The sequence below is a fragment of the Nonomuraea sp. NPDC005730 genome (genome assembly GCF_040630865.1).
In the GTDB taxonomy this organism is placed as follows: domain Bacteria; phylum Actinomycetota; class Actinomycetes; order Streptosporangiales; family Streptosporangiaceae; genus Nonomuraea.
Genome location: NZ_JBEXYK010000012.1, coordinates 1 through 115343 on the forward strand (window position 1 = coordinate 1; position 115343 = coordinate 115343).

Sequence of the window (115343 nt, forward strand, 5' to 3'; positions counted from 1 at the left end):
CCCGAGACCCGGCAACTCGCCCTGATGGCGCGCATCCGGGCGTTCGTCGAGCACAACCTCGCCGACGCCGACCTGACACCCCGCACCATCGCCCACCGGCACCACATCTCCGTGCGCTACCTGCAACTGCTGTTCCAGCGTCAGGGCACCACCCTGACGGCCTGGATCCGCCGCCGCCGCCTGGAACGCTGCCGCGCCGACCTGGCCGATCCGAGCCTGGCCGGGCAGCCCATCCATGTCATCGCCGCCCGCTGGGGATTCATCCGCGCCGCCGACCTCAGCAGATACTTTCGAACGGAGTACGGCCTGCCGCCCAAGGACTACCGGCACGAGGCCCTGACCCGCGCCACGTCAGAGGCGGACGACAGCCACGCGCGACGATGACGCCGGAGGCGTCCCCGGCTGCCGAGCGCCGGTCGGGATCGGCTTCTTCCTGCGCGAACTGGTCGCTGAGGCCGGCGAGAGCTCGCCGGTCCCGCGCCCCCTGCGCCGATCGTTCTACCCGGTGGTTTCTGGGCCATGGATGGTGGAGCGTCCGACGCGGTAGGTGGTGGCCACATCGGCCAGGGGCACCTCGTCCCCGGCACATCGGCTACGGAGCCGGGCCGGCGGCTCGGCCCGGGTGACGTCTACGGCATCAGCCGAGCGACCACCGCTGCCCTCAGCGGACACGAGCCTCCCCGGCCAGGTCCAGGTAGGTGTCCCTGACGACCAGCAGGCGTTCGCGGCGGAAGCGAGGAGGCTCGGCGGCGCGTACCTCCCGGCCGCGTACGGACCAGAACGCCTCGTCAGGAACGTCGTCCTGCCCTTCGGGGATGAACTTGAGCACTTCCTCCACCGCCGAGCGCGCCATGGACAGCGCCCGGCGAGCGTCCTCCGGGTCGTCGGGGACGTTGCCGGCCGTGAGGTCGGCCAGCCACATCCACTCTCCGGCGTCGAGCAGCTCGGACGGTTCCGGCCCCCCGAACGTCGGCCAGCCGGCGGGCAGAACCTCGCGCCTGGGCAGCGTGAACACATACTCCCGCGCGGCGCCGCACGTCGTGCAGTCGCCCGCGTAGCACTTGACCAGCGCGCCTTCGACACTGACCACGCCGCTGTCCCACTCGGTCTCCACTGAGCCGCACGCGCACGGATTGAGGTCGAGGTACACGAGAGCCTCGTCGCGGGTGCGGGCAACCGGCCGATCCGTCACACGCGCAACCTACAGGGAAGGCGGGCGCAGCTACTAGGGTGGCGCCATGCAGGCACCGACCGCGTTCGAGGAGCGGCTCCAGGAGGCGCACGGCCGGCACGACCTGACCACCTGTCTCGCGCTGTTGCGCTTCGCCGACTTCGCCTGCCCGGTCGGTGACGCCGCCGCCAGGGGCGAGGAGCCGATCGCCTGGCCGACGCTCCCCGCGGCGGACCGGGTGTGGTTGGCGGTGTACACCTCGGCGGAGGCGATGCGGGAGGCGACGGGCGGCGCCGTACAGCACTTCCGGGTCCTGTCGCTGGTCGAGCTGGCGGCCGGCTGGCCCGATCCCGGCTGGGGCCTGGCTGTCAACCCGGGGCTGGAGCCGTCGTTCCTGCTCGAACCGGGCACGGTCGCCAGGCTGGCGGTGCCCACGCTGGAGCAGGACCTGACAGCGGAGCCGGACAGCGGCCTCCCGATCGTGCAGAAGCTGCTCCAGGCGGCGCAGGTCCTGGAGCTGCTGCGCGACGACCGGCCGCGGGTCTCCGGCTACTGCCATCACGCCCTCGACGTCGCCCACATCGCGACCCCGTCCGTGCTCGCCGACGCGCTGCTCCAGGAGGACGCGTTGACCGACGAGGGCGCGGTCAACCTGTTGCGCTGGCCGGCGATCGGGCTGGAGCTCTACCGCACCCCATACGGCGGCACAGACGAGCGCGGCCGGACGGCGATGGCGGGCTGGGTGATCGAGGAGCCGCCGTTCGTCGGCATGGGACTGGTGCCGAACCCGGGCGAGACCATCCGGGAGTACAAGATCGACGGTGTCGGCCTGCCGCACGGCGCCGAGATCGTGGAGCTGGCGGACGACGGCAAGGAGCGTGTTCAGGCCAGGTACGACGCCGACCACGGCCACTGGCAGCTGACGGAGGACGCGTGAGCCGGGAGTCCTACCGCGCCCGCTGGGCGGAGACCGAGTACGAGGCGTCGCCGGACCTGGTCGAGGGCCGCGTCTTCATGCGCCTGTACGCCACGACCCCCGCGGACGGCTTCGACGAGGTGGCGCCCGGTCGGTACGTGCGCGCGGTTCCGGCAACCGACTGCTCGGCGGTCTGGCACGTGAGGACCGTCTGCGAGTGGCGCGGCGCCCCGTTCCTGGTGCATGGGGAACGGGAGACGGCGCAGGAGACGGAGCTGCTCATCGAGTACACCGGCGGGAATGCGCCGCAGGCGGCGAGCCTCGGGCTGGAGCGGGTCGAGCGGGGTGTGTACCGCGGCTGGGTGAAGCGGGACGAGGTGTCGGAGCTCAGCGAGGAGGCTGTGGTCATTGTGAGCATCTGATGAACAACATCACTCTTGATCCTTTCAGGCCCTATGAGGTTGTTGTTATATTCGCTCCAGTTAGGGGGTGGGGACCTTGAACGAAGACGCTGACGTGGTGGGGCTCCAGGCCTACGCCGACGAATTACGCGAGACGTTCATGCGCATGCAGCGCGAGGCGGCCGATCTCAACGCCCGCGCCCAGACGATCCGGATCACCGAGAAGTCCGCCGACGGCCTCGTCTCGGCCACGGTCGGCGTCCGTGGCGAGCTGGTCAGGCTCGACCTCGACCCCCGCCTGTACCGCCGCCCGAACGCCAGGGGGCTGGCCGACGCGATCACCGACACCATCCATCGGGCCACCGCCAAAGCTCTGGACGAGCTGGTCGAACTCTTCGAACCGGTCGTGCCGGCCGAGCAGTTACGCGCTCATCTGGAAGGCGATCTGGAGACCGTGCTCGACCAGCTCTCCGGCCAGGCGCCGGACGAGAAACGCCGTCGATGACCGCCGACGACCGCGCGGACGTGCACATCCGCGAACCGATCAGCGCCAGCCTGAACCAGTGGGACGCCATGGCGACCGACCTGGCCGGCGCCTGGCCTGCCATCGCGGCACGGATCCGGGCTTTGAACGCCGCCTGGCCGCAGGGCGGCGGGCCGGACGGCAGCTCCTTCAGCAAGACCTACCTGGCCGGCGGGGGCCCGGAGAGGTTCCTGCGGGACACCGAAGAACTGATCAAGGAGATCTCCGGTTCCGGGCCGCTGCTGCGGGCGACGGTCTCCAACACGCTCACCACTGAGCAGGCGATCGAGCTGGGCCTGACGAATCCCTACCGCCGGGCATGATGGCGGGCAAGGGCGATGCCGAAGTCAACGACGCACGCAAGCCGGCGGGCGGCACGGGCGCGTTCGACGGCGGGATCGCCACCACGGACGTGCAGCCCGTCTGGCGGACCGAGGCGCTGCCCGACTGGGTGGTCCACCATCTGATCCCGTTGCTCACGGCGGGTCAGAGCTGGCCCGAGGGCAGTGAGAGCAGGCTCTGGGAGCTCCGTGTCGAGTACGTCAAGCTGATGAACCTGCTCATCGGCACGCTCGACCCGACCTCCGCCACCGTGCAGACCTTGAACGGCAGCCTCCAGTCTCCCGCCAAACCGGTCATCTTCAAGCGGCTCGCCAAGCTCTACGACGACAAGGCCGGCGTGGTCGCCAAGGCCCAGGAGTCCTTCTCCTACGCCAGGATGGTCGACAATTTCGCCCGCGAGACCCAGTACACCAAGCTGTCGATCAACGTCGCGTTCTGGATCGCGGTGATCGCCGCGTTCACCGCCCTGATCGCCGCGGGCTTCTTCCCGCTGGCGAGCCTGATGCTGCGCAGCGCGGGCGTGGCGGGGGGATCCAGGATCGCCTTGCTCATGCAACGGCTGGCGTTGGCGGCGGCGAGGTCGGGCGCGGTCGCCCGGAGCGGTCAGATCTCCAGACTCGCCGGAGCCGGAGCGGGGCGGTTCCTCAACGGGGCACTGGCGGTGGAACTGTTCGAGGAGATCGGGGAAGAGCTCCTCATCGACGTCACCACCCAGATCCAGCAGATCAAGATGGGCACCCGCGACACAGTGGATTGGCGGAAGGTCAAGGCGGCGGCGATCGGCGCGGGCGCCGGCGCGATCGCGGGCACCAAGCTCGGCGAGCCGATGTCGCGTTTCGCCAACGACCTGCCCGGCATCACGCGGCTGAACAGGATGGCGGGCGACAAGCGCGGCGTCGGCAACGCGTTCCTGCGTTTCCCCGGGCGTGCGCTGAACACCGGTCTGAACAACATGTTCGCCTCGCCCGCCGGCAGCATCGTCGCCAACTACGTCGTCTATGACCAGTTCGCGCTACCGGGCGCGGAAGGCTTCTACGGCGGCTTTCTCAGCGGCGCGGGACGGACGAACACCCTCGCCCCCACGAACCTGCACGTCCTGTCCGCGGTCGCCACCCCGGTGACCTCGCTGAGCAGGGTGTTCGCCGCGGCGGCGGCCCAGCGCGACACGGCCCCCATCACGCCGGGCCCCTTCCTCGGGGACCTCTCGCCCAGGACGGATCCCCCGGCCGGCTCGCCCGATGCCGGGCCGCTGCTCCCGCAGCCGGGCGACCCTTCGGGTGGGACCAGACGTGACCGCACCACCAGCACGATCACCCAACCGGCGCCTCCCGGGCACAAGCCGACCCGGACCACGCCGACGACGGAAGCCACCCCGGACACCAGCCAGGCACCCCGCCCCCGGCCCGCCGACGACGCCGAACCCCGCCTGGACTCCCCCGCTCCCCCGGCACCGGCCCGCCAGTCCCAGGACCAGCAGGACCGGCCCCAAGACCAGCAGGACCCGGGCCGGGACGCGCGACCGGCGTCCCCGCCGGGCGCGCAGGACACCTCCCCCACCGGAGATCAGCAGCCCGCGCCCACGACCGACCAGCCGCCTGCCGGCACGCGTCCCGCCCCCACCGGCTCCGACACCACCGCCCCCGACACGACCGGCCCCGACACCACCGGCCCCCAGAACCCGGCCGGCCCCCAGGACGGGAACAGCGCCCCGGACAGCACCCCCAGCGGCCAGGACACGACCGGCACCCCTGACGCCAAGGGCCCCCAAGACACCACGGGCGCCCGCGACACGGCCGGCACTTCGGAGACGAACAACACCCCCGGCACGCCCGGCAACCCGGATACGGCCGGTGAGCCGGCGAGGACCGGGGAGCCGCGGAGCGTTGGGGAGCCTCATTCCGCCCGGACGCCCGACCCCGCCGGCACCCCCCAGGACGCCGCCACCCCCGGCACCCTCACCACGGCTCAGACATCGGCCATCCTCGGCACCGCACCACGCCCCCAGACAGACCCCGCCCCCGCCGAGCCCGGCCCCCAGACCGACACGCCCGGCCCCGCCCTGGTCGCCAGGCTGATCGGCAGAGCTCGTAACAGGGAGGTGAGCGGCCGGCCCCTCGACGGCACCCGGTTCATGGCCGACCTCCGCGAGCGCGGCGTGCCGGTGCTCACCGTGGCGGAGGCACGGGCGGCGTTCGAGGTCGAGGTCCAGGCCGCCGACCTCGGCAGGGAGGTCACCGGCCTGCGCTGGACCGCCCCGGACACGCTGGTGGTCGAGGTCGACGGCCTGCCCGACCAGACGTTCACCTTCGAGGTGGGCAGAGTCTCGCGCGGGCGGCTCGGCCGTACGGTGGTGCAGCCGGGCAACGTCAACCAGGTGCGGCTGACTCCGGGCGTGGCCCCCGACCAGGTGGCCAGGCTGGTGCTGCACGAGATCGTGGACACCCTGCACGCCAGGAGCGAGCCTCGCCAGAACCTGATGCGCCGCCTGATCACCCGTCGGGACGGGCACGACGAGTGCCTCACCGCCCGTCGTCGCGAGCTGGAGTTCCTGAACCGCCGCATCGGCGAGACGAGCGGCGACGAGCGGGCGGCCCTCGTACAGGAGCGGGCGGCGGTACACACGATCCTGGAAGCCCGCGGCCTGCTGGACGGGCCCAGCGCGGACCCGGCGCCCGTCCAGCGGTCCGCGAACGACCTGGTCGGCCTGCTCCTCGACCACGACCAGGCCGTCGACCGGCTCGTACGGGATCTGGACCAGGCGCTGTCGCGGCAGGTCGACCGGCTCCTGCGCGTCGAGCTGGACCTCCAGCTCCAGGCGATGACGGTGACCGACATGGGCACCGGGCCGCTGCTGACGGCGGTGTCCCAGGCGAGGGCCGCGTACGAGACCGTCCAGTCGCTCGCGCCGGCCGCCAGTGCTCCCGGCCGGGCGGGCGTCGAGTTCGCCAGGGCACTACAAGAGGCCCACCGGCTCCGGGCGCGGTACGAGGAACAGGCCGACCGGGCCGTCCTCGTGCCCACGCTGCCCGAGGCCCCTGGACCGGACGCGCTCAGCGCGCACTCCGCGGCGCTGCGCGCGGCCGCCGCCGAGCTCACCGACCCGGCGCGGCGCTCACCGGGCACGGAGGCGGACCGGCGGGCCGCGGCCGACTCCGCCGTGCGGGCCGCCGACACCTACCAGGTGCTGCTCGATGAGACGCGGCGGGCGCGGCGCATCCTGATCAACCCGCCGCACGCGCTCGCCTCGCAGTTGCTCCGCCTGGGCGCCACCCACGAGGAGTACTACCGTCAGCTGACGTCCCAGGAACATCTGGCGAACGCGCGTGGCGCCCAGGACATCGACGGCCTGCTGGCCGACCTCCTCCAGCACGCGTCGGACCGGCGGGCCGCCGCCCTGGCCCTGCGTACCGCCATCGAGGGGATCGGCCGGGTCGTCACGGCGCAGCGCGCGGCAGTGCGCGCCTACAACGACGCGGCGAGCGGGCCGTCCGTCCTCGCGGCGGACGCGCTGAGGCGCCACGACCTGGAGGGCGCTCGCAGGTGGCGGGCCACCGCGGCGGCCCTCGACCGGATCGCCGCGCAGCACGAGGCGGCCGAGCGGCTGGCGATCGCCGCCCGCGACGCCCACCAGGAGCTCACCGGCCTGCTGAACAAAGTGCTCGCGGGCGAGCCGGTCGACCACGCCACGCTGAGCGCCCGCGCGGACGCGGCCACCACGGCCATGAAGACGTATCAGGACGCCATCGCCGCGTTGCCGCCGGCGACACCGCCCCCCTTCACGGTGCCCGCGCCGCCGCCCACCGCGCTGTCGGAGCTCAGCAGGACGGTCGAGCAGGAGGAGAGGAGGCTGGAGGAGGCCCGGCGGCACGACATCGAGCTCAGGATCCACCACCAGCGCCAGGCCGAGGCGGCCTGGGACCAGGCCGAGAACGCCTGGGCACAGGCGGCCCTGCACCGCGAGCGTGAGGACGACAGCGCGGTCGAGCGGGCACGCCGGGAGATGCTGAACGCCGAGGTGGCGGCGACCACCTACGAGTACCACGCCCGCGCGGCCGAGCGGTACGCCACCGCCGCGGCGGCCGCCGACCCGGCGCTCGACGCCTCCGGCCGGGCGCTGGCCGCCCTGAGCAGCGTGAACAGGCCGGACAGTCCCAGAACGCCCGAGGTCGAAGCCGCGCTGCGCGAGCTGCGGAGCCGCTCGGACGCCTACGACGCGGCCCGCCGGGCGGCCCTTCCGTCGCCGCACGCCCTGCTGGCGGCCTACGCGGCGGGCCCGATCGCCAACCTGGCCCCGCTGACCGCGCTGGTCAACGACATGCTCTCGAAGCGGAACGTACCCGTGCGGTTCGGCGAGGAGGAGCTGCGGTGGGCGATCCGCCAGGCCTTCCACAGCGCGGTCTCGCCGGACGGCCTGCTCCTGCGCCTGAACGCGACCACGGGCGCGGAGCTGCGCATCCGGCTGACGCTGGACGACCTCATGGAGGTGGCGAGACCGGCCGCCACCCACTCCGAGACCATGCTCGGGAACCTCCCGCAGGGCGGCGGCAAGTCCACCGACACCACCGGCCGCTCACGCGGGTTCTCCTTCGACCGGGACATCATCGATTACGTCCGGCGGAACCTGCGCGACTCGTCCTCGCCGGTTCTTCAGTTCATCGCCGCGTTCGGCGTCCTGAGGGTCAAGGTGAAAACGGACGCCGGCGACTCCTTCTCCACCTGGGCCCAGGAGAACTGGCAGGGCGGCAACGTCGAGGACGACCGCGGCATGGCAACCATGTTCACCGCCAGGGCGGCCTGGAACGTGGAGTTGCACACGGCGTCCGGCGCGCCGCTGGCGGAGTCGCTGCCCGCCGGAGAGGCCGAGCGTCAGAGCCTTTGGATCTCGCAGACCTACCTCAGGGACCCTCCGGCGAACCTGCTTGAGGCCGGCCGGCGGAGCCCCCCATTCCCTGAGCACGTCGTCACCGGGCTGACCGGCCTGCGCGCGCTGGCCGAGCTGCTCATGTCGGACGTGCTCAGCCCTGTCGCCCGCGACCAGATCATCACGCTGATGACCGAGGACCTGCCCAGCAATCTCGGCGTGGCCATCAACGATCCGGCCGGACTGCGCCGGACCATCACCGTGAACGGCCGGATCCGCGGCCTGGTGACGGTGCGCACGACCGTGCTTCCCGGGGCCACGCTCGTCGGCGGCCCCAGCAAGAAGCACCACCAGGAGCGGCTGCGCAACGGGTTCTCCCAGGCGGGTCAGAGCCGTTCCGACAACCGCGGCCGTGGGGGCGGCGGCAGCGTGGGCCTCACCACGCGGGAGGCCGACCAGCCCGTGGACGCCAACGAGGGCGAGTTCACCGTCGGCGGCGAGAGGGGCGGAGCGGCGTCGACGTCCGACAGCGTGACGAGCGTGGCCATCCATCCGAGCGTGCAGCGATGGGCGGGGGAAACCCAGGGCTACCTCCTGAACGTGGTGCACACGGTGACGGTCCAGATGGACGGCAACGAACCGGTCACCTTCGACTCCGACCCGAGCACCGGCCTGTTCCGCATCCCCGAGCCGGACGCCTACCACTACGGCCTGCCGGTCGCCGCCGCCGCGCAGGTCGGGCACGACGCGGACGGGAACGTCGTGCTCAGGGGCGAACCCGTCAAGATGCCCCCGCCCGGCAGAGTCGACGCGCTGCCCACCTGGTCAGGAAGGAAGCCGGGACAGCTCCGCGGCGTGGGCCCGGGGCTGGTGCAGCGCATCACCGGCATGGACCAGGTCCGGGCGGAGGTCGAGGCGTACCTGCGCCGCGAAGGCGTGTTGCCGCGGCTGCGGAACGGCGTCCCCCAGTACTCCACCGACGCCTCGGTCAGGGCGAGCCAGATGGCCAACGAGCAACTGGTCGCCGAGCAGTTCTCCGCCGAACGTCTGGAGACCGGCTACGACCAGGCCGCCCAGGCGGGCCTGATCGTCAACCTGGTCCATCACCGGCCAGGCCTCGCGGCCGAGCACTACACCCTGCGGATCAGCCTGCGGCAGGACTTCGACAACGCCGTCTACACGGGGGTGACCAGCGCCGAACCGGTGGTGAACCTGAACATCGGGTCGGACACCGACGCCTCGCCCCGGAACCGGGCCTCGTCGCGGTCCGGGCAGAGCGCGGCCGACGTCGCCCTGAACGACCTCGGCCCCGATCCCGGCGCGTTCAGGACGTCCGCCGGCGTCGGCGAGGTCCTCCAGAGCGAGCAGACGACGGGCAGCACCGTCAATCAGGTGAAGCTCTTGGAGGGCAGCGGGCAGAGCGCGGTCTTCCGCATCCCGCACACCCTCCAGGTCGAGCGGCTGACCGGGGCGAACACAGCGCTGCCCGTGGTGACGGGGCAGGCCGGGGAGGCGCGGATCGTGCTGCCCGCCGACTTGCTGCCGCCGGCGCCGTCGTTCGACGGGTACCCTCGGCCGGCGGGCCCGCGTCATCCGACCTCGCGGTCGGCGCTCCGGCTGGCCACCGTCGCCCACCTCGACGTCGGCGATCTGGCGACGGCCGTCGCCAACATGCTCGCCAAGCCACTCGACCGCTCCTCGCCCGCGTTCCAGCATCTGGCGGCCTTCTTCAACGTACGCAGCCTGATCAGCCACCCCGAGGTGTTCACCTCCGGCCACCGGACCGGGGTGGACACCCAGTCGGCGGCCGGGAGGCGGGAGCACCAGCCGGTCGACCTGCACCTGAGGCCGGGCGAGTCCCGCTTCCTGACCGCGACCGACCTGCTGGTCGGCGACATCAATCTCACGCTCGGCTCCCACAGCAGCTCCACCCGAAGGTCCATCCCGTGGAACGCCGGAGGATCCCGAGGGGAGTCGGTGCCCGGCGGCCTGGACATCGACGGAAGCGGCGGCCTCTCGGGCGAGCGCACCACCACGCACGAGCGCAAGCTCATCGCCGGCCCTGAGCGGCTGACCATCGACACGGGCAAGCAGTACGCCTTCGTGATGGACGTCGCCCCAAAGCTGAGCGCCGGGTCGGGCATCACCATGACGACGGCCGAGCCGCGCGGCGGCACCGTCCTCTACCTGCTCGCCGAACGCGACGCGCTCGACCTGTACGCGAGCGAAGAGGTACAGCTCCCGCTGCACCAGCTCGCCGACGCGGCCGAACGCCTCATGAACGGCGACCTGAAACTCGGCCGCCGGGTAGCGGTCAGATTCATGGACAAGTACCTGCGGGACCTGGCCGAGGCGCGGGCCGCGCACCCGTCGGGCGTCCCGGGCCTGACCACCCTGCCCGGCGTCCCGCTCAGCTGGGGGCACAGCACCGGCAGAGTCCTCGCCGCACTCCTCGCGCTGTTCCCCTCCCACAGGCTGGCCGAGATGATGCCGCCCGGGGTTCCGCCCGGACAGCCTGGCGAGACGGACGCCGAGACCCGTGAGCGCATGCTGAGCCGGCCGGAGTTCTTCGACCACGTCCGGGAGCAGCTGCGCGCGGCGGCCCGACGGCTGGAGAACGGCGAGGTGGCCGCCGCGCTCGCGCCGACGTACCAGGACGCCGTCGGCATGAGCACCGTCAAGGGGGTCACCCTTCACCCGGAGGACCGTCCGGGCGTCGAGGTGGAGCTGCTGGAGGAGATCAGACAGGCGGTCGACGCGGTGGCCCCGGGCGCGTTCGACGCGGACACCTCCCTGTGGCGGGCGCTGACCACCGACTTCTCCGGCACCTCCTGGCTCGGCAAGATCGACACGCTGCTCGACCCGGACTCCCCGCCCGCCGTGTATCCCGTCAGGGGTGAGGGGACCACCGACATCCTGGAGATCACCGTACGGGCCGAGCTCGGCGAGAACGCGCGGTATCGGGGCGAGGTCTTCGACCTGGGACAGATCCTCCAGCTCTACACCATGCGGGAGGAGAACGTCTCCGAGTCGTCGAGGCTGACCGCCACCCCCAGCGCCAAGGGGCCGCTGGCGGAGCTGCCGGAGTCGGGGTCCGCGAACACCAGCCGTGGACGCGGCGCCACGGGCGCCAGCAACCTCCAGGAGACCCGGCTCCAGCGCGCGGCGTCGTTCGCAGGGGCCAGAACGGAGGTGCGCCAGGACATCACGCTCGTCGTCTCCGTACGGCGGGTGAGCTCGACGCCGGCCACGAAGACCGTCTCGCCCCTGAAAACGGCCGTCCGGCGGGCGCACTCCACGATGTCCTGGAAGGCCGCGGCACGGTCGCGGGAGGTCACCCGCCGGATGACCGGCACCATCGACCGGCTCATCCCGCCGGGCATGGTCGCGCCCACGAGCACCGCTCCACGACCCGCCGCGCCCGATCCCCGGCCCTTCCCCCCGCCCGAGAACTTCATCGTCGAGAGCACCCGGGCGAACCGCCTCCCCGCGGCCGTCGAACGGCACCTGCGCAGGACGCTGAACCTGCGCCTGTCCCGTGCCGACTCCGACACCCTCGCCCGGCTCCTGACCGGCAACAACAGGAACGCCGGCCTCGAACTCATGACCGCCGCGGACGGGCTCATGGTGCTCGAGGTGCCGATGCGGCACGGCAGGACGGCCCGCGTCCACGTCGGCGCGGTGCTGTCGGAGCCCGTGACGATCGCCCAAGGCCGCGAGGACTTCGAGATCGGGCAGGCCGACCGCCGGCAGTGGAGCACAGGCGCGAACACCGACCGGACCAGGCTGTTGCCGGCCGGGTTCTCCTTCGGCAGCGGCGACATGCGCAGATGGCTGCCGTTCGCCGGCAAGTTCGGCATGGGCGGCAGTTACCGTAACCAGGGCAGCGACGGCATGTCGATCGGTGGCGGCAACCGCAGGGAGACCAGCGTCTTCGAGAAGGCCGACAGCGGCTCGATCAGGTTCCGGGTCGACTACACCGTGCGTGTCGAGGTCTCGCCGCCGCCGAACAGCGAGCAGACGCCGCCGGCGGCGGCCGTCCGGGTCGCGACGGGCCACGCCGACGTGACCCTCTTCGACCACGTCATGCGGGAGCTCGCCGAACAGGCCGAGAACCCGCGGCCGGTCGCCGGGGAACCCGGCCGGGCCGCCGCCGTCCGGCCGGTCCCGGTCAGCCCGGACGCCCAGCAGGCCACTTCCCCGTACGAACAGCTCAGGCAGGCGCAACTGGTCGCCCGGAACCGGAACGAGAACGTCTCGATCACCGTCCGGCCACCACACGGCCCGCCGCTGACCTACCTCGCCACCCCGGACGGCCGGCTGGTGGCGCAGGAGGACGACGGCGGGTTCGGGCGGCGCTTCGCCGGCCTGCCGTCCCCCCTGATCGCGACGGCCGAGCAGCACGGGATCGACCTCCGGGCCCTGCACGACCGCACCATGCCGAGACCGGACGCGAACCCCGCCGAACCCGCCGGACGTCCCGAACGGCAGGCTGCGGAGACGAAGGTCACCAGCCTCGCCGAGCAGCTCAGGAACGAGCTGAACCGGCGCGGCGTCCTCCTGCCCGAGGCACCGGCCACCTGGCCGGTCAAGGGCACGCCCGACGACACCGGGGAAGGGACGGGCGGCACGCCCCGCTCCACCCACGGCTCACCCATCCCCCACTCCGGGTTCGTCGCCGACGGCCGCCCCGCCGAGGACGACGACCTCACCTACGACGAGGCCCGGGAATCGTTCAACAGGGAGGTGCTGCCGGAGGACTTCGGCGGCGTCGGCGGCGCCTGGCGGGTGGTCTGGCACGGCGGCGACACCCTCACGCTGGAGTCCGACCTGCTCGGACGGTTGCACTTCCGGTTCCAGGTGGGCCCTGTCCAAGGCGGCTACCTCGGCGAGACCACGGCGACGAACACCGGCACCCAGGACGATCCGCACGTGGTGACCCTGGCTCCCCGGGTCGCCCGTGACCAGGTGGCCAGGCTCGTCCTGCACGAGATCAGCGACGTGCTCCAGTACCGGATGGAGGGTGAGCACGGGCACTCGCACCCGCACACGCCGGGGGAGGCCACGCGCGACGAGTGCGTCACCGCCCGCCGCAACGAGCTGGTCTTCCTGGAGCGCAAGCAGCGTGAGGCCCTGGCGGCGGGCGACACCGCGGCCGCGAACCGGCTGGGCAGGGAGATCGTCGCGGTGCAGGACGATCTCGACCGGCGCACCCGTCCACGGCATCGCATCGACGATCTGATCAACGGGACGGACGCCGACGAAGCGGAAACCCAGGACACCCCGAACGAGCCAGCACCGGAGATCCTGGACAGCCCGAGCGACCCGGAGCTGGCTGCTCTGGGCATCCGGGGCGAGCCGGAGCCTCTCGGCGCGAACGTCTTCAAGGTGCGGCTGGCCGACGGTTCCCATGCCCTGCTCCTTGAGGAGTCCACCCGGCAGGGCAGGAACGTGACCCTGCTGATGACCCAGCTGGCCCACCGCCTGGACCTGGTCGGCCCGGCCAGAGCGGCCGGCGACCGGCACATCCTCATCGACTGGACGCCCACCGCCCCCTCCTCCGGCTTCCTCGGCACCCGCGAGGCGGTGCTGGCCGGATACCTCGCCGCCCTGGCCGACGTCAGGGCGCTCGTCACCAGACCGGCACTCCACGTGCTGCCGAGCAGCCGTCCACTGCGGGAGCTGTTCCTGCGTGAGGACGCCTCCGGCCGTCTCGACTGGGGAAGGAACCCGCTGTCCCCGTCGGACGTGCGGGCCCTGGCGGCCATGCTGGAGGCCGCACGCCCGGACTTCGAGCAGATGGGTCTGCTGTCCCAGTTCGAGCTGATCGTGGAGAGGCACTGGAACCTCGCCGGTGGCCCGCTGGCCAGGAACGCGGTCGGTCTGGAGAGCGCGCTGGACACCGCGCCGGGGCACCACCTGCCCCTCTCGGACGTGGGCTCGCTCAGAGCCATGGACACGGGCTCGCCCACCAGGTCCGCGGACACGGATCCGGCCGCCGAGGGTCAGCCCATCGACGCGGCTCTCCGCCTTCACAGCAACATCCGGCAGGGAGTCGTGTCGAGCCGGGAATGGGGTCTGGGCTCGGTGGTCACGTTCGCCGACGGGTCGCAGGCGCTCACCGTCCCCATCTTCGAGGGCGAGGAGATTCTCGTCCGTGCATTGCTGAGGCAGGCGCTCGGCCTCGCCGGCCCGGCCGTCGAGCTCGACGAGGACGGGTACGTGTGGCGGACGTTCGGCAACGACGCGTTGCGGGCGAGCCTGGCGACGGGCGTCACCGACGTGATCGACGTGCCCGGGTCGGGCACACGCACGACCGAGGTGGTCTTCGGTGACGGCCGGCGGGCCCTGCGCCACGAGTTCCCGAACCGCACGGCGGCGGACGAGCACGAGGCCAGGCTTGAGGAGGCGCGCGAGGCCAGGGGCGGCCTGCCCGGCTCCCATCGGGCCACCCCGTACGTCCTCTACGAAGAGATCGTCCGCCAACCGGAACCGACCGCCGAGTCCGAGGCCCGCCTGGCCACCCGCGCGCTGTACACGTTCCTGAGCCTCGGCCGGCCGTTGGACCATGCGACACTGCGACGGCTGCTCGACGCCAACCCCCTCCTCGTCAGGTTCGGCGAGGCCGGCGACTGGGAGTTCCGGACCGGCGCGCCGGTCCTGTCCGCACGGGACGTCGCCCGTCTCGCCGCCGCCTTCGAGGCGCTGCGCGGCTCCTTCGCCAGGTACCACCTCGGCGACCGGCACGAGCGGTTGCTGAGCATGCTGAACGAGTTCGCCGGATCCGACGATGCCAGGCTGATCCCGCTGGCGTTCTCCGAGGCCCCGACGACCGTCGAGTACCGGACGCCCGTGTGGCGGCCCACGCCGGGATCGGGTCCGATCCTGGGCGAGCTCCTGCAGGGAGATCGCCTGGCGCAGGTGAACGCGCGGAACCAGGCCGACGTGATCCTTCGGGCCGACGCCGAACTGGCGGCCCGGCCGGAGGCGGAGGGGCACGTGTTCGCCCGAGTCCCCGCCGACCTGTTCCCCAAGGGCATCCGGCCCGGCGAGGAGTTCACCGTGAACACCCTGCTCGACGGCGTCGACGACGCCGGGCAACTGGCCGAGAGCCCCCATGGCACGCGGGTGACCATCCTGGCCTCCGAATACGTGCCGGTCGGAGACCTGTCGGGCAAGCCGCACCAGGCTCTCTTCAGGCCCGGCGCCCGCTTCGAGGTGACGGCGAAGCTGACCACCGACGAGGGCGAGACGCACTACTTCCTCACCCAGCAGCCCGCCCGGCCGCGAACGGGCCCGGTGGTCACGCCGAGAATCAGGCTCACCGGCGAGCTCGCGCTGGATGTGGCGGGGCATGTCCACGACGCGTTCGACAGGACACCGGCGGGGCTGCGCTTCCGAAGCGGCGTGCAAGGCGAGGCCGCACGGCACACGGTGCGCCCGGTCAAGGACGCCTTCGTGGTTGAGGGCCGCTACTCGGCACGCGACATGGTGATCAACGGACGGCTCTTGGGGGCCGAGGTGGTCGCGGCGATGTTGTTGTGCTCAGGTTACCTGCCGGACAACGACGTGCTGGTCCTGGCCGGCCCCCACGACGGGACGACGACGTTCGCTCAGGACCTCGCCCGCTACACGGGCCGGGTCGTGCTCGCGGCGGACGGCCCCGTGGAGACGACGACGCTGGGCACCCTGCGCGTCACGGACGCCGGCCGGTCATCGGGACAGTTCCGGATCTTCCTGCCCGCCGACACCTCGGCCATGGTCGCGGAACAGCTCAGGGCCTGGCTCGATCCCACGCTGGCACAGATGATGGACGCTCCACGGACCCGCCGCACACTGCTCACGTCGTCCAAGCGAGAAGCGGAACTCCCGAGCCCCATGAGCGTCAGCCCCGGCAGGCTGTCCGGGGCCGTCTCCACGCCGCCGCTGAGCGGCCGGCATCGCGAACTGATCTTCCAGCATCGCTTCGAGGTCAGCGCGGGCATCTGGTACCGCGACCAGAACTCCGCGGTCATGCCCACGGCCGATCCGCGCCTGCTGCGGCGCTCCAACAACGTCATCGACGTCGGGATCGCCGGCGATGGCACCGATTTCCTCATCGGCGCCGAACGACTCAGCGCGGCCGACCTGGCCACCATGCTCGCCCACGACCCGCGCGTGCTGGCCCAGCCCAACGCCTGGATCCGCATCCTGGGCTGTGAAACGGCACGCAATCAGGCTGTGCTCCAGGAGCTGGCCGACATCACCGGCCGGTGGATCCTCGCCAGCAACGAGATCGTCTACATCGGAGCCGACCGGCGTCCGCACACCGCGGCCGTGCAGGGATACGGCTCCGATGGGCGACCGGTCTTCCCACAGGACGACAACGGCGAATGGCTGCGGGCCCAGCCCGCCACGGTGGTGACGCCCCCAGGTCCCCTCTCCGTTCCGGCGCCGCCGGCCGTTCAGCAGCGCGGCCTGTCCCAGAGCCTCTTCGACGCCGCGCTGGCCGCCGATCCGAACGACTGGGAGATATTCGCGGTGAAGAGCGAGGACGGCGTCGCGGCGCACCTCACCGTGGACGGCGTCAAGGTCGTAAAGAAGCGGACGCACTCCGCCCAAGCCAGGGCCGAGTTCCTCTCAGCGCTGCTGGGGCAGCTCATCGGCGCCGACGTTCCCATCGTCGCCCTTCATCCGACGGATCCGGAGGTGGTCTTCATGACGTACGTCGAGGGCGCGCCTCTCGATGGCGTGACGAACATGAACACCAGACGAGGGGCGATCCTCATCGAACTGCTCGACCTGCTGATCGTCAACGACGACCGGCACAAGGAGAACCTCTTCGTCACCAAAACCGGCATCGCGGGCATCGACCACGGACGTGCCTTCGCCCTGCAGGACTCCAATCCCTCCGCGCTCGTGGGCAAGGTCCTCAAGGGCAACTTCGTCGCGCGAAGATTCGACGACAGTCCCGTCTGGGTGGACAACCCGCTGAGCCGGCAGGACATGGACTTCCTCACGGACGTCATGATGTCGCTGCTTCCGCTGTACCAGGAACTGGGCTTCCACGAAGCCTTCGACATGGCGCTGGACCGGCTCTATCACATCGGGATGCACGCCAAGGGCGAGATCTCGCTGCTGACCCCTTCGGCGCCGGCGCCCACCCGGGTGCAGCACCACTTCGGCTGGGACCACGACGCCCACAACCAGGTGGTCGAACACGTCCACGAGCAGTTGAGGGACGGCGTGGACGTCGCTTCCGTCGTGCCGTACATGACGAGCGACGCGATGCACGTGGACGTGCCCTTCGGGGCGGAGCTGGAGTACGCCCACACGGACGACAGCGCGGAGGGCGACTCGGACTTCTGGCGGACCAACGTGTACGTGATGACCTATGAGCTGCACCGCGCCGGGCTCGTCGCGAGCCCGGTGGTGTTCGCGCAGCACGACGCCTCGATGAGGGGGCTGCCGCACATGGAGTGGGAAGCCGAGAAGGGCGTCTCCGGTGAGTTCGTCTCGGGGATCCTCCGCGACACCGAGCAGACGTGGGCGGACTTGGTCAGAACCACCGAGATCATCCGTTCCTGCGGCGGCACGATCACCATGGCGACCGGCGGGCACGTCACCATCGGCACCCCCAATCTCGCCGCCGACGTGCGGGTCATGCGGCGGCTCGTCACGCTCTACCACGCCTACGAGGACATTCTCTTCCGCCTGGGGCAGGACCCCAGGCGGCCTGACGGCATGCACCGGCCCTACAAATCATGCATGCCGAACGAGCTGGTCAGCGGCGACCGGCCCACAGGGCAGATGCTGCGCAGGGTTCACAAGCGTCCCTCCGCGCTCAACCTGTCCCACGTCAACGGCGACGCCAATGATCGCGTCGAGTTCCGTCACGCCGACGGGCATCTGGACCCCCCGATCATCCAGGTACAGATCAAGCTGGGCGCCGCCATCGTGGACTACGCCTACAACGGCGGCGAGCACCTGCCCGCGCGGGAACCGTTGGGCACCCACTGGAAGAACCGCTGGAGCCCGCGCCAGGACGCGGCCTCCTTCATCGACATGGTGAACCTCCTGTTCCCCCGTCGAGAGGACAAGGAACAACTGACCGCCCTGTACGCGATCACCTCGTGGCAGCCGTCCTGGGAGGACAGAGGATGGTGAGCCGGATGAGCGTACGCGTCAGGAGACCCGCAGTGCGACCGCAGGCCGCGCCGGCGGCCGGCGAGCGTCTCGACGACTGCGCGGATCCCACGGACGGCCCCTCGCTCCTGTCGGGCCTCGGACGGGCGGGCTTCGTCCAGGTGAGCGCCGGATGAGCACGCTCAAGGTGGTCGTCATCAGCTCCGACGCGGTCATCGGCACTCTGACGCGGGACGGGGACCGGCTGGAGTACAGCTCGGCCGACGTCCGGTCGATGATCGAGACGATGGCCATCAAGCGGGGCTGGACCCCGGCCGAGGCCTTCGACGGGCTGTGCGGCTGGAGCAACGGCTACGTGGAGATCGTCCCGACGATCTCGGTGGCCAGGGTGTTCGACGGGGTCAGGGACGGCGTCCCGTACTTCCTGCCCGATCATCCACGGGAACAGGACCTGCGGCTGGCCGACTACCTGAACGCCGGCGCCGCCATCCTCTCGACGCCGAGCCTCGACCTCGACCGGCTCGACCCGGCGCGCGGCGCGGTCGTGCCGCTCAGCTTCCGCACCGACGGCACCTGGGTCTGGACGGACACCGTCACCTATTACCTGGAGGAACACGGCGTCCGGCCGGACGAGGAGCTCTGCGCGCACATCGTGGCACAGGGATTCCGCTGTCCGGCGGTGGACCAGGCCACCGCCGAACGCACACTGCGGGAGCTGCGCCGCTCCTCCGCGCGCTAGCCGATCTTGCCGGAGACGGCGTCGCCCGGGTCGTTGCCCCAGACGTCGTCGTCCTCGTGGAGCCAGGTGCTGTTCTCCTTCTCCTCCGACTCGCCGGCCGCCGCCCCGCCCATCGGCAGGAACGGCATGCCGGTGCCCGTCGCGGAGGCGGACCTGGCGTTGAGGGGAAGAGCTCCCGGGCCGGTCGCCAGGGCGCCACCACCGCCGACGCCACCGCCACCGATGCCGTCGCCGTTGCCCGTGGCGGGGAGGCCGCCGTTCGGGAGGGAGGTGGAGGTGTCGGGGGCCCAGCCGGCCGGGCGCCGGAAGTCCTCCAAGGTGGTGGCCGAGCCGCGGGTGTTCGGCAGGCCGCCGCCCGGCAGCCCGGCGCCGGTGTCCGGGCCGGTGCCGCCGGGGTAGGGGGCGCTCCCGTCGGCGCCGTTCGGCCCGCTGACGCCGGGGGTGTCGGGGTAGGTCCCGCCCGCGCCGCCGCCGGGAACGCCGCCGGGGTCGCCATCCCTGCCGAGACCGTCCGGGGTGGTGCCGTTCGGGTAGCCGTCCGCGCCCAGGGCGTCGCCGGGCAGGCCGGCGGCGGCCGGGTCGCCGGGCAGGATGCCGTCCACGCCGTCGAGGCCCGCGCCCGTGAGGTCGCCGCCGGGGTCGGCGAACGAGCCGGGGCCGACATGGTGGTCGCCGGGGCCGTCAAGCGTCTCCACCGGGGGGATCGGAGCCGTGGGAGCCTTGAGGTCGGGCACGACCTTGCGGATGCTGAACGGCCACTGCTCGTAGACCTTGCGCAGGTCGTTGTTGAGCAGCCGGAGATGCTGGCCGGCCAGCTCGTCCGAGGAGCCCCACTCGTACCCGGCGTTCATCGTCTGGTAGTAGCCGGGGATGCTGTCGTCCCAGGTTTCGTCGTTGTCGCTCCACGCCTCTGACTTGTTCTCCACGAAGTCCTTGTGGGCCAGCAGCCGGGCGCAGAGCGTCTCCAGCGGCCCGGCCACCGACCTGAACTTCTCCGCCAGCTCCCGGATGGTGGCGTGCAGGGTGCGCAGCGACTGCTGCGACTCCACCGATGAGGGCCCCTCCCAGATCTTGGCCATCGCGGCCGCCCCCGAGACCAGGGTCTCGTTCATCGAGGTGAGCCGATCGGCGGCCGCCCTGTAGGACGCCGCCACCCGCTGGAGGGACGGCACGTCGAACCCCATGACCAGGCTCTTGATCCCCGCCACGTTCCGGTGGTCGTCGTCGACGGAGAAGGAGACACCGTCCCTGGGGCGGAGCGAGTGATCCGCGGCGACGTCTCCGGCCATCGTCAGCCCCCGTTCGCGGCGCTCGCGCGCTTGTAGTTGCCCGCGCCGGCGTCGATGAGCGCGAACGCGATCCCGAGCTTGTCGTTGACCTCCTGGTAGACCGCGGTCAACTCCTTGTGGCTCTGCATCAGGGCCGCCGCGAAGCTCTTGCCGCCGTCCCAGCGCTGCACATGATTGAGCTGGGCGGCGAACGTCCCCAGCGCGTGGCCCTGCGCCACCACGTCCGGGCACGAGCCCTGACCGGGTGGCGCGGCGGCGACTTTCGGAGCCTTCGGATCATTTGGGTTCAGTTCAGGATATTTCGCCCAAAGGGCGTTGGCGACCTTTACGAGCTCCTCCGGACTGTACGTAACACCATCTCTGTCGGCCACCAGACCCGGCCAACTCTGCTCCAAATGCCAACCATTGTCGGTTGGTGCCATGACAGCCTCCCGCATGTCGTCGATCAAGGATCTTACTAGGCGGCTATGACGCCAAAAGAGTGATATCCATCCTCATCAGATTTCTTTCGCAACCTGCGTAATATTGTCCATCATGCAGACCCGAAAGGATCTCTACCAAGCGCAGAAACTCATGACCCAGCGCCTGGGGCTGGCCCTCCTGCAAGGCGAGCCCGATCTGCCTGAGTCGCCCATGCGGCGGTACAACGTGGCGACGTTCGCCGGCATCCTCCTGCTGGTGCTGATCACGGCCGGGTTCGGGATCTGGGGCATGCTCAGCCCCGGCGGGGCCACCAAACTCGAGGAGGCGGGCCAGCTGCTCGTCGAGGAGGAGACCGGCGCCTCCTACGTCTACAACCAGAGCGACGGCAAGCTCCAGCCGGTGGAGAACTACGTCTCGGCCAGGCTCCTGCTGGACAGCCAGGAGATCAAGGTCCGCACGGTGTCGGCCGAGTCGCTGGCGGGCTTCGCCAGGGGACAGAAGGTCGGCATCCCGGGCGCGCCCGACTCGCTGCCCAAGCCCCAGAAACTGGTCAGATCCCCGTGGACGGCCTGCGTGGTCGAGCAGCCCGACGCCACAGGGGTCCGCCGCCCGTACGTCACGCTGCTGGGCGGGATCGACGTCGGCGGCACACCCGTGGGCACCGACGCCCTGCTCGTCGATGACGGGCAGCAGAACTGGGTGCTGTGGAACGACTACCGCATGCTCGTCAGGAACCCGCGCCGCCTCACCGACCAGGCGGCGCGCCGGGTGCCGATCTCCTGGGTGAACGCCATCCCCGCCGGCCCGGACTTCGCCCCGCCGGCGATCGCGCATCGCGGCAAGCGTGTGCCCGGCCCCGGCGGCTCGCACGGGCGGGTGGGGCAGATCTTCACGCTGGCCGCCGTTCCGGGCGTGCCGGAACGCTGGTACGCGCTGCTCGCCGACGGCCTCGCGCCCGTCAGTCACACACAGGCGACGCTCCTGCTCCAGGCCCCGGAGACCAAGATCGCCTACGGCGGCGGCCGGGTACGCCCGATCGCCGTGGACGCCGCGACCGTCAACGCCACCAGGGCCTCGGCCCTGCGCATCCTGGGCGGCGGCCTGCCGCTCACCATGCCGCGTTTCCGCACGCCGACGGCGGACGCGCCCCTGTGCGCGGTCTACGCCGACACGGTCAAGGGCTCGGTGCGCGCGAAGCTGACGACCGGCGCGCGGCTCGCCATCCCGAAGCCCCCGAACAGCGGCGGCCCCGACCGCGTGGACCAGGTGCTGCTGCCCCCCGGCAGCGCTGCGCTGGCCGGCCAGCTCCCGGGCGAAGGCCAGAGCGACGCCGTGCACGAGTACTCCCTCATCACCGACGAGGGCAAACGCTTCCGGCTGGCCTCCCCCGACCTCGTCGGCACGCTGGGCTACGACGCCGCCCAGGTGACGCCGATGCCCGCGCATCTGCTGCGGCTCATCCCGGAGGGCCCGCTCCTGGACCCCGCCGCCGCGCGGAAACCCGTCGCGGAGACGTCGCCCGTACGCCTCCAGGGCCGGTCCTGAGCCCAGGCCGCCCTGACCGGGCGCGGTCCTCGGCCGCATTCAGGTGCGGCCGAGGCCGCCCAGGCCGCCCGTCGGGTCCGGCTTGGGGACCAGCGCGTGGTTCGACTCGTCATAGTCGAGCGCGGTGCCGTTGAACTCCGGCATGTTGCCGGACTTCAGTTTGGTGAGCTCGTTCGGGATCGCCTTCATCGTGGGGAACGCCTTCCCGGAGCTCTCGGACATCTGGACGGCCTGGTAGAACAGGGTGCCGAGGACGGTGACCGCGATGCCGTGTCTGATCAGCAACTTCTTCATCGAGGTGGTGGCGGCCTTGCCGAACGTGTCCGTGATCTTCTGGCCGAACGCGCCGGTAAGGGGATGACTGCGGATGTACGCGAGCGCCATGCCGATGAGCACCATGGCGCTGGCGATGGCGACGCAGACCTTCGCCCCCATGTAGTACAACCTCGCGGCCTGGTCGACCGCCTCGCCGGTGGCGTTCCGCGTCGATTTGAGGGTGGCCAGGGATGTGGTGAAGTCGTCGTACGCCTTGTCGAAGCGCTCGCGTGCCGTGCCCTCCCAGGTCGCGCCCGAGCCGGTGAGCGTGGTCCGCAGCTCCTTGAGCTGACCTTCCACCGCGATCAGTTCCGAGGTCATCCCGCCGTTGTCGGTGGTGCGCCAGTTCTTCGACGACTCCGACATCCGCCCCGGGTCGGAGATCAGGACTCCGATCATGAGCTCCACGTAAAAGGCCCATGGCCGCATGATCAGGCCCGCCCCGATGGTTGCCTCCACCAGCGCCACCGAGTAGAGCGTCTTGCCGTCCTCGTAGCTCATCTACGCCTCCCTGCCGATGATCTCGGGAGCGATGTCCTCGTCGTCCTCCCACACCCCTTCGTCCTCCGACAGCAGCGAGCCTTCCTTCCGGTCGCGTTCGTCGGGGCCGCTGCCCGCGCCGGCCCCCGGCATCATGGGCATCATCGGCATGCCGCCGCCCATGCCGCCGGCCGCTCCCGTGCCGGGGGCGCGCAGACCGGCGGTGGAGCCCGCGCCGTTGCCACCCGGGGAACCCCAGCCGGTCCCTGGGCGGGTCGTCAGGTCGGCCGGGTTCGCGTTCGGGGTCCCGCTGAGGGCTCGTGGGTCGTACGACGACAGCCTGGTCGGGTCCTGGGGCGAGTTGAGCACCGAGTCGATGTCGGGGACCTTCATGTTCGGATCGGCGCCGCCGGACAGGTTCGAGTCCGGCCGGTCGATCCCCTGCAGGCCACCACCTGGGAGGTCGGTTCCTGACCGGTCGACGCCCGGCAGGTCACCGTTGGTGCCGCCCGTTCCGGGCAGGTCGCTGCCGGGCCGGTCCGTGCCGGGCAGATCGGTGCCGGGCAGATCGGTGCCCGGCAGGCCGGATCCGGGGAGATCGGCTCCCGGCGGATCGGCGCCGGGCGGGGCGCCGTCCGGCATGGTCACCTCCGGCGTGTCGGGCATCGTCGGGGTCGGCCCACCGCCACCGCCGGCGCCACCGCCGGCGCCCAGTCCACCGAACCCTCTGCCCAGGCCGTACAGTCCGGCGTTCGTGCCCTCGGCCTCGCGATAGTTGGCGTCGGCCTCCTTCAGCGCCGCCTGCCAGCTCTGCAGCGCCTTCTTGCCTCGTTCCAGGGCGGCGGACTGTGCCACGATCGCGCTGTCGTGGGCCTTGGTGAGCCCGATGCCGATCGCGCCGAAGCTGGGAAATGGGACCCCCAGGTGACCGGACTTGCCCCGCAGCGTGTCGAAGAGCGCCGTCTGCCCATTGATCTTGCCGCTCGCCGCATCGAGTGCGCCCTCCTTGAAGGTGATGCCCGACGACGGCTGCGGTATCTGGGTGCTCATCGGGATGCCGTACTCGCTGTAGGGCGACTGCCCGGTCGGCTGCGCTCCTGTGCCGTTCTTCTGCTGGTCGCTCATCCGATCACCGGATCCGTCACCTCATGGCCGCCGTTCCAGGCCGACCTGTCCTCCGACAGGTAGGTGGTGCGCTCCAGGTCGGCGCCCTCCTCCCCCACCGCGCCCGCGCCTGCCGTCATCGGCAGGAACGGCGTGCCGGACAGCCCTGCCGCGCTCCCGCCGCGCATCGCTCCGAGAGGCCCGCCGGGGCCGTACACGCTGTTCGGCGCGCCGATCACCGGCGGAGCCGCCGGGGGCGCGGCGGCCGGCGGCAGACTCGTCGCGGGCCGCGCCACGAGGGACGGACGATCCCCGATCGCGGGCTGATAGGCCGAGGTCTCGGTCCGGGACGGGTCCGCCCCGGGGTCGACGTCGGGATCGGCCTCGGGATCGGCCCCGGGACCGGCGTCGTCGGGCGCGGTCCGGTCCTGGGCGCCGATCACCGGCGGAGCGGTGCCGTCCTCCGTGTCCGTTCCGGCGTTCCCGGCCTGGCCCTCGGATTGTCGCCCGGATCCGTCGCCGGCCTCCGCGGCCGGATCAGCCGGTGGGGTGCCGGGATCGGCGTCGTCCTCGCCACCTGGGAGGACCGCGCCCTGCTCGTCGCCCGGTGTGTCCATGGCGGACGCGCTCCTGCTGCCCGAGCCGCTGACGCCCGTCCCGTCCGGATCGCCGGCCCCCCGGCTCCCGCCCGTGCCGCCCGTGCCGCCCGCGCCGCCGTATGCGACGTTCGTCGTGGCGAGGGGGCCGGCTGAGACCGCCACGACCGGCAGCTCGTAGGTGATGTCGTGCGGGACCGAGCCGAGATGCAGGTCGCGGATCTTCTCGTTGAGCTTCCGCAACGCCTGCTGAGCCCGCATGTTCTCCAGCATGGCCACGACGCCGGCCTCGTCGCCTTCCTGGTCGCGCCCGTACGTCAGCCGGTGGAGCCGGAGGACGTCCTGGACGTCCGGGTCGTTCTGGTCCACTTTGATGCCCTCGACCTCGGCGATGGCCACGGGGATGGATGCGGCGTAGCCCTCCAGGCTGCGGCCCATCTCCGCGAGCTTCGACGCCAGCTCGTTGCCCGTGGCGTACAGGAGTTGGAGCGCGGTGCGGGCCCTGTCGGCGTCCGGCCCCTTCCAGATGGTGAGGATCTTGCTCGCGTGGTCCTCGATACCGACGACCGCGTTGGCGACCGCCTCAGCGGCGCTGATGTAGCTGGATCCGGCGAGTTTGACCAGATCAGGCTGTGACGTGGCCAGCAGGCGCTGGATCTCCGCCTTCGGATGGACCTCCGTCTCACCGGAGGGCATCTGGTCGCCCCAGATGACGAGCGTCTCGCGCTTCGAACCGCCGGCGGCCATGGTCACACCCCCTCGTTCCGGGTGTCGGCCTCGGCGTGGTTGCCGGCGCTCGCCTCGATCGCGGCGATGACGTCCTTGTACGCCTTGACGAACTCGGAGTGGACCCGGCCGAACTTCTGCCCCGCGCCGTCCCTGCCCGCGGTCGAGCCGAACGCCCTGGCGTCCGCCCACTCGCCGAACTGCGCGGCGCCCGGCTGGCCGTCGACCAGGGCGCGCCCGCTGACGCCCGGCTTCTCCAGGGCCTGCAGATTCTGCGACAGAGCCTCGGCGATCGCCCGCATCACGGAGGGTTCGTGCACCCTTCCGTCGCCCTGGAACTTGTCGGCCTTGTACGGCGGGACGCCGAACGGGTCGGTCTGTGGTTCGGGTTCCTGGTTGCCCATCGCTTACCCCTGCGGATACGAGATCCCGGTCACCGCGTCACCGCGGCGACCGGGAAGAGGAGGCGCGTCAGTCCGTCCAGATGGCGATGTTGCGCCGCTCGGCGGCCTCGTAGTTGCCCTTGGCGATGTTGACGGCGGTGGCGGCCTCGAAGAGCTGCTTGCCCATCGCCTGCTCGTGGGCGTCCCACTGGTTCTTCTTGGTGTTGAAGAACTGCTCGGCCTCGCCTTCCCAGCTGGTGGCGAGCTCCTTCTTGATGTCGGCGAACAGGTCGTCGGTGACCTTGTCGAGCTCGGTCACGACCTTCTTGAGCTCCTCGTACGCCTGTTCCATGCTGCCGAACTTGACGAATGTGTGGTCATCGGGAACGGTCACTGCGGTCTCCGTTGCGTCGGCCGGCTAGTTGCTGTTGATGACGTTGTCGATCCGGCCCGTGAAGCCGTCCCTGGCCAGAGAGCCCGACAGCTCCATGTTCTGGTCGGCGGCGTTCCGGTAGACCCCGGCGCCGATGTTGAGCCGGTCGTGGATGTCCTCCAGGATCCGGATCACGGCCTTGAACTCGACATCCCATTCGTCGAGGGCGTGGCCGAACTTCTGGGCCGCGCCACCGCGCCACCCCTGGGTGGTCAGGTCGCCCTTGATCGTCTGAACTCGCTGGCGCATGCCTTCGATGTACTGCGCGGTGTCCTGGCAGTACCCGGCAGCGTTGGTCAACTGCGTCGGACTTGCTCCGTACAGTGCCACTGGACCTCCAAGTGGACATTTCCCTGTTTCGCACAGTGGGCGACCGACACGAATAGGGCGGACAACCCCTGCGAAACAACATCGATTCGCATGTTAGTCACCACCCGTCCCAGCGATCACCAAAATATGGGCGGCAATAAGAGGTGTGCGCTCAGCGACAAAACATTTTGCGCTCAGTGCCAAGTCGCCGAAGCCGGGTCACGGGATCGCCCTCGGAACCAAATGCGTCAGGTCCGGCTCACAGGTCCAGCCGCCGCCGGATACGGTCGAGTTCGCCCATGACGTCATCGAACGTACGGTTGTAGGCGGACTCCGCTTCCTTGATCTGCTTCCCGGCGGCGTCCGGATCCTTGAGGTAGGCCATGGGGTCGTCCTCGAGGTCGCCGAACGACTCGCTCATGCCTTCGGTGATCTGCTGCTGCAGATCGGCGGCGGCCTCGCGCAGCGACACCTTGATGAGGTCGGCCAGCTCGCCGGACGACAGCCGCATGGCCTTGGGATGCAGGTGCAGCTCGCGGACGCCCTCCTGGCCGTACTCGACGACGACCAGGCCGTTCTCGTCCTGGGCCCGCCCGACGACGGACTCCATCTTCTTCTCGAACTCCTCGATGAGCGCGACCTGCTGCTCGGCCCCCTTGATCAGCTTCTCGATGTCGATGTTCGCGAAGTCTCCGAACTCCTGCACAGCCCACACTCCTCCGCTTGAATGGGCCAGCAAGGTATCAGCCCGACAATCCGCGCACCCAGCTGTAGAGCTCCAGCACCCCGGCCGCGAGCGGGAAGAGCTCGACGATCAGCAGCAGGTCCAGGATGTCGGCGGCCCGCCCCCAGAACGGCGAGGGCTTGCCCGACGCCAGGCCCCGCCCGATGCCCACCATCAGCAGGGACGCCCACAACACGCAGACCGCCACCGCCAGCGCGCCGACGATCCCGCCCTTGGAGCTGAGCGCGAAGGCCACCATGACGAGCCCCGCCATGCCGGACCCGACCAGCCAGAGCCGCTGGGCGACGCCGGAGAACACGCGGGCCCGCATGATGAGCGTCAGCGAGAGCGCGCCGGTCATGACGTACGCGATCACGCCGTCGTGCAGCACCAGCAGTGCCTGGGCGGCCAGCGCGGCCAGGCCGACGGCGACGATCTGCGCCGTGGCGTACCGCTGGGCGATCGCGGTGCGCTCCTGGATCGCCGCCGAGTCGAGCCGCTGGTTGTCGGCCCGCAGCTCTTCCGCCGTGGTGGGCATGGCGGGTAGCGGCACCCGGGCCAGCCGGAACGAGAGCGTCGGCACCAGCGGGCTCAGCGCCAGCAGCACGGCGATGGCCACGGCCCCCACCCCGGCGGGGGCGGCTCCCGTCACCATGACCACCGCCGCGCAGACCGCGCCGCACACCGCGGCGATGGACGTGCCGAGGAAGCCGGAGATGCCGTGCGCGATCATCGTCCCGGCGACGGTGGCGGCGAGCGCGGTGCAGGCCAAGGCGGCCAGCAGGTGGGGAGCCCCGACATGGGCCATGCCGCCGTTGCCGGCGGGGGAGAACAGCCCGGCCAGGAAGGCGTACGGCAGCGCCGCGTGACCGATCAGCGCGCTGGCCGTGGAGTCGCCCATGGCCCGCGACAGCACGGTTCCGGTGGCGATCAGCAGCAGCGCGAGCGTCGCGAAGACGACCGTGCCGAGCAGCGGGGGCAGGCCCGCCAGGGCCAGGCTGACGGCCCCGAGGACCAGCAGCCCCGTGGCACCGGCCGCCCCGAGTGCCCTGGTGTGCGTCGCCGTCCACTTGCCGCGGCCGTCGCGTACGCCGGTGGCGACGACGTCGGCCACGTCGTCGAAGATCGCGGGCGGCACGATCGACTCGCGTGGGCGGAGGTAGAGGATCTCGGCGTCGAGCACGCCGAGCGCGCCGAGGCTCTGCTCCAGGTCGAGCGGCGCGCCACCGAGCCGCTGCAGGATCCATCCCGGCGACGACGTGGCGTCACCGCCCACTTCGCCGAGCAGGCGCAGCAGCCCCGGCAGCACGTGCGGCAGCGGTATGTCGGCGGGCAGCGTCAGGTCGGCCTTCCTGCTCGGGCCCACGATCGTGAGGTTGCACAACATCGGCAGCGGCAACGGCTGTTGCGCGAGCGCCCCCTGCTGAACCGGCCCCGGCGGGGCCGGCGGCCCGCCGGTGTTCTGCGCAGGAGGCCGAGACTCGGGCGGCGGCGGCTTCTGAACCATCGATCCCACGGTCCACTCCGTCCCAAAAGGATCACGGACAGCACAGAACATAGCGGGTCGCTTCTGGTAAGAACGTCGCGTGAGCAAAGTGGTTGTCCGGCGCCCGGAGCGTCGCCCCGGCCCCAAGCCACCTCGTGGAGAAGTCATGCTGGAGTCTCCACCGGAGATCCCCGAGGTCCAGGGCCAGGGCTTCATGCTGATCCTCAACTACCTGCCCATGGTGGCGGGGGCCGCGGCGATGGCGCTGATGTTCACCGCGGGCGGCAACTCCAACCCCATCATGTACGTGGCCAGCGGCCTGTTCGCGGTCTCCATGGTCGGCATGACCATCAGCCAGATGGGCCGCCAGTCAGGCGATCGCAAGCACCGGCTGAACGGCGCCCGCCGCGACTACTTCCGCTATCTCGGCCAGATCCGCAGGAAGGCCAGGCGCGCCGCCAAGCAGCAGCGCGAGGCCTTGGAGTGGAGCGGGCCCGAGCCGGACTCGCTGTGGTGGATCGCCATGGGCCCTCGCTTGTGGGAACGCCGCCCCCGCGACGAGGACTTCGGCACGATTCGCCTCGGCACCGGCGTGCAGAAGCTGGCCATCCAGCTCTTCCCGCCGGACTCCAAGCCCGTGGAGGACCTGGACGCTCTCTCGTCCGGCGCGCTGCGCAGGTTCATGCGCGCGCACTCCACGCTCTCCCGGCTGCCCGTGGCCGTCGCCCTCCCCTCCTTCGCCCGGATCCGGTTCAGCGGCGACCTCACGGCGACGCGGGACCTCGTACGTGCCGTGATCGGCCAGATCGTCACCTTCCACTCCCCCGACGACCTGCGCATCATGGTCTGCGCCGACCGGGAGCGCATGCCCCACTGGGAGTGGGTCAAGTGGCTGCCGCACGCCCTCCATCCCGACGTGACCGACGCGTCCGGGCCCGTCCGGCTGATGGCCGAGGACCTGGGCGAGCTGGATCGGCTCCTCGGCGGTGAGCTCAAGGAGCGGCCCAGGTTCCAGCCGGGTTCGCCCTCCGACGAGCTGCCGTACCACGTGCTGATCGTGGACGGCGGGCACATGCCGCACGACTCGCAGCTCGCCGGCGACGCCATCATGGGCGTGACCGTCATCGACCTGACCGGCTCCACCGGCGCCGTCGAGGAGACCAACACGCTGCGGATGGACGTCCAGCAGGACGACCTGCGCATGGTGAAGCTCGACCACGCGGGCAAGGAGCGCAAGACGCGCCTGGGCGCGCCGGACAAGCTCTCCTTCGTCGGCATGGAGGGGCTGGCCAGGCAGTTGTCCCCGCTGAGGGCTTCGTCCGCGAGCGGCGGCGACGGTGAGGACATGCTGTCGGTCAACACGACGCTCACCGACCTGCTGGGCATCAGCGACCCGCGCGCCCTGGACCCGGCCGTCACCTGGCGGTCCCGGGCCGGCCGCAACAGGCTGCGGGTGCCGATCGGGCTCGGGGCGGACGGCCGCATGGTGGAGCTCGACATCAAGGAGTCGGCGCAGGGCGGGATGGGACCCCACGGGCTGCTGATCGGAGCCACCGGCTCCGGTAAGTCCGAGCTGCTGCGCACGCTGGTGCTCGGGCTGGCCGTCACCCACTCCTCGGAGATCCTCAACTTCGTCCTGGTCGACTTCAAGGGCGGCGCGACCTTTCTCGGGCTCGACTCGCTCCCCCACGTCTCGGCCGTCATCACCAACCTTGAGGACGAGCTTCCGCTGGTCGACCGCATGCACGACGCGCTGCACGGCGAGATGGTGCGCAGGCAGGAGCTCCTGCGGGCGACGGGCAACCACGCCTCGCTCCGCGACTACGAGCGGGCCCGCGAGCAGGGCGCCAACCTGCTGCCGCTGCCCACGCTCTTCGTCGTGCTCGACGAGTTCAGCGAGCTGCTGTCCACCAAACCGGAGTTCATCGACCTGTTCGTGATGATCGGCCGGCTCGGCCGCTCGCTCGGCGTGCACCTGCTGCTGGCCTCCCAGCGCCTGGACGAGGGCCGGCTGCGGGGGCTGGACACCCATCTGTCGTACCGGATCGGCCTGCGCACGTTCTCGGTCATGGAGAGCCGGGCCGTGCTGGGCGTGGCCGACGCGTACGAGCTGCCGCCGGCGCCGGGCAACGGCTACCTCAAGTTCGAGACCACCGGCATGACCCGGTTCAAGGCCGCCTACGTCTCCGCCGCCTATCAGCCCGACCCCAGGCACGTGGCCGACAACGGGCAGCCGGCGGCGCGCGAGGTCATCGAGTACGGCCATGCCCACGCGCCGCTGCCCCCCGTCGAGACGCCTCCGGCGGAGGCGGAGGCGGAGGAGAGCGGCCCCCGGTCGAGCCTGCTCGACATCGTGGTCGGCCGGCTGGTGGGGCGCGGCCCGGCGGCCCACCGCATCTGGCTGCCGCCGCTGGCCGAGCCGTCGACCCTGGCTCACCTGCTCCCCGCCCTGTCGGTGACTCCGGAGCTCGGGCTGTCCACACCGGGCTGGGACGGCAGAGGGCGCCTGCACGCCGTCATCGGCATCATCGACCGGCCCTTCGACCAGCGGCGTGACCCGTACTGGCTGAACCTGTCCGGCGCGGCCGGGCACGTCGGCATCGCGGGCGGCACGCAGAGCGGCAAGAGCACCGTGCTGCGCTCGCTGATCGCCAGCATGGCGCTCACGCACACGCCTCGGGAGGTGCAGTTCTACTGCCTGGACTTCGGCGGCGGCACCCTGTCGGCCCTGGAGGGCCTGCCGCACGTGGGCGGCGTGGCCAACCGCCGCGACGCCGACCGGGTCCGGCGTACGGTCGCCGAGATCTCGGGCATTCTCCAGCAACGCGAGCGGGACTTCACCGACCACGGCATCGACTCGATCGCCACGTACCGCAGGCGGATGGCCGACGGCAGCATCGAGGGCGACGGCTGGGGCGACGTGTTCCTGGTCGTGGACGGCTGGCTGACGGTCCGGCAGGAGTACGAGAGCCTGGAGCAGGTGATCACCGATCTGGCTGCGCGCGGGCTCGGATACGGCATCCACGTCATGGCGACCACCAACAAGTGGTCGGAGTACCGGCCCGGCATCCGCGACCTGTTCGGCACCAAGATCGAGCTTAAGCTCGGCGACGCCTACGAGTCGGAGGTCAGCCGCAGCGCGTCGCTGGCGGTGCCCGAGGGCACGCCGGGACGCGGGCTCACCAAGGACGGCATGCACTTCCTGTCCGCCCTCCCCCGCATCGACCGGGTACAGCGCGCCGACGACCTCGCCGACGGGCTGCGCTCCCTCGTGGAGGTCGTCAGCGAGGCGTGGCAGGGCCCCGTGGCCAAGCCCGTGCGGCTGCTGCCGTCGCTGCTCCCCGCGGCCTCCATGCCAGGCCCGGCGGAGACCGGTAACAGCCGCATCGCGATCGGCATCGACGAGGCGACCCTGTCTCCGGTCACCGTCGACTTCGAGGCCGACCCGCACTTCGTCGTCTTCGGCGACACCGGGTGCGGCAAGTCGAACGCGCTGAAGCTGATCATGGAAGGTCTCGTGGCCCGCAGGCCGCCCAAGGAAGCCAGGCTGGTCGTGATCGACTACCGCCGCTCGCTCCTGGACACCGCGGTCACCGAGCACCGCATCGGTTACGCCGTGTCCAGCGCGGCGGCCGCCGAACTGGTGGAGGAGGTCCGCTTCGCGCTGCTCAAGCGCCTGCCGCCGGCCGACCTGACGCCCGACCAGCTTCGTGAGCGCAACTGGTGGCGGGGTTCGGACCTCTACGTCGTGGTGGACGACTACGACCTGGTCGCCACCTCGAACAACCCCCTGCAACCACTGGCCGAGCTGCTGCCGCAGGCCCGCGACATCGGACTGCACCTGATTCTCGCCCGCCAGATGGGCGGCGCCTCCCGCGCCATGTACGACCAGGCGGTGCAGCGGCTCAGGGAGATGGCCACCCCGGCGCTGATCATGTCGGGGAACCGGGAGGAGGGGGTGCTGTTCGGCAAGGTGCGGCCGCAGCCACTGCCGCCCGGCCGAGCCTTCCACGTGGACAGAAGGTACGGAGAGCGGCTGATCCAGACAGCCGTCCTGGAAATGGAGGAGAACGGGCCTCAACAACCTCAATGATCCCCACTATGCTTGATCTTCATGAGCCAAGGCTTCGTTGATGTTTCCTACAAGGCGTTCGACGAGTGCAGGACACAGATCAACATCGCGGCCAAGAAGATCGACGTCGACGACATCCTCAAGGTCGGCAAGTCGAAGCCGCCCGCCACGCAGACGGACGGCAGCAAGCTGTTCGGCAAGCTGAACGACGCCGCCGAGCTGGCCGCGCAGATGGACGGCACCTGGAGCGCCATCCGTAACGAGATCGAGAGCGGCCGGCTCAAGCTGGAGAGCGTGGAGCGGGCGCTCGACGCCGTGGAGACCAACCTCCGCAAGGCGGAGACAGCGTCGGGCGCATGAGCGACACCATCGGAGTCACCGCGCCGGACATCACCGAGCTGCCCCGCGGGGCGGAGTTGCAGGCGCTGCTCGACAAGGTGACCGGAAGACCCGGGGACATCAGGGCCATCGCCTCGGCCTGGGAGACGTGCTCGTTCCACGTCGCCGCCCAGACCTCCGCGCTGGTGAGGAACATCAACGAGGTCGACCTGAAGTGGGAGGGCGAGTCCGCGGACGCCTTCGACCGCTACATGCGCCTCTATCCGAAGGCGGGCGAGGGGTTCAACACCGCTGTCCGCGCCTGTTCCGCGGCGCTCGACAACGTCGCGACGGCGATGGAGACGGGCTCCGCCGGCATCCGGGCGACGTGCGACCAAGCGGTCGGAAGGGCGCAGCGGTTCATCAAGGACTACCTGCTCGCGAACCCCAAGAAGGATCAGGCCGACGCGAAACGCGCGCTGGCCGCGAACGCGTCCTTCGCCGCCGAGATGAACAAGGACGTCGAGAAGGCCAAGGGACTCGTCAAGGCGGCCGAGGACGCCCTCACCGCCGCCAGGACCACGCTGAGCAGCCACGTCAAGGCCGTCGCCCCCGGCGAGAAGGCGGCCATGGGCTTCCTGTCCACCATCCCCGACCCCGGAGGCGCGGACTTCGACCCGGGCGACAAGAAGGTCATCTGGCGGACGACCCCGCAGGGCAAGACGCAGACGTCGGGCGGCGGCTCGGGCGGCGGTTCGGGCTCCGGCGGCTCAGGCTCGGACAGCGGATCGGGGCCGGGTGGCGGCTCGGGGCCGGGCGGCGGGGGCTCGTCGGCGACGTCCACGCCGGCGCCCAAGGCCCAGGTCGTCGAGTGGATCAAGCAGGCGCTCGGCGTCATCAGGTCTCCCGAGATGGCCGACACCATGCGCGAACGCGGCATCGACGTCAGCGACCTGGACGCCAACGACCCGCAGGACGTCCAGCGCATCTGGATGATCATCTACCACGAGTCCGGCGGTAACCCCACTTCCATCAACAACTGGGACATCAACGCCAAGAACGGCGTCCCGTCCCAGGGACTGATGCAGACCATCCCGCCGACGTTCAACGCGCACTCCCTGCCCGGCCACGGCAAGATCCTGGACCCCGTCGACAACATCATCGCGGGCGTCCTGTACACCTACAGCCGCTACGGCAACCTCAGCGGCCACCCCGGCATCTCGTCCCTTGAGCGAGGCGGCGGCTACAAGCCCTACTGACCGGTGCCACCGCGGGCAGGGTCCTGGCCCCGCGCCGCCGCCCTCCCCCGAGGGCCGTCGAGCCGCTGTGGCACCGCTCGGCCGGCCCTGGGGTTCGCCGCCGGATCAGCTGCAGTTCGCCCAGTCCGCGGCCGTGCTTCCCGCACCGACGCTGCCGGAGAACTTCACGCACTTGCCCGGCGCGGACAATTTGACGGGCCCGGCGTAGTACTTGTAGTTGCCGCTGTCGGTCGCGCTGTCCCCGTTCTGGACGTCGAGCGTCGCGCTGACCGGGCTCTCCTTGCCCACGTCCATGTGCTTCATCGTCACCACACAGTTCTGCTTGGTGCCGCTGTTGTAGAGCTGGAAGGTCTCACCGCCGTTGAACGGCTGCGAACGCTGCACGTAGAAGCCGGACCCGCAGACCTGCGTCGGCGTGTAGGGGTTCTTCGCCTCCGGCTGCGGTTGCGCGGCCGGCGGGTCCGCGCTCCTGGTCGGCTCCGGCGCGGGAGCCTGGGTCGTCGGCTCCCGCGGGGGCGCCTGCGTGCTCCTGGTGGGAGCCGGGCTCGGAGGCTCGGTGCTCTTCTTCGGGGTCGGGGTCGGGGGCTCGGTGCTCTTCTTCGGCGTGGGGGTCGGGGTCGGTTCCTCGGACCGCTCCGGCGTCCTGGTGCTCTTGGACGTCGGCGTCGCCGTGACCGTCCTGGTCGTCTGCGGGCTCCTCGGCTGCGCGGTCGTCGGTGCCGCAGTCGTCGGCTGTGGGCTGGTCGGCTGAGGAGCGGTGACCGGCTGGGTCGCCGGGGGCGAGGGCTTGGGCACCGTGCTGTACAGGGGCGCGCTCGGGACCCCAGACGGCTCCTCGGTGGGCAGGATGAGTGGTCCGACCCCGTACGAGTCGGCGTCGGACGGGGTCGCCCACGGCACGGACACGTCGGGGTGCTGCTGGTCGGCGCCCGGGTCACCCTGCTGCGGCACCTTTGCGTCACCGGGGTCGGCCGAACCGTTCCCGGTTGCACCGGCCCATCCGGCGCTCCCGAGGGTGGCCTTGCCGTCGGCCGCGACGCCGACCGAGCTGATCTGCCGAGTGTCGGTGTAGCGACTGGCTCCCCAGAGGCCCACGCCGGTCAGCACCAGGAGCGCGGCGACCGACGCGGCCAGGCCGACCGGGAACCTGCGGCGCGTGGAAGCCGGGTTCATGACCGACGCCTGCCATACCGGAGGCCGCTGCTGGGACTCCCGCACGGGCTGCTGTAACCTGGGCGGCTCCCACATCTGCCGCGGCTGCGCCTGCTGTGGCTGAGGCTGCGGCGGCATCGGCGGCTGAACCGGCACGCCTTCGAGCGGCGCGTCGCCCATCGGCGGGGCGCCCATCTGCGGGGCGCCCATCTGCGGGACTCTGGGAGAACCGAACGCCGGCGGCTGGGCATGCGGCCCTGGTGGCGGCAGCTTCGCCGTGACCTCCGCCTCCTCCGCCGGGCCACCGAGCAGGCGCAAGAGCGCCGCGTACGTGGTCGGCCGCCGGCGGGCGTCCTTCGACAGTGCCGCCGACACCACACCCAGAAGCGGCTCCGCCAGCGTGCCCAGTGCGGGCGCACCGGTGAGCACCGCTTCGGCGTCCTGACCGAACGGCGCCTTCCCGGTGACCGCGAAGACCACCGTGGCCGCCCAGGCGAACAGGTCCGCCGCGGAGCCGTACGGCTCGCCTCTCAGTTGCTCGGGCGAGCGGTAGCCGATCTCACCGGCCGCCTCGCCGAGGTCCGGGTCGGTCACCCGCGGGCCGTCGGCGGCGATGATGACGTTGCGGGGGGTGAGCCCTCCGTGCGTGACGCCCGCCAGATGCGCGGCGGTCAGCGCGGTCAGCGTGCCGACGGCGACCCGATCCACCGCGTTGGGGGCGAGCGGCCCGTCGGCCGCGACGATCTCGGCGAGGCTGCGCCCCTCGACGTGCTCCCGTACGACGTAGAGACGGTTTTCGTGCAGACCGGCGTCCACCGTGCGAGCGATGGAGGAGTTGGACAGGCGCCGGACCGCGGCGAAGCGGGCGACGCCCTCCGCGTCCTCGTCCGGCTTCGCGCTCAGCAGTTTGATCACCCGGAGCGGGGCGTTCTCCGACTCCCTGCCCAGGTAGGCCGGCCCGCGCGGCCCCTTCGGCAGGCGTCCTGACAGGTCGTAGTCACCCAGCCTCGTGGGGTCGTCCGGCTGTAACGGGTGCATCGTGGTTCCCTTCGTGTGAAAAGTCTCAGCAGTCGACGGACGTCGTCAGGTCGGTGTGCGTGCTCGCCAGCCACGGCTTCTGCCGAGCGGGAGCACCAGCGCCAGCGCGCCGGCCGCGGCGGCCAGGATCAGCGCCCCCGCCGTCACGGCCAGCGAGACGTTGCGGGCCATGACGTCCTCCGGCGGTGCCTTGGCGATCGCGTCCGCCGGGATGGGGAGGGGCGCAGGCGCGGCCACCAGTGGCCGGCCCGCGGGCTCGAAGGGCAGCACGGCGCTGACCGCCTGCACGGGATTCACCATGCCCGCCCCCGTCCCCTTGCCGACGGAGCCGTCGGCCGTGGCGATGATGCGCCGGCGTACCTGCTCCTGGTCGAGGTGCGGGAACCGGGCCCGCACCAGTGCGGCGGTGCCGGACACGTAGGCGGCGCCGAAGCTGGAACCCTCAAGATCCAGCTTGTACGACCTCCCCGGCCACGGCGCGATGATGCCGACGCCCGGCCCCAGGACGGCGACCGGCGTGGCCGTGTTGGAGGAGTCGGCGCGTCGCCCGTCGGGAGTGGCCGAGCCCACGGCCAGCACCCCCTCGTAGGAGCCGGGATAGGCAGGCACGTCCTCGTCCTTGTCGGTGACGTTGCCCGCGGCGGCGACGATCACGACGTCCGCAGCCAGGGCGTTCCGGACGGCCGCCCTGAGCAACGGATTGTCGGCCGTCTTGATGGAGATGTTGATGACGTCGGCCTTGAGCTGCACCGCCTTGTCGACGGCCGCGGCCAGGGTGGCGACCTGGCCCTCGGCCTGGCTGCTCTGTTTGAGCTCGATGACGGTCGCCCGCGGCGCCACCCCGTGAAAGGCGACACCCGGATAGACGCGAGCGGCGATGATCCCGGTGACCGCCGTGCCGTGCCCGACGCAGTCGGTGTAGCCGGTTCCGGTGAAGTCGACGAACTGGGCGAGCCACGGCAGTTGCGGATGTTTGACGTCGAGGCCGCTGTCGATGACCGCCACCCGGACGCCGGCGCCGGTGCTCAGCCGCCACGCCGTCTTGATGTCGAGCCGTTTCTGCGCCCACGGCTCGCCGCCGGGCAGCTTCACCACCCCCGCCTCGGGGGCGCACTCCCCCGGCGCCGCCGCGGCACTCGCCGGGGTCACGGCCGCCGGTACGGCGGCGGCGCCGAGGCCCAGCACGGCTGCCAGCAGCAACCGGCCGCCGAACGCGGCCGAGTGGCTCGCGCTCCCGCTCCACCGCTCCACCAGGGTCATCTCAGCCGTCCGGGTCGTACGCGGCTAACCGGCGAGCTCGGCGATCGACAGGACCGAGAGAGCGACGGACGGCACGGGCGTCCTGGCCCCGGCATTCGCGCCCACACACACCTGCCCTGATCGAGTCGTATTCGTTCGAAGGCAGTCTTGCGACGCCTGATGACCCTTGTCGTTAGCGCAGAGTGCACGAAACCTTGTCGAAGAGCGCAGGCTGCTGCGGCTCATCGGCCCGAACTGCCTGGGCATCGTCAACACCGCGATCCACCTGAACGCCAGTTAGACGTGGCCGCCCTGTATCAAGGACGCCGGCCACCCGGGCGCGCGGGAGCAACCCGGTGAGCGGCGGCGCGACCTGCCTGGCGAACGGGTAGCCGTTCGTGATGCCTCGCTGGATGTCGCCGATGATGAGAGCGGTGGTCAAAACAGACTCCCGTCCAGAAGAACAACGATGGGGGATCACGGTAAGAGCGAGTTGAGATATCACCAACCCGCCGACGGCGCTTCGAGCGCTACGGCGGGTGGTCTCACCAGCCGAGCTGGTCGCCGAGCCGCAACCGCAGCCACAGCACCAGGCGTTCGTCGGGGGGCGGCGAGGTCGAAGCCGAAGATGTTCCCCGCGCGGGCGAGCCGGTACCGGATCGTGGCGGGCGCGGTCGGCGCCGGCAAGGGAGAGAGCGAGGGAACGCGCCGTGTTCTGGACATCATGCGGACGGCTGCGGCCATGCCGGTCGCGACCGTCCGCGAATGTCGATGTTGCTGTCAGTTGATGGACGTGCCGGTGACCACCGGCAGCGAGATCGAGGTGCCGGCCAGGTCGACGGTGACCTTGGCCCCGGTGCCGGGTTCGGCCTTGTCGCCGCCGCCGTTGCCGGTCACGTCGAGGTTGAAGTCGTCGTTGGTTCCGGTCAGGACCAGACCCAGCCGGTGCCCGGCCTTGAACTCGTAGTCCAGCGGCAGCGTCTTCCAGGTGATCTGGTACGACCTGCCCGGCGTCAGCGGCGTCTGGCGGCTGAGCGACTTGTGGTTCTGCGCGTCCATGATTCCGCGGGTGACCACATGGAAGCCGGAGGTCGCCGTGTTGTCGCCGGTCTTGAAGTAGCAGCCGTCGTCATCAGCCGTGCTCTCGCCGACGCAATCTTCGCCGCCGATGAACTTGAGACCTTCCGCGGACGTCGCGGTGCGTTCGCGGTAGTTGATGCGGGTGTCGGTGCCGTAGTCGACGAGCAGGACGCCCAGGTTGGCGGTCGGCTTGTCGAGCTTGACCTTCAGGCTCACCGACGGCGTTCCGGACAGCCGCGTCGCGTTCTTCAGCGGCGGGGTCAGGAAGGCCAGCCGGTCGGGGTTGGCGGTGGCGGGCTGGTCGGCCATCGCGATCTCGGTCTGGGCGGTGTCGAGGTAGCTGCCGGTTCCGGCCGAGGGCCTGCGGCTCAGGGAGCCGTCCTGCTGCGGCCTGAGGGTGGCCGTCCGGGTCGGTGCCGGCCAGTCGGCCTGGGTGATCCACCGATCCGGGCCGAGCTGCACGTCGGCGCGCGGCTGACGCATGATGTCGTTGGCCACACCCATCAGTTCGTGGTCGAACCACTTGTTGAGGGTGGTGAGCCACACGCCGCGGCGAGCCCAGAACGGGTCGAGGTGCCCGTACTGCGTCACCCACTCCTTGCGCTGCACGGTGCGGGGCATCTTGGCCCACCATTCGGAGAACTGGCTGCCGATCACGTTGCGGTCCTGCATGCCCATCACCGAGAAGACGCTGGCGCGGATGTTGCTCGCCTTGGAGATCGGCCCGGTCCGGTAGTTGCGTTCGTCCCAGTAGGCGTTGTAGTTGCCGGTGGCGTCGTCCGCGCCCTCGAGCAGGCGCTTGTGCACCGCCGCGCATTTCTCGTCCGGATCGAGGTCGATGCGCTTGGCCAGCTCTTCCTGCACGCCCTTCCACCAGGTGAGGGCGCCGTTGTTGCGCGCCGTCTCGTATCCGCTGGTGTAGCCCGAGAGGTTCACGATCGTCTCCAGCCCCCGGACGCCGGTGCCGGCAACGCCGGCACCGAGCGCTCCCTCGTAGGAGTGGCCGATCATCCCGGTGCGGCCGGTGGTCCAGGTGGCCTTGACCACATCGCCCTTGTCGTCATAGGCGGTCGCCCGGCCGTTCAGCCAGTCGACCACCGCCTTGCCGCCCAGCACGTCGGTGGCGCCGTACGTGGTCGGGCAGCCCTCCGACAGCCTGGTGCCGAGCATGTCGACGGACACGAACGCGTACCCGCGCGGCACGAAGTAGTTGTCCCAATACATCGGGAACTTCGTCACGTTCCCGTTCGCGTCGTATTTCTTGTGTTCGTTCTCGAAGCCGATGCCCGGTACGTCGTAATACGGGCTCTCGTGCATGATCACTGGGACCTTGAGCCCCGAACCGGACTCCTTCGGCCGGATGATGTCCACCCGGACCAGGTCCTTCTTGCCGTCGCCGTCACTGTCGACCGGCGACTGCACCCGGACGTGCTCGCGGATGGCGTCCTTGTAGGAGAAGACCGGCTGCGTCAGTCCGCCGGAGACTTTGATCTCCGGCTCCGCCGTCGCGGATGCGGCGGGAGTGCCGGCGACCGCGAGGGGGATCGCGAGCGCTACTGCGGCGAGGACCCCTCGCCGTTGTGAGTTGGACATGTGCATTCCTTCTGGGGTTGGTTGCTGCCATCGATGGCAGAAGGGGGCGTCTTGGCTTGTCAACGCGGGTGCACCGGCCCAATCAGCGGGGGCATGCGGAGGTGGCGGCGAGTGCACCGAGGGCAGCGGCATGGTCACCGCAGTGCGAGTGAAGGGGGAACGTGTGACCCGGCGTCGGCCCAGCTGGACAGGTCACGGTGCTGTCAGCGGCGTCGAGGGGGCGAGCCCGCCGGGCACGGCGGTGCGGGTTTGATCACGGCGCGTCGGCCAGGGTGAGCGAGCCGGTATGCCCCGTTGGTATCTGGGGTTCTGGGTTGCTCAGGAGAACACGGTCAAGACGGTTCGATGTCAGCCTTCGATTGTCTGGTAAAGCGTGCTCCAGAAGTCGAGGATGGCTCGTGTCGAGTCCGCTGGCCGCGGGAGGGGGCGACGACCTCGCGGACCACGCCGGCGAGGGCGCGGCAGTCCAGCTTCAGGATCGAATCGTGGGTGCTGGGTACCTTCGCGCTGATCTTGATGTTCGGGTTGCGCTTGACCACCTTGGTGAGGCTGGCGCGGATGGGTTCCTGCTCATCATCCTTGCCTTCGAGGTGCTCCCCCGACGTGACCACATACCGCGCCAGGAGGTGATCATATCCAGCTCGGGCCCAGGACGCGCTCGCGGGCGATGCGACTGGTCTCGATGTTGCCTTCCGCGATCCGTGCTGCGCTCACCCGCGGGGTCAGGCCCGCGGTCGGAGTTTCGGCTGGCCCTGTACGCCGCAGCGAACGCTCGGTAGGACCAGCGCACCACTACCGCCCGGTCCACATCCCTGGCCGCCGGAACGGCATCGACATCCCGGACGTTCGACTCGAACGAATGGTCCGACTTGCCGCGACCTCGCATGTCGTAGGTGATGCGCCGCCACCCGGTTCCCAGTTCGGCGATGACGTGCCGCCAGTACCCTTGGGCGGCGGTGTAGCCGTTGAAATGGCGCACAGGGATGCCGGTGCCGCCGGTTCCGGTGATCGCCAGGGCCGTGTCGTCAACCGATAACGCGCCGGACCACCCCGTCGAAGCGGCGTTCTTCGTCATGTTTCCCACCTGATCGTGTTAGGAGTTTTTTGTACGCCGCTGGATCGCCTGGCTTGCTGTGTCGCCATCAAGGGTCCTGCCGTCCGTTCCGGTGTCTTCGCCGCCGGCGCGAGCGATGGCGCTGACCAATCGGTTCCGCTCCCGGCCGATCCACTGCCCCAGCGGCTGGTTCTCCACGAACGCCTCAACGAACTCCACGGGGTCCTGCCCGAAGAGCTCGCGGATCAGCGTTCCGCTCACCGTGTCTGCTCGAACAGAACGGCAAGATCCTCGTACCTCGAAATCGCGCCGCCCCCGGCCCGAAGTGCACCAGATGCCGCTCCGGCGCTTCGACCGCCGTGCGATGGTTCTCGGGGGCCCTGATTCGCGCCTTGTACCGACATCAGCGCCTTGTCCTCGATCGACCCGGTGAGCTTCTCCAGGTACTGCCGCGGTTCTGTGACCATGTCCAGCCGGGTCCTTCTCGAAGCTGCGGGAGCCGTTCGGTGAGAAAGTTCCAAGCCCTCCGGCACTCCTCGAGGTAGTCCCATCCTTGAGCGTTGAGGAAGCACACCTTGCGCGGCGGCCCCTCTGGCGGGACCTTCCGAACGTCGACGAAGCTGCGCTGCTCACCCCTGATCAGCAGCGCGTAGATCGTGCCTTCGGCGATGTCGGAGAAGCCCTGCTCGCGCAGCCACGCCGTGATCTCGTAGCCGTAGGCGGCCCCTCGGACAAGCTCGCCAGGACGATGCCCTCCAGCGCCCCCTTGAGCATCTCCGCCACCTGCTTGCCCATGGATTACCCCCCCTTCCGCTACTCGGTGATGCTGAGTACCGGTAGACAGTAACACTGACTACCGGTACTTAGCAATGCCGAATAGCTGAAGGAGGGAAAGCGGGGTCACATGTACGGTGCCAGAGCGTAGAGACTGCAGCTGAGCTGGGCGTTTGCAGAGCGCATGCCGGCCCACCACGTTCGGCCGGATCGCCGGGTGGCGCGACGGAAGAGGAGCTGGTCGAGCCGGCGGCCAGGACGGGACTGCCGAGGATGTGCGCATGTACACCTCGACCTGCTGCTGTCCGACAACGGCAGGCGCACCGCGGCCGAGCTGACCGGCAGGCTGAAGATCAGCCCGGCCACCGTCTCCGTCGCCGTCAAGTTCCTGCTCCAACTGGGATTCATCCGGCGCGACCGCGCCCCGCGGCGGCGGCGTTCCTGGAGCAGATCAGCCTCGACATGATCGAGTCCGCCGGCCGCCGGCGCAACCTCCTGACGTAGACGGTGGGCCGACCAGCCCCGGCTGATCACGTCTGACGCTGCGTTGTGGCAATGACCACGCCCGTAGGCCCGACGCGGCGCGGGTGACGGCCACCTGATCGCCTGCTCAAGGCCGGTTGGGGAGGAGTTCGCCCCCTCGACGACCCTGTCTCCTCGCCTCTACCGCGTCTGCCGGAAGGGCATGCCATCGAAGCTCTTCAACAATCCTGCGAAGGGAAACTGCCGGGTGAAGGCAAGGCCGTTCAGCAGGCGACTCGAACCTCTCGGCCCGTTCCCCCCTCCTCATCGGCGCAGTTCTGCTTGGCGCCGCCTGGCGAAGATGTCGCGTATCCCGGCGGGTGGTCTCCCGGGCCGTCATCGTGGCCACCGGCGTCACTCGTCGGCGTACGTTCAGGTCGACGATTCCGGCTGGATCGATGATCGAATCGGGGGCGGCAACAGACCACGCAGGATCGGCCCGCCTCTCTGCTTGCTGGTATTTATCCATTCAGCCGAGGACAGCCACTCCACGACTCGGATTTCAAGGCAAGTGACAAGATCCTCGTCACCTCGCCGCAAGATGTCCTCGACCGTCCCATAGCAGGTTGCCAGGAGCCGCTCGTTTCCATCTCGAAGTGCGGGCTCGAAAATCCCCCACCAGAATATCTCGGACATGATTTCGTATGCTCCGGCGGGCATGGCGTCGCGCTGATTGCACATCTCGCCGGCATGTTCCGCTTCTTCTTCTGCCATCTCCGCGAACAACGGCCGCGTTTCAGGAATACACTCCTGCAGAAAGCTTCGGAAATCGCCGAACCTTAATATTTCCATCTCGCTCGAACCTCCGATCGTCTGGGAAACGCCGATGCCACCACGACGCTTCTTCGCACTACATCAATAGCCGCTCCGAACTGTCCTCGTCGCCCCATGCCACTTCCCCTCGTCAAGTGACACAAGAGTCCGTCAATCCACCTCCCCCAAACCGGGCCACACCAGACTCCAACGAACTGGGACGATTCAATCACGCGGAAGAGACAATCGATCCCACCCTTTCGAGTGACACCCTTACCGACCATGAAAACCTGGTCGGGACGACAGGATTCGAACCTGCGACCCCTTGACCCCCAGAACATGGGAGTACGCGTTTCCGCACGTCAAACACACTCTTGCACTGAGCAGGCCATTCGTCGGCCTGCATGTCGCGCGTCCGCGAGCAGGGCACGTGTGGTCCCCAACAGGTCCCCGGCCTCCATCCTCCGGCGCTCTGGAGGCGATGAGCCGAGACCCGCGATCACAGACCAGTGGACGGGCGCGGAGGCGAGCGCGCCCAGAGCGACGATCCACCACGGCTGCGGACCCCCGCACCAATAGTGCTCGGGCGGTCCCGACGTCGAGTCGCGCGTGGCCTCGTGCCCTCTCCGCTTGGGCCAGGTGGACGCGGACGTGGTCTGGAGAACGGGCCATCTCCTGCTCGGACAGGGTGGCGGCTTGATCGACGGTTCGGTGCTCGTCATGGTTCAAAGGCGGCACCGCGCCTGACTGCGCAGCATCAACGAGCTGCTCAACCCGGCGAGAATCGCGAGGTCCGAGGCAGGATGTCGGACAGATCCGGGGGATCGGGCATCACTCGTCATGGTCTCGGCCGTGCAACATGAATGCCAGGTCTGCGAGTGGCACCGTCGAGAGGAAGTCTTGCGGAGAGACGCCCACGAAACCCTCCGCCGCCAAGTCGCGCACAATCGCGACCGCGTAACGCGAACTTCCACCCGCTTCGCAGTACGTCGCGTACATATTCACAGAGAAGTCGGGGTTCCCATCGACGTCCACTGGCAGGAAGGCGTGCCGGGCGTAACAGCCGACCGAGTTGCGCACGTTGGAGCCGGAACGATTCGCGGAGTCCACTGTCAACACGACCTGAGGGTTCCGCGACACGCCACTGAGGATGAGGCTGATGGCGGTCATGTAGACGGCGGGTATCGACACGTTGTGAGCGCCGGCTATCGACTCCGCGGATGATCCCATGCCACGGCTGTCCATCACCGCCCGATGATGGCCCCGCTCCAGCGAGCCCTCCTGGACGGTCGCGTCCAGGTCAACCTGCGGAAACAGTCGACTGGCACACCCGGCGGGTCCGCGCCGACGATGAGGTCGTCGCCTCCGCTGTGGCCTTCCGGGCGCTGGCCGGCGCGCAGGTGACGATCCTGACTGGCGATCTGGCCATGTCGACGCGAGCTCGCCTGGCCGGCCTGGGGCCCGTCTGGCTGGACCTGCCGAACGCCACGCAGCGACCGCCCAAGCCGCCGCGCGGTTCCAAGCACCCGGCCCTGGCCGTGGACACCGAGTCCAGCTGAGCTGGAGCCCGTCCTCCTGCCAACAGCGCCCCCGGCTCGGGCCCAGCGGGCAGCAGCCTGGCGACGAGAGGGAGCCGTCGGAAGGCGCCGCGGTTCACCGCCGACAACCCGGCCATCTGGATGGGCCACCGCCACAACTTCGAGCACGGCTCACAAAGCATGATCATGTACTTGGGCTACACCGGAGTCGGAACCCCGTACAGCGAGGACGGCATCCCCGAGTGAGGCGAACCGGCCACTGCCGCTCAACGCGCACCGTGTTCGATGCGTACGGCGTTGCTGACGAAGCCTCGGCCCGTCGGGTCGCCGGTCTCCGCCTCCACGTACCAGGCCAGGTTGTCGTCCTCCGGCAGGGCGATGAGGCCCTCGTGGCGCCCTGGGCCGACGGCGGCCAGCGTCGTCGTCGACCATGGGACGGACCGCCAGTCATCACCCCGGTTCGTCGCGGTCACGAGCCGCGCCGCGGTGACGGGCCCGCACGCGCGGAGCCTCACCGCGAGGTGGCCCGCCTCGCGTTCGGCCGTGACCTCAAGGCCGGGTACGGCACGGCCGGCGGCGAGATGCGCCAGCCACATCCGCCACGCCTCAAGGATCTTCTGCGAGACCCAGGTGTGCCCGACGTTGTCGACGGCGAGCACGGTGGTGGGCCCCTGGGCATGCCGCATGGTCTGGGTGACGTCGACGGCGAAGAAGGGGTCGTTGGTGCCGTTGACCACGAACCAGGGCAGGGTGATGGATTCGCGCCAGAAGTAGGGGTCGAAACGTTTGATCGTCTCGAAGCCGAGCGGATTGTTGAACATCCGGAGCTGCGCGTCGGCCGTCTGGAATCCCAGGCCGCCCCGCCGCGCCGAGGGACCGGCGACGTCCGGCCCCAGCTGGGCGTATTTCCTCGTGGTTGCCTCCAGCATGTTCATCCCGTTGGTCCCCGTGGTCATGATGCCTGCCACCAGGTCGGTGTCCAGCCCGGTCAGGATGGCCGCTCCGAGGCCGCGTTTGGAATGGCCGAGGATGACCGACCGGTGTGCGCCGAGGCCCGGCAGGCTGCGCAGCAGGGCGGCCGCCCGCAGGTGGGAGACGGCGATCGGGTAATAGCCGTACCAGGTGAAGTCGCCTGTCTCGAAGAGCTTGCGGTTGGCGTAGCCGTTGAGGTCGGACTCGTTCATGCCCAGGTCGGGCGGGGTGGCGTAGATCATGACGGGAATGCCGAGGCTGACGGCCGTGGCGCGGGCGTACTCGGCTTCCGTGGGGCGGCCGGTCTCCGGGACGCGCGCGCGTTCGTGGTCGGGGTTCGTCCACAGATCCGCCTCCGTGGACACGATGCCGGCGCAACCGTGGCCTGTGCGGTGCTCCGGCACGTAGACACGGGCGGGGTGCCGCCAGGTCGTCCCGTGCCATTCCTGGCTGGTGAAGGACAGGGAGATCGTCCGCACCCCTTCGTGGATCACGTCGGACGTGACGATCACGTGGAGGGTGTCGGGGTCCTGGATCGCCGCCAGGTCGAAGAGGTCGGCGGGGCCAACGTGCTGCCAGGAGGTCATCGGGTGGCTCCTTCGACGGTCTCCAGGTTCACGCCCGTGGTCCGCGGGCCGAAGAGAACAGCAAGACAGCCGCCCGCCACGGCCAGGACGGCGAGGAAGCCGAACACCGCCGTGTAACCGAGCCCGGCGTAGACGGAGGTGACGAGCATCGGGCCGGAGAAGTTGACAATACGCGACAGTGCGTTGGCCGTCCCCGCGCCCAGGGCCCGGACGCGAGTGGGGAACACCTCGGCGGTGTAGACCTGCAGGAAGGGGACGGCCATCTGGAAGAGCAGGCTGACCAGGCAGCCGAAGACCAGGATGGCCGCGTACGAGCGGGCCACGCTGAACAGCAGGAGCACGGCTGCCAGCAGCACACCGACGGCGAGCTGGGAGGTGCGCCGCTCCCAGCGGTCGATCAGCGGCACGGCGACGAGCGCACCGACGGGGGCGAACGAGGCCAGGGTCGCCGACAACAGCAGCGTGTCCGACAGCCCGAGGCCGTTCTCCGACAGGAGCGTGGGCGTCCAGGTGTTGAAGGCCGAGTAGGCCAGCAGCCCGGTGACCCACATGAGCGACGCGAGCGCGAACCGGCCGCGATGGGCGCCCGTCAGCAGGTCGGACATCCGCGCACGTCCCTGGCTGGGCGTCGGCGGCGGATCGGCGGCGAGCGCTCCCGGCGTCACGCCGCACTGGCGCTCGATCTCCCGGACGACCTCGTGGGCGCGTGCCGCCTGCCCGTGGGCCACCAGCCAGCGCGGGCTCTCCGGCACCCACCGCCACACCAGCACGGAGAAGACCGCGCCGAGCGTGCCGATGCCGAACAGGAAGCGCCACCCCGAGGGCCAGTGCGGGATCAGGAAGTAGCCGAGCCAGGCGGCGACGGGGATGCCCAGCGATCCGATCACCACCTTGTACGTCTGCAGCCGCCCTCGCGCCGCCGCGGGGACGAATTCCGACAGCGTCACGATGGCCACCACGGCCGTGCCCTGGGCTCCGAAGAAGGCCAGGAAGCGGGTCGCGGTGAGCTGGCCCGGCGACTGCACCAGCGCGCAGAGGACCGCGGCCAGGCAGTAGGTCACGCTGAAGATCAGCATCGTGCGGCGCCGGCCGAGCCGGTCGGCCAGGTAGCCGCCGAGGACGCCCCCGCTGAAGGCCCCCAGCGAGCTCACCGCCGCCACGGTGGCGAAGGCGGACATGGGCGCCCCCCACTGCTCGCGCAGCACGGGCAGGACGTAGGCGAAGGAATGGGTCTCCACCCACTCGAAGAGGATCATCCCGGCGAGCGCGACGACGAGCCTGCGGTGGAAGGACGTGAGCGGGAGCCGGTCGAGCCGGTCTCCCAGCGTTGCGGCGGCGACGGCGCCGGCGTGGGTCTCCATGGACGCCTCAGTTCTGGTCGCCGAGGAACAATTGGTAGGCGATGGCGTTCTTCTGGATCTCGGAGGATCCGGTGAGCACGCGGAACATGCGCAGGCTGCGGAAGAGCCATTCGATCTCCGAGCCGCGGACGAGCCCGGCCTTGCCGTGGATCTGGACGGCCTGGTCGGCGATGCGGAAGGCGGCTTCGGCGACGAAGAGCTTGCACATGAACGCCTCGGCCCGCGGCCTGCCTCCGGCGTCCAGTGCGGCCAGCCCGTCGTAGGTCATGCTGCGGGCCGCGTAGTAGTCGGTGGCCATGTCGGCGACCTTGTGCTGGATCGACTGGAGCGCGGCGAGAGGGCCGCCGAAGACCTCTCTGGTCCTGGCGAACTCCAGCGTGAGGCCGAGGGCGCGGCGTGCCATGCCCAGGACGGTGGGGCAGTGCAGGAGGCGGTTGGCGGTGACCCGGCCGAGGCCGATCCGCAGGCCCTCCCCCACCTCGCCCAGGAGCTGGCCGGGTCCGACGTAGCAGTCCTCCAGGAGGATGTCGCTCTCGATGTGCTGTCCTGACATGGGGGTCGCGGCATCCCGGACGGTGCAGCCCGGCGAGTCGAGATCCACGAGGAACGCCGCGTAGGCATCCTTGCCGGCCGTGCCGGCGACCCTGGCGATCAGGATGGAGAAGTCCGCGAACGGCCCCGCCGTGGAGAACACCTTGTGGCCCGTGATGCGCCAGCCCTCGCCGTCGGGGGTCGCGGTCGTGGTCATGCCGCGCACGTCCGAGCCCGCGCCCGTCTCGGTCAGCGAGAAGCAGCAGGCCCGCTCGCCCCGGACGACAGGCAGGAGGTACTTGTCCAGCTGCTCCTGGGTGGCGTACTTGAGTATCGAGCCCACGCGGAGCGGACCGCCCATGTCCCCCAGAACGCTGAGCTGCAGGATCCTGCCGGACGCCCCGATCTCCTCCTTGAGCGCGCCCAGTTCGGTGAAGGTGAGCCCCTGCCCGCCGTGCTCCGGCGGCAGGTGGATCCCGTAGAAGCCCAGCTCGCGGCTGCGCTTCCAGACCGGTTCCAGGTCCTGCCTGGTGTAGCGGGACTCGTGCGTTAGACCGAGCGAGGCCTCGTAGTCGGCGAGCTCTCCGCCGAGGTAGTCGCGCAGCCCGGCGACGAGCTCCTGAAGGCGGGGGTTGCCGGTGTAGGACGGTGTGAGCGTGAAAGGCATCGGTGGTCTCCCTCTCAGTGAACGTTCCGGGCGCTGCCGCTCCAGTACGGCTCGCGTACGGCACGGCGGTCGATCTTTCCGTTGCGGTTGACGGGCAGGATCGGTGTGAACTCCACCGACCTGGGCCTCTTGACGCGCGACAGCCGCTGACCGCAGAAGTCGATGAGTTCCTCCGCCGTCACCTCGGCGTCCGCCCGCGTCACCACCACCGCCTTGACGGCCTCGCCCCACGTGTCGTCGGGGACGCCGATCACGCAGGCCTCGGCCACGGCCGGGTGCTCGTACAGGACGGTTTCGATCTCGCTGCTGTAGATGTTGTATCCGCCGGAAATGATCATGTCTTTCTTGCGATCGACGATGAACAGGTAGCCGTCCTCGCGCAGGTATCCGATGTCGCCGGTACGCACCCAGCCGTCGCGGAAGGTCTCGGCCGACAGCTCCGGCTCCTTCCAGTACTCCCGCACGCAGTCCTGTCCGCGGACCACCACCTCGCCGTGCTCTCCCGCGGGCAGCGCTTCGCCGCTGTCGCCGACGACGCGCACCTCGCTGTCGAACAGCGCCCGGCCGCACGACAGCAGCAGCTCCGGGTCGGTGGTCACACCGGCCTGGACGTCCTGACGGGTGAGGACGGTGACGGCGCTGGTGGTCTCGGCGAGCCCGTAGCCCTGCGAGACGACCGGCCCGAACGCCGCCACGGCTTGGCGCAGCCGGCTCGGCGACACCGGGGCGCCACCGACGGTCAGCTGGCTCAGGCTGGACAGGTTCGCGGTGCTGATCGCCGGATCCGCCAGAACCATGCTCAGCATGACCGGCACGAGGAAGGTCGCCGTGATGCGCTCGGCCTCGACCGTGCGCAGGAACCGGCCAGGATCCCACTGCGGGAGGACCACGACGGTCGCGCCGCGGGCGAGCAGGGACACCAGGGCCATGCCCGTGGCGTGGGTGATCGGACCGGCGGCGAGGTAGCGGTCGTCGATGGAGGGCGCGCCGCCCGGGTTCATGAGGAACTTGCGCATGCACGCCAGCCGGTTGCCGTGAGTCTGCACCGCGGCCTTCAGCCTGCCCGTGGAGCCGGAGGTGAAGTTCAGCACGGCGGGGTCGTCCTCGTGCACGTCGACGGCGAACGGGTCCTCGGACCCCTCAGCGAGCAGGGCCGGGTAGTCCTCGGCGTAGTTCACCACCAGGCACTCCGTGCCGCCGCGCCGTACCGCCTCGCGGGCGAGCTCCGCGCGCGCCGCATCCGTGAAGAGCACGCGCACGCCGGCGTCGACGAGGATGTGTACGACCTCCTCAGCCGCGAGCCGGGCGTTGATGGGAACTCTCAGGAATCCGCCCTTGTACAGGGCCATCTCGGTCTCGACGACCTCACCGCAGTTCCCGGCGAACACCGCGACGGCCTGTCCGGCGGTCACTCCGCGGTTCGTCAGGGCGGAGGCCAGCCGGTTCGCGGACCGTTCGAGTTGCCGGTAGGTCCATCGCTTGTCGGCGCAGACCAGTGCTTCCCGGTCGCCCCAGTAGGTGCTGCTACGTGTCAGGTAGCTGCCCAGGTTCATGGAAGAGCCTCCACGTTTTTAGTCGTACTGCACAGTAGTAGACAGCATGTTTAGAAACGTGCACGCCGTCAATGGGTGACTAGACTTCGTTCGGGAAGGGATGACATGCCACAGGAAGATCGCCGGAGGCGACGCACCCGCCGGCTGCTGCGTGACGCGCTGATCGCGCTGGTGCTGGAGCGGGGCTACGCCGCCGTCACCGTCGAGGACATCACCGACCGAGCCGATCTGGGGCGGGCGACCTTCTACAGCCACTACACCGACAAGGAGTCGCTGCTCAGTCAGGTCGTCTCCGATCTGCAGGCGGAGCTGGACCAGCGACTCGAACCGCTGGTGCGAAGCCCGGTCACCGGGTTCAGCGGCAAGCCCGTGCTGGAGATGTTCCGCCACGCTGCCGAGGAGCGCGACGCCTACCGCGTCATCCTGCGGGGCGAGGGCGACGGCCGGGCGCTGCGGGAGTTCGTGGACGCGCGCTGCGGCGCGGCGGCCGCGGTGTTCCAGGCGCGGGCCGAAGCCGTGGGAGTGGCCCCGCGCATCGACATCGGGGTGCTTGCGCGGGCGTGGGTCGGAGAGCAGATCTCCGTCCTGCGATGGTGGCTGGAGGCCGATCCGCCACCACTGTCGGCCGAGGCCGTCACCCAGATGCTGCTGGACCTTTCACTGCGTGGTCGGTACTGGGCCAACGGCTTCGACGGCGAACCGCCCGCCACGTACCAGGACCACTGACCAGCCGGGCGACGGATCATGGTAAGCAGTCGCGCTTGCTGGTCGAGCCGTCCACCCGATGTGTCTTGACTCGGACGGAGCCCAGGGCGGTGTGAGTCGTGGTGCTGACCGTGTCGGCCACCGTGCACACCAGTTGCCGTTCGGCGGTACGGTCGATGCCCCAGCCGAAGGACACAGCCAGACGTCCGCCGGACCGCGGGCAGGCGCCCCATCTCCCCCTGGATCGACATCAGCAGGCACCACAGCACCTCGCTGTACGGATCGACACGCTCCACCGCCCGCCGCAGTCGAAGCATCCATAGATCATCACGTCCGGCCAGCATCTCCTGCAGGGCGCCGAGCCGGGCGCGCTCCCCCTCCACGGTGCCCGTTCGTACGAAGGCTTCCTCGAACCGCCAGAAGTCCACATCGAAGTAGGCGGCCGCCAACTGCCGCCGCTGCCTCACCTTCACCAGGAACTTCACGCCGACCCCCAGGCCGGACGCCTGCCGCATCACCTGGTTGAGCTGCCGAACCGCCGACTCCAGCAGGCGACCGCCACGATCATCATCGCCTCGCCACCCGAGGCCCGCCGGCTCTTCACCGGCCAGAACGCCCGAGAACCCCTCAACGCAGCCACCATTCGAGAGCAACTCCGGCTACTCGGCTTCCCCAGCGGCGCCGCCCGGGAAGCCGCCCTGCGCCAACTCGTACTCCAAGCCCCGGCCCCGGTTGTTGCCGGGATGCTCAGCTACCCCCCTCAAGCCACCACACGCTACGCCGCGGCTGCCGGAAGCCCTTGGAGGTCACGCCGGCGGCGGCCACACGAGTGACCACGGATCTTTCCGCACAAACGGTCTCTGTCAGTACCCGGTGTGCCGCTTCCTGGACAGAACTCCTCACCCGTCCTGCCTCGGGAAAACCTCGTAGCCGGGGGTGAGGACGCGGCCGGGGTCATACGCCCGCTTGGCGGCGGCGAGCCGGTCCCACACCGGACCGAAGTGGGCCTGCCAGTCGCGGGCGGACATGGGCAGGGCGCTGGCCGGGTTGAGCGTGCCGCCCGCCGCGACGACCCTCTCATACACCGCGCGGTTATCGGCCACCATGGCGGCGACCATGTCGGCGGGGCCCGGTGTCGGATATCGCATGAGGTTCATCGCGAACGCCACCGGCTCCGCGGGGAGCCGGAACAGCGGGCTGCGTACGGCGCTCGTCCGCAGCGGCAGGACCGAGACGACGCCGTGGTCGCCGAGATCGCCGACGGTGAGCCCGGCGAGCGTCTCGGCCAGGACCGCACCCGCGTGGGACGCCCCGATGAAGGTGAACAGCCATGGGTGCGGGGAATCCCAGCGCCCGGCGTCGCGCAGGGCGTTCTCCAGGGGCGTGAACCGGTCGGTGTAGGTGCGGTAGTCGTGTGTGCCGATGGTCGCCTTCGCGCGGTCGTCGGCGAGTCCCGCGAGCATGGCGTCGTCGTCGGGCACCTCGCCGGAGAACAGCGCCGCCCCGTCGACGAGGTAGGTCCAGCCGCCTTCCCGGCCGGGGACGGCGCGGCCCTGGAGGTAGTCCCATCTGCGCTCGTCGAGGAGCAGGCGCTGGTCGGTGAGCATCGCGTCGAGGTCGGAGTACAGGAGCTGGTACCTGCGGACGGTCTCGGGCGCCGCCGTCAGTCGAAGGGCCGCCCGCGTGATGACGCCCACCTGGCCGAGTCCGGCGCGCACGGCGTCGAACAGGTCCGGGTGCTCGTCGGGTGAGCAGGTGCGGACGTGTCCGTCGCCGGTGACGACCTCGAGCGCGAGCACGGAGTCGCTCATGACGCCGTGCCGCCAGCTGGTGCCGCCGACGCCACCGACGGTGACGGTGCCGCCGATCGTCAGGTCGAGGTACTCGGGGAGGACCGGTGGGGTGCGGCCGTCGCGGAGCGCGGCCGTGAGGACGTCGCGCCAGGTCGCGCCCGCGTCGACGACGATCCGGTCCGCGCCGACATGGTGGATCATGTTGTGTCCGGACATGTCGACGACAACGCCGCGCTCGACCAGGGACCGGCCGTACACCGAGTGCCGCGCGCCCTGGGCAGCGACCTGCCTGCCGGCGCCGGCCGCCCACCGCACGACGGCGGCGACGTCCGCGACCGAGCCGGAGCGGAGCACCGCCTCGGGGACGGTGTGCACGACGTGGCCGAAGTCGGCCGCGGCCCGCTCGCGGGTCGCCGGGTCACCCACGAGCTCGCCGTCGAGCGGGGGCTGGTCGAGGTCCTGGGGGTACCAGCGGAGTTCGACGGTGTTGCCGTCGGGATCACGGACGTAGATCGACTGGCCGTCGCCGCGGGCGCCCGAGCGGACAACCGGGCCCTGGACCACGTCGAGCACTCCGGCGTCGATGACCGCCGGCCAGTCGAGCGGCGCCACGACCAGACAGATGTGGTCCACGTTGGACTCCCCGCGCGGGCGTTCGACGAGGTCGATGATCGTGCCCGCGTCGATACGGACCGAGGGGAAGGAGACCTGGCCGCGGCGCCACTTGTCGACCCGCTCGGCCTTGAGGCCCAGGATGTCGCTGTAGAACCGCAGCGAGCGGTCGACGTCCTCGACGTTCAGGACGATGTGGTCCAGTGCCGTCACGCGGATCGCCCCGTTGTGCGTGCTGGTGTTCACGTGTTCCCCTCTCAGGCGTGCGCGGCGTCGCGGTGCGAGCTGAAGGCGGTCAGTAGTGCGGTCGCCGTCAGCGCGACGCCGAACCACACCGCGCCCGTGGTCCCGAAGCCGTCCGCGAACAGTCCGCCCAGCAGCGCGCCGAGCGCGATCGAGATGTTGTAACCCATGGTGTTGAGCGACATGGCGGCCTCGAAGGTGTCCGGGGCCGCGGCGAGCATCATGTTGACCTGGCAGAGGTTGGCGGCGCCGAAGGACAACCCCCATGTCACCACGGCGACCGCCAGACCCGCCGGGCTGTCGCCGATCACCAGGAGTAGCAGCAGCGAGGCGACGAGCCCGGTGCAGGCGACGACGAACGTCGCGCGCATGTTCTTGTTGACCGTGTGCCCGGCGACGAAGTTGCCGACCGCGCCGCCGACCCCGAAGACGATCAGCAGCCCGGTCACCCACGCCGCCGACGCCCCGGCACGCTGCTCCATGAAGGGGCGGATGAACGTGTACGCCCCGAAGTGCCCGAGCACGTACAGCGCGACGGTGATCATCACGGCCCGCAGCCGCCCGTTCCGGATCGGCAGCGCGAACACCTCGCGCACCGGGATGGCGCTCTGGGACGGCAGCGACGGAAGCGTGAGCACGACGGCGAGGAGCACCACCAGGCTCAGGCCGCTCCAGATGAGGAACGTGGTGCGCCAGTCGGTGAGGCTCTCGATGAGCGTGCCCAGCGGCATGCCCACGACGGTGGCGATCGACATGCCGGAGAGCACGACCGCGGCGGCCTTGCTGGCCTTCTCGCCGGGGACGAGCCGCATCGCCATGGCGACGCCGATCGCCCAGAACACGCCGTGTGCGAACCCGGTGACGAGCCGGGCGGCCAGGACGATCGGGAAGTTCGGCGACACGGCCGTGACGAGGTTGCCGAGTGCCATGATCACCAGCAGCATGGCGAGGAGAGCACGGCGGTTCACCGTACGGCTCCACGCGACCAGGAACGGCACCCCCACGCCCGCGGAGATGCCGTACAGCGTCACCATCATGCCCGCGAGGCTGACGGAGACGGACAGTCCCGCGCTGACCGGGGTGAGCAGCCCTACGGGCATCAGCTCGGTGGTGACGAAGACGAACAGGCTCGCGGTGATGGCCGCGACGCCCAGCCACGCCCGCAACTGTGAGCGTGATTCAGTACTGACAGTGGTCATACGTGTCCTTACGAACGTCCCCGCACGAGCAGGGAAGAGTGCGAGGTCAGGAGAAGCTGGGTTCGCGGTCGCGGCCGCGCTTCAGCTCGAAGAACCCGTCCGTCGCGGCGACGGTGACGACCCCGTCCCAGAGCGCGCCCGCGGCCTCGCCGCGCGGCGCCGGGGTGATGACGGGACCGAAGAAGGCGATCCGGTCGCCGGCGGGACCGGGAACGTGGATGACGGGGGTGCCCACCTCGCCGCCGACCGGAGCCATCCCCGCGTGATGGCCGGCGCGCAACGCCGTGTCGTAGCGGGTGTCCTCCGCCGCGTCGGCAAGCGTGTCCGGCAGGGCGACCGCACGCAGCGCGGCGAGCATCATGTCCCGGCCCAGCCCGGCGCCCTCGAGATGAATCCGCGCTCCCATCGCCTCGTACAGCGGGCGCAGCACCGCTTCCCCGTACTGATGCGCCGCGGCGACGCACACCCGCACCGGCCCCCAGCCCTCGATCTGCGCCTGCCGGTACTTCTCCGGCACCTCCCGGTTCTCGTTGAGCACCGAGAGGCTCATGATGTGGAACCGTGTCCGCACAGGCCGGACCCGCTCGACCTCCAGCAGCCACCGCGACGTGATCCACGCCCACGGACAGCGCGGATCGACCCAAACGTCGATCGCGGTCACTTTCTCTGGCGCATTGGCCATGACGATCCGTTCACCTCCGAAGTCCCGATGGTGGCCTTGCCACGACTCGAGTCTTGCGGCGCGCCGGCGATGAGTCCAACGCATTGTTGTCACGTCAGCGATGCCGAACCATCATTGATCCATGGAACTCCAGCAGATGCGTTACGTCCTCGCCGTCGCCGAGACGAACAGCTTCACCCGGGCGGCAGAGCAGTGCCTGGTCGTCCAGTCGGCGCTGAGCCGCCAGATCGCCAGTCTCGAACGGGAACTGGGCGCGCGGCTGTTCGAGCGGACCAGCCGCCACGTGCGCATCACCCCGGCCGGGAAGGCGTTCGTGGCCGCGGCCCGCGAGAGCCTCAACGCCGCGGAGCGGGCGGCCGCCGACGTCGCCGCGGTGACCGGCGAGGTGCGCGGCAGTCTCGCCCTCGGCCTCATCCCCACCGTGGCCGCCGTAGACATCCCGGACGCACTCAGCCGGTTCCGCGACAGATATCCCCAGGTCCAGCTGAACATCCGGGTCGGCGGCAGCGAGGAACTCACCGAGCAGGTCAGACAGGGCAGGATCGAGGTCGCATTCCTCGGGTTGCCCACCAGCGCGCGACCGGTGGGCGTCAACGCCCGTGAACTTGCCCGGGACCGGCTGGTCGCCGTCGTCGCCCCCGACCACCCGCTGGTGGGCGAACCGGCCGTCGACCTCGCCCGGCTCTCTACCGAGACCTTCATCGACCTGCCTCCGCACTCCGCCGCGCGGGCGCAGTCGGACGAGGCGTTCGCCGCCGCGGGTCTGAGCCGTGAGGTCGCGTTCGAGGTCACCACCGCGGACTTCATGATGGCTCGGCTCGTGCGGAAGGGGCTGGCGATCGCGCTGCTGCCCTCGGCCTACGTCCCCCACCTGACCGGTCTGGCCACCATCGAGATCACTAACGCACCCATGCGCGTCGAGTACCTCATCTGGAGCGGCGTCGGACGCACCCCGGCGGCGATCGCGTTCCTCGACCTGCTGGACCTGCCGGACCGCTGACTATCGGGGGCTGCGGCCGAGGATGTCGGCGATCTCCCCGCGCGGGTGGCCGAAGGCGTCGCTCGGTGGCGGTGATCGGCGCGAGCCGGAACGAACGCGCCGTCGGACGCAAGGTGCGGCGCAACCTCATCGACGGCGGTTCTCCCGGTCCCGTCCCCCCGGTCAACCCCAACGCCGCCACTGCCCGAACTGTGAGTATGGGGACGTGCCGCCTCGGCTCGCTGTCTGACCCGTTCCCTAACTGGCCCTGCGGGTGTCTTGTGTTCGATCTGCCGGCTGCGAACAAGAGCACCGTCACCAGCTCGGCTACGAACATCTACGGATCTCTGACGACTACACAGGGCTACCTCCATCCAGACCTCGACGCCATCGCCGAGGCCGGGAATGCGCGCACGCGGCGTTCTCCGACCTGCAGCTCGTTCCACCGCGCGGACAGCGTGTGGTCCCCAGCGGGTTCCCAGATGATCAGCCCATTCACCTGCACAGCAGACGTCCTGTTCGCCCGCGTACACCAGCACCGTCACCGCGCCCAACGCGCCAGAGGCGATGGACCAGTCGGCCGCGGGCGCGCACAGAACCAGCCGCCTCGCCCCCGGGTCCACCGAAACCGCCATCGGTCGCCCGTCCCGGCCCCACGACGTCGCATCGGCGAGGCAGTGCGCCGCTCACCCGCCGATCGAGTGGCCGACCGACCAAGCGCTTCGATCAACCCCGCCAGACGTGTGAGCGACGCCTCCGGCGCCGGATCGCCAGGCGTCAGGCGCTCGAAATAGGGTGCGATCGCCTGACACTCCTGAGCTGCAGGAACGTCAGCAGCGGCAGGTGCCGTTGCCGATCCCCGCCCACGCCAGCCGCGAACAGCACGTCATGCCGATGTCCTGCGGGACCAAGAGTCGAGATCTTCATCTCGCCTCCAGCCACAACGGTACGGAGGAAGGCCCAGGGATGCCCCGATGACACCACGACCGTAGCCATCACCGCCCTGGATACCGTGACCGGAATCGTGCACTACTGCACACACTTCTCCGTGAACGGTGCCGCCGGACCGCGCCCCCGCCCCACGTCTACCTCGCCCCCCCTTCGCGATGCGCAGCGTGAGCTGGATTCCGGCGACGGCACGCGCTCAGCCACGATCCTCGAGTTCCTCACAGCCCAGGAAACCAGGACGGATTTCGTCGAGACAGTCAACAAGAGCTTCGAGGACTTGCACGACCATGACGTGCTCACGAGCGCCAACAAGGGCGTTGGCGAGCACCTGAACGAGCTGACCAAGCCAATTCACGCCCGGGAGGTGGGTGTCACCTTCGAGGGACACGAACTTCGGCGACTGGCAGAAGCCTGCGGATCAAGATGGCCGAGGAGGGTGTGGATCTGGCTGGCCTCGGGGAATCCGGCCTTGGGTACGCGAACCTGCTCTACATCGCGACGGTCATATGGAGCTGCAGAACGCCAAGGACGCCGAACTCGCTCTCTTCCTGGTTGAGGAGCCTGAGGCCCATCTTCATCCCCAACTCCAGGCTGTCTTGCTCGACTGCCTGAGGGAAAACGCCGAGAAGTCGGGGGTGACGACAGCACAGGTCCCGCCGGACGCATCGCGTTTTGGCACCGCACGGGCCGAACTCGGCGAGCTCATCATGACCTCCCCACCGGAAACAAGCAGCTCATGAGCAAGCTGACCCGCGTGCGGTCCGGGGTGAACGCGCTTGAGCCGAGCCCGGTCGGCACGGACTGGCTCCTCACCGGGCCGTCGATGAGCGGGCCCGGCCGGTGTACGTCAGGAGCAGGCGATCAAGAGGGAACACAGGTCACTCGATCCTTGGCCCCTGCCAGTATGGCGTCCGCAGTACGTCGCCATCGACGAGATCATCAAGGACTGGCACATCGAGGACAACGAGACGCTGCTGAGTCAGCTCGGAGTCAACGGCTGACACCTGTCGTGGTCCTTCGGACTCCGTGGTCAGTGCACCTGGTCGGCGAGGTCGGCCAGGTCCTCCTCGGTCAGCTTCAGGGACGCGGCGGCGACGTTCTCCTCCAGGTGGGCGAGCGAGCCGGTGCCGGGGATGAGCAGGATGTTCGGCGACCGGGCCAGCAGCCAGGCCAACGCCACCTGCGGCACCGTCGCGCCGTGGCGGGCGGCGACGGCGTCCAGGCGCTCGGCCGTGAGCGGCCGGAAACCACCGACCGGGAAGAACGGCACGTACGCGATGCCCGCCTCGGCGCAGGCGTCCACCAGCGGGTCGTCCTCGCGCCTGGCCAGGTTGTAGAGGTTCTGGACGCAGACGATCGGCGCGATCTCGTGGGCCTCGGCGAACTCGGCGGGCGTCACGTTCGAGACGCCGAGGTGGCGGATCAGCCCCTCCTCGCGCAGCGCGAGCAACGTCTCCAGCGGACCGGCGAGCGGCGTCCCGGCGCGGTCGAGGTCGCCCATGCGCAGGTTGACGACGTCGAGACGGTCCACGCCGAGCGAGCGCAGGTTCGCCTCGACGCCGCGGCGCAGGCCGTCGGGGGTGAGGCCGCTCTTGCCCTCGGCCGGCAAGGCGAGGTCAGAGCCCTCGACCAGCGCGCCCACCTTCGTCACGATCACCAGGTCGTCCGGGTAGGGATGCAGCGCCTCCCGGATCAGCTCGTTGGCCGCCACGCCGTCGCGAGCGTAGTAGTGCGAGGTGTCGATGTGGTTCACGCCCAGATCGACGGCCCGGCGCAGGACGGCGAGCGCGGTGTCCCTGCCGGGACGGTCGCCTCTCGGCCAGCCGGTCAGCTTCATCGCGCCGTACCCGACCCTGGCGACGCTCAGGTCGCCGCCCAACGCCCATCGTCCAGTCGTCATGATCACCCACTCTAGACGGTGATCAGCGTCCGGGGCCGCGGATGCCGTCGAGCACGAGCGCGACGTACCGGCCTTCGAGGATGCTGAGTACCGAAATCAGCGGTAGCGACCTGGGGCGCGTAAGGTTCGCGTCTCGCCCGTACATCGTGGACGGGACGCGAGACCTTACACGCCGAACTCTGATCCTCAAGGCACCGCGGCGCATCCCTCATCGCTCTGCTGCGGCGCGAGCCGCGGGCATGCGCAGTGGGCGCGGAACGGCTGCTTCGCGCCCACCGTCGATCCATCTGTTTCAGCAGCCGATCGGCGCATCCACCGTGACGGAGGCAGGGCCGTAGAAGCTGGGCCCGCCGGGACCCACGGGCCCCTGGGACAGCTTGACCTCGGCGCGAATCGTCGAACCGCAAGGGGCGGTCGCGGTGGTGCCCTCAACGGTCACGGTGTTGTTCCAGATGCTCACCGACTGCCGCCGGGAGCCGAGGAACAGGCCACCGACGACTTGGCCGGACACCTCCACCTCTGCGCGCTGTGGGGTGATGACTCCGCCGGGGCCAGGCTCCGCGATGCCGGGCGCGCCGACTGTGCCGTAGAACCGCGCCTGAGTGCCCGTGAGATCCACGCAGGCCTTGGTGGAGAGACCCGAGATCAGGACGCTGTCACTGCAGGTGGTCGTAGTCGTGGCGGCGGATGCCGGGCCGCTCAGCGCGAGCGCCCCCGCGGCCGCCGCCCCTGCGGCGAGTACCGCGGCTCCACGCTTGACGATCTGCTTCAACGATTTCCCCTTTGATGATCGGGCGTGCGGCCTCGCGCCACACACGAGCAGTAGCATGTCACACATGACATGATGAAATAGTGAGCGCCAGGAGAACTGCCTGAGAACCCGTGGGAAAAGGTTTGAGCGTTTAAATCGGGCGCTCCAAAACCGCAAAATCGGAAAATGGGATGGGGCTCGAACGCGAAGGCGCGACCCCGGCCGTCAAACTCTCGCCCGAAAAGCGTCCGGGCTGCTTCGCGCCGCGCCTCACCTCCTGTATCTCACCCAAATGCGATCGGTGCAGGGAGTGGCGCTCTCCTCCGGCCGGGAGACGAGCTCTCACCTCGCATTCAATTCATTTCCCATTCATCTGCAAGAGCACTTCGCGACTCTCGGTTCCGCAGGGAAGCGGCGACAGCGGAAGAGGGTCACGTGGACATGCATTCAGAAGACCCGGCCATTCTGCGCGACATCGTGACCGCCGAACTCGGGCGCGCGGGCGCACGGGACTGGTCGATCGCCGAGGACAACCTCTGGTGCAAGGTCACCCCCGACGCCTACCCGATGCCCGACCAGGGATGGAAGCTGCATGTCTCCGCGACGATGCTCTCCGCCCCGCTGGCGCTCGCCCGCGCCTCGCGAGTACTCACCGAGGCCCGTTGCGCCTTCAAGTTCCCCGCCCGGCTGAGCGACTACTGGAAACTCCTTGAACCGCACTGCAGTCGGGCGCAGGCCGGGAAGTTCATCACCGTCTATCCCCTCGACGACGCCGAGTCGGTACGCCTGGCCGCCCTGCTCGATGACGCCACCCGGGGACTTCCCGGCCCGGTGATCCTTTCCGACCGTCCGTACCGGGCAGGCGGGATCGTCCACTACCGCTACGGCGCCTTCAGCGGGCACCGTGTGCTCGGCAACGACGGGTTCTACGAGATTCGGCTGCGTTCACCACAGGGGCGGCTCGTTCCCGACGAACGGCGGCCGAGCTTCTCCCCGCCACCGTTCGCGACCTGCCCGTTCGAGGATCCGGAGGCGAGCCGGCGCCCGCGGGCTGCCGCGGTGATGCTCAATGACCGGTTCATCGTCCGTAAAGCCGTACGGCATGCCAACCGCGGCGGCGTCTACCTCGCCGAGGACACCACCACCGGCCACGTCGTCGTCGTCAAAGAGGGGCGTCCGCACGCGTGCGCCGATCTGAGCGGCCGCGACGCGCGAGATCGGGTCGCGGCCGAACGTTCCTGTCTGGAAGCCCTCGCCACGACCGGGATCACACCGGCCGTGGTGGACTTCTTCGAGCAGGGCGGCCACACCTTCCTCGTCGAGGAGTTCGTGCCGGGGATCACGCTGCAGCGCTGGTCGGACGAGAATGCCGGGCCACTGGGCGAGGACGGCTTCGGCAGCGCGCCGGTGCAGGTCCTGCCCATCATCAGCCGCCTGATCGCGTCGCTGAAGGCGCTGCACGGCCGAGGCTACGTATTCGGCGACCTGTCGCCGAACAACGTGATGCTCTCGCCCGGCGGTGAACTTCGGCTCATCGACCTGGAACACGCGGCCGTGCCGGGCACCACCGTCATGGTGGGCGGGACTCCGGGCTACCTCGCCCCGGAGCTGGCGGGCCACACGGGGGAGTTCCGGCCCGCCCCGCACGCAGGCGCCGACCTCTACAGTCTCGGCGCGATGGCGTACTTCCTGGCGGTCGGCGCCCACCTGGACCCGCCGGGCCCCGGCCAGGCGGCCAGGGTGGCAGCGGTTGCCGCGGCCAACCCAACGCTCGCCCTGCTGCGACCGCTTGTGGAGAGCCTGCTGTCGACAGAACCGGAGCGGCGCTGGTCGCTGGACAGTTGCCTCCGCTTCCTCACCGCGCTCGCCCCGGAGCGGGCCGCCCCCCACCACCGGTCCCGGCCGCCGCAGCGGGTCGGCCGCCTGATCGACGACGGGATCGCGCACCTGGTGGAGACGATGGACACGAGCGAGGACGCCCCCTGGCCGTGGCCCGACGCCGCCGATGGCATCGAAGCCGATCCATGCTCGGTCAACGGTGGCGCGGCGGGAATCCTCGGCGTCCTGACGCGGGCCGAACCGCACGCGAGGGCGGCTGCCGAACTCGCCCGCTGGTTGAGGCGGCGGCTGGCGGCCGAGGACGTCTGGCCGCCCGGCCTGCACTTCGGGCGCTCCGGCGCCGTGTGGGCGCTGTACGACGCGGCGACGGCCATGGGCGACGCCGAGCTGGCATGGTTCGCGGTACGGACAGCGCGGCAGCTGCCGACCGACCACCCCAGCTCCGACGTGACGCACGGACTGGCCGGATGCGGCATGGCGCTCCTGCACATCGCACTGGACTCGGGAGATCTCGCGCTCCGGGACCGGGCCGCCGAGGTCTTCCAGAACCTGCATCAGGCGCGGTCGTACGGCAACGGCCACCCGCAGTGGCCGACGCCGCAGACGTTCGACTCGGGCCTGGCCGGGGCCAACCACTTCGGTTTCGCGCACGGCATCGCCGGCATCGGGACCGCGCTGCTCCACGCGGGCCGGGCCCTCCACCGGCCTGACTGGACGGCGACGGTCCACGAGATCGCCCGCGCCCTCTACGAACACGCCGAAGTGGACGGCGACACCGCCTGGTGGCCGACGCAGCGCGGCGACCTGTCCACGGTGCGCCCGCGCCGGCCGCACTGGTGCAGCGGCTCCTCCGGAATCGGCTCCTTCCTCGTGAGGCACTGGCGTGCCACCGGCGACCCGCCCGCGCTGGACCTGGCGCGCAAGGCCGCAGCGGCCGTGCACCGTACTCGATGGCAGTCAGGGCCGGTGCCGTGCCACGGGCTGCCCGGCGACGGTGAATTCCTGCTCGACATGGCCGATTTCACCGGTGACGACCACTACCGGCGGTGGGCGCGAGATCTGGCCGGCTGCCTGGAGATCCGCGCGGCCGACCGTCGCGGCCGCCTGCTCGTCCCCGGACCCCAGGGAGACTTCCCGCCGACCTTTCTCGCCGGTACGGCGGGGATCGTCGCCTTCCTCCTGCGACTGCGCGACCGGTCCGCCCGGTTGTGGATGCCGGAGGAGGCCCCCAGACTCGCCGCTCCCGCAGCGGGACGGCGATGACAGACGGCCGCACCACAGGCGGCCCCGGCACTCACAAGGAGGTGACGACCATGTCCTTCGACGTCGAGGACCTGCAGGCGCTCCAGGAGCTAGAGCCCGGCGCCAACGAGGCGCTCCGGCTGACCCACTGCATCAAGCACTTCGGCTGCACCGACAACTGACAGCCGAACCCGCCCGCCCGGACACGGGCGGGCGGGGCGCTGTTCGATCAGTAGACGTTCGATCAGTAGACGTTCGATCACCAGACAAGGACAGGCCCGGTCCGTGCCCGCGTCGTAGGCGGGCCCGGTCCGCTTGCCTCCCGGGGAGAGGGACGGCGCGCCGTCCGGGCTGAGGTCGAGGCGAGTCAACAGCGGTGCCGCAAACCACTCCTCCAGGTCCGGCCAGTGCTTCACGAACCGGTCGTGACAGTAGCGGCGCATCCGGCGCCGCGCGAGCCCCCGAGGGCCCCTTGCAGCCAGGCGAAGTACTCCTCTCGGCAGGCGTGCTGCCGCCGCGGCGAAGGCTCGGCGACGAGACGCACCGCGCTCACCGCTTGTTCTCCAGGGCCTGGGTGTACTCGGCCAGCACCGCCTCATCAGAGACCCGGGTGTAGACCTGCACCGACTCCGGCGAGGCGTGGCCGAGACGTTTCTACAGCGACAGCTCCCGCATGCCGCCCTCCCACGTGGCCGTCGCATGTCGTCGTGATGGGGGCGGGCAACTCGGCGGTCCAGGTCGCCTGCGAGCTGGCCGCCGAGCGCCGGGTGACGCTGGTCAGCCGGGCGCCGATCCGGTTCGTGGCGCAGCGCCCGCTGGGACGTGACCTGCACTTCTGGTTCCGCGTGACCGGGTTCGACCGGCTGCCGCCGGCCCTAGCCGAAGCTCCGCCCGCCTCGCCGGTGCTGGATGACGGCCGCTACCGCCGGGCGCTGCGCGAGGGCCGCTACACGCACCGGGCGATGTTCGCCCGCCTGGACGGCGATCACGCGGTCTGGCCCGATGGCGAGCGCGAGCGCGTCGATGCGGTGCTGCTGGCCACCGGCTACCGGCCGAACCTGCACTACCTCGCCGACCTGGGCGCACTGGGCGCGCTGGACGACGGCGGCCATCCGCGTCAGCGCCGCGGCCTGTCATTGACCCATCCCGGCCTGGGCTTTGTGGGCCTGGAGTGGCAGCGCACGCCCTCCTCCAACACCCTGCGCGGCGTCGGCGCGGACGCCGCGCACGTGGTGGGGATGATTGCCCGTCACCTGCGCGGCGCTCCCCAGCGCGCCGGGTAGCGATCCTGAAGCGGCTCGGGTCCGCTGTTCCGCGTCGACCATCAGCTAATTTGACTTCCGTCTAAGTAGTGACGCATGATGACTCCTGCTTAGATGAACTTCTATCCAAAGGGGTGCGTGATGCGCGCTCTGTTCACCCGACGCCGCCGCCCGCCCGCCGAGCGGCCCGGCTTCACCGTCGACAAGGCCACCTCGCGGGTGTGCGACCTCGACTGCCGCGCCGATGCCGCCATCGAGCGCGCCCGCCTCTACGCCACGTTCCCGTCCTTCCGCTAACCCCCTTCTCGCCACTTGGAGAAACAGTCATGAGTGACAGCTGCTGTGGCACCAGCACGATCGAGATCGAGCAGTTCACCACTCCTCAGCAGACCGCCCCGGGGGTGACCGGCTTGCCGGTCGTCGTGATCGGCGCCGGGCCGGTCGGACTGGCCGCCGCCGCCCACCTGGCCGAGCGCGGCATCGACTTCCTCCTCTTGGAAGCCGGTGACCGGGTTGCCACCTCGGTCGCGCAGTGGGGCCACGTGCGGGTGTTCAGCCCGTGGAAGTACAACATCGACGCCGCGGCCCGCCGCCTGCTGGAGGCCGGCGGTTGGAGCGAGCCCGACCCTGACTGGCTGCCGACCGGCGCCGAGCTCATCGGCGACTACCTCGCCCCGCTGGCCAAGCTGTTCGGCGACAAGGTGCGCCTGGGCACGAAGGTGAGTGCGATCAGCCGCCTGGGCTACGACCGCGTGCGCACGACAGGCCGCGAGCAGGCGCCGTTCCTCATCCGCCTGGCCGACGGCACCGACCTGCAGGCGCGAGCGATCGTCGACGCCGCCGGCACCTACACCAGCCCGAACGTGCTGGGCGCCGGCGGCCTGCCCGCCCATGGCGAGCACGAGGTCTTCATCGACCACGCCCTGCCCGACGTGCTCGGCGCCGACCGCGACCGCTACGAGGGCAAGCGCGTACTGGTCGTCGGCGCCGGCCACTCCGCCGCCACCACCCTGCTCGCCCTGGCCGAACTGGACGACACCCCGATCACCTGGGCCATCCGCGGCGGCAACGCCACCCGCACCTACGGCGGAGGCGACGCCGACGCCCTCCCGGCCCGCGGCGCGCTCGGCACCCGGCTGCGCGCCCACGTCACCTCCGGCCGCATCCAGCTGCTGACCGGCTTCTTCACCCACCGCCTCCACACCACCAGCCAGGGCATCGAGGTGATCAGCCGCGACCCCTCCGGCCACGAGCAGAGCGTCACCGTGGACCGCATCGTGTCGGCCACCGGCTACCGACCCGACCACTCCATCGCCTCCGAACTCCGGCTCGACCTCGACCCGGTGCTCGGCTCCACCCGCGCCCTGGCCCCGCTGATCGACCCCAACCAGCACTCCTGCGGCACCGTCCCCGCCCACGGCGTCGACGAACTCGCCCACCCCGAGCCCGGCTACTACGCCGTCGGCGTCAAGAGCTACGGCCGCGCCCCTACGTTCCTCATGGCCACCGGTCACGAGCAGGTCCGCTCGGTCGTGGCCGCGATCGCCGGGGACTGGCAGGCGGCCCGCGACGTTCAGCTCGACCTGCCCGAGACCGGCGTGTGCTCCTCCAACCTGGCCGAGGCCCAGGAGCAGCGCGTCGGCCTGGCCACCGGCATCAGCGTCGGCCTGCTGGCGACCTCGCTCCCGCTCGTCACCGTCGCAGCTCCGGCGGAGCCCGGCGGCAGCTGCTGCGGCTGAAGGGAAGCACCCCGATGTCTGAGGGCTACCCCACCGCCGCCCAGAAGGAAGCGCTGCGCCTCATCTGCGACCACGAGCCGATGCCCGCCCACCGGCTGGCCGACGAACTGGTCGCCGCCCGCAAACCCAGCACCAACCCCGGCTACGGCCCGGCGATCGCCCGGATGGCGGGAACGCTCGCCTGGCGGCTGCAGGCCCAGGGCTTCATCGCCGAGACCCTCGCGGGCGACTGGGCGACCACCGTTGAAGGCCGCGCGCTGATCGCCTGTCCAGCATGAGTTCCCCCGCCGAGACCGCCGCCCTCCAACAGCAGGGCGGCGGTCCGCCGCGTTCCCGGCACGGCCGCCGGATCGTCGCCGCGCTGGCCGTCACCCAGACCACCGGCTACGGCGTGCTCTACTACGCCTTCTCGGTCTTCCTCGTCCCGATGGCCCACGACCTGCACGCCACCAACGCCCAGGTCGCGACCGCGCTGACGGTGTCCGTGCTGATCACCGCTGTCTGTGCCCCGCTCGCCGGGCGGTGGCTGGACGCCCACGGCGGTCGCGCCCTGATGACGTTCGGTTCGCTGCTCGGCGCCGGGGCGGTGCTGGCCTTGTCGCAGGTCACCGCGCTGTGGCAGCTCTACCTCGTCTTCGCCGCCATTGGCGTCGCCAGCTCGATGGTGCTGTACGAGGCCGCGTTCGCCGTGATCATCGCCTGGTACGGCGCCGACGCGCGAGGCCGTCCGCGAGGCATCCTGGCGCTGACCATCGTCGCCGGGTTCGCCTCCTCGATCTTCATCCCGCTCACCGGCCTGCTGGTCGACGCCTACGGCTGGCGCCAGGCCCTGGTGGTCCTCGGTCTCGTCTACGGCCTGGCGGCGATCCCGCTGCACGCGCTGGTGATCCGCCGCCGCCCGGCCCACGCCCGCACACCCGAGGCCGCCGGGGAACGCGCCGACCTCGTCAGGGCCGCCGGGCGCCGTCGTCCGTTCCGGCTGCTGGTGATCGCCTTCACCGCCAGCGGCGGCGCGGTCGCCGTCATCGCCGTCGTGCTGGTCACCTACCTCATCCACCTCGGCCACAGCCCGGTCCTGGCCGCCACGCTCGCCGGACTGCTCGGCGTCCTGTCGGTCACTGGACGGCTGGTCACCACCGGTCTGCAGACCCGCCTGCCCGCCGCTCTCATCGCCGCCGCGATCTATGCGCTGCAAGGCGTCGCGGCGCTGCTCCTGCCGGTCCTCGGAGCGAGCGTCGCGGGCGCGATCGGCTGCGTCCTGCTCTTCGGGCTCGGCTTCGGCATCGGCTCCATCACACTGCCGCACCTGCTCGTGCAGCGGTACGGCACGACTGCCTACGCCAGCCTGTCGGGGCGCATCGCGGTCTTCTCCGTCGCCGACAAGGCGTTGGCTCCCCTGGGCGCGGTCGCGCTCGCGCAAGCTGCTGGGTATGGCTGGGTGATGGGCGCCGTGGCCGTGGCGTGTGTCATCTCCGCGTTCGCGCTGGTCGCATACCACCGTCTATAATTTAGACTGGCATCGAATTAAGGAGTCGCGTCATGGCAGCCCCCGCCACCGCCCAGTGCTGTGCGCCGATCGCCCGCGAGCCGCTCGGTGAGGCCGAGGCCGCCGAGCTGGCCACGCTCCTCAAGGCGGTGGCCGACCCGGTGCGGCTGCGCCTGCTGTCGATGATCGGTTCCCACGCCGGCGGCGAGGCGTGCGTGTGCGACCTGACCGGTGTCTTCGATCTGACCGCTCCCACCATCTCCCACCACCTGAAGGTGTTGCGCACCGCCGGGCTGATCGACGGCGAGCGGCGCGGCACCTGGGTCTACTACCGGATCATCCCCGAGACGGTGAACAAGTTGGGCGCGCTGTTCACGCCGCTCGCCGCCCCCGCCAAGGCGCAGGACGGCCCGGTGGACGTGGAACTCCTCACCGTATGACCGGCGCGGCACGCCTGGCCGATGTCGCGGTCATCGGCGCCGGGCAGGCCGGGCTGGCGGCCGGCTACCACCTGCGGCGGGCAGGCGCCGACTTCGTCATCCTGGACGCGGGGCACGCCCCGGGTGGCGCCTGGCAACATGCGTGGCCGTGCCTGCGGCTGTTCTCGCCCGCGCAGTACAGCTCCCTGCCCGGCCGGATGATGCCGATCCCGGCCGACGGCGGCTGTCCGGACGCCGCCCACGTCGTCGCCTACCTCGCCGACTACGAGCAGCGTTACCGGCTGCCGATCGTCCGCCCCGCCGTCGTACGGGCCGTAAGACGTGCCGGTGACCGTCTCGCCGTGGAGAGCGCCGCCGGCACCTGGCACGCCCGGGTCGTCGTCAGCGCCACGGGCACCTGGTGGCGTCCCTACGTGCCGCACTATCCCGGCATCGGTGACTTTCGCGGTGAGCAGTTGCACACCGCCGGCTACCAGGGTCCCGAGCCCTTCCGCGGCCGCCGGGTGCTGGTCGTGGGCGGCGGCAACTCCGCCGCGCAGATCCTCGCCGAGCTCTCCCAGGTCGCCCAGACCACCTGGGCGACGCTACGCCCGCCCCGGCTGCTGCCCGACGAGATCGACGGCCGCGCCCTGTTCGACCTGGCCACCCGCCGCCACCAGGCCGCCCTGGCCGGACAGAACGCCGACAGCATCGCCGACCTGGGCGACATCGTCGCCGTCCCGCCCGTGCGCGAGGCCCGCGACCGGGGCGTGCTCAAGGCCGAGCCCATGTTCTCCCGCATCACCCCCGACGGCGTGGCGTGGGCCGACGGCAGCACAGCGGCGTGCGACGTGATCGCGTGGTGCACCGGCTTCCGCCCCGCGCTGGCTCACCTGTCCCCGCTACGGCTGCGCGGCCCCGGCGGCGTGATCCCCACCGACGGCACCCGCGCCCTGGCCGAACCGCGCCTGCACCTGCTCGGTTACGGCGACTGGACCGGCCCCGCCTCGGCCACCCTCATCGGCGCCGGCCGTAGCGCCCGGCAACTGGCCGCAGAGGTCATCGCCCAGCTTTAGGCGCGCGCACTTCGGTGTCATTCACATCTGATTCGACCTTCGTCTATCTTGACGAACATCTAAACAGCGTGAGATCGTGACTCCTGATTCGACATATATCTAAGTGTTGAAGGTCTCGACCTCGCACCGGCAGAAGGGCAACCACCGTGACGACGAACCAGACCAGCGGCGGCTTCATCGGCGACCTGGCAGAGGCTTTCGCACCGCCCGCCGCCGGCGGCTGCTGCGGAGCTCCTGCCTCCCCCTCCCTAGCCAGTGACACAGCCCCGCAGGCAGATGCAGCCGCCACCGCCTGCTGCGGCAGCACGCCCGCCGCCCAGCAGGCCGCCCAGGCCGGCTGCTGCGGTCAGGCGCCGGCCCCGGCCGCCGAGGCAGCCTCCACCGGTTGCTGCGGATGACCTCCACCATGCCGGACCTCCCTCAGGCGCCCGGCCTGGCCGCCGTCGTGGAGCGGGTGTCGGCGGCGCGGATGCTGGCCACGGTGCACGAGCTGGCCCGCGACCACTACGCCGGGCGGCGCGTGGGCACGCCCGGAGGCCGCGCCGCCGCCGCGTGGCTCGCCGAGCGGCTGCGCGAGCTGGGCGCCGAGGTCGAACTCGACTCCTTCCCCGTCGCCGACGTGCGGGAGCTGTATGCCACCCCGGTGCTCGAATGGAACGCAGGCGACCAGGCGCTGCGCCTGGAGCACCGCCGGGACTTCGTCGAACACCTGGCCACCGCAGACTTGCCGAACCCGCACACCGCGCCGCTGGCCGCCGCCTCCGAGACCGACCTGCACGGCCGATGGGTGCTGGCCGAGGCCGGAGACTGGGCGCAGGCGTGCGAACGAGCAGAGGTCCACGGCGCGGCCGGAGTACTGACCGCGCGCGGCACCGACCCCGAGGGATGGATGCCCAAGATGATCGCCGGACCGGCGCCCCGCGCCGTCCCGATCATCGCCCTGCGCACCGACCTGCACGCCCGCCTGGCCGACGCCCTGGCCGCCGGCCCGGTGCAGGTGACCGGGTCGATGCCGCTCCGGCAGGTCACTGCGGAAGGCCGCAACGTCCACGCCCGCTTCACCCAGCCTGGAAGGGCGGGGGCCGGGCCGCGGGTGCTGCTGACCGCGCACTACGACGGCGTCGGCGACGACCCCGGCATGCGGCTGCCCGCAGCCGCTGACAACGCCTCCGGCGTGGCCGCAGTCCTGGAGGCCGCCCGCGTCCTGACAGCAGACCCGGCCACCCGGGCCGAGTTGTCGGTGGCCTTCCTGGACGGCGAGGAGAGCGGGGCATGGGGATCGGCCCACCACGCGCCCGCCCTGCCGTCCGACACGCTGGCGATCAACCTCGACGGCGCCGCGCACCTGCACCAGGCCGCCTCCGTCGAGGCCGGCGGCCCCGCCCACGCCCTGCTGGCCACCCTCGACCAGGCCGCCCGCCTGACCGGCGTGCCGCTGCGAGCGGGCGCGATGGCGTCTGACAACCGCCGCTACGCCGCCGCCGGCCTGGCCGCGATCGGCATCGGCATGGGCATGCCCGGCTACCAGACCCCCGCCGAAACCCCCGACCGCGTCCAGCCGGACACCCTCGTGGCAGCGGCGCGGCTGCTGGTCGCCGCGGTCGGACTGCTGGCCGCCCAGACTCCGGTCTGATCAGCTCACGATGGCACCACCAGGTCGGGGGCTGCTGTGCTCAGGTGCCGTCGGCCGATGATGGGGCGGCTTGCTGGGTGAAGTGCTCAGCCAGGGCGGTCATCTTGCCCAGGTAGCGGGCGGCCAGTTGCAGGTGGGTGTAGGCGGTGTCCTCGTCGACGGCCTGCCCTCGACCGCCCTGCGGCCTCGCTCGGACAGTTTCCATCGCCAGTTGTCACTGGCCGGTTGGCGTTCGGGGTCCAGGTAGATCAGGCCGTCGGCGAGCAGCCCCCATGACGCCTCCCACGTCTCGTGTGGCTGGCAGGCCACCACCGTCGTTCTCGTAGCTGCTCAGCTTGGCAGCAACTCGCTGAGCAGCTTCTCCACTCGTAGGCGGATGTCGTCACGGATGACTCGGACGGCGTCGATGCCCTGTCCGGCCGGGTCGTCGAGCTTCCAGTCCTCATACCGCTTGCCGGGGAAGACGGGGCAGGCGTCGCCGCAGCCCATGGTGATCACGGCGTCGGAGGCCTCGACCGCGTCGATGGTGAGCACCTTGGGCTGCTCGCCGGTGATGTCGATGCCGACCTCACGCATGGCCTCGACCGCGACCGGGTTGACCTGGTCGGCGGGCGCGGACCCGGCAGAGCGGACCTCGACCCGGCTGGCGGCCAGGTGGGTGAGCCAGCCGGCGGCCATCTGGGAGCGTCCGGCGTTGCGCACGCACACGAACAGGACTGACGGCTTACCGGTGATGGTCTCGGGGGTGCTTTCAGGCACGGGCGGGCTCCTCGGCGGTGGGGTGGAACAGGCGGCGGCCGACCAGGCTGACGTAGACCAGGGCGACCAGAACGGGGACCTCGATGAGCGGGCCGACCACTCCGGCCAGGGCCTGGCCGGAGGTGACGCCGAAGACGCCGACCGCGACGGCGATGGCCAGCTCGAAGTTGTTTCCGGCGGCGGTGAAGGCCAGTGTGGTGGAACGCTCGTAGCCCAGGCCGATCAGCTTGCCGGCCAGGAACGACCCGCCCCACATGAGCGCGAAGTAGGCCAGTAGCGGCAGCGCGATGCGGGCAACGTCGCCGGGCTGGGCGGTGATCGTGCCGCCCTGCAGGGCGAACAGGATGACGATGGTGAACAGCAGCCCGTACAGGGCCAGCGGGCCGACCCGTGGCAGGAAGCGGCTTTCGTACCAGTCCCGGCCGCAGGCGCGTTCGCCGAGCTGCCGGGACAGGTAACCGGCGGCCAGCGGGATGCCGAGGAAGATGAGCACGTACCGGGCGATGTCCCAGGCCGAGACCTCCAGCGCGGCCTGCGACAGGCCGAGCCAGCCGGGCAGCACCTGCAGGTAGAACCAGCCCAGCGCGCCGAACGCGACCACCTGGAAGACCGAGTTGAGCGCCACCAGGACGGCGGCGGCCTCGCGGTCGCCGCAGGCCAGGTCGTTCCAGATGAGGACCATGGCGATGCAGCGGGCGAGCCCGACGATGATCAGGCCGGTGCGGTACTCGGGCAGGTCGGGCAGGAATGTCCAGGCCAGCGCGAACATGACGGCCGGGCCGAGCACCCAGTTCAGCACCAGCGAGGACAGCAGCAGACGGCGGTCGCCGGTGACGGCGCCGAGCCGGTCGTAGCGGACCTTGGCCAGCACCGGGTACATCATCAGCAACAGCCCGAGGGCGATCGGCAGCGAGATCCCGCCGACCTTCACCGCTTCCAGCGCGGTGTTCAGCCCCGGTACCAGCCGTCCGAGCAGCAGTCCGGCGGCCATGGCCGCGATGATCCAGACTGGCAGGAACCGGTCGAGGGTGGACAGGCCAGCGATGACGCCCTGCGCGGGCGCGGGGGCCGATGGCGCCGACGTCGGGGAAGAGGAAGAGGACATCAGGCTTGTTCCTCAGACGGTGGCGGGCACGTCGAGCAGGGCCGACAGCTCACCCAGCGTCTCGGGGACCAGCCGGTAGTACACCCAGGAGGCGCGCCGCTCCGAGGTCAGCAGCCCGACCTCCTTGAGCACCTTCAGGTGGTGGCTGATGGTCGGCTGGGACAGCTCGAACGCGCCGGTGATGTCGCACACGCACACCTCGCCGCCGGCGCGGCTGGCCACGATCGACAGGATGCGCAGCCGCACCGGATCGCCCAGCGCCTTGAACACCCGCGCCACCCCGGCCGCCTGCTCGGCGTCCAGCGGCTCGCGGGCCAGCGGCGGGCTGCACTCCAGGATTTCCAGCAGTTCCATCCACTGCCCTTCCGTATAGACGTTCATCGAAATAGGTATCTATCTATATTGACATCTGCCGATGCGTGCTCCGCACGCGGGGACGGCGGGCATCAGAGGGTGGGGATCTCCAGCTCGGCCAGCAGGGTGCGGACCCGGCGCTCGATGTCGTCGCGGATGGGGCGGATCTGCTCGACCGTCTTGCCGTCGGGGTCGTCCAGGTCCCAGTCCAGGTAGCGCTTGCCCGGGTAGACCGGGCAGGCGTCGCCACAGCCCATGGTGACCACCACGTCGGCGGCCTGGACGATCTCGCTCGTCCACGGCTTGGGGAACTCACCGGTGATGTCGATGCCGCGCTCGTGCATCACCTCCACGACGGCCGCATTGATCAGCTCGCCGGGCTCGGTGCCGCCGGACCAGCCGAGCGCGCGCTGCCCGGCCAGGCGGGCGAAGAAGCCGAGCGCCATCTGCGAGCGGCCGGCGTTGTGCACGCACAAGAACAGCACGATCGGCACGCCGGCGTCGTCCTTGCCCTCGACGCGGGCCAGCGCGCGCAGCCGCTGGCGGGCGAACCGCTCGGCCAGCAGTGGCAGGTAGTTGGCGATGACGGCCCGGCCGGCGAACTGGTCGTAGCTGGTGTGCAGGAACCGCTCGATGGTCTCGGTGCCGAAGGTGCCGGTGAACTCCTCGGCGAGGGTGCGAGCTGCGGTGAGCAGGGCGTGCTGCTGATCGACGGCCAGATCGGCGTGACGGTAGGTGCTGTCCATGAAGGGCTCCGGCGGCGTCGCTCATATCGACGGCTGTCGATTTCGATTTTTATCGATATTGGCAGCCGTCGATGTCGCGAGGGTGAACGCCGGGCCAACAGCGAGTCCTTGCGAGCCCTTGCGGGCTCTCAGGCGCCGACCACTGCGCTGCGGCGTTCGATCAGCAGCACGTCGCGCCAGACGCCATGGTGGCGGCCGACGCGCTCGCGGCTGCCCACGACGCGGAAACCGAGCGCCTGGTGCAGGCTCAGGCTGGCGGCGTTCTCGGCGAAGACACCTGACTGGATCGTCCAGACGCCGGCGTCCTCGGCGGCGGCGATGAACGCCGCCAGCAGCGCGCGGCCGATGCCGTGGGCCTGGCAGCCGGGGTGGACGTAGACGCTGTGCTCGACCACACCCGCATACACCGGCCGGGACGAGACCGCCGTGGCGGCCACCCAGCCGAGCACCTCGCCGGAATCGCCATCAGTCGCCACGTACCGCAGGTGCGGCAACCGGCTCGCGGTGAACCCCTCCCAACTGGGCGCGGTGATCTCGAAACTGGCCTGGCCGGTGTCCAGCCCGGCCTGGTAGATGGCCAGCACCTCGGCGGCGTCGCTGTCGCGCATCGGCCGGATCTCCAGGCCGGGCCCGATGGCGGGCTTGACGGCCTGGACGATGGCCGAGTGCACCCCGTCGCCGTGATCGGCGGTCAGCGTGATGGCGATCTGGACGAAGCCGGCCGCGACGAGCAGGTCCCGGTACTCCTGCACGGTGAGCGATCCGGCGGCGCAGCCGATGCGCTGCTCGGCCCGCTGCCGCGCCTGCTCGTCCAGGACGTGCGCGGTGACGACGTCGCTGACGCCGAACCTGCCGCCCGGTCGCAGCACCCGGAACGCCTCGGCGAGCACCGCCGCCTTGTCGTCGGACAGATTGATCACACAGTTGGAGACGACCACGTCGACCGCGTGGCCGGGCAGCGGGATCGCCTCGATCGTGCCGTGCAGGAACTGCACGTTGGACGCGCCCGCCTGTTCGGCGTTGCGCTGGGCCAGGTCCACCATGGCAGGACTGGCGTCCAGGCCGAAGACGGTGCCGTGCGGGCCGACCCGGCGGGCTGACAGCAGCACGTCGATGCCGCCTCCGGAGCCGAGGTCGAGCACCGTCTCGCCGGCACGCAGTTCGGCGACGGCGACCGGGTTGCCGCAGCCCAGGCTGGCCCGGAGCGCCCCGTCGGGGAGCGCGGCGGCGTCGTCGCCATAGCCGGCCGGGCCGAAGCCACCGTCGGTGAACGCGCCGGGGTCGCAGTCGGCGATGCGCTGCCCGGTGAGCGCGGCGCGGGCCAGGGCGGAGTAGTGGTCGACGATCTCGTCATGGGCCATGAGATCTCCTCACTCGCAGACCGGCGCGGCCGGCACGGGGTTGCCCATCACCACGTCCGCGGCGGTGGGGAAGCAGCTCACGCAGTTCTCGTTGATCCGGTACAGGCCTGACGTGCCCTGCCGCTCGACCAGAACGAACCGCACCTCGGCCAGGATCTTCAAGTGGTGCGAGACGGTGGACTGGCCCACCCCGGACGCGGCCACGATCTCGCCCACGCTCATCGGCGCGCGCCGCCGCGCCAGCAGCGACACGATCTGGATGCGGGTGGCGTCGGCCAGAGCCTTGAACCAGCTCGCGTACTCCTCGGCCTCCGCGCGCGGCAGGGGCTCCGAATTCTCATTCATCGTCCATCGACGATATTAGATTAATAGCGTTTGCGGAAGCCCCTACTTCTCTTCGGAGGAGATCGCATGTACGTGACAATGGCTTGTTATCGCGTACATGAGCGATCGTGACCGCGCGCCGACCAGGAGATGCCTCCGCCGGGACGGTGCGCGACTCCGGCACGTCATCCGGTACATCGCCTCCGACGAGACCCGCGCCGTCGCCAAGACCACCATCCACCGGCTGCTGTCCCGCCGCGACATCCCCCTGCGGGAGAAGACCCTGTGGCGGATGCTGTATGAGACCGCGGCACGGGCCGCGGAGATCCTGGCGCTCAACATCGAGGACTTGGACCTGGAGCACCGCCGCGCTCCCGTCCGCTCCAAGGGCGGCACCACCGAGTGGGCGTACTGGGACAGCGGCACCGCTCACCTGCTGCCCCGGCTGCTCCGGCTCCCGGACGGCAGCGCGCGTACGCGCGGCCCGCTGTTCCTGTCGGAACGCCGCGCCGTGCCCGCTCGCCGCCCGGCGGACGCCGACATCTGCCCGCACACCGGGCGCGCCCGCCTCGGCTACGACCGCGCCCGCGTCCTGCTGGAGAAGTACGCCGGGCTCGACCTTCACCAGCTGCGCCACTCCGCCGCGACCCACCTCGGCGAGGACGAAGTACCGCTGCAGCTCATCATGGGCAAGACCCGGCACAAGAACCCCCGCACCGCCATGCGCTACGTCAAACCCGGGGCTGAGGCCATCGCCAAGGTCACCGAGGTCCTCGCGCCCCGGCGTCGCACCCACTGATCACCAAATCACGGATCGCCGACAAGCGAAGAAGTCACAGGTCGCTACCGCAGCCCGCCGTGGTGAGGGCGGCCATCTGGCGGTCCAGGAGCTGGCCGGCGGTGGAGATGCGGGCGTAGCCGACCAGCGCGCCAGACAGCACCGCCGGCTCGGCCTGCAGCGGGTCGTCGCCGAGCGATCCGTCGAGCAGCAGACCTTCTGGAAGCGTGACGTTCTTGGCCGCGGTGTTCACCATGCGCCGGGCGCACGGGCTGGGTGGTGGGTTTCCGCTTCTGCGAAGCCCGGAGGGGGCCGCGTGGCCTGATCGCGCCGGTGCTGGATGGGCGGTCAGCTCGCAGAGATGGCCAGGACTCCGATGAGGGATACCGCGATGCCGATCTGCTGGGCGCGTTCGAGACGCTCTTTCAACACGATCCGGGCCAGGGCGATGGTCACGATGGTGTGTAGCGAGCCGAGGACGGCGGCGATGCTCATCAGGCCCAGCGTCGAGGCGGTGGTGTAGAGGAAGTCGGCCACGATGATGAGGGCGCCGATCAGGGCGAGGAGTGGCAGGTCGGCCCGAGGGACGCGCACGCGGTGGCGCTTGAGGGTGATGACGGAGGTCAGGGCGAGCACGGCGGTGAGGCGGGCGATCAGCAGGGCCCAGCCGACGTCGCTCTCGCCGGCGTTGTGCATGGCGAAGAAGAAGATCCCGAAGCCGAGTGCCGCCAGCAAGCCGTACAGGATGCTCGGCATAGTCCGGGGGCCGGGGCCCGTGTCCGCGCCCGATCGGTAGGAGGTGACCACCAGGCCCATCATGGCCAGAGCCAGGCCGGTGAACTGGAGCGGGCCGGGGATCTGTCCGGCCGCCAGCCCGATCAGGAGCGGGAGGGCCGGTGCGGTGGCCGCGACGGGCGCGACGATGGACATCTTGCCGACCGCCAGCCCGCGGTAGAGGGCGGCGATGCCCGCGAGTTCGCCCAGTCCTGCGACGGCGGCGTGTCCGAGGGACGAGGCGTCCGGCGGGCCGGTCCCTCGGGCGGCCGCCATGAGCGCGAGCAGAACGAGCGCGGTGGATTGGGAGATCAGCAACACTGACAGCACTGGAAGGGCTCGGCTCCTGAGCCCGCCGAGGAAGTCGGAGGCTCCCCAGACGAGGCTGGCGCCGAGGGCGAAAACGATCGCGAGCATTCAGGCCCCTCGGTTGCCGGCGGTGTGGTCGAGGATCGCCGGGATGAGCAGGTCCCACAGGTGGGGCGGGAAGACCTCGTGGCCGGTCTGTTCCATGGCGATGAGGTGGGCGCCGGGGATCTCCGCCGCCAGGGCGCGGCCGTGGCCGAAGGGGACGAACGGGTCTTCGGTGCCGTGCAGGACAAGCGTCGGGGCCTCGATCCGGCCGAGCCGGTGCCGCCACGGCTCGCCGGCGTCCAGCAGGAACGGGTTGGTCAGCTGCGCGGCGATGTCGATGGTGCGGTCAGCGACGCGTTCGGCCAGCCGCCTCATGGCCTCCTCATCGAAGGGCCGCGAGTGGGCCGCGAAGGGCCGTTCGGCCTCGACGAGGTAGGCGATGACCGCTTCGCGGTCCGACCAGTCGGGCGCGGCCTGCTCGGTCGCGAACAGCTCCTGCAGCTCGGTCGACATCTGCGGTAGATCGTCGTGCTCGTGCCCGGGGCCGCCAGGCGTGGAGGAGGCCAGCGTGAGCGAGGCCACCCGGCCGGGGTGGTCGAGGGCCAGGAGCTGGGCGACCGCCGCGCCCTGCGACATGCCGACCACGTGGGCGCACTCCAAGCCGAGCGCCTCGATCAGGGAGGCGGCGTCGGAGACCAGGTCGCGCAAGTTGTGGGCGGGAGCCCCGGCTGGTGAGCCGGTCGACCGGCCCGCGTCCCGGCTGTCGTACCGGATGACGTAGCGGCCTGCGGCCGCCAGCCTCGTCACGAACTCCTCATCCCAGTTGAGCAGGGAGTGGCCGCCGCCGTGGATCAGCAGGATCGCGGGATCGGCGGGGGAACCGGAGGTCTCGACGGCCAGCTCGATTTCGTTGACCTTGATGATCTGCATCATCTGCCACCTTCAACAATCTCCGTTACATGTAACGGAGAAGCTAGCAGAAAAGTCCGTTACATGTCACCAATGTTTCGTACACTGCCGTCATGACCGACGCACCGAGGCACCGCCGAGCCGCCCTCGACGCCTGGGCCGCCTACCGTCGACTCCACCTACTTGTGGACGGCGCGATCGCCCGTGATCTGGAGCAGAACTCGGGCCTATCGATGCCCGACTACGAGGTGCTCGCCGCAGTGGCGAGGTTGGCGAGCGAGAAGACCTGCGTGAGGGTGATCGGCCTGGCCGCCTACATGCACTGGGACCACAGCCGCCTGTCGCGTCAGCTCGGCCGCATGCAGCAGCGCGGCCTGATCGCCCGCGAGGCCTGCGAGTTGGACGGCCGCGGCGACGACGTCGTCCTGACCGAGGCCGGGCGGCAGACCTACGATCGGGCCACCCCTGCCCACCTGGCCTCGATCGAGCGTCACTTCACCAGCCTGCTGTCAGCCCAGCAGCTCAACGCCCTGACCGGCATCGCACACGCCGTCGCAGCCCTACGGTGAATGGCCGTCATGCGCGCGCGAGCTCGGCGGGCCGGGGCTGAGTCCTGGCGAGCTGGGACACCTCACCCGGCACCTGACCGGCACCCTGCCGACGCACGAGCCGGCACGAACTCCGCCAGGACGGCGCGGTCTCGAAGGCGGCAAGATCTGGACACGGGATTGCAGGGACCGATCACCCAGCGCTACTCGACAGGTCAGACGTCGAGGACCGCTTTTCCGGCGACGCGGCGAGCGAGCAGGGCATCGGCGGCTTCCATCGCCGTGTTCCATGGTCCGCGCCAGCCGACCTGCGCGACCAGTTCGCCCGTCGCCAGCAGTTCGACCAGGCGAGCAAGGTCGTCGCCGAACGGCGTGCTCACGTTGAAGTTCTCGATCCTCCCTCGCGCCGATCGCGTGCCCGCGAGCTCGAAGTCGATGATCGTGCTCTCGCGGGCCGCCCGTCCGATGGCCATCGCCACGCCGTCGTCCTCCAGCCGGTAGAACGCCTGCGCGAGCTGCCTCCCGCCCACGTTGTCCAGCACGCCGTACACGCGGCCCGCCAGGTTCTCCGGGCCGATCACGACCTCCGCGGCGCCCAGTTCACGCAGGCCCTGAGCGCGGGCGGGGCTGCCGACGGAGGCGACGACACGGGCTCCAGCACGGGCGGCGAGCTGTACGGCGAAGCGGCCGACGCCGCCGGACGCCCCGGTGACCAGGACGCGGCGGCCCGCCACCGGGCCGAGCCGACCGACCGCCTGCAGCGCCGTGACCCCGGCGACCGGCAGTGCGCTCGCCTGCCCCAGGTCGACGGCCTCGGGAACGACGGCCAGCTCGGCGGTGTCCACGGCGCGCAGCTCCGCCCAGGCCCCCGACCAGCCAAAAGTGACCACGCGGGCACCGACGGCAGGACCTGAGCCGTCGGCAGCGACCTGGACGACCACTCCGGCGGCGTCCCAGCCCGGGACGTACCCAGGCCGGATGTCCGCGCTTCTGAAAGCGATCTCGCCGAAGTTGAGCGAGAATGCCGCGACCTGGACCAGCGCCTGTGAGGGCGTGGGCACCGGGTCGGGCACGACCTCGAAGGAGAGGTCCGGGTTGAAGGTCAGGGCTCGCATCGTTACTCCTCCATGAGTGCGTTACGGGTACAACCCTGACGCGACGCGCGCACGATCGGCTGGGGGTCAGCGCATGGTCGCCGTCCCTCCCAGCGCCGCTCGGACGGCGGCGGCGATCCGGTCGACGTCGCCGCGTTCCGCGGCCGGCAGGGGCGCGCCCACCGACTCCCTGAGCGTGGCCGCCTCATCCAGCAGAACCGCCGCCTCCTCGTAGGCGCCCTCAGCCGCCGCGACCCCGGCCAACCCCTCCTGTGCCAGCGCGATGGCGCGAGGATCGCCGACGTCGCGAGCCGTGGCGAGGCCCTCCAGGTGCAACGACCTGGCCGTGGCAGGGGCGCCGCGCTGTTCGGCGATGAAGCCGAGTTCGGCCAGCAGGAGCGTCAGGCCGTAGAAGGGCACGCCGTAGTCGGCTTCCAGGCGGCGGTTCCAGGCCAGCGACTGCTGGAAAAGCCGCTCCGCGGTGTCGAGGTCGCCGGCGCGGCGGGCCACGAGGCCGAGACCGACCCGGGCGAACTCCTCGGCGAAGTCGTTGGACTGCTCGATTGCCAGACGCATCCCCCGCTCGTGCAGCTCCCGGGACCCGTCCAGGTCCCCGGTCAGCAGGGCGAGCCGTCCGAGGCTGGACAGACGGTAGGACGCGTCGGTCCACAGCCTCAGGTCCTCGGCGATGCGCAGGCCCTCGTGGTGCAGGCGGGCCGCCCGCTCATAGTCGCCGGTGACCTCGGCGAGATAGCCGAGCATGTCGGACGCCTGCAGCTGCCCCCAGCCGTCGCCGAGTTCACCGAAGATCGCCAGACTCTGGGTGCCTGACCGCTCGGCGAGGGCGTGGTCACCCTGGAACATCGCTTGCTTGGCGCGGCCCGCCAGCGCCGCCGCCTCGCCCCAGCGGTCGCCCGCGGCGCGAAACCCGGCCAGCGCCTCCGTCAGCAGCCCCTCGGCGGTGGCGGCGTCCCCGAAGCTCAGATGCGCCAGTGCCAGGAACCAGCGTGACCGCGCGTCGCGGGCGTCCAGCGCCTGCGCCGCGGCACGGCTGCGCAGCAGCAGGTCGGTGCCGTCGCCGGTCAGCATCGCGAACCCGGCCTCCCACGCAGCCGTCCTGGGGCACTGCGCGCCGGGCAGCGCCATGGCCGCGGCGATGAAGGCACGGCCCTCGCGGTGTCTGCCGCGCAGGTACCAGTACCACGCCAGGGCGTCGACCATGCGTAGCGCCAGCGCGGGGTCGGTGGTGTGCTCGAGCGTGGCCCGCAGGTTGGGCGCCTCGGCGTCCAGGCGGTCCAGCCATTGGCGCTGAGCGGGACCGTGAAGGTGCGGCCTGGCCCGTTCGGCCAGCTCGGTGTAGTAGAGGTCGCGGCGCTGGAAGACCGGGTCGTCGTCGCTGAGCCGTTCGAGGCAGTAGGCGGCGATCGACTCCAGCAGCCGGTAGCGGATCCCGTCGGAGGACTCGACCATCGACCTGGCCACCAGCTGGTCCACCAGGTCGGCGACGTCCAGTCCAGGGTCCAGTCCGGAGCCCGCGCACACCACCTCAGCCGCCTCCAGCGTGGAACCTGCCGGGTGGACGGCCAGCCGCAGCATGACCAGCCGCTGTTGCTCGGTGAGCTGCTCCCAGCTCCAGTCGATCATCGCGCGCAGGGTCTGCTGGCGGGCGGGCCGTCCCCGGCCCGAGACTGTGAGCAGGTGGAAGCGGTCGTCCAGCCGGTCGGCGACGCCGCGGACGCCCAAGGCCCGTACCCGGGCGGCGGCGAGTTCCAGCGCCAGCGGCAGGCCGTCCAGCCTCCTGCAGATCGCCGCCACCGCGGGTGCGCTGACCTCGTCCAGCACGAACCCGGGCGCCGTGGCCGCGGCACGGGCCACGAACAGCCGCACGGAGGCGGCCCGCGCCGGATCCGCTCCGGGCACCGGAAGTTCGAGCGGCGGTACCACGTACAGCGTCTCCCCGGGGAGCGCCAGCGGCTCCTGGCTCGTGGTCAGCACGCGCAGGTCCGGGGCGGTCCGCAGGAGCAGGTCCACCAGCTCGGCGACCGGTTCGATCACGTGCTCGCAGTTGTCCAGCACCAGCAGCAGCCGTCGGCCACGCAAGGCGTCGGCGAGCCGGCGCGCCAGACCGGTCGGGCGCACCCCGGGACGCGAACCGGTCGCCGTGTCGTCGCGGACGTCCAGTTCGGCGGCCACCACCTCGGCCACGGTCGCCCTCTCGCCCGAGGTGCCCGCCAGCTCGACCAGCCACACCCCGTCGGGAAAGGCGCCGATGGCGAGGTCGGCGACCGCCAGGGCGAGTCTGGTCTTGCCGACACCGCCCGGACCGGTCAGCGTGACCAGGCGCGCCGAACCGAGCAGGGCGCCGACCTCGGCCATGGCCTGCTCGCGGCCGATCAGGCCGGTCAGGGGGGCGGGGAGGTTCGTACGCGGGCGCGCCGGCGCGAGCGAAGGATCCTGGCGCAGCATCGCCTGGTGCAGGGCGGCCACTTCGGGGCCGGGGTCCAAGCCCAGCTCGTCGGCCAGCCGGTGCCGCAGGTCGTCGTACCCGGCCAGCGCCTCTGCCTGCCGTCCCGACCGGTAGAGCGCGAGAAGGTGGGCGGCGCGCAGGCGTTCGCGCAGCGGGTGGGCGGCCACCAGCTCGCCCACCTCGTCGGTCAGCAGGCTGTGCTCGCCCAGCTCCAGCCGTACCTCCGCCCACTCCTCCATCGCGGTCAGGCGCTGCTCCTCCAGCCGGGTGGCAGCGGCACGGACGAACTCCTCGTCACCGAAGTCGGAGAAGGCGGGACCGCGCCACAGGCTCAGCGCATCCCCCAGCAGGGCCGCCTTCGCCCGCAGGTCGGTGGCGGCGCGGGACCGTTCGAGCAGCGCGCCGAAACGAGCGGCGTCCACGTCGACGGCGCGCAGGACGTAGCCCCGCGCCTGGAAGGTCACCAGCTCGCGCCCTCCCGGCTCGCCCAGTTCCAGGGCGCGGCGCAACTGGGACACCTTGGTCTGCAACGTGTTGGCGGGGTTGCCCGGCGGGCTGTCGCCCCACAGGTCCTCGGCCAGGCGGTCGGCCGACACCGGACGTCCCTGGTGAGCCAGCAGGTCGGCGAGCAGGGCCCGGACCTTCACCTCGGGGATACGCACGGGCCGTCCGTCGTCGGTCCATACGCGAAGGGGGCCAAGCACACCGAATCGCACCTGGTCACAGTACCCGCAGCGAACCCCCAGCCGATCGTGCGCGACCCCCTCCAGAGTGGAGCCCGAAGCAGAGAGCACCACGAGTGAGGAGTACCTCCATGACCGTCAACCGTGAGATCCACCTGGCCGCCCGCCCCTTCGGCGAGCCGCGCCCGGAGGACTTCAAGCTGGTCAGCGCCGCGCTGCCGGAGCTGACGGATGGGCAGGTCCTGGTCCGCAACATCCTGATGTCGGTCGATCCCTACATGCGCGAGCGGATGCACGACGCGGAGTCCTACCTGCCGCCGTTCCAACTCGGCGAACCCCTGGACGGCTCGGCGATCGGCGAGGTCGTGGCCTCGCGCTCGGACGACATCCCGGTGGGCGCGACCGTCGTGCACTTCATGGGCTGGCGCGAGTACGCCGCGGTGGACGCCGCGGCCGCGACCGTCGCCGACCTCACCTTGGCCCCCGCCGAGGCATGGCTCGGCGTGATGGGCAGCACCGGGCTGACCGCCTACGCGGCCCTGACCCACGTGGCCCCCGTGCGGGAGGGGGATGTGGTTCTCGTCTCGGCGGCGGCCGGCGCGGTGGGCAGCGTCGCCGGGCAACTCGCCCGCAAGCTCGGGGCCTCCCGCGTGATCGGTTCCGCGGGCGGGACGCTGAAGACGAACAAGCTCGTGCAGGACTTCGGTTACGACGCCGCGATCGACCACCGTGCCGGTTCGGTCGCCGAGCAACTGGCCGAGGTCGCCCCCGACGGCATCGACGTCTACGTCGACCACGTCGGCGGCGACCACCTGGTGGCGGCCATCGACGCACTGCGTCACGGCGGCAGGATCGCGATGGTGGGCGCGATCAGCTCCTACAACGCCACCGAGCCGGTCCCCGGCCCGAGCAACCTGTTCACCCTGGCCGCCAAGGACGCCACCCTGCGCGGCATGCTGATCAACTCCTACTTCCACCTGTTTCCGGAATGGATCGCGAAGGCGGCCGGTTGGCTGGCCGACGGCTCCTTGCACACCGAGGTGACCGTGGCCGAGGGCATCGAGCGGGCGCCCTCCGCCTTTCTGGACATGATGCGCGGCGGCAACGTCGGCAAGATGCTGGTGAGGCTCTGAGACACCTCACGCCAGAAGGTGTCCGTTGTCATCGTCGCCTGCACGGAAGAGAGCGAGTCCGCCACGCCGGGCGGGACTCCGGCCCCGCTCGGCCGGTCACGCAGCCGGCCGAGCGCCTGCCTGGCCAGGCCCACGCTGCCGGGTGACGTCTTGGTCTGGCGCGCGACGTAGGTGACCACCTCGTCAGGGAAGTCGCTGCGGCCACGCTCATCAGGTTCGCTGATGACTTCGAGTTGATGGTGTCGGGCGCACTGGTCCCGCTGGGGCTGCGGCTGGCTCCGGACAAGACCCGCGTGGTCCATATTGAGACTTCCTCGGATATCACATCCGCCGCCAGCGGAAGCGAGGGACGAACAAGTACTTCGTCGACACCAAACCGTCCAGGAAGGCCGTCCAGGCGATCAGGGACAAGGTGTCGGCGAAGACACACAGGTCAACCCGTAATCGGGACCTGGCCAGGCTGAACTTGAGCTTGAACAGGACGCTGCGCGGGTGGGCGAACTACTTCCGCCATGGCGTCTCCAAGGCGACCTTCGCAGCGATCGACGCCCACACCTGGGCCCGGTTGATGCGCTGGATCCGCCGGAAGTATGCGGGCAAAGCCCGCATGGGGATGCCGGAGTTCAGGCGTCGCTTCTGCGACGTCGGCTGGAGAGTCGCTCACCAGGGAATCGCCTTCACCGGCACATCCACTGTCTCGGTGAAGCGCTATCGCTACCGCGGTGGCAACATCGCGACTCCATGGGCTCCGACACCGGCAACCGCTCAGGCGGCTGACCAGCAGGCAAGGCATGTGGAGCGCCCGGTGCGTGGAGACACGCACGCCGGGTGCGGCGGGCGGGCCGGGGAAACCCACCGGGAGTAATCACGGCAGGGCGCCCCGGTCCGACCCAACACGGCACCCCAAGGTCGTTGAGCCTGTGCTCGCCCCCGGGAGCCTCGGGCGCCTGGCCTCCACGGACTGCCTCGGCATGCTGAAGCCACCCTGACCGACCCTGCCCACGGCTGACCAGCAAGTTCGCTTGGCAACCCCCGACAACGACGGATGCCACCGAGCGCAGGTTCTCGCCCCGGAAAAAGCCGCGCAGAGCCATGCATTACGGTTTCAGGGTGTCCTAAAAATATGGGACATTCCGACAGCGTACGTAGGAGCCCATAACCCCCGGAGGCCGCGATGCAGTACGCCCTCTTGATCTACACCAAGCCGGGCTTTCACGAGGCGTTGACCGACGCGGAACGCGAGGAGGCCTACGCGGAGTACTTCGCGCTGGCCGGCGACGCCCGCTACGTCACCGGCGCGCGACTGCAGCCTGCCGAGACGGCGACCACCATGCGGGTGGCCGGCGGCCGGACGTTGACGACCGACGGCCCCTTCGCCGACACCAAGGAGGTGCTCGGCGGCCTCTGCCTCATCGAGGCGGCCGACCTGGAGGAGGCGCTCGACCTGGCGGCTCGCATTCCGGCTGTCCGGTTCGGCGCGGTGGTCGAGGTCAGGCCGCTGGTACAGCCCTGATGCCGCTCGACGCGGTCTTCCGGGATGAATGGGGCCGGGTGCTGGCCTCACTGGTCGGCTCACTCGGGGATTTCGACAGGGCCGAGGAAGCCGCGCAGGAGGCGTTCGCGATCGCGGCGGAACGCTGGCCCGCCTCTGGCATGCCGCCCAATCCGGGGGCGTGGTTGGTGACCACGGCCCGCAACCGGGCGATCGACCGGATCCGCCGTGAGCGGACCCTGGCAGAGAAGATCCCCCTGTTGCCGGTGCCAGCGGCCGTCATGGACGAGCTCGACGAAAGCGTGATCAAGGACGAGCGGCTCGAGCTGATCTACATGTGCTGCCATCCGGCGCTACCGCTGGAAGGGCAGGTGGCGCTCACCCTGCGTGCCCTTGGAGGCCTGCAGACCGCCGAGATCGCCAGGGCATTCATGGTCTCCGAGGAGACCATGAAACGCCGCCTGTCCCGAGCCAAGAGTAAGATCCAGGCGGCCGCGATGCCGTTCGCGGTACCCGATGCCCGTCAGCTTCCCGAGCGCCTCGACGCGGTGCTGACCGTCATCTACCTGATCTACAACGAGGGCTACAGCGGCCGCGTCGACCTGGGCGCCGAGGCCATCCGCCTGGGACGACTGCTCATCGGGCTCCTGCCGAACGAACCCGAGGCACACGGGCTGCTCGCGCTGATGCTGATCCACCACGCCCGACGGCAGGCCCGGTTCTCCGGCGACGACCTCGTCCTGCTCGACGACCAGGACCGCTCGCTCTGGGACATGGGTCAGATCGACGAGGGACGCGCGGTGCTCGACCAGGCGCTCGCTCTCGGCGGGCGGGGCGCTTACGTCGTCCAGGCCGTGATCGCTTCCCTGCAGACACACGAGCGCATCCCTTGGCGCCAGGTCGCGGAGCTGTACGGGCGTCTGATGCAGCTCACCGGTTCGCCCGTGGTCGAGCTGAATCGTGCGGCGGCGCTCGCCCAGGCCGGTGACCCCGTCGCCGCACTGAGCGTCGTCGATGGCCTTGACCTGCACGACTACCTCTACTTCCACTCCACCCGCGCCGAGCTGCTGCGGCGTCTCGGCCGCAGGGAAGAGGCCAGAGCGGCCTACGGCCGGGCGCTGCAGATGGCCACCTCGATGCCCGAGCGCCGATTCCTCACCCGGCGGCTCGAAAATATTTGAACCGGGTTGTCCCCCCGCCGGGTCCTCGTTCGTCGCCTGGATGAAAGTGACGAACTCGAACCCGCAAAGGGGTAGCGATGCCAACGCAGCGCGAGACAGACGAGGCCGAGATCCGCGGACGGATCGACAAGATCATCGATGGGCTCCGCGCCAAGGATCTTGAGGATCTGAAGCAGGCGTACGCCACGGACATCGTGTCCTTCGACATCGAGTCGCCTCTCCAGGACGTGGGGATCGAGGCGAAGCTCAAGAACTGGGCGAAGGTGTTCACGCTCTTCGAGAGGGTGAACTACGAGATCCGCGATCTGAAGCTCACCGTGGGCGATGAGGTGGCCTTCGGGCACGCCTTCGGCCGGCTCAGCGGCACGTTGCAGGGCGGCCCGGCCACCAGCGGCATGTGGGTGCGGGTCTCCTACGGCTTCCAAAAGATCGACGGCACCTGGTGGATCACGCACGACCAGGTCTCGGTGCCGCTCGACGTCCGCAGCGGCAAAGGCATGACCGACCTCGAGCCCTGAGCGCGGCACGACAACGGGAGACAACCCTCGATGAACATCCTCCTCTGGATTCTCCAGGTCCTGCTGGCCGCCATGTTCGCCATGTCCGGCCTGGAGAAGGCCACCCAGCCAAGAGACAAGCTGACCGCAAAATACCCGTGGATGGAAAACGTCCCTCAGGCGGCGGTACGGCTCATCGCGGTGCCGGAACTGCTCGGCGCGCTCGGCCTGATCCTCCCCGCCGCCACCGGGATCGCGCCGATCCTGACGCCGATCGCCGCGACAGGACTGGCGGTCCTGATGGCTCTGGCGGGGGCCATGCACGCCCGCCACAAGGACACCAGGGCCATCGCGGTCACGGCCGTGTTGTTCCTGCTGGCCGCGTTCGTGGCCTGGGCTCGATTCGGCCCCTACGGCTGGTGATCATCGCGCCCGGCCGGCAGTTCGACCATCTTTTCTGTGTGGAAGGAACATCATGAGTTCAGCGCGTGACACTTCGCGTCCCGGTTTCGGCGGGGACATCATCGCGCCGGGCGCGGAAGGCTACGAGGCGGCCAGCCGCTCGATGCTGGTCGCGGGAAGTCCAGCCATGATCCTGCGGCCCGAGAGCGTCGCGGACGTGCAGGCTGCGGTCGAGCTCGCCGCCGGCACGGGGCTCGTCCTGTCCGTACGAGGCGGCGGCCACGCCTTCGCGGGTTTCGCCACCAACGACAGCGGCGTCGTGCTCGACCTCGGCAAGCTCGCGAGCGTGGAGGTCATCGACAAGGAACGCCATCTGGTACGGATCGGCGGCGGCGCCACCTGGGGCCAGGTCGCGGCCGCACTGGCTCCGCACGGCCTGGCGATCTCCTCGGGCGACACCGGGAGCGTGGGCGTCGGCGGGCTGACGTTGACCGGCGGCATCGGGTGGAAGGTGAGGAAGTACGGCCTGGCCCTGGACAACGTGGTCGCCGCGGAGATGGTCACCGCCGGCGGCGAGCTGGTGCGGGCCAGTGCCACGGAGAACCCGGAGCTGTTCTGGGCGCTTCGCGGCGGAGGCGGCAATTTCGGGATCGTGACCGCCTTCGAATTCGCCGCGCACCCCACGACTGACGTCCACTTCGGCAAGATCGCTTTCCCCGGCTCCGAGGCGGCCACCGTACTCCAGGGCTGGGCCGACCACCTGCGCACCGCGCCCGATGAGCTGACCTCCATCGTGGACTTCGCCAACCCCTTCGCCGGCGGGGCGGACGCACCCGTCGAGATCCAGGTCGCCTTCGACGGCGATGACCCCGGGCTCGCCGCCCAGGCCCTCGACCCGATCCGCCGGCTCGGTTCGGTGATCGGCGACGATGTCGAGCTCAAGCCGTACGCGGACGTGCTCGTGGACTTCGCGCCCCCACCGCTCGGCATCCAGTTGTTCACCCGCAGCGCGTTCGTCGACGCCGCGCCGGTGCCAGAGGTCCTCCGGATCCTGGCCGAGGCCGCGGCATCGGGGTCCGCGCCGAAGATCTCCGTCCGCAGCGTGGGAGGCGCGGTGTCCCGTCTTCCCGGCGACGCCACCGCCTACGCCCACCGCCAGGCGGAGCTGATGTTCGTGACCACCACCATCGGCCCGCCGCAGATCATCGAGGCCACCCGCCCCGCGCTGGCGGCGATCTGGGCCGACCTCATGCCTCATGTCAGCGGCGCCTACGCCAACTTCCTCGCCACCGCCACCGAGGAGGACGTCGCCGCGATCTATCCGCCGTACACCTATCAGCGGCTCGCGGCGGTGAAGCGGCACTACGACCCCGGCAACCTGTTCTCCCGCAACCACAACATCCGTCCGCTGTAAGCCCTGACGCACAGCGCGGAACATCACCACCGACTACCGAAGAATGGAAATGACGTCATGAGCAAGGTCTGGTTCGTCACTGGTTCGTCCCGCGGCTGGGGCGGCGCGTTCGGGCGGCCCTGTCGCGCGGCGACCAGGTGGCCGCCACCGCCCGCGACATCCGGCGCCTTGACGAACTGGTCGCCGCCTATGGCGACGCGGGGCTCCCGCTTCCCCTGGACGTGACCGACAAGGCCGCCGTCTTCGCCGGCGTCGAGCGGGCCAAGGAGTACTTCGGCCGGCTCGACGTCATCGTGAACAACGCCGCGTACGGCCTGTTCGGCGTGGTGGAAGAGGTGACCGGGCAGCAACTGCGCGACCAGTTCGAGACAACGTGATCGGCCCGCTCTGGGTCGTCCAGGCCGTCCTGCCTCATCTGCGCGAGCAGGGCAGCGGGCACATCATCCAGATCTCCTCGGTCGGCGGCCTCACCGTGTTCCCGCTCGGCGGCGGGTACGTCGCCTCCAAGTGGGCTCTGGAAGGCCTGAGTGAAACCCTCGCCCAGGAGATCGCCGCGTTCGGCATCAAGGTGACGCTGGTCGAGCCCGGCTCCTACGACACCGAGGGTTACGCCACCGATGATGCCGCCGGCCCCCTGGTCCACGAGGGCGGACAGCGAGGTCACCCTGGCCTCTCCCGCTGCCGCCCGCGATCCGCGAGGCCCGCCGTCTCGCCGTCCTGAGGTCGCCGCGCCCCTCGGACGGGCGAGGCCGTGCTCAGCTCCCGGGAGAGATCATGACTCCGGCAGCAGGCCCTCGGTGTGCATGGACTTCAGGACGTCGCGGGCGGCCTCCAGGGTCAGGTCGATGTCGGCCTCGGTGTGCGCGCCGGAGATGTGGTTGCGCTTGAGCGCCATCGGGAGCATGAGGAATCCCGCCTCGGTCATCCTGCGGTGGAAGACCCGGTAGGCGTCGTCGTCGTTGCGGAGCAGGTCGCGGTAGCCCCGCACCGGTCCGGAGGTGAAGTAGACGGCGAAGACGCCGCCGAACCCGGCGACGGTCGCGGGGGTGGAGAGCTCGCCGAGGATGTCCGACAGGCCGCTGCGCATGCGCTCGCCGAGCCGGTGGGTCCGCTGGTAGAAGTCCGGGTTGTCGCGCAGGTAGCTGATGGTCGCCACGGCCGCCGCCGTGGTGACCGGGTGTCCGTTGAAGGTCCCGGCCAGCAGCACGTCACTCTCGTAGCGGGCCATCAGGTCCCGCCTGCCCGCGAGGCCGGCCACGGGATATCCGTTGCCCATGGCCTTGCCGAAGGCGGTCAGGTCGGGCATGACACCGCAGACCTGCTGGTAGCCGCCGAGCGCGTGGCGGAACCCGGTGATCACCTCGTCGAAGATCAGCAGGGATCCGTGGGCGGTGGTCAGCGCCCTCAGCCCCTCGACGAACTCCTGGGTGGGCAGCAGCGCGCCGACGTTGTGCGGGACGGGTTCCAGGATGACCGCGGCGATCCGCTCAGGGTGCCGGTCGAAGCAGGCGCGGACCGAGTCGAGGTCGTTGAACTCGGCGATGAGTGTGGAGTCCACGGCCTCGTCCAGCAGCCCGGCCGACAGCGGGTCCCTGTCGTAGGCCCGTTCCGGCGGGGAGATCACGTTCCGGGCGACGGAGTCGTGCCAGCCGTGGTAGCAGCCCTGGAACTTGACCAGCAGCGGACGCCCGGTCACCGCGCGGGCCAGGCGTACGGCCTGGGCGGTCGCCTCCGACCCGCTCATCGTGGAGATGGTCGTCTCCGCCGAGGGAATGAGCTCGGTGACGAGTTCCGCCAGCTCGATCTCGGGCCGGGTCACCCCGATGCCCATCAGGTCGACGCCCCCCAGGGCGCGGGCGACGGCCTCGTTCACGACGGGCGCGTTGTGGCCGAGCAGCACGGCGCCGAACGCCGCGTGGTAGTCGAGGTAGTGCGTGCCGTCGGCGTCCGTGACGCGGGCGCCCTCCGCGGCCTCGAAGGCATACGGCGAGCCGACGTAGCGCGTCGCGGAGTTCACGCCTCCAGGGAGTACCGCGCGGGCGGCTTGGTGCAGGGCCAGGCCGGCCGGCTTCATGGAGTCCACCGTGCATCCCTCACATGGAAAGTCGTTTCAGGTTGCTGCGAACGTACGTGGAACGTCGTGCCACGTCAATGCTCCAGCCTCTTGACAGCGAGAAGACGCGCCCTCAAGGATGCACACATGGAAAGAGATTCCATGTCGAGGAGTCCTCTGGGCGTCCTGGTCATCGGCGCGGGCGCGATCGCGGACCTGCACGTCGCGGCGGTGGCGGCCGATCCCAGGTGCGTGCTGGCGGGCTTCGCCGACGTGAGCGCCGATCGAGCGAGGTCGGCCGCGCACCGCAACGGCGGCGTCCCGTGGACCGCCGACGTCGCCGAGGCGCTGGCCCGTCCGGACGTTGACGCCTGCATCGTCTGCACCCCCAACGACACCCACGAAGATCTGGCCCTGCGCGTGGCGGCCGCGGGCAAGCATCTGCTGCTGGAGAAGCCGCTCGCCACCACGGCGGAGGGCGCGGAGGCGATCGTCGCGGCGTTCGCACGGCGCGACCTCGTCCTGGCCGTGGCCCATTCCCATCGCTTCTACGACTACGCCCGGACCGTGCACGACGAGATCGCCGCGGGCGCCGTCGGGCGGCCCACGCTCGTCCGGCTCGCGCTGCTCGGCGGGTGGATCTGGCCCGACTGGCGGACCTGGGTGATCGACCCGGTCAGGTCCGGCGGCCACGCCCTGCACAACGGCGTGCACCTGCTGGACCTGGTCACCTGGTGGATCGGCGGCCGTCCCGTCTCGGTGTACGCCAGAGGACAGCGCAGGACCGCGACCGAGCTCGACGTCCACGACTACCTGGAGATGGTGGTCGAGTACGCCGACGGCGCGGTGGCGATCTGCGAGATGAGCCGCGCCCACCGCCCGGCCACGCTGTCCCATCGGGACGTCGTGGTGCAGGGCACGGGCGGCCTGCTCACGATGGCGTGGGACGGCGACAGCCCGCTGCTGTGGGACGAGAAGGGCACGCACCTCCTCGACCCCGGCGTGGCGGACGGCTTCGCGGCCCAGCTCGGGGCCTGGCTCGACGCCGTCACGGCGGGGGACACGCGGACCCCGGTGTCCGGCGAGGAGGCCGCCCTCGCCGTCGCGCTCGGCGTCGCGGCCGAGCGGTCGATGGTCTCGGGTCTGCCGGTGGAGGTCTCGTGAGAACTCTCGGAGTGCTGCTCGCCGGCTCGGCGGGCGTGGGTCACCAGGACCACCAGTCGCAGATGTACTCCCCCGGGTTCGCCGCCCATCCCGGCTTCGAGATCGTCGGCGCCGCCGAGGACGGCTTCGACCGGCCGGACGTCGACGTCGTGAGCGTCTGCGTGCCGTTCGAGCGCCGGGTCGAGGTCGTCACCGCCGCGCTGCGGGCGGGCAAGCACGTGCTGGTGGACAAGCCGGTCGCGCTGACGTCCGCGGAGTGCGCGGAGATCGCGGCCGTGGCCGCCGGGACCGGCCTGGTCTGCCTGCCCGCCTACCACCAGCGCTTCAACCCGGCCGTCCGCCGCGCGCGGACCGCGGTCGCGGCAGGCCGGGTTGGGTTGCCGTGGAACGTCCAGGCGGACTTCCTCGTCGCGGGCGGTGGCCCCGTCTGGCCGTACGGCGAACTGCTCAACTTCGCCCCGTACGCGACCGACGCCGTCCACGCCATCACCGGCCTGCCGGTGACCACGGTGTACGCCCTGTCCGGGCCCGCCGACGGCCCGGAGAACCTGGTCACCCTCTGCCTCACGCACGAGCGCGGGATGACCAGCACCGTCGTCGCCGGGCGGACCGCACCGATCGCGGGCGTGCGCGGCCCGTCCCTGCACCGGTACCGGATCAGCGGCTCCCACGGCACGCTGCTGGCCGACGCCACCCGCCCGCGGGTCACCGTACGGGACGAGAAGGGCGAGCGTGCGGCGTGGACCGGGCATGGCACCGTGCACCGGATGCTCGGCGAGCTGCACGCCGCGGTCACCGGCGGACGCCCCGCCGAGCTCGGCCCCGCCGACGGCCTCGCCGCGCTGCTGCTGGTGGAGGCGGCCAGGAAGTCCATGGAGAGCGGCCGGCCCGAGCCGGTCGGCGATCAGGAGGCGTCGTGAGACTGCTGACCTATCTGCGTGACGGCGCCGTACGGCACGGCCGCCTGCACGGCGAGGACCGGATCGAGGAGTTCGGCGACGGCGACCTGTCGGTCTGGCTGGCCGGCCCGGCCGCCGCGCCGCGCGGCACTGAGCATCTCCTCCAGGACGTCAAGGTCCTCGCGCCGATCCCGCGTCCGGCCAAGCTGATCGGCGTGGCGGCGAACTACCAGGAGCACGTGGCCGAGGCGGGCGCGCCCGCGCTGGACAAGAACCGGCTCGCGCCACGCCTGTTCCTGATGCCGCCGACCGCCGTCCTCGCGCCCGGCGAGGCGATCCGGCTGCCCTCGGTGAGCGAGCAGGTGGACTGGGAGGCGGAGCTGGGCGTCGTCATCGGCACGACCGCCAAGGGGCTGGCGGTCGCGGACGCGCTCTCGGCCGTGGCCGGGTACACCGTCGCCAACGACGTGTCCGCGCGGTCCATGTCCTACGGCTTCGACCGCGACACCGACGATCCGGCGGTCGGCTTCTTCGACTGGCTCGCCGGCAAGTGGCTCGACGGTTTCGCCCCGTTCGGCCCGTATCTCGTGACCCGCGAGGACGTGCCCGACCCGCAGGCGCTCGACATCCAGCTGCGGGTCAACGGCGTGGTGAAGCAGCACGGCTCGACCAAGGACATGATCTTCAGCGTGGCCGAGCTCGTCGCCTTCGCCTCGACCATCATGACGCTGCACCCGGGGGACGTGCTGATGACCGGCACTCCTGCGGGCGTCGGCGCGAGCTCGGGGGAATTCCTCTCGGCCGGCGACGAGATCCACGTCTCGATCACCGGCCTGGGTTCACTGATCAACTCCGTCTCGGCGAGGGAGACCCCATGACCGTACGACCGCTCGCGCTGATCGCCGCGGGCGCCCTGCTCCTGCCCCTGACGGCCTGCTCCGACCCCACCAGGACGGGCGGCGACCGCGGCGCGGGCACGGCGGGCGCGCTCAACGTCTACCTGTACCAGAAGCCCAAGCGGTTCAGCCCGCTCGATCCGCCGACCGGCCCCGACCAGCAGGTCATGCAGCTCGTCTACGACAACCTGCTGACCGTCAACGACGCCGCCGAGTACGAACCGCGCCTCGCGGAACGCTGGGAGATCTCCAAGGACGCCAAGTCGTTCACCTTCCACCTCCGCACCGGCCTGAAGTGGAGCGACGGCAAGCCGTTCGGCGCCAAGGACGTGCTGTTCACCTACAAGCTGCTCGCCGACGCGCGCAGCGGCAGCGCGATGGCGGGCAAGCTCGCGGGCGCCTCCTTCAGCGCGCCCGACGACTCCACCTTCGTGATCTCGCTGGCCAGGCCCAACGTGGGGTTCCTCTCCCTGATCGCGGGACCGTTCGGCTTCATCCTGCCCGAGCACGTGCTCGGCACGGTCCCGGTGGACGCGGTCGCGGGCGACGCCTTCTTCAACAGGCCGACCGCGGGGCTCGGGCCGTACACGTTCGTGGACTACAAGACCGACCAGTACGTCGAGCTGGCCGCCAACCCGAACTACCGCAAACCCGTCGGCATCCCCAAGATCTTCCTCAAGCCGGTCACGTCCGACGTGGCGACCGCGCAGCTCGGTACCGGCGAGATGGACCTGGCCCAGATCTCCCCGACCGACCTCCAGGCGGTCCAGTCCCTGCCCGGCGTCACGGTGGCGAGCAAGCCGAGCCCCGGCTTCCTCAGGATCGCGGTGAACCAGACGCAGAAGCGCTTCGCCGACCCCCGGGTGCGGCAGGCCATGCTGCACGCCATCGACCGGCAGTCGCTGGTGGACAAGCTGCTCGCGGGCAAGGGCAGCGTCCAGAACTCCTCGTACGTGGCCAAACCGGCACTACCCGCCGGCCTCAACGCCTACCCCTACGACGTCGCGGCGGCCAAGAAGCTGCTCGGCGAGGCCGGATGGGACGCGAGCAAGCCGGTGACGCTGGCCTGGATCCCCGGGCAGCGCGACCGCGACGCCGCGGCCACCGTCATCCAGGGGGCCCTCACCGCCGCGGGCATGGACGTCAAGCTCAAGCAGGTGCAGGCCGCCGAGCTGCTGGAGTCCTACGACAAGCTCACCTACGACCTCGCCCTCTTCGGCGGCGGGACGTACGCAGCCGATCCGTCGAGCAGCAACCCGATCCTCAGGTGCGACGCGTTCTACCCCAAGGGCGGCAACATCCCGCACTTCTGCGACAAGGAGATCGACCGCCTGACCGGCGCCGCGGACGCCGTCACCGACCCGGCCGAACGGTCCGCCCTCTACCAGCAGGCCGCCAAGCGGGAGAACGACCAGGCCGCCTACGTCTGGCTCTACAACCCCGAGGTCATCTGGGCCTACGGCACGAGGCTGCGCGGCTTCAAGCCGAACGGCGACTTCACGGTGGGCTTCTGGAACGCCGACGAGTGGAGCCTGGCGGGGTGAACGGGATCGCAAGCCTGGGGAGACCGCCGTGCTGACGTACGTAGCTCGCCGCCTCGCCGTCAACGTGGCCGTCTTCCTCTTCATCAGCATCGGCGTGTTCCTGCTGGTCAGGGCCGCTCCCGGGGATCCGGTGCGGATGATGGTGAACCCCGAGCAGCTCGCCGCGGGCGGCCCGGAGTTCATCGCCCGCAAGCGGGCCGAGCTCGGGCTCGACGACCCCGTCCTCGTCCGGTACGTCGTCTGGCTGCGCGACGCCCTGACCGGCGACCTCGGCTACTCCTTCGTCAGCCACCGTCCCGTCGGCGCGGTGCTCGGCGAGCGGCTCGGACCGACCGTCCTGCTGATGGGCACCGCGCTGGCGCTCGGCCTGCTCGTCGCGATCCCGGCGGGCACGCTGGCGGCGGTCAGGCGCAACACCGCGGCCGACTACGCCTCGGCCGCCGTCAGCCTCGCGGTGATCTCCGTGCCGAGTTTCTTCCTGGGCATCGTGGCGATCTACGTGTTCTCGCTCACCCTCGGCTGGCTGCCCTCCTCCGGCATGACGAACCCGGACGACGGAAGCGGCGCGGACGTGCTGGCACACCTGGTGCTGCCGGCCACCATCCTCGCCCTGTCCATCGCCGGGCCGTTCATGCGGTACGTGCGCGGCGGGCTGATCTCCGAGCTCGGCGCCGACTACGTCCGAACCGCCGAGGCCAAGGGCGCCGCGCCGCCGCGCGTCCTGCTGCGGCACGCCCTGCGCAACGCGCTGATCCCGCTCATCACGGTCGTCATGATCTACGTGCCGCAGCTCCTCGCCGGAGCCGTGGCCCTGGAGCAGGTCTTCGCCTGGCCGGGGATGGGCCAGCTCGCGATCAGCTCCATCGGGCAGCTCGACTATCCGGTGGTGATCGGCTTCGCGCTGTTCATCGCGGTGCTCGTGCTGCTGTGCAACCTGGCCGCCGACCTGCTGTACGCGGTGGCAGACCCGAGGATCAGCCTGCGATGACCACGACCGCCCTCACCACTCCCGTCGCGCGGCGGTCGCCGGCGCGGCTGGCGCTGCGCCGGTTCCTGCGCAACCGGATGGCCCTGGCCGGCGCGGCCTTCCTCCTCCTCATCGTGCTGGTGGCACTGTGCGCGCCGATGGTCACGGGTCACGACCCGAACGCGGTGGACCTCGCCGCGTTCCGCCGCCCGCCCTCGGGCGAGCACCTGCTCGGCACGGACTCCTCAGGCCGGGACGTGTTCGCCAGGCTGGTGTACGCCGGCCGGGTGTCCCTGCTCGTCGGCCTGGCCGCCTCCCTGGCGGCCGTGCTGATCGGCACGCTGCTCGGCGCGGTCGCGGGCGTGGCCGGCGGAGCCCTCGACGCGCTGGTCATGCGTGCCGCCGACGTGGTGCTCTCCTTCCCCTCGCTGGTCGTGGTCGTCGTGCTCGCCGGGATCCTCGGGCCGAGCGCGCCGATGCTGGTGGTGGTCTTCGCCGCCTGCAACTGGCCGACAGCCTGCCGGGTGGTCCGCGGGCTCGCGCTGAGCCTGCGGGAGCAGGAGTACGTGCAGGCCGCACGGGCGTTCGGCGCGGGCCGCGCCTCGATCATCACCCGGCACGTCGTGCCCGCCGTGCTCGCCCAGGTCGCGGTGGTCGGGACGCTGCTCGTCGCGCAGACCATCCTGCTGGAGGCGGTGCTGTCCTTCCTCGGCCTGGGCGTCCAGGCGCCGCAGGCGAGCTGGGGCAACATGCTGACCGACGCCCAGAACCTGACCCTGATCAGGACCATGCCGTGGCTCTGGGTGCCGCCCGGCCTGGCCATCGCGCTCACGGTGCTCGCCGTCAACTTCGTCGGCGACGGGCTGCGCGACGCCGTCGATCCGAGAGGAGTGCGCTGATGGACGAGCCGCTGCTGTCCATCGAGGACCTGGCCGTCCGGTTCCCCACCGAGGACGGCCTCGTCCAGGCCGTCGACGGGGTCTTCCTCGACGTACGGCCCGGCGAGGTCGTCGGCGTGGTCGGCGAGTCGGGATCGGGCAAGAGCGTCACCGCGATGTCCGTGCTCGGCCTGGTCAGGCGGCCCGGCCGGATCACCCGCGGCAGGATCGTCTTCCGCGGCAGGAACCTGCTCGACCTGTCTCCGCGCGCCATGCGGGCGGTGCGCGGAGGCGAGATCGCGATGGTGTTCCAGGACCCGATGACGGCGCTCAACCCGGTGGTCCCGGTGGGCAGGCAGATCGCCGAGGCGGTCCGGCTGCACGGGCGGGGCCTGTCGCGCGCCGCCGTCCGGGAGCGCGTGCTCGCGCTGCTCGCCTCCGTCGGCGTGCCCAACCCCGAGACGCGCTACCGGCAGTTCCCGCACGAGTACTCCGGCGGCATGCGGCAGCGGGCGATGATCGCGATGGCCCTGGCCAACGAGCCCGCGCTGCTCATCGCCGACGAGCCCACCACCGCCCTCGACGTGACCATCCAGGCCCAGGTCCTCGACCTGCTCAGGAGCGCGCGGGAGCGGACGGGCGCAGCGGCGATCGTCATCACGCACGACCTCGGCGTGATCGCCGAGCTGGCCGACCGGGTGGCCGTGATGTACGCGGGCCGGGTGGTCGAGCAGGGCGACGTCCACACCGTCTTCGACGCTCCCCGGCATCCCTACACCCGGGGCCTGCTGGCGAGCAGGCCGCGGGTGGAGTCCTCGCGGGGCGAGCTGGTCCCGATCCCGGGCAGCCCGCCGAGCCTGCTGGCGCCACCCGACGGATGCCCGTTCCATCCGCGCTGCCCGCTGGCACCGGGACGGGCCGCCTGCCGCACGTCGAGGCCCGAGCTGGTCGGTCTCGGCGCCGGGCACGCCACCGCCTGTCACTTCCACGAGGAGCTCGCATGACGACCACGGAGGTGCTCCGCGTAGAGGGGCTGGTCAAGCACTACCCGATCAGGGCCGGGCTGCTCAGGCGGCAGGTCGGCGCGGTCCACGCCGTGGACGGGATCGACCTGACGCTGTCGGCCGGCGAGACCCTCGGCCTCGTCGGCGAGTCGGGATGCGGCAAGACCACCACGGGCCGCCTGCTCGTACGGCTCGCCGACCCCACGGCCGGCCGCATCCTGTACGGCGGGCACGACCTGTCCGCACTCTCCCCGGCCGAACTGCGCCCGCTGCGACGGGAGATCCAGATCGTCTTCCAGGACCCCTACGCGTCCCTGTCGCCACGGCTCACCGTGCACGAGATCGTGGCCGAACCGCTGCGCGTGCAGGGCCTGTACGACGAGGCCAGGGTCGGGGAACTGCTGGAGCTGGTGGGGCTCGCGCCCGAGCACGCCAACAGGTACCCGCACGAGTTCTCCGGCGGGCAGCGGCAGCGGGTCGGCATCGCCCGCGCCCTCGCCCTCGGGCCCCGGGTGCTGGTGCTCGACGAACCGGTCTCCGCCCTGGACGTCTCCATCCAGGCCCAGGTGGTCAACATGCTGGCGGACCTGCAACGCCGGCTCGGCCTCGCCTACCTGTTCATCTCCCACGACCTGTCGGTGGTCAGGCACATCTGTCACCGGGTCGCCGTCATGTACCTCGGCAAGATCGTGGAGATCGGCGAGGTCGACGACATCTTCCTGCGGCCGGCCCACCCGTACACCAAGGCGCTGATCTCGGCGGTGCCGATCCCGCACCCCTCGCTGCGCGGCGCGGGGGAACGCATCCTGCTGTCGGGCGACGTGCCGAGCCCCGCCGACCCGCCGTCGGGCTGCCGCTTCCGTACGCGCTGCTGGAAGGCGCGGGAGCGGTGCGCCGCCGAGGAGCCGGCGCTCGAAGACCGTTCCGGCGCCGGGCACCCCAGCGCCTGCCACTTCCCAGAGGAGACCATCAGTGCTCGACACGCTTCCCGACACACCTCCGGCTCGTCCTGACCGGCCGCCGGTCGCCGCCGTCCGGCGCGACGGCAGCCTGATCGTCGCCTCCGGCCAGGTGGCGGCCGTCCCCGGCGGCGGGCTGCTCGCGACCGGCACGACGGGCGCGGACGTCGACCTCGCGACCGCGCGCGCCTGCGCCTGGCAGTGCGCCCGCAACGTGCTCGCCGCCGTGCTCGCGCGGACCGGATCGCTCGACCGGGTCACCGCGGTCAAGCTGACCGTGTTCGTCGCCTGCGTGCCCGGATTCGCCGAGCAGCACCTGGTGGCCGACGCCGCGACCGAGCTGCTGCTCACCGTGCTCGGGCCGGAGCGCGGGGCGCACGCCAGAGCCGCGATCGGCGTCGCGGCGCTGCCGCTCGGCAGTCCCGTCGAGGTCGAGGGCACGTTCCGGATCGCCGATGACTGACCTGCTGATCAAGGGCGCCCTGCTCGTCGACGGCACGGGTGCGCCCGCCCGCACCGCGGACGTCGCGGTCTCCGCCGGACGGATCGAGGCGGTCGGCGACCTGGGCGGGCAGGCCGCGGCCCAGGTGGTCGAGGCCGGCGGACGCATGGTCTGCCCCGGTTTCGTGGACGTGCACAGCCACTCCGACCTGGCCCTGATCAGCAACCCGCGGGCGCACAGCAAGATCCGCCAAGGCGTCACGACCGAGGTGCTCGGCAACTGCGGCCTCGGGGTCCTGCCGCTGGAGGCCGGGACCGACACGGCCGCGCTGCGCGCCGCCGTCGCCTTCATCGACGTCGACCCGGCGGTCGAGTGGTCGTGGCGGGACCTGGCCGGCTACCGGGCGGCGCTGACGGCGGCGGGCCCGTCGGTGAACACCGCCTCGCTCGTCGGGCACCTGCCGCTGCGCGCCGCCGCGGTGGGCTTCGCCGACCGGCCGGCCACGACCTCCGAGCGGGCCCGGATGTGCGAGCTGCTCGCCGCCGCCCTCGACGACGGGGCCCTCGGGCTGAGCACGGGGCTGATCTACGCGCCCGCCAGCTACGCCGACGAGGCCGAGCTGGTCACGCTGGCCGGGGTCGTGGCGGCGTACGGAGGGGTGTTCGCCTGGCACCTGCGCGACTACACCGACGGGCTGGCCGAGTCGGTACGGCAGGCCGTACGGGTGGCCGAGGCGAGCGGGTGCCGTACCCAGATCTCCCACCTGGCGGCGGTCGGCCGCCGCAACTGGGGCGGGGTGGCACGGGCGCTGCGGCTGATCGAGGCCGCGGACGCCGACGTACGCGCCGACGTCTACCCCTACCTGGCCGGCAGCGCGAACCTCTCCCAGCTCCTGCCCGGCTGGGCGCACGACGGCGGCGAGGCCGCCATGCGCCGGCGGTTGCGCGACCCGCGGGTCCGCGGCCGGATCAGGGCCGAATGGGCGGACCGCTGGTGGGACTGGCCGGACGTCTTCGTCGACGGCAGCCCGCTCGCGACCGACGACGACGCCCTCGACCTGGTCGCCGAAGGCGGGAACGCCGTGGCCATGGTCGCCTTCGGCCGTTCGGAGGACGACCTGCTCGCCGCGCTGGCCCACCCCGCGACCGTGATCGGCTCCGACGGGTTCGCGCTCGACCCGGCGGGTCCGACCGGCCGGGGCACGCCGCATCCCCGCTCGTACGGCTGCTATCCTCGCCTCCTGCGTCACCACGTCGGCCCGGGGCGGCTCACGCTGGAGCAGGCTGTTCACAAATGCACCGGGGCTCCCGCGAAGCTGTTCGGGCTCGCGGGGCGCGGCTCGATCCGGGTGGGCGCCGCGGCGGATCTGCTGCTGCTCGACCTGGAGAAGATCGAGGACCTGAGCACCTTCACCCATCCCCACCGCTACCCGGCGGGCATCGACCTCGTCGTCGTGAACGGGGCCGTCGTGATCGACGACGGCGTCCACACCGGCGCGCGGCCGGGCCGGGTCCTGCGGTCGCAGACGGAAGTGAACCCATGAGACGAACCATCGACGACGACAAGCCGGCCGCGGCCAACTACCACGCCCACGCCCTCGCCCGAGGGCTGGCGCTGCTGGAACGGCTGGCCAAGGCCAAGCACCCGGTCACGCTGGGCGAGCTGAACGACGAGACCGGCCTGCCGAAGAGCACGCTGGTCCGGCTGCTCGCCGTGCTCACCGAGACCGGGTACGTGGTCCGGGTGGACGAGCGTCCCTCGTTCCGGCTCGGGCACAAGGTGCTCGACCTGTCCACGGCGTACGTCTCGACGCTGGACGCCTCGGCCGTGGCGCGCGGCTACCTGGCCGCCCTCGCCGCGACCACCGGGCAGACGGCCAATCTCGGCGTGCTCGACGGCACCCAGGTGCTGCACCTGCGCGTGGAGGAGCCGGACCGGCCGATCCGCTACACGGCCATGAGCGGGTCGAGGGCCGACGCGCACGCCACCGGGCTGGGCAAGCTGCTCCTGGCCGGGCTCGCGCCTGACGCGCTGGCCCGGCACCTGCCCGAGGAGCCGTACGAGGCGATGACCGGCAGCACGCTGACCACGTTCGCCGAGCTGCGCGCCGACCTCGAACTGACCAGGGAGCGCGGCTACGCCTACGACGACAACGAGTCCAACATCGGGCTGCGCTGCCTGGCCGTGCCCCTGGAGATCGACGGCCGGTGGGTCGCCTCGGTCAGCGTCTCGGGCCCGGCCGGCGAGCTGGACCCCGACCGGCACGGCGGCTACGTGGCCGAGCTACACGCCACCGCGGCCGAGATGGCCGCGGACCCGGACCTGGCCGCCGCGCTGCGCGTGATCCACCGTTCGCTGTCGTCCACGGAAGGAAGCCACACCTGATGATCGACGTGCACACCCACTGCCTGCTGTCCGAGCACTGGGGCTGCGAGTGGGAGGCGAACTGGCGCCCGGTGTACGGCAGGCCGTGGACCGACGTGACGCCCGCCGACTACGACGCGGCCATGAAGGGGGTCACCGCGGCGTTCGTCTTCGGACTGCGGGCCACCTCGGCCGGCGTGGCCACGTCGAACGAGTTCGTCGCCCGGTTCTGCGCCGACACCCGTACCGAGACCGTCGGCTTCATGGCGCTCGACCCGACCGATCCCGACGTCCTGGAACAGCTGGCCGACGGGGTGGCCAAGGGCCTGCGCGGCATCAAGCTCTACCCGGTGCTGGCCCACTTCGACCCGGCCGGGACCGCCCACGACCCCTTCTACGCCGCGGCGGCCGAGGCGGGGCTGGTGCTGCTGTGGCACATGGGCGCGACGCCGAGCCCCCACGGCGACCTCGACGTGACCAACCCGCTGGCCGTGGACGCGGTGGCCAGGCGGCACCCGGGCCTGACACAGATCGTCGCCCACCTCGGGCACCCGTGGCAGCGCGAGACGATGATCGTGCTCAGGAAGAACCCGCGGGTCTTCGCCGACGTCTCCGCGAACTGGGCCAGGCCGCTCGACGGATTCCTCGCCCTGGTCCGCGCGCAGGAGTGGGGCGTGACGGGCAAACTGCTCTTCGGCTCCGACTACCCGCTCTGGACGCCGGACGAGGCGGTCGCCGGCCTGCGGTCGCTGACCGCGATCCGCATCCCCGGGCTCGAAGGCGTCCGGCCGGAGACGATCGAGCGCCTGCTGGACGAGGACCCGCGCGAGCTGCTGGCGGTGCGGTGAACGCCGTCACCCCGGCGCCGAACGCCTTCACCACGGTGCCGCTCGCCGGGCTGCCGACCCCCGCCCTGCTGATCGACCATGACCGGCTGGTCCGCAACATCGAGGAGATGTCGGCGCTCGCCGCCTCGGCCGGCGTGCGGCTGAGGCCGCACTTCAAGGCCTCCAAGTGCCTCGACGTGGCCAGGCTCCAGCTCGACCACGGCGCGATCGGGTTCACCTGCGCGACCGCGGCCGAGGTCACGGCGCTGCTGGAGGCGGGCATCCGCGATCTGATCTGGGCCCATCAGCCGGTGGGCCCGGCCAAGGTGGACTTCGCCGTACGGGCGGGCGTGCCCGTGGCGCTCGACTCGGTCGAGGTGGCCCGGCCGCTCGCCGCGGCCGCGCGGGCGGCGGGACGGCGGCAACCGTACCTGATCGAGGTCGACACCGGGCTCGGCCGGGCCGGCGTGGCGCCCGAGGACGCGCTCGCGCTCGCCGCCGAGCTGGCCGCCCTGCCGTCGCTCGAACTGCGCGGGGTGCTCACCCACGAGGGGCATCTGATGACGTACCTGGGCGACCGCCCGGGCATGGACAAGGCGGGCACACTCGTGGGCGAGGTGCTGGCGGGCGTGGCGGCGGAGCTGCGCGCCGCGGGCCATCCCTGTGAGATCGTCTCCGTCGGATCGACGCCGGGCGCGACCACCGCCCCCTTCGTCCCCGGCGTCACCGAGGCGCGGGCGGGCACGTACGTCTTCTACGACGGCAACCAGGTCGCGCTCGGCACCGCCGGCCTGTCCCGCACGGCGCTGACCGTGCTCACCCGGGTGGTGAGCACGCCGCGCGAGGGCGTCGCGATCGTCGACGCCGGGCTGAAGGCCATGAGCTCCGACGCCTCGGTGACCGGCTCCGGCTTCGGGCTGGTGATCGACCGGCCCTCGCTGACCTTCGCCAAGGCCAACGAGGAGCACGGCTACCTGACCGGTGAGGGCGTGGCCGCGCTGCGGGTCGGCGACCTGCTGCGGATCCTGCCCAACCACGGCTGCGGCGTCGTCAACATGTGGAGCCGTGCCCACGTCGTGGAGGGCGACACCGCCGTGGCGCGCTGGCCGATCACCGGCAGGCACTGACTAGGACGCCCTGGCGAACGTCGTCGGCCAGGTGCGCAACGCCACCTCCGTGAGCAGCGCGTCGCCGTTGCGGCTGGAGTCGGTGATCGAGACGCGCACCTGGCCGGCGAGCGCGCCTCCGGCCGGGGTCCAGTCGAGGGCGTCGGTGCGGCGCATCGTGTACGTCGCGACCGTCCGCCCGCCGGCCTCGACCGTCGCCGACTCGGCGTACCCGGGCTTGAGCACCACCCCGACCTGGCCGATCGGGACGGGGTCGGCCAGGGTGAGCGTCCACTGCCGCACGGGCGGCGCGGGCCCGTCGGCCGCGGCCGAGTGCCAGTAGTCGATGCTGCCGTCGATCGGTCCGTACGGCTGCAGCGACGGCCTGCTCGGCGAGGTGACCGTCATGTCGGTCTGCACGGTCGCCCGCCCGGCCTGGTACATCCCCCACAGGTCGAGCCGGTTCTCGGCGGGACGGGTGTAGGTGCCGCCGATGATGCCTTCGAGCCGGTCGTAGTAGACCGTGAAGACCGTGCCGTCGTCGAGCTCGACGCTGCCCGGGTACGACATGTCCGACGAGGGGAAGTAGACCCAGTCCGACCGGCTCGTCCGCGGCGTCTTGTAGATCATCTTGCCCTGCGTCGCGGCCCACCCCCGGCGCGGGTCGAAGAACCTGCCGACCACCGGCCGCGAGGAGGCGAAGGCGCCGGACACGTCGCCGTAGGTGAGAAAGAACGAGCCGTCGCGCAGCTTGAGGAAGTGCGGCGCGTGCCCGTACAGCCCGGGGACGTCGACCGGCGCGCTCCAGGTCGCGCCGTGGTCGAAGGACTCGCTCTGCCGCATGGTCCCGGCCGGGTTGCCGGCCGTCCTGGCCAGCAGCAGGACGTGCCCGCCGCCCAGGTCGGCCAGCGCCGGCTCGCTGTAGTCGATCGTGCCGGTGGGCCCGTCCCACATCACGACGCGTTCGTCCGAGCGGTTCCAGGTGAGGCCGCCGTCGTTGCTGCGCAGCACGTGGACGCCCCACTTGCCGATCGAGCCGTCCAGGGCGCGCATCGTGTAGACGGGCAGCAGCAGCGTGCCGTCGTCGAGCTCGACGAGCTCCCCGTCGGAGGCCGTCTGGCTGGTGGGGAAGTCCCAGACGAGCGAGTCGAGCGTGGTCGCCGCCGACCAGGTGACACCGTTGTCGGACGAGCTGCGCAGGTAGACCTGCCGCCGGTGCTTGTTGGGCCGGCCGGGCGAGTAGTCGTAGTAGGTCATCAGCAGCCGGCCGTCGCGCAGGGCGGTGAGGCTCGGCTCCTTCTCGTCGGGGATGGCGGGGTCGTCCACGATGATCTGGCGGGCCGACCAGGTGTGGCCGCCGTCGCTGCTCCGGCGTGCGGCGATCTTGCTGTAGTTGGAGTGGCTGGGGCCGTAGGAGTAGGCGACGTAGAGGTCGCCGTTGGCCAGTTTGGCGATCGACGGGAACCAGCCGCAGGGCACGTTCTCGTTGAGCTGCCGGTTCGTCGCGGCGTCACCGCCGAGTGTCGGGTCCCACGCCTTGCACCCGCCGGGTTCGGGCGCCTCGATCCGTACGTCGGGAACGCCCGGGTCACTGATCGCGGGACCGTCGGCGTTCGCCTGTCCCGCGCTTCCTAACACGACGGCCATGCCCAGGGCCGCCGAGGCCAACCATCGCGAAGTTCTCCGCATGTCCACCTCCTGATGGAGGAGATCGAACGCGGAATGCCTTTCCATGTCAACAGGATCGTGCCGTCGGAAGCCTGACCCGCGTACGGGTTCGGCGGTGACCGGCCCCGATCCGGGCCGCTGATCTGAGCTGATCCGGGCGCCGCAACCACCCGGCTCGAAGGCAGACGCTCCGGATCCACGCAGCTTGGCATGGGCACGGTTGGCCTGCTTCTGGAACTCGGGCTTGTCCTTGCCCTTGTACGGGGTGACGACTGGGCCCTCGGCGCCTTGGTACGCCTTGTCGGCGAGGGTGATGATTCCGGCCTTCTCCAGTTCACGCAGGATGCCCCAGATGCGGGCGGCGCCCAGGTCATGCGCCTTGCCCGGCAGCGCGCCCGAGGTCCACAGGATCGTCCCGTCGGGCGAGGCGATGACCTGCACGTTCATGCCGTGCACACGGTCCTTGCCGGAGAAGTACGGCCGGTCGGCCTTGATTCGGTCGGTACGGATCAGGGTGCCGTCCAGCACCAGATAGTGCGGTCCGTCCCGCCTGGCTTTCCGCAGCGCCTGGCCGAGCTTGGGCGAACGTGCCGACAACAGTGCCACGGTCTCCTCCACATACCGCCACGCGGTTGCCGTGGAGATGCCGAAGCCGGCCCCGAATTCGGCGAAGGTCTCGCCTTCACGCAGGTAGACAAGGACCGGCAGGGCCTGCTGCCCGGGGTTCAGCCTCCGCCGGAGCGAGCCGATCCGCTTCCGGTGACGCCGGATCATCCCGGCGACGTAGTTCAGGGTCTGATGCGACACATCGATGGCAGCACGGTAGAACAGCACCGGAAGCTCCTGGCTGCGACGGTGTGGGTTGTGGTGATCAACCCGTCTACCAGGAGCTTTCTCACGTCACCGGCCGAACAGCGGCTTCGGGATCACGCTGAACCAAGGGCCGGGCCCGCGAGGTTGGAAAAGATTCAGTCATGGAGGGCAAACCAGCAGGCCCGCTGACGAATCGGCGGACCTGCCGGGTTCGGTGGATCAGGAAGTGGCGTCGCCGATGTGGTCCGGCAGTGTGATCAGCCGGGACCTCCGGGCACCTGCGGCTGAAATGTTGATGAGGGCGGCGGCGGATTCCGCGGCGGCTCGGGCCACCTCGAGGTAGACGCTGGTGCAGGTGTCGCGGGTGAAGGGTGGATGACACGTGCCCGAGTGTCTCCTGCACGACCTTCAGATCGCCCCCCTCCGGCCAGCATGATCGACGCTGCCCCATGAGCAAGATCTTTTAGTGCCGCCCTGTGCCGTTGAGTGATGGCTTGGACCACCATGGCGCGCTTTGTGTATCCGGCAGTGCTGGGTTCCGACAGCCTGTGACGGGGCGTACGAGCACGCGCCGAGCACGGCGGGCGCCCTGATCGATCATTGCAGGTGGGGCCTACCCGGTGAGTCCCATGCCCCGGAGCATGCCAGTACTACTGAGAGACCGTACCGGCGAACGCCATTGCTCGAAGCGCCGCGACCTGGACAGGTCGGCCGATTCCTGCTCCCACAGAGCGCGCCAGCAGAAGTCGGCGTAGTCGTCGTCGCAGAACGCGGCGTCCGGCGACGTGCGCAGGCCCAGCCGGCTCGTCACGGTGGCCGCCCGTCCGCGTAGCCGCCAGTGTTCGGGCACCTATCCTTGCTTGCATGGGTGACGTACTGAAGGGGCGAGGTTGCACGTGGGAGTTCGAGGACGGGGGGCTGCGCATCAGGCCTGATCCGGGTAAGGCGTCGAAACTGAGCATGGAGCTCGGTGAGCGGTTCGTGCCGTATGACGCGCTGGCCGATGTCATGCTGGAGCCTGGTGCACGCGGCAGGGCGGTGTTGCGGGTGGTTCCCCGGGAGGGAGCCGATCCGGTCATGTCCGCGGCAACGGGGCAGCTCCAGGAGTCGCTCGATCCGTACCGGCTGGTGCTGCCCGCCGCCACGGAGACGCTGGCCGCCCAGTATGCCGACGAGATGCGCGCGGCCCTGTCCGAGCGCGGTCCGGCTGAGCGGTTCCTGATCGCCGGCCCTTCGGTGCCGCGTAGTTTCAAGGCGTGGGACGGTGAGGCCGCCTTCGACGGGCAGGCTGTCACCTTCACCTGGTTCGCGTCCGGAGCTTCCCCGGCCAAGTACACGGCAGGTGACCGGCGTTACCCGATCACCGAGATCGAGGGCGTCGAGTGGCATGCGCTGGAGGACGCCCGCGGGTCGTTGCGGCTGCGCATCCGTGGGCACCAGGCCCTCTCCAACCCCAACAACGATCCCGCCTCCGTGGTGTTCGGCATTGGCTGGGGAGCCACGCATCACTCCCTGCCCTTCGCTGCAGCCGTGCTTGCCGCCGTACAAGCTTCCATGATCGAACAGGTCGCGACGGAAGGCTGAGCTGCGGACCCGTTTCTGACCTTTGTGCGCGTTGGCGCCTTGGCACTCAAGGCACCCGGCGGCCGGCCCAAGTCCGCGCTCGCCCCGGAGGGCGTGGACGCGGTGCTGCACCTGGCGGGGGCGGCGCCGAGCTGGCCGGGCTGCTGCGTAAGGGCGGCGGGCTCGCCTCCACCCGAGGGTCGACTCCGGACGCGGTCCAGGGCGTCGAGGTCACCGTGCACACGATCATGGCGGGCCCGAACCCGCGGACGCTGACCGAGCTGGCCTCCCAAGCCGCCGCCGGAGCGCTGCGTGTCCCGGTCACCGCCACCTGAAGGAGAAGCTGGAGCCCAGACTGCCCTGGGCAGAGGACTACTCCGCCGGCACCGTCCGCTTCATCGGCATCGCCGAGCTCGCCGGCGCGCTCGGGCCTCCTGCCCGCGGCTACCGGCATCGTGCCGATCCTGACCCCGCTGGCCACGACCGGCCTGGCCGTGATCATGGTCCTGGCCGCGCTCGCCCGCGCCCGCCGTAAGGAACCCGCCGCGATCGCGATGAACGCGCTCCTGTTCCTGCTGGCCGCGTTCGTCGCCTGAGGCCGCTTCGGCCCGGATGATGGCCGACGGCCTGGCCGAGCTGGGCCGCCCTGCCCCGCCGTGCGCCGACCGTTCGGCGGCCTTCGGCCCCGGCGGCATGGTCCTCGCCAGCAGCTCCGATCAGGTTGCTGACCGCATCCTGCACCTGCACGGCCTGCTCGGCCACTCCCGCCAGATCCTGCAGATGGACGTCGGCGGCCTGCCACAGCGCGACTTCCTGCACGCCATCGAACTGCTCGGCACGAAGGTGCTGCCCCAGATCGGCGCCGAACTCGGCTGACCGCCCCATGGCCACCGCCGAGGCTTCCCGGGGCGCGACCAAGAAGGTCGGTGGCGAAGAGCGAAGGACCTCTTGGGACAACGTGAAGTGTGCAACCTGGAGAATCAGCGACATGGGCTCCGCCGGGTTGTGCAAGCTGCGTCGCCTTCTCTTCGAAACCGCGACGCCGCGAGAGGTTGTTCGGGTGGGCTCGGCTTGTTGCACTAGTGCACAGAATGGCATTTCCCGCTGCTGCCATGGGATCAGGCGTGCTCTTGCGTACGGTGTCCACATGAAGTATCTGGAAGGGCCTTTCTCCCCCCTTACTGAAGAAGTCACCGCCTACGACCTGCCTGTCACCGGGCGGATCCCGGCCGAGCTCAACGGCCGCTACCTGCGCAACGGGCCCAACCCGCTGGGTGTGGAAGACCCCGTTGTGCACATCTGGGGCATGGGCCAGGGCATGGTGCACGGGGTGCGGCTGCGTGACGGCCGGGCCGAGTGGTACCGCAACCGCTTCGTGCGCGTACCGGGCTTCGCGCCCATGGTGCACGTGATCGAGCACGCTCAGCGCACCTTCGCCTTGGCGGAGGGCGGCCTGCCGCCCGCCGAGTTGGACGAGGAGCTGAACACCGTGGGCGTGTGTGAGCTGGGTGGGACCGCGGAGGGGTTCACGGCGGGGGCGCACTCCAAGCACGACCCGCTCACCGGCGAGTTGCATTCGCTGTCGTACATGCCGGGCCGCGACTTCGTCCAGTACATCGTGACTGACTCCGGGGGAAGTGTCGTCCGGACCACCGCCATCTCCATGACGCGGACGCCGTTCATGCACGACTTCGCGCTCACCGAGGAGCACGTGGTGTTGTGGGACACGCCGCTGGGTTTCGACGGGTTCGAGTGCCGGTGGCTGCCCGGGCACCCGACGCGTGTAGGGGTCATGCCGCGGACCGGTGGTGAGGTGCGCTGGCTGGACATCGACCCGATCCATGTCAGCCACACTCTCAACGCCTACGACGACGGCGACTCGATCGTGGTCGACCTGGTCACGGCCGAGGGGCCGTTCGATCCCGCCGACCCCGGAGCGATCCGGCCCATGCTGGACCGCTGGACGATCACGCCGGACAAGATCCACCAGCAGCGCATCGACGACCGGCCGCAGGATTTCCCGCGTGTGAACGAGGCACGTGCCACCCGCCCGTACCGATATGGCTACTCGGCCGCGACGGCCCTGTACGGGATTCCGTTCGCGCCCGAGGGCATGCCGCCGGACGACGCCTTCACCAACGCCCTGGTCAAGCACGACCTGAAACGAGGGACGCATGAAGTACACGGGTTCGGCAAGGACGAGGCGGTCGGTGAGGCCGTGTTCGCCGCCGCGGGGCAAGGGGAGGACGAGGGGTACCTGCTCACGTACGTGCACAATCCTCGCCGAAACGCCAGCGACCTGGTGATCCTCTCCGCCCAGGACTTCACGGGTGAGCCCGTCGCGCGCGTCCACCTTCCTGTCAGAGTGCCGCTCGGTCTGCACGGCAACTGGCTGCCTGACCGCTGAGACATGGCAGCATGGCCGTCGTGAACGATCCGCAACCGCCGTACCTCCGGATCGTCGCCGACATCGAGCGGCGCATCGCCGACGGAGAGTTGCAGCCCGGCGCGCCCGTCCCGACCACCAGGGCGATCATGCGCGAGTGGGGCGTCGCGATGGCGACGGCCAGCAAGGCGCTGGCCGCGCTCAAGCAGGCAGGCGCCATCGAGTCGGTGTCTCGGGTCGGCGCCGTGGTCGCTCCCCGGAGACTGCCCTCACGTTCGGCCGGGGGTCTCGAACGCGACCGCGTCGTCCGCGTGGCCCTGGAGATCGCCGACGCCGACGGCCTGGCCGCACTGTCCATGCGGGCGGTGGCGGCCAAGCTCGGCGTCGCCACCATGGCCCTCTACCGGCACCTCGAGGCCAAGGCCGAGCTCACCCAGCTGATCGCCGATGCCGCGTTCGCCGAGATCGAATATCCGGAGCCGCCGCCGGGATGGCGTTCCCACCTGCGGGTGGCCGCTCAGCTGCAGTGGGCGGCCTACCAGCGCCATCCCTGGCTTCCGCGGCTCGTGTCCATCACCCGGCCGGCCACACTGCCCGGGCAGCTCGCGTACGGGGTATGGACCCTGCGCGCGCTCGACGGCCTCGGCCTGGACCCGATCACCCGCATGCACGTCTACGGCACGATGGTGAACTACGTGCGGGGGACGGCGATCAACATCGAGAGCGAGGCCATCGCCGAGCTGGACACGGGGATGACCAGCAAGCAGTGGGGTCAGGCCAAGCTGTCCGTCGACGGGCCGCTGATCGCCCAGGTCGCGGAGCCGGGCGCGGAGCTCGACCTGCAATCACTGTTCGCCTTCGGCCTCGAACGCCTGCTGGACGGCCTGGCCACCGTGATCGCGCCCCGGGAGATCCGCCGGTGACCGGGCGTTCACCGGAGCCGCCTGCCGGTTGGCCGCCGGCGGGCGGCGCATCTGGCACACCGCCAAGGACGCCGCCAAGAGCGCTGTCGCGGGGCGTTGGGGCAGCACGTTGGCCGTGCGTAGTCGGTGGCGTGCCGGCCCGGCTGACCGCCGCCTGCACGGGCGTCGCGGCGGAGTTGCCCAAAATCACTCGTGAGCGGGCCATTCCTCGGCCAGGAGCGCGTATGAGAGACCGTCGAGCCATCCCTTGGTGCGGTGGAGCGAGTCTTTCACCGTGTGCTGTTCGCGGCGCATCCCGAGCCGCTCCATCAACCGCCACGAGGATTCGTTGTCGTAGAAGCAGTCCGCGTGCAGGCGACGCAGGCCAAGACTCTTGAAGGAGATGTCGATGAGGGCGCGTACCGCTTCGGTGGCGTAGCCCTTGCCGCCGTAGGAGGGATCGAGCGTCCACCCAAGCTCTCCTTGGACGCTCTCCGCCTGGTCAGCGACCTCTTCCTGGGCCCAACCGTCCTGGACCCTCAGTGTCAGGTCGCCGATCACCCGGCCGTCCAGTTCGACGATGAGCAGGTCTACGAGCCGCTCCTCGCGGAGGAAACGCTCACGGTAGTCGTCGTAGGTCTCTGTGGCGGCCGCGACCCATTCGTGAGTCTCCGGCAGCTGCCGGAAGGCCCAGGTCGCGTCCAGGTCGTCGGGGGCAGCCCGGCGCAACAGCAGCCGCTCGGTGGAAATCGGCCAGTCCAGCGTGTCAAGAGGGTGACGCATGGGCCCTCATACTGACAGCGGGCTGTGGTGATACACAAACGGATTACTGCGGACGACGTCTCCGACAACGACGCGGCGATCGCCCTACAGGAACCGACAGGGCACCGAAGCGACCAGGGCTCGCGGAAACCCGCGTCCTGAAAATCAAGTGGGCCCGGCGGCCGGGGCGGGACGGCTTGAACGGGACCATGCCGGCGTTGACGAACAGCAGGTTCGGTCGTCGGCGGCAGCGGCGCGCTGGGCACGATCTCGTGTCCGGCGGCCGCGAAGCGGGCCAGGAAGCACCGTTTGACCTCTGCGGTTCGCATCGTTCATCTCCGGTCCGTGGGACAGCTCCATCATTGTTGCCTAGTATTCGTAGTTGCGAATCACTTGCGATAAAGGGGTGGCATGGCGATCGTCCTGGGCATCGAGACCTCCTGCGACGAGACCGGCGTCGGCATCGTCGCCGACGGCCGGCTCCTGGGCGCCGCGCTGTCATCCTCGATGGACGAACACGCCCGTTTCGGCGGCGTGGTGCCCGAGATCGCCGCCCGCGCCCATCTGGAGGCGATGGTCCCGTGCGTGCGGGCCGCCTTCGAACAGGCCGGGATCAGCCCATCCGGCATCGACGCCGTCGCGGTCACCGCCGGGCCCGGACTGTCCACCGCGCTGCAGACCGGGCTCGCCGCCGCCAAGGCCTACGCCCTGGCCCTGGACAAACCCCTGTACGGCGTGCACCACCTGGCCGGGCACGTCGCCGCCGACACCCTGGAACACGGGCCGCTGCCCCCGCGCTCGGTCGCGCTGGTCGTCTCCGGCGGGCACACCTCGCTGCTCCTGCTCGGCGACCTGGCCCGCGACCCGATCACGCACCTCGGCGACACCCGCGACGACGCCGCCGGCGAGGCGTTCGACAAGATCGCCCGCATCCTCGGCCTGCCCTACCCCGGCGGCCCCGCCATCGACGCGGCCGCCCGCGACGGCGACCCCACGGCGATCCGCTTCCCGCGCGCCATGCTCGGCGCCGGCTACGACTTCTCCTTCTCCGGCCTCAAGAGCGCCGTCGCCCGGCACGTCGAGCAGGGGCCGGTCCGCGTGCCGGACGTCGCCGCCTCCTTCCAGGAGGCGGTGGTCGACGTGCTCACCCACAAGGCCGTCGCGGCCTGCCTGGCGCACGACGTGGACACCCTGGTGATCGTCGGCGGGGTCGCCGCGAACGGGCGGCTGCGGCGGGTCGCCGCCGAGCGCTGCGCCGCCGCGGGCATCACCCTGCGCGTCCCGCCGCCCCGGCTGTGCACCGACAACGGAGCCATGATCGCCGCCGTCGGGGACCTGCTCATCGCCGCGGATACGCCGCCGTCGCCGCTCGACCTGGCGGCCGACCCCTCGGCGCCACTGACCAGAGCTTCACTCACCCCCAGCCGTAGCTGACCATGGAGTCCCGACCGCCGGCTCGACGACGACCGCGAGGGCTGCCTGTCGGTCCCGGGCCGCTCCGCCCCGCTGCCCCGCCCCGACCGGGCCGTCTGCGACGGCTTCGACGTCAGCGGCGTCAGCGGCGTGCCGGTCACCGGGCACGGCACCGGGCTGCCGGCCCGATGCCTGCTGATCCCCGAGACGGCGGCGTTCGAGACCGCCCAGCACCTGGTCAGCCTCGCGGCGGGAGAGACGCCGGTCACGCTGGGCGGCCGGCGAATGCAGCCAAGGGAGTCGGCGTCCTCGGATCGCGCCATGCACCGCACGGCGTCCTCGTCCGCGACGCCGGGGCGGATCTCGTCATGCGTCACCTGTGCGGGAGACGGTTCCGCTCGCTCGGCTGAATCCTGGACAGGATGCTCGTCCTCAACGAGCACCAGCTACGGCGAACGCTCACCCGCTTCACTACAACACGGCCCGAGCTCACCGCAGCATGGGGCAGTTGTCCCAGCGCAAGCCGAAACCGGACCGCCGCCCCCCATCGACCTCACCAGCCATGGATGTGCTGGTACAGGGAGTCAAGGGCGACCAGGTCACCATGCAGAGCGATCGAACAACACTGGACAATGTGCAAAGCGGACAATATGTTGTCCTTATGTAAGGACATACCGATGTACATAAGTCCTGAGGTCGTAGCGCTGATCGAGGAGAATATACGTGCTGGTCGACGAGGTCCGCCGCATCACGCCCAAGATCCTGACGAACGAGCAGCGGGAGTTCTACTTCAGCAACGGCTTTCTGCTTCTGGAAGAGGCGATCTCCACCGAATGGCTCACCCGGCTCCGAACGGCGACCGAAGAGATGATCGAGCGCAGCCGGACGATCGACCG

At 70.7% G+C, this 115343-nt stretch carries 101 protein-coding genes and 2 pseudogenes (1 of these 103 running past the window's edge); 57 read left to right on the plus strand and 46 right to left on the minus strand.

The features are described from left to right. Positions 1-384: helix-turn-helix domain-containing protein (locus tag ABZ444_RS17195; RefSeq protein WP_357997157.1), on the plus strand; the 384-nt coding region annotated here is incomplete at its 5' end. A gap of 277 nt (positions 385-661) precedes the next feature. On the opposite strand, the gene ABZ444_RS17200 is transcribed toward ABZ444_RS17195, so the two are convergent. Then, on the minus strand, positions 662-1192 hold the full coding sequence (locus ABZ444_RS17200; protein WP_357997160.1) for a hypothetical protein: 531 nt from the start codon (positions 1190-1192) through the stop codon (positions 662-664). 46 nt (positions 1193-1238) lie between these two features. Here ABZ444_RS17200 and ABZ444_RS17205 point away from each other — a divergent pair, with 46 nt between their 5' ends. The 7 genes from ABZ444_RS17205 (at position 1239) to ABZ444_RS17235 (ending at position 19078) form a co-directional block, all read left to right on the plus strand. Further along, entirely contained in the window at positions 1239-2108 is an 870-nt protein-coding gene (locus ABZ444_RS17205; RefSeq protein WP_357997163.1) for an SseB family protein, read from the plus strand. Beyond that, complete coding sequence (locus ABZ444_RS17210) at positions 2105-2509, plus strand: hypothetical protein (RefSeq protein ID WP_357997166.1); 405 nt, start codon at positions 2105-2107, stop codon at positions 2507-2509. Before ABZ444_RS17205 ends, ABZ444_RS17210 begins: the two co-directional genes overlap by 4 nt. A 76-nt stretch (positions 2510-2585) precedes the next feature. Beyond that, positions 2586-2993, plus strand: a complete 408-nt coding sequence (locus ABZ444_RS17215; protein WP_357997169.1) for a YbaB/EbfC family nucleoid-associated protein — start codon at positions 2586-2588, stop codon at positions 2991-2993. Next, positions 2990-3334 carry a hypothetical protein gene (locus tag ABZ444_RS17220; RefSeq protein WP_357997172.1) on the plus strand — a complete coding sequence of 115 codons (345 nt, stop codon included), beginning with the start codon at positions 2990-2992 and terminating at the stop codon, positions 3332-3334. The genes ABZ444_RS17215 and ABZ444_RS17220 overlap by 4 nt, the downstream gene beginning before the upstream one ends. Beyond that, positions 3331-18360 carry a hypothetical protein gene (locus ABZ444_RS17225; RefSeq protein ID WP_357997175.1) on the plus strand — a complete coding sequence of 5010 codons (15030 nt, stop codon included), beginning with the start codon at positions 3331-3333 and terminating at the stop codon, positions 18358-18360. Before ABZ444_RS17220 ends, ABZ444_RS17225 begins: the two co-directional genes overlap by 4 nt. Before the next feature lie 32 nt (positions 18361-18392). Continuing rightward, the gene (locus tag ABZ444_RS17230) at positions 18393-18515 is read left to right on the plus strand and encodes a hypothetical protein (RefSeq protein ID WP_357997178.1); all 123 of its coding nucleotides are present in this window, start codon (positions 18393-18395) and stop codon (positions 18513-18515) included. Further along, positions 18512-19078 (plus strand): hypothetical protein, encoded by a 567-nt coding sequence (locus ABZ444_RS17235; RefSeq protein WP_357997181.1) that lies wholly within the window; start codon positions 18512-18514, stop codon positions 19076-19078. Before ABZ444_RS17230 ends, ABZ444_RS17235 begins: the two co-directional genes overlap by 4 nt. Here the strand turns inward: ABZ444_RS17235 and ABZ444_RS17240 are convergent. Together ABZ444_RS17240 and ABZ444_RS17245 are read right to left on the minus strand one after the other, a co-directional pair. Beyond that, positions 19075-20367 carry a hypothetical protein gene (locus tag ABZ444_RS17240; RefSeq protein ID WP_357997184.1) on the minus strand — a complete coding sequence of 431 codons (1293 nt, stop codon included), beginning with the start codon at positions 20365-20367 and terminating at the stop codon, positions 19075-19077. The two genes, ABZ444_RS17235 and ABZ444_RS17240, sit on opposite strands and share 4 nt — an antisense overlap. 2 nt (positions 20368-20369) lie before the next feature. Next, positions 20370-20816 (minus strand): hypothetical protein, encoded by a 447-nt coding sequence (locus ABZ444_RS17245; protein WP_357997187.1) that lies wholly within the window; start codon positions 20814-20816, stop codon positions 20370-20372. Between the two features lie 85 nt (positions 20817-20901). On the opposite strand from ABZ444_RS17245, the gene eccB reads away from it, so the two are divergent. After that, positions 20902-22335, plus strand: coding sequence for a type VII secretion protein EccB (gene eccB, locus ABZ444_RS17250; protein WP_357997190.1), 1434 nt, complete (start codon positions 20902-20904; stop codon positions 22333-22335). A gap of 39 nt (positions 22336-22374) precedes the next feature. On the opposite strand, the gene ABZ444_RS17255 is transcribed toward eccB, so the two are convergent. The 8 genes from ABZ444_RS17255 to eccD all read right to left on the minus strand — a co-directional run bounded on the left by ABZ444_RS17255 (position 22375) and on the right by eccD (position 28912). Next, complete coding sequence (locus ABZ444_RS17255) at positions 22375-23151, minus strand: WXG100 family type VII secretion target (protein ID WP_357997193.1); 777 nt, start codon at positions 23149-23151, stop codon at positions 22375-22377. Then, on the minus strand, positions 23152-24255 hold the full coding sequence (locus tag ABZ444_RS17260) for a hypothetical protein (protein ID WP_357997196.1): 1104 nt from the start codon (positions 24253-24255) through the stop codon (positions 23152-23154). Then, entirely contained in the window at positions 24252-25583 is a 1332-nt protein-coding gene (locus ABZ444_RS17265) for a hypothetical protein (RefSeq protein WP_357997199.1), read from the minus strand. The genes ABZ444_RS17260 and ABZ444_RS17265 overlap by 4 nt, the downstream gene beginning before the upstream one ends. Next, complete coding sequence (locus ABZ444_RS17270; protein WP_357997202.1) at positions 25580-25960, minus strand: hypothetical protein; 381 nt, start codon at positions 25958-25960, stop codon at positions 25580-25582. The genes ABZ444_RS17265 and ABZ444_RS17270 overlap by 4 nt, the downstream gene beginning before the upstream one ends. A gap of 67 nt (positions 25961-26027) precedes the next feature. Next, positions 26028-26333, minus strand: a complete 306-nt coding sequence (locus ABZ444_RS17275) for a hypothetical protein (protein WP_357997205.1) — start codon at positions 26331-26333, stop codon at positions 26028-26030. 24 nt (positions 26334-26357) lie between these two features. Beyond that, entirely contained in the window at positions 26358-26672 is a 315-nt protein-coding gene (locus ABZ444_RS17280) for a WXG100 family type VII secretion target (RefSeq protein WP_357997208.1), read from the minus strand. A 268-nt stretch (positions 26673-26940) separates the two neighbouring features. Continuing rightward, positions 26941-27387 carry a YbaB/EbfC family nucleoid-associated protein gene (locus ABZ444_RS17285; RefSeq protein WP_357997211.1) on the minus strand — a complete coding sequence of 149 codons (447 nt, stop codon included), beginning with the start codon at positions 27385-27387 and terminating at the stop codon, positions 26941-26943. A gap of 37 nt (positions 27388-27424) precedes the next feature. Beyond that, positions 27425-28912, minus strand: a complete 1488-nt coding sequence (eccD, locus tag ABZ444_RS17290) for a type VII secretion integral membrane protein EccD (RefSeq protein ID WP_357997603.1) — start codon at positions 28910-28912, stop codon at positions 27425-27427. A gap of 145 nt (positions 28913-29057) precedes the next feature. Between eccD and eccCa the strand changes: the two genes are divergently transcribed. Genes eccCa through ABZ444_RS17305 form a run of 3 tightly spaced genes read left to right on the plus strand, consistent with a single transcriptional unit; the run spans position 29058 to position 34540 of the window. Next, positions 29058-32984, plus strand: a complete 3927-nt coding sequence (gene eccCa, locus ABZ444_RS17295; RefSeq protein ID WP_357997214.1) for a type VII secretion protein EccCa — start codon at positions 29058-29060, stop codon at positions 32982-32984. Between the two features lie 21 nt (positions 32985-33005). Continuing rightward, positions 33006-33323: a hypothetical protein gene (locus ABZ444_RS17300; protein ID WP_357997217.1), complete on the plus strand. Its 318-nt coding sequence runs from the start codon at positions 33006-33008 to the stop codon at positions 33321-33323. Next, the gene (locus tag ABZ444_RS17305) at positions 33320-34540 is read left to right on the plus strand and encodes a transglycosylase SLT domain-containing protein (protein ID WP_357997220.1); all 1221 of its coding nucleotides are present in this window, start codon (positions 33320-33322) and stop codon (positions 34538-34540) included. Before ABZ444_RS17300 ends, ABZ444_RS17305 begins: the two co-directional genes overlap by 4 nt. Positions 34541-34645: 105 nt before the next feature. On the opposite strand, the gene ABZ444_RS17310 is transcribed toward ABZ444_RS17305, so the two are convergent. From ABZ444_RS17310 to ABZ444_RS17340, 7 genes are all read right to left on the minus strand, one after another. Beyond that, positions 34646-36730: a hypothetical protein gene (locus ABZ444_RS17310; protein ID WP_357997223.1), complete on the minus strand. Its 2085-nt coding sequence runs from the start codon at positions 36728-36730 to the stop codon at positions 34646-34648. A 45-nt stretch (positions 36731-36775) separates the two neighbouring features. Next, positions 36776-37990, minus strand: coding sequence for a S8 family serine peptidase (locus ABZ444_RS17315; RefSeq protein ID WP_357997226.1), 1215 nt, complete (start codon positions 37988-37990; stop codon positions 36776-36778). A gap of 172 nt (positions 37991-38162) precedes the next feature. After that, positions 38163-38411 carry a hypothetical protein gene (locus tag ABZ444_RS17320; RefSeq protein WP_357997230.1) on the minus strand — a complete coding sequence of 83 codons (249 nt, stop codon included), beginning with the start codon at positions 38409-38411 and terminating at the stop codon, positions 38163-38165. Positions 38412-38749: 338 nt separating this feature from the next. Further along, a complete protein-coding gene (locus ABZ444_RS17325) occupies positions 38750-40642 on the minus strand; it encodes a CocE/NonD family hydrolase (protein WP_357997233.1) in 1893 nt (630 codons plus the stop codon). A gap of 332 nt (positions 40643-40974) precedes the next feature. After that, on the minus strand, positions 40975-41253 hold the full coding sequence (locus tag ABZ444_RS17330; RefSeq protein ID WP_357997236.1) for a hypothetical protein: 279 nt from the start codon (positions 41251-41253) through the stop codon (positions 40975-40977). A 482-nt stretch (positions 41254-41735) separates the two neighbouring features. After that, positions 41736-41957: a hypothetical protein gene (locus ABZ444_RS17335; RefSeq protein WP_357997239.1), complete on the minus strand. Its 222-nt coding sequence runs from the start codon at positions 41955-41957 to the stop codon at positions 41736-41738. 142 nt (positions 41958-42099) lie between these two features. After that, positions 42100-42546 carry a PadR family transcriptional regulator gene (locus ABZ444_RS17340; protein ID WP_357997242.1) on the minus strand — a complete coding sequence of 149 codons (447 nt, stop codon included), beginning with the start codon at positions 42544-42546 and terminating at the stop codon, positions 42100-42102. Positions 42547-42687: 141 nt separating this feature from the next. Here ABZ444_RS17340 and ABZ444_RS17345 point away from each other — a divergent pair, with 141 nt between their 5' ends. Further along, positions 42688-42936, plus strand: coding sequence for a winged helix-turn-helix domain-containing protein (locus tag ABZ444_RS17345; RefSeq protein ID WP_357997245.1), 249 nt, complete (start codon positions 42688-42690; stop codon positions 42934-42936). Positions 42937-43364: 428 nt separating this feature from the next. Here the strand turns inward: ABZ444_RS17345 and ABZ444_RS17350 are convergent, their stop codons facing one another. Further along, a complete protein-coding gene (locus ABZ444_RS17350; protein ID WP_357997248.1) occupies positions 43365-43784 on the minus strand; it encodes a hypothetical protein in 420 nt (139 codons plus the stop codon). 792 nt (positions 43785-44576) lie between these two features. After that, entirely contained in the window at positions 44577-44915 is a 339-nt protein-coding gene (locus ABZ444_RS17355) for a hypothetical protein (protein WP_357997251.1), read from the minus strand. Between the two features lie 257 nt (positions 44916-45172). Between ABZ444_RS17355 and ABZ444_RS17360 the strand changes: the two genes are divergently transcribed. After that, positions 45173-45304 (plus strand): hypothetical protein, encoded by a 132-nt coding sequence (locus ABZ444_RS17360; protein WP_357997254.1) that lies wholly within the window; start codon positions 45173-45175, stop codon positions 45302-45304. Positions 45305-45549: 245 nt separating this feature from the next. Here the strand turns inward: ABZ444_RS17360 and ABZ444_RS17365 are convergent, their stop codons facing one another. Genes ABZ444_RS17365 through ABZ444_RS17380 form a run of 4 tightly spaced genes read right to left on the minus strand, consistent with a single transcriptional unit; the run spans position 45550 to position 50954 of the window. After that, a complete protein-coding gene (locus tag ABZ444_RS17365; RefSeq protein WP_357997257.1) occupies positions 45550-46842 on the minus strand; it encodes a PhoPQ-activated protein PqaA family protein in 1293 nt (430 codons plus the stop codon). Next, positions 46839-48203, minus strand: a complete 1365-nt coding sequence (locus ABZ444_RS17370) for an MFS transporter (protein ID WP_357997260.1) — start codon at positions 48201-48203, stop codon at positions 46839-46841. The genes ABZ444_RS17365 and ABZ444_RS17370 overlap by 4 nt, the downstream gene beginning before the upstream one ends. Positions 48204-48210: 7 nt before the next feature. Then, positions 48211-49401 (minus strand): acyl-CoA dehydrogenase family protein, encoded by a 1191-nt coding sequence (locus tag ABZ444_RS17375; RefSeq protein WP_357997263.1) that lies wholly within the window; start codon positions 49399-49401, stop codon positions 48211-48213. A gap of 14 nt (positions 49402-49415) precedes the next feature. Further along, entirely contained in the window at positions 49416-50954 is a 1539-nt protein-coding gene (locus ABZ444_RS17380) for an AMP-binding protein (RefSeq protein WP_357997266.1), read from the minus strand. Between the two features lie 105 nt (positions 50955-51059). Here ABZ444_RS17380 and ABZ444_RS17385 point away from each other — a divergent pair, with 105 nt between their 5' ends. Further along, positions 51060-51680, plus strand: coding sequence for a TetR/AcrR family transcriptional regulator (locus ABZ444_RS17385; RefSeq protein WP_357997269.1), 621 nt, complete (start codon positions 51060-51062; stop codon positions 51678-51680). Positions 51681-52558: 878 nt separating this feature from the next. Here ABZ444_RS17385 and ABZ444_RS17390 read toward each other — a convergent pair. Genes ABZ444_RS17390 through ABZ444_RS17400 form a run of 3 tightly spaced genes read right to left on the minus strand, consistent with a single transcriptional unit; the run spans position 52559 to position 56188 of the window. Further along, on the minus strand, positions 52559-54310 hold the full coding sequence (locus ABZ444_RS17390; protein WP_357997272.1) for an FAD-binding protein: 1752 nt from the start codon (positions 54308-54310) through the stop codon (positions 52559-52561). Between the two features lie 11 nt (positions 54311-54321). Then, complete coding sequence (locus ABZ444_RS17395) at positions 54322-55506, minus strand: MFS transporter (RefSeq protein WP_357997275.1); 1185 nt, start codon at positions 55504-55506, stop codon at positions 54322-54324. Between the two features lie 46 nt (positions 55507-55552). Further along, positions 55553-56188: a disulfide bond formation protein DsbA gene (locus ABZ444_RS17400; protein WP_357997278.1), complete on the minus strand. Its 636-nt coding sequence runs from the start codon at positions 56186-56188 to the stop codon at positions 55553-55555. Positions 56189-56309: 121 nt separating this feature from the next. Between ABZ444_RS17400 and ABZ444_RS17405 the strand changes: the two genes are divergently transcribed. The 3 genes from ABZ444_RS17405 (at position 56310) to ABZ444_RS17415 (ending at position 58855) form a co-directional block, all read left to right on the plus strand. Then, positions 56310-57188, plus strand: a complete 879-nt coding sequence (locus tag ABZ444_RS17405) for a LysR family transcriptional regulator (protein WP_357997281.1) — start codon at positions 56310-56312, stop codon at positions 57186-57188. Positions 57189-57259: 71 nt separating this feature from the next. Beyond that, complete coding sequence (locus ABZ444_RS17410) at positions 57260-57961, plus strand: hypothetical protein (protein WP_357997606.1); 702 nt, start codon at positions 57260-57262, stop codon at positions 57959-57961. Between the two features lie 660 nt (positions 57962-58621). Further along, positions 58622-58855 carry an AAA family ATPase gene (locus tag ABZ444_RS17415; RefSeq protein WP_357997284.1) on the plus strand — a complete coding sequence of 78 codons (234 nt, stop codon included), beginning with the start codon at positions 58622-58624 and terminating at the stop codon, positions 58853-58855. 290 nt (positions 58856-59145) lie between these two features. Here ABZ444_RS17415 and ABZ444_RS17420 read toward each other — a convergent pair whose 3' ends face one another. Both ABZ444_RS17420 and ABZ444_RS17425 read right to left on the minus strand, forming a co-directional pair. Beyond that, positions 59146-60015, minus strand: coding sequence for an oxidoreductase (locus tag ABZ444_RS17420; RefSeq protein WP_357997286.1), 870 nt, complete (start codon positions 60013-60015; stop codon positions 59146-59148). 292 nt (positions 60016-60307) lie between these two features. Next, positions 60308-60787: a hypothetical protein gene (locus ABZ444_RS17425; protein WP_357997289.1), complete on the minus strand. Its 480-nt coding sequence runs from the start codon at positions 60785-60787 to the stop codon at positions 60308-60310. Positions 60788-61207: 420 nt separating this feature from the next. Here ABZ444_RS17425 and lanL point away from each other — a divergent pair, with 420 nt between their 5' ends. The 9 genes from lanL (at position 61208) to ABZ444_RS17470 (ending at position 71462) form a co-directional block, all read left to right on the plus strand. Beyond that, a complete protein-coding gene (lanL, locus tag ABZ444_RS17430) occupies positions 61208-63868 on the plus strand; it encodes a class IV lanthionine synthetase LanL (RefSeq protein ID WP_357997608.1) in 2661 nt (886 codons plus the stop codon). Between the two features lie 689 nt (positions 63869-64557). After that, a complete protein-coding gene (locus ABZ444_RS17435; protein WP_357997611.1) occupies positions 64558-65130 on the plus strand; it encodes a hypothetical protein in 573 nt (190 codons plus the stop codon). Positions 65131-65250: 120 nt separating this feature from the next. Then, positions 65251-65406 (plus strand): hypothetical protein, encoded by a 156-nt coding sequence (locus ABZ444_RS17440; RefSeq protein ID WP_357997292.1) that lies wholly within the window; start codon positions 65251-65253, stop codon positions 65404-65406. A gap of 29 nt (positions 65407-65435) precedes the next feature. Then, complete coding sequence (locus ABZ444_RS17445; protein ID WP_357997295.1) at positions 65436-66848, plus strand: FAD-dependent oxidoreductase; 1413 nt, start codon at positions 65436-65438, stop codon at positions 66846-66848. Positions 66849-66862: 14 nt separating this feature from the next. Continuing rightward, a complete protein-coding gene (locus ABZ444_RS17450) occupies positions 66863-67126 on the plus strand; it encodes a hypothetical protein (RefSeq protein ID WP_357997298.1) in 264 nt (87 codons plus the stop codon). Continuing rightward, positions 67123-68355: an MFS transporter gene (locus ABZ444_RS17455; RefSeq protein ID WP_357997301.1), complete on the plus strand. Its 1233-nt coding sequence runs from the start codon at positions 67123-67125 to the stop codon at positions 68353-68355. The genes ABZ444_RS17450 and ABZ444_RS17455 overlap by 4 nt, the downstream gene beginning before the upstream one ends. Before the next feature lie 32 nt (positions 68356-68387). Continuing rightward, complete coding sequence (locus ABZ444_RS17460) at positions 68388-68774, plus strand: metalloregulator ArsR/SmtB family transcription factor (protein ID WP_357997304.1); 387 nt, start codon at positions 68388-68390, stop codon at positions 68772-68774. Next, complete coding sequence (locus ABZ444_RS17465) at positions 68771-69829, plus strand: ArsO family NAD(P)H-dependent flavin-containing monooxygenase (protein WP_357997307.1); 1059 nt, start codon at positions 68771-68773, stop codon at positions 69827-69829. The genes ABZ444_RS17460 and ABZ444_RS17465 overlap by 4 nt, the downstream gene beginning before the upstream one ends. Positions 69830-70235: 406 nt before the next feature. After that, on the plus strand, positions 70236-71462 hold the full coding sequence (locus tag ABZ444_RS17470; protein WP_357997310.1) for a M28 family peptidase: 1227 nt from the start codon (positions 70236-70238) through the stop codon (positions 71460-71462). Positions 71463-71502: 40 nt separating this feature from the next. Here ABZ444_RS17470 and ABZ444_RS17475 read toward each other — a convergent pair whose 3' ends face one another. From ABZ444_RS17475 to ABZ444_RS17505, 7 genes are all read right to left on the minus strand, one after another. Beyond that, positions 71503-71667, minus strand: a complete 165-nt coding sequence (locus tag ABZ444_RS17475) for a hypothetical protein (RefSeq protein WP_357997313.1) — start codon at positions 71665-71667, stop codon at positions 71503-71505. Positions 71668-71792: 125 nt separating this feature from the next. Further along, positions 71793-72221 (minus strand): arsenate reductase ArsC, encoded by a 429-nt coding sequence (locus ABZ444_RS17480; protein WP_357997316.1) that lies wholly within the window; start codon positions 72219-72221, stop codon positions 71793-71795. Further along, complete coding sequence (gene arsB, locus ABZ444_RS17485) at positions 72214-73326, minus strand: ACR3 family arsenite efflux transporter (protein ID WP_357997319.1); 1113 nt, start codon at positions 73324-73326, stop codon at positions 72214-72216. Before arsB ends, ABZ444_RS17480 begins: the two co-directional genes overlap by 8 nt. A 12-nt stretch (positions 73327-73338) precedes the next feature. After that, a complete protein-coding gene (locus ABZ444_RS17490) occupies positions 73339-73680 on the minus strand; it encodes a metalloregulator ArsR/SmtB family transcription factor (protein ID WP_357997322.1) in 342 nt (113 codons plus the stop codon). 92 nt (positions 73681-73772) lie between these two features. Beyond that, positions 73773-74426, minus strand: coding sequence for an arsenate reductase ArsC (locus ABZ444_RS17495; protein WP_357997325.1), 654 nt, complete (start codon positions 74424-74426; stop codon positions 73773-73775). A 128-nt stretch (positions 74427-74554) separates the two neighbouring features. After that, complete coding sequence (locus ABZ444_RS17500; protein WP_357997328.1) at positions 74555-75787, minus strand: GNAT family N-acetyltransferase; 1233 nt, start codon at positions 75785-75787, stop codon at positions 74555-74557. Between the two features lie 9 nt (positions 75788-75796). Then, complete coding sequence (locus ABZ444_RS17505) at positions 75797-76132, minus strand: metalloregulator ArsR/SmtB family transcription factor (protein WP_357997331.1); 336 nt, start codon at positions 76130-76132, stop codon at positions 75797-75799. A 97-nt stretch (positions 76133-76229) separates the two neighbouring features. Between ABZ444_RS17505 and ABZ444_RS17510 the strand changes: the two genes are divergently transcribed. Further along, entirely contained in the window at positions 76230-76910 is a 681-nt protein-coding gene (locus tag ABZ444_RS17510; protein WP_357997334.1) for a site-specific integrase, read from the plus strand. Positions 76911-76944: 34 nt separating this feature from the next. Here the strand turns inward: ABZ444_RS17510 and ABZ444_RS17515 are convergent, their stop codons facing one another. From ABZ444_RS17515 to ABZ444_RS17525, 3 genes are all read right to left on the minus strand, one after another. Next, positions 76945-77145 (minus strand): hypothetical protein, encoded by a 201-nt coding sequence (locus ABZ444_RS17515; RefSeq protein ID WP_357997337.1) that lies wholly within the window; start codon positions 77143-77145, stop codon positions 76945-76947. 92 nt (positions 77146-77237) lie between these two features. Continuing rightward, positions 77238-78080: a DMT family transporter gene (locus tag ABZ444_RS17520; RefSeq protein WP_357997340.1), complete on the minus strand. Its 843-nt coding sequence runs from the start codon at positions 78078-78080 to the stop codon at positions 77238-77240. Next, on the minus strand, positions 78081-78950 hold the full coding sequence (locus ABZ444_RS17525) for an alpha/beta hydrolase (protein ID WP_357997343.1): 870 nt from the start codon (positions 78948-78950) through the stop codon (positions 78081-78083). An 89-nt stretch (positions 78951-79039) separates the two neighbouring features. Here ABZ444_RS17525 and ABZ444_RS17530 point away from each other — a divergent pair, with 89 nt between their 5' ends. After that, positions 79040-79495 carry a MarR family transcriptional regulator gene (locus ABZ444_RS17530; protein WP_357997344.1) on the plus strand — a complete coding sequence of 152 codons (456 nt, stop codon included), beginning with the start codon at positions 79040-79042 and terminating at the stop codon, positions 79493-79495. Between the two features lie 194 nt (positions 79496-79689). On the opposite strand, the gene ABZ444_RS17535 is transcribed toward ABZ444_RS17530, so the two are convergent. Together ABZ444_RS17535 and ABZ444_RS17540 are read right to left on the minus strand one after the other, a co-directional pair. Next, a complete protein-coding gene (locus tag ABZ444_RS17535) occupies positions 79690-80589 on the minus strand; it encodes a zinc-binding dehydrogenase (RefSeq protein ID WP_357997346.1) in 900 nt (299 codons plus the stop codon). A 66-nt stretch (positions 80590-80655) separates the two neighbouring features. Beyond that, the gene (locus ABZ444_RS17540; protein ID WP_357997349.1) at positions 80656-83697 is read right to left on the minus strand and encodes a BTAD domain-containing putative transcriptional regulator; all 3042 of its coding nucleotides are present in this window, start codon (positions 83695-83697) and stop codon (positions 80656-80658) included. 152 nt (positions 83698-83849) lie between these two features. Between ABZ444_RS17540 and ABZ444_RS17545 the strand changes: the two genes are divergently transcribed. The 8 genes and pseudogenes from ABZ444_RS17545 (at position 83850) to ABZ444_RS17580 (ending at position 90558) form a co-directional block, all read left to right on the plus strand. Further along, positions 83850-84851: an NADP-dependent oxidoreductase gene (locus tag ABZ444_RS17545; protein ID WP_357997352.1), complete on the plus strand. Its 1002-nt coding sequence runs from the start codon at positions 83850-83852 to the stop codon at positions 84849-84851. 400 nt (positions 84852-85251) lie between these two features. After that, a complete protein-coding gene (locus tag ABZ444_RS17550) occupies positions 85252-85716 on the plus strand; it encodes a group II intron maturase-specific domain-containing protein (protein WP_357997614.1) in 465 nt (154 codons plus the stop codon). Positions 85717-86025: 309 nt separating this feature from the next. Continuing rightward, entirely contained in the window at positions 86026-86364 is a 339-nt protein-coding gene (locus ABZ444_RS17555) for a YciI family protein (protein ID WP_357985840.1), read from the plus strand. After that, a complete protein-coding gene (locus tag ABZ444_RS17560; protein WP_357997355.1) occupies positions 86364-87524 on the plus strand; it encodes a sigma-70 family RNA polymerase sigma factor in 1161 nt (386 codons plus the stop codon). Before ABZ444_RS17555 ends, ABZ444_RS17560 begins: the two co-directional genes overlap by 1 nt. 77 nt (positions 87525-87601) lie before the next feature. Next, positions 87602-88042, plus strand: a complete 441-nt coding sequence (locus ABZ444_RS17565; protein ID WP_357985834.1) for a nuclear transport factor 2 family protein — start codon at positions 87602-87604, stop codon at positions 88040-88042. Positions 88043-88072: 30 nt separating this feature from the next. Further along, positions 88073-88444 carry a DoxX family protein gene (locus ABZ444_RS17570; protein ID WP_357997358.1) on the plus strand — a complete coding sequence of 124 codons (372 nt, stop codon included), beginning with the start codon at positions 88073-88075 and terminating at the stop codon, positions 88442-88444. 52 nt (positions 88445-88496) lie between these two features. Further along, the gene (locus tag ABZ444_RS17575; protein ID WP_357997361.1) at positions 88497-89837 is read left to right on the plus strand and encodes an FAD-binding oxidoreductase; all 1341 of its coding nucleotides are present in this window, start codon (positions 88497-88499) and stop codon (positions 89835-89837) included. 137 nt (positions 89838-89974) lie between these two features. Continuing rightward, positions 89975-90558: pseudogene (locus ABZ444_RS17580) on the plus strand (SDR family NAD(P)-dependent oxidoreductase). Positions 90559-90609: 51 nt separating this feature from the next. On the opposite strand, the gene ABZ444_RS17585 reads toward ABZ444_RS17580, so the two are convergent. Then, positions 90610-91911, minus strand: a complete 1302-nt coding sequence (locus tag ABZ444_RS17585; protein WP_357997617.1) for an aspartate aminotransferase family protein — start codon at positions 91909-91911, stop codon at positions 90610-90612. 141 nt (positions 91912-92052) lie between these two features. On the opposite strand from ABZ444_RS17585, the gene ABZ444_RS17590 reads away from it, so the two are divergent. From ABZ444_RS17590 to ABZ444_RS17650, 13 genes are read left to right on the plus strand one after another with little or no spacing between them, the layout of a single operon-like run. Beyond that, positions 92053-93054, plus strand: coding sequence for a Gfo/Idh/MocA family oxidoreductase (locus ABZ444_RS17590; RefSeq protein WP_357997364.1), 1002 nt, complete (start codon positions 92053-92055; stop codon positions 93052-93054). Continuing rightward, positions 93051-93974 carry a Gfo/Idh/MocA family oxidoreductase gene (locus ABZ444_RS17595; RefSeq protein WP_357997367.1) on the plus strand — a complete coding sequence of 308 codons (924 nt, stop codon included), beginning with the start codon at positions 93051-93053 and terminating at the stop codon, positions 93972-93974. Before ABZ444_RS17590 ends, ABZ444_RS17595 begins: the two co-directional genes overlap by 4 nt. Continuing rightward, positions 93971-94831 (plus strand): fumarylacetoacetate hydrolase family protein, encoded by an 861-nt coding sequence (locus ABZ444_RS17600; RefSeq protein WP_357997370.1) that lies wholly within the window; start codon positions 93971-93973, stop codon positions 94829-94831. The genes ABZ444_RS17595 and ABZ444_RS17600 overlap by 4 nt, the downstream gene beginning before the upstream one ends. Next, positions 94828-96393, plus strand: a complete 1566-nt coding sequence (locus ABZ444_RS17605; RefSeq protein ID WP_357997373.1) for an ABC transporter substrate-binding protein — start codon at positions 94828-94830, stop codon at positions 96391-96393. Before ABZ444_RS17600 ends, ABZ444_RS17605 begins: the two co-directional genes overlap by 4 nt. A gap of 28 nt (positions 96394-96421) precedes the next feature. Then, positions 96422-97381 (plus strand): ABC transporter permease, encoded by a 960-nt coding sequence (locus ABZ444_RS17610; RefSeq protein ID WP_357985814.1) that lies wholly within the window; start codon positions 96422-96424, stop codon positions 97379-97381. Next, complete coding sequence (opp4C, locus tag ABZ444_RS17615; RefSeq protein ID WP_357997376.1) at positions 97378-98259, plus strand: oligopeptide ABC transporter permease; 882 nt, start codon at positions 97378-97380, stop codon at positions 98257-98259. The genes ABZ444_RS17610 and opp4C overlap by 4 nt, the downstream gene beginning before the upstream one ends. Beyond that, positions 98259-99242: an ABC transporter ATP-binding protein gene (locus tag ABZ444_RS17620; RefSeq protein ID WP_357997379.1), complete on the plus strand. Its 984-nt coding sequence runs from the start codon at positions 98259-98261 to the stop codon at positions 99240-99242. Before opp4C ends, ABZ444_RS17620 begins: the two co-directional genes overlap by 1 nt. Further along, entirely contained in the window at positions 99239-100255 is a 1017-nt protein-coding gene (locus ABZ444_RS17625) for an oligopeptide/dipeptide ABC transporter ATP-binding protein (protein WP_357997382.1), read from the plus strand. The genes ABZ444_RS17620 and ABZ444_RS17625 overlap by 4 nt, the downstream gene beginning before the upstream one ends. After that, the gene (locus tag ABZ444_RS17630) at positions 100215-100664 is read left to right on the plus strand and encodes a RidA family protein (protein ID WP_357985803.1); all 450 of its coding nucleotides are present in this window, start codon (positions 100215-100217) and stop codon (positions 100662-100664) included. Before ABZ444_RS17625 ends, ABZ444_RS17630 begins: the two co-directional genes overlap by 41 nt. Then, positions 100657-102186, plus strand: a complete 1530-nt coding sequence (locus ABZ444_RS17635) for a D-aminoacylase (RefSeq protein ID WP_357997385.1) — start codon at positions 100657-100659, stop codon at positions 102184-102186. The genes ABZ444_RS17630 and ABZ444_RS17635 overlap by 8 nt, the downstream gene beginning before the upstream one ends. Continuing rightward, the gene (locus tag ABZ444_RS17640; protein WP_357997388.1) at positions 102183-103028 is read left to right on the plus strand and encodes an IclR family transcriptional regulator; all 846 of its coding nucleotides are present in this window, start codon (positions 102183-102185) and stop codon (positions 103026-103028) included. The genes ABZ444_RS17635 and ABZ444_RS17640 overlap by 4 nt, the downstream gene beginning before the upstream one ends. Next, positions 103028-103855 (plus strand): amidohydrolase family protein, encoded by an 828-nt coding sequence (locus ABZ444_RS17645; protein WP_357997391.1) that lies wholly within the window; start codon positions 103028-103030, stop codon positions 103853-103855. Before ABZ444_RS17640 ends, ABZ444_RS17645 begins: the two co-directional genes overlap by 1 nt. Continuing rightward, entirely contained in the window at positions 103852-104961 is a 1110-nt protein-coding gene (locus ABZ444_RS17650) for an alanine racemase (RefSeq protein ID WP_357997394.1), read from the plus strand. Before ABZ444_RS17645 ends, ABZ444_RS17650 begins: the two co-directional genes overlap by 4 nt. On the opposite strand, the gene ABZ444_RS17655 is transcribed toward ABZ444_RS17650, so the two are convergent. From ABZ444_RS17655 to ABZ444_RS17665, 3 genes and pseudogenes are all read right to left on the minus strand, one after another. Next, positions 104962-106674, minus strand: coding sequence for a sialidase family protein (locus ABZ444_RS17655; protein ID WP_357997620.1), 1713 nt, complete (start codon positions 106672-106674; stop codon positions 104962-104964). It abuts the gene before it with no gap. 123 nt (positions 106675-106797) lie between these two features. Next, positions 106798-107442 (minus strand): annotated as a pseudogene (locus ABZ444_RS17660) (transposase family protein); the annotation flags it as partial. 592 nt (positions 107443-108034) lie between these two features. Beyond that, entirely contained in the window at positions 108035-108271 is a 237-nt protein-coding gene (locus ABZ444_RS17665) for a hypothetical protein (protein ID WP_357997397.1), read from the minus strand. Positions 108272-108285: 14 nt separating this feature from the next. Here ABZ444_RS17665 and ABZ444_RS17670 point away from each other — a divergent pair, with 14 nt between their 5' ends. From ABZ444_RS17670 to ABZ444_RS17690, 5 genes are all read left to right on the plus strand, one after another. Continuing rightward, positions 108286-109005 (plus strand): DUF4429 domain-containing protein, encoded by a 720-nt coding sequence (locus ABZ444_RS17670; RefSeq protein ID WP_357997400.1) that lies wholly within the window; start codon positions 108286-108288, stop codon positions 109003-109005. A 434-nt stretch (positions 109006-109439) separates the two neighbouring features. Further along, positions 109440-109580, plus strand: coding sequence for a DoxX family protein (locus ABZ444_RS17675; protein WP_357997403.1), 141 nt, complete (start codon positions 109440-109442; stop codon positions 109578-109580). A 16-nt stretch (positions 109581-109596) separates the two neighbouring features. Continuing rightward, the gene (locus ABZ444_RS17680; RefSeq protein WP_357997406.1) at positions 109597-109860 is read left to right on the plus strand and encodes a hypothetical protein; all 264 of its coding nucleotides are present in this window, start codon (positions 109597-109599) and stop codon (positions 109858-109860) included. A gap of 271 nt (positions 109861-110131) precedes the next feature. Next, positions 110132-111391 carry a carotenoid oxygenase family protein gene (locus ABZ444_RS17685; protein WP_357997409.1) on the plus strand — a complete coding sequence of 420 codons (1260 nt, stop codon included), beginning with the start codon at positions 110132-110134 and terminating at the stop codon, positions 111389-111391. Between the two features lie 11 nt (positions 111392-111402). Then, positions 111403-112293, plus strand: a complete 891-nt coding sequence (locus ABZ444_RS17690) for a GntR family transcriptional regulator (protein ID WP_357989051.1) — start codon at positions 111403-111405, stop codon at positions 112291-112293. Positions 112294-112479: 186 nt separating this feature from the next. Here ABZ444_RS17690 and ABZ444_RS17695 read toward each other — a convergent pair whose 3' ends face one another. Further along, the gene (locus tag ABZ444_RS17695; protein WP_357997412.1) at positions 112480-113055 is read right to left on the minus strand and encodes a GNAT family N-acetyltransferase; all 576 of its coding nucleotides are present in this window, start codon (positions 113053-113055) and stop codon (positions 112480-112482) included. Between the two features lie 390 nt (positions 113056-113445). Between ABZ444_RS17695 and tsaD the strand changes: the two genes are divergently transcribed. After that, positions 113446-114468, plus strand: coding sequence for a tRNA (adenosine(37)-N6)-threonylcarbamoyltransferase complex transferase subunit TsaD (gene tsaD / locus ABZ444_RS17700; protein WP_357997415.1), 1023 nt, complete (start codon positions 113446-113448; stop codon positions 114466-114468). A 702-nt stretch (positions 114469-115170) separates the two neighbouring features. Further along, positions 115171-115343, plus strand: the beginning of a protein-coding gene (locus ABZ444_RS17705) for a phytanoyl-CoA dioxygenase family protein (protein ID WP_357997418.1). The gene runs 724 nt beyond the window's last position; only the first 173 of its 897 coding nucleotides appear in the window; its start codon is at positions 115171-115173; its stop codon lies off the right edge, out of view.

Coding starts and splice junctions, on each gene's coding strand:
- arsB (WP_357997319.1), bottom strand. CDS start 73,326: ATGTCCTCTTCCTCTTCCCCGACGTCGGCGCCATCGGCCCCCGCGCCC.
- ABZ444_RS17370 (WP_357997260.1), bottom strand. CDS start 48,203: ATGGAGACCCACGCCGGCGCCGTCGCCGCCGCAACGCTGGGAGACCGG.
- ABZ444_RS17530 (WP_357997344.1), top strand. CDS start 79,040: ATGACCGACGCACCGAGGCACCGCCGAGCCGCCCTCGACGCCTGGGCC.
- ABZ444_RS17435 (WP_357997611.1), top strand. CDS start 64,558: ATGGGGGCGGGCAACTCGGCGGTCCAGGTCGCCTGCGAGCTGGCCGCC.
- ABZ444_RS17535 (WP_357997346.1), bottom strand. CDS start 80,589: ATGCGAGCCCTGACCTTCAACCCGGACCTCTCCTTCGAGGTCGTGCCC.
- eccB (WP_357997190.1), top strand. CDS start 20,902: ATGCAGACCCGAAAGGATCTCTACCAAGCGCAGAAACTCATGACCCAG.
- ABZ444_RS17500 (WP_357997328.1), bottom strand. CDS start 75,787: ATGGCCCATGACGAGATCGTCGACCACTACTCCGCCCTGGCCCGCGCC.
- ABZ444_RS17525 (WP_357997343.1), bottom strand. CDS start 78,950: ATGATGCAGATCATCAAGGTCAACGAAATCGAGCTGGCCGTCGAGACC.
- ABZ444_RS17520 (WP_357997340.1), bottom strand. CDS start 78,080: ATGCTCGCGATCGTTTTCGCCCTCGGCGCCAGCCTCGTCTGGGGAGCC.
- ABZ444_RS17560 (WP_357997355.1), top strand. CDS start 86,364: ATGCCGCTCGACGCGGTCTTCCGGGATGAATGGGGCCGGGTGCTGGCC.
- ABZ444_RS17475 (WP_357997313.1), bottom strand. CDS start 71,667: ATGGAAACTGTCCGAGCGAGGCCGCAGGGCGGTCGAGGGCAGGCCGTC.
- ABZ444_RS17490 (WP_357997322.1), bottom strand. CDS start 73,680: ATGGAACTGCTGGAAATCCTGGAGTGCAGCCCGCCGCTGGCCCGCGAG.
- ABZ444_RS17545 (WP_357997352.1), top strand. CDS start 83,850: ATGACCGTCAACCGTGAGATCCACCTGGCCGCCCGCCCCTTCGGCGAG.
- ABZ444_RS17405 (WP_357997281.1), top strand. CDS start 56,310: ATGGAACTCCAGCAGATGCGTTACGTCCTCGCCGTCGCCGAGACGAAC.
- ABZ444_RS17570 (WP_357997358.1), top strand. CDS start 88,073: ATGAACATCCTCCTCTGGATTCTCCAGGTCCTGCTGGCCGCCATGTTC.
- ABZ444_RS17310 (WP_357997223.1), bottom strand. CDS start 36,730: ATGCACCCGTTACAGCCGGACGACCCCACGAGGCTGGGTGACTACGAC.
- ABZ444_RS17380 (WP_357997266.1), bottom strand. CDS start 50,954: ATGAACCTGGGCAGCTACCTGACACGTAGCAGCACCTACTGGGGCGAC.
- eccD (WP_357997603.1), bottom strand. CDS start 28,912: ATGGTTCAGAAGCCGCCGCCGCCCGAGTCTCGGCCTCCTGCGCAGAAC.
- ABZ444_RS17670 (WP_357997400.1), top strand. CDS start 108,286: ATGGGTGACGTACTGAAGGGGCGAGGTTGCACGTGGGAGTTCGAGGAC.
- ABZ444_RS17470 (WP_357997310.1), top strand. CDS start 70,236: ATGCCGGACCTCCCTCAGGCGCCCGGCCTGGCCGCCGTCGTGGAGCGG.
- ABZ444_RS17220 (WP_357997172.1), top strand. CDS start 2,990: ATGACCGCCGACGACCGCGCGGACGTGCACATCCGCGAACCGATCAGC.
- ABZ444_RS17515 (WP_357997337.1), bottom strand. CDS start 77,145: ATGGTGAACACCGCGGCCAAGAACGTCACGCTTCCAGAAGGTCTGCTG.
- ABZ444_RS17635 (WP_357997385.1), top strand. CDS start 100,657: ATGACTGACCTGCTGATCAAGGGCGCCCTGCTCGTCGACGGCACGGGT.
- ABZ444_RS17400 (WP_357997278.1), bottom strand. CDS start 56,188: ATGGCCAATGCGCCAGAGAAAGTGACCGCGATCGACGTTTGGGTCGAT.
- ABZ444_RS17255 (WP_357997193.1), bottom strand. CDS start 23,151: ATGAGCTACGAGGACGGCAAGACGCTCTACTCGGTGGCGCTGGTGGAG.
- eccCa (WP_357997214.1), top strand. CDS start 29,058: ATGCTGGAGTCTCCACCGGAGATCCCCGAGGTCCAGGGCCAGGGCTTC.
- ABZ444_RS17450 (WP_357997298.1), top strand. CDS start 66,863: ATGTCTGAGGGCTACCCCACCGCCGCCCAGAAGGAAGCGCTGCGCCTC.
- ABZ444_RS17460 (WP_357997304.1), top strand. CDS start 68,388: ATGGCAGCCCCCGCCACCGCCCAGTGCTGTGCGCCGATCGCCCGCGAG.
- ABZ444_RS17505 (WP_357997331.1), bottom strand. CDS start 76,132: ATGAATGAGAATTCGGAGCCCCTGCCGCGCGCGGAGGCCGAGGAGTAC.
- ABZ444_RS17365 (WP_357997257.1), bottom strand. CDS start 46,842: ATGACCTCCTGGCAGCACGTTGGCCCCGCCGACCTCTTCGACCTGGCG.
- ABZ444_RS17235 (WP_357997181.1), top strand. CDS start 18,512: ATGAGCACGCTCAAGGTGGTCGTCATCAGCTCCGACGCGGTCATCGGC.
- ABZ444_RS17225 (WP_357997175.1), top strand. CDS start 3,331: ATGATGGCGGGCAAGGGCGATGCCGAAGTCAACGACGCACGCAAGCCG.
- ABZ444_RS17645 (WP_357997391.1), top strand. CDS start 103,028: ATGATCGACGTGCACACCCACTGCCTGCTGTCCGAGCACTGGGGCTGC.
- ABZ444_RS17625 (WP_357997382.1), top strand. CDS start 99,239: ATGACGACCACGGAGGTGCTCCGCGTAGAGGGGCTGGTCAAGCACTAC.
- ABZ444_RS17605 (WP_357997373.1), top strand. CDS start 94,828: ATGACCGTACGACCGCTCGCGCTGATCGCCGCGGGCGCCCTGCTCCTG.
- ABZ444_RS17685 (WP_357997409.1), top strand. CDS start 110,132: ATGAAGTATCTGGAAGGGCCTTTCTCCCCCCTTACTGAAGAAGTCACC.
- ABZ444_RS17260 (WP_357997196.1), bottom strand. CDS start 24,255: ATGAGCGACCAGCAGAAGAACGGCACAGGAGCGCAGCCGACCGGGCAG.
- ABZ444_RS17300 (WP_357997217.1), top strand. CDS start 33,006: ATGAGCCAAGGCTTCGTTGATGTTTCCTACAAGGCGTTCGACGAGTGC.
- ABZ444_RS17585 (WP_357997617.1), bottom strand. CDS start 91,911: ATGAAGCCGGCCGGCCTGGCCCTGCACCAAGCCGCCCGCGCGGTACTC.
- ABZ444_RS17655 (WP_357997620.1), bottom strand. CDS start 106,674: ATGGAAAGGCATTCCGCGTTCGATCTCCTCCATCAGGAGGTGGACATG.
- ABZ444_RS17415 (WP_357997284.1), top strand. CDS start 58,622: ATGGAGCTGCAGAACGCCAAGGACGCCGAACTCGCTCTCTTCCTGGTT.
- ABZ444_RS17555 (WP_357985840.1), top strand. CDS start 86,026: ATGCAGTACGCCCTCTTGATCTACACCAAGCCGGGCTTTCACGAGGCG.
- ABZ444_RS17440 (WP_357997292.1), top strand. CDS start 65,251: ATGCGCGCTCTGTTCACCCGACGCCGCCGCCCGCCCGCCGAGCGGCCC.
- ABZ444_RS17205 (WP_357997163.1), top strand. CDS start 1,239: ATGCAGGCACCGACCGCGTTCGAGGAGCGGCTCCAGGAGGCGCACGGC.
- ABZ444_RS17465 (WP_357997307.1), top strand. CDS start 68,771: ATGACCGGCGCGGCACGCCTGGCCGATGTCGCGGTCATCGGCGCCGGG.
- opp4C (WP_357997376.1), top strand. CDS start 97,378: ATGACCACGACCGCCCTCACCACTCCCGTCGCGCGGCGGTCGCCGGCG.
- ABZ444_RS17620 (WP_357997379.1), top strand. CDS start 98,259: ATGGACGAGCCGCTGCTGTCCATCGAGGACCTGGCCGTCCGGTTCCCC.
- ABZ444_RS17455 (WP_357997301.1), top strand. CDS start 67,123: ATGAGTTCCCCCGCCGAGACCGCCGCCCTCCAACAGCAGGGCGGCGGT.
- ABZ444_RS17315 (WP_357997226.1), bottom strand. CDS start 37,990: ATGACCCTGGTGGAGCGGTGGAGCGGGAGCGCGAGCCACTCGGCCGCG.
- ABZ444_RS17680 (WP_357997406.1), top strand. CDS start 109,597: ATGATGGCCGACGGCCTGGCCGAGCTGGGCCGCCCTGCCCCGCCGTGC.
- ABZ444_RS17375 (WP_357997263.1), bottom strand. CDS start 49,401: ATGCCTTTCACGCTCACACCGTCCTACACCGGCAACCCCCGCCTTCAG.
- ABZ444_RS17305 (WP_357997220.1), top strand. CDS start 33,320: ATGAGCGACACCATCGGAGTCACCGCGCCGGACATCACCGAGCTGCCC.
- ABZ444_RS17510 (WP_357997334.1), top strand. CDS start 76,230: ATGAGCGATCGTGACCGCGCGCCGACCAGGAGATGCCTCCGCCGGGAC.
- ABZ444_RS17445 (WP_357997295.1), top strand. CDS start 65,436: ATGAGTGACAGCTGCTGTGGCACCAGCACGATCGAGATCGAGCAGTTC.
- ABZ444_RS17240 (WP_357997184.1), bottom strand. CDS start 20,367: ATGGCCGGAGACGTCGCCGCGGATCACTCGCTCCGCCCCAGGGACGGT.
- ABZ444_RS17695 (WP_357997412.1), bottom strand. CDS start 113,055: ATGCGTCACCCTCTTGACACGCTGGACTGGCCGATTTCCACCGAGCGG.
- ABZ444_RS17565 (WP_357985834.1), top strand. CDS start 87,602: ATGCCAACGCAGCGCGAGACAGACGAGGCCGAGATCCGCGGACGGATC.
- ABZ444_RS17640 (WP_357997388.1), top strand. CDS start 102,183: ATGAGACGAACCATCGACGACGACAAGCCGGCCGCGGCCAACTACCAC.
- ABZ444_RS17360 (WP_357997254.1), top strand. CDS start 45,173: ATGTCGACGCGAGCTCGCCTGGCCGGCCTGGGGCCCGTCTGGCTGGAC.
- ABZ444_RS17495 (WP_357997325.1), bottom strand. CDS start 74,426: ATGGACAGCACCTACCGTCACGCCGATCTGGCCGTCGATCAGCAGCAC.
- tsaD (WP_357997415.1), top strand. CDS start 113,446: ATGGCGATCGTCCTGGGCATCGAGACCTCCTGCGACGAGACCGGCGTC.
- ABZ444_RS17590 (WP_357997364.1), top strand. CDS start 92,053: ATGTCGAGGAGTCCTCTGGGCGTCCTGGTCATCGGCGCGGGCGCGATC.
- ABZ444_RS17270 (WP_357997202.1), bottom strand. CDS start 25,960: ATGGGCAACCAGGAACCCGAACCACAGACCGACCCGTTCGGCGTCCCG.
- ABZ444_RS17355 (WP_357997251.1), bottom strand. CDS start 44,915: ATGACCGCCATCAGCCTCATCCTCAGTGGCGTGTCGCGGAACCCTCAG.
- ABZ444_RS17395 (WP_357997275.1), bottom strand. CDS start 55,506: ATGACCACTGTCAGTACTGAATCACGCTCACAGTTGCGGGCGTGGCTG.
- ABZ444_RS17690 (WP_357989051.1), top strand. CDS start 111,403: ATGGCCGTCGTGAACGATCCGCAACCGCCGTACCTCCGGATCGTCGCC.
- ABZ444_RS17385 (WP_357997269.1), top strand. CDS start 51,060: ATGCCACAGGAAGATCGCCGGAGGCGACGCACCCGCCGGCTGCTGCGT.
- ABZ444_RS17325 (WP_357997233.1), bottom strand. CDS start 40,642: ATGTCCAACTCACAACGGCGAGGGGTCCTCGCCGCAGTAGCGCTCGCG.
- ABZ444_RS17420 (WP_357997286.1), bottom strand. CDS start 60,015: ATGACGACTGGACGATGGGCGTTGGGCGGCGACCTGAGCGTCGCCAGG.
- lanL (WP_357997608.1), top strand. CDS start 61,208: ATGCATTCAGAAGACCCGGCCATTCTGCGCGACATCGTGACCGCCGAA.
- ABZ444_RS17350 (WP_357997248.1), bottom strand. CDS start 43,784: ATGGAAATATTAAGGTTCGGCGATTTCCGAAGCTTTCTGCAGGAGTGT.
- ABZ444_RS17575 (WP_357997361.1), top strand. CDS start 88,497: ATGAGTTCAGCGCGTGACACTTCGCGTCCCGGTTTCGGCGGGGACATC.